This window comes from Streptomyces sp. DvalAA-43 (assembly GCF_900091725.1).
Taxonomy (GTDB): domain Bacteria; phylum Actinomycetota; class Actinomycetes; order Streptomycetales; family Streptomycetaceae; genus Streptomyces; species Streptomyces pulveraceus.
In genome coordinates this window covers 1-97849 of the sequence record NZ_FMBW01000049.1, presented here as the reverse complement: position 1 = coordinate 97849, position 97849 = coordinate 1, and the positions used below count along the sequence as shown (strand labels likewise).

Genomic DNA, 97849 nt, shown 5'->3' with positions numbered 1-97849 from the left:
GGTGGATCCTTGGGCGGCACTGCGTCACCTGCCGGGGCTCGTCGAGGGCTGGTCTGCCGGGGTGAGCGCCCCGGCGGACGGGGGCGCGAAGGTGCTGGGCGTCGCGGCGGCGCCCGGCTGGCCGAGCGAGGCCGCCGAGGCCGCTGCCGATGGAGAGGGCGCGACCGGGACGGTGGCCGGGGGCAGGGCGCCGGCAGCGGATGTGGACGCGGTCGCGCCGGGCGTGGTCGTGGCGGATGCGGTCGCGGCGGGCGCCACCGGCGGGCTGCTCTTCGGCGGAGGCGGGGTGGGAGTGGGCTCGGCGGTGGTCTCGGCCGGTACGCCGCGGACCGTGCCGTTCGGGTTCAGGAAGGCGGGGCTGCCGCCGGGCACCATGCCCAGTTCGCGGGCCCGCCGCTCCAGGGCGTCCGGCTTGGAGTAGTTGTCGACGTCGTGCTGGAGGGCCTGCTGCTCGTCGGTGAGCCCGGTGGTCCGCTTCTTCAGCTCGCTCAGCCTGAACGATCCTTCGTTGAGGGCCGAGTTGAGCACCAGGAGCGTGATCAGGCCGCCGCCGAGCAGCACCACGACCAGCAGGACGAAGGGCGTACGGGCCGCGTTGCTGGGCCCGGACGGCATCAGCCGGACGAGCCGCGCGGCGCGCCCTCTCAACTGTCCGACCGGTCCGCTCACCGCGCCGCCCCGTGCCTCACCGTTGTCCGGGGCCCCGGACGCCCGACGCTCATCGTTCCTCCTCGCGGATCCGCTGGGCGCCGCGCAGCCGGGCGGGGGCGGCGCGCCGGTTCTCGGCGACCTCCTCCTCCGTGGGCAGCTCCGCGCCGCGGGTCAGCAGCTTCAGCCGGGGCTGGTAGCGCTCGGGGACGACCGGCAGACCGGGCGGCGCCGTGGTGGCGGCGCCCGCCGCGAACACCTGCTTGACCAGCCGGTCCTCCAGCGAGTGGTACGAGAGGACGGCGATGCGGCCGCCGACCGCGAGGCTCCGCACGGCGGCCGGAATGGCCCGCTCCAGGACGGTGAGCTCGCCGTTGACCTCGATGCGCAGCGCCTGGAAGGTCCGCTTGGCGGGGTTGCCGCCGGTGCGCTTGGCGGCCTGGGGCAGCGAGTCGCGGATCAGCTCGACGAGCCGGGCGCTGTTGCTGAACGGCTCCTTCTCGCGCTCGCGCACGATCGCGGAGACGATCCGTTTGGCCTGCTTCTCCTCGCCGTACGCCCGCAGGATCCGGACCAGCTCGCCCGGCGGATAGGTGTTGAGCACCTCGGCCGCGCCGATGCCGGTCGTCTGGTCCATGCGCATGTCGAGCGGGGCGTCCTGGGCGTACGCGAATCCGCGGTCCGCCTCGTCCAGCTGCATGGAGGAGACGCCGAGGTCGAACAGGACGCCCTGGACCTTCGGGGTGCCGAGCCTGTCGAGCACCTCGGGCAGTTCGTCGTAGACGGCGTGCACCAGGGTGGCCCGGTCGCCGTACGGGGCGAGCCGCTCGCCGGAGAGCCGCAGCGCCTCCTTGTCCCGGTCCAGCGCGATCAGGCGCACGGACGGGAAGGCGGAGAGCAGTGCCTCGCTGTGTCCGCCGAGACCGAGGGTGCAGTCGACGACCACGGGCGCCTGTGGTCCCGGCGCCTCCAGAGCCGGGGCCAACAGGTCCAGGCACCGCTGGAGCATCACCGGGACGTGTCGGGTCTGGCTCATGCGCCCTCTCAGGCTCAGGTCACGTGTGGCCGCACGTACGGCCTGGTCCCCGCCCGCTCAGAAGGGGAGGTCGGCAGGCGCCGGGGAAGGGGCGCCGGCCGACCGGCGAGCGGGAGAGGGCCGGGCCCGTACGTACGCCGCACACACAGGGGAAATCTACGGAATGTGCAGGGTGTCGGTAACTTCCCGTCACTTTAGTCCACCCTGCCATTCGATCGATTCCCGATCAATCAACCCGGCTGCGCGTCGCCCCGCCCCCTGTTCACCCGCTCGAACCAACAACTGCGAGGCTTGTGGGTTACCTCACAACAAGCCCCGTTGACGTTCTTTGTCCCTTCCCACAGCACGACGTGAGCAGGTGCGGGAGCTAACGTCATATCCATGTCGACTTCTGCGCACTCCCCCGCCGGGCCCTCCACGACCGACCGGACCCTCACCGGGAGCACGGTCACCGATCGCCTCGTCGAGGCGAACGTCCGGTACGCCGCCGAATTCGAAGACCCGGGCATGGACGCCAAGCCCGTGCTGCGTGTCGCCGTGGTCGCCTGCATGGACGCCCGGCTCGACCTGCACGACGCCCTCGGCCTGGCCCTCGGCGACTGCCACACCATCCGCAACGCGGGCGGCGTGGTCACCGACGACGTGATCCGTTCGCTGACCATCAGCCAGCGGGCCCTCGGCACGCGCAGCGTCATACTCATTCACCACACCAACTGCGGCCTGGAATCGATCACCGAGGAATTCCGCCAGGAACTGGAGGCCGAGGTCGGCCAGCGTCCGGTCTGGGCGGTCGAGGCGTACAAGGACGCCGACCAGGACGTACGGCAGTCGATGCAGCGCGTGCGTACCTCGCCGTTCCTGCTGCACACCGATGACATCCGCGGCTTCGTCTTCGATGTGACCACCGGCCTGCTGCGGGAGATCCTCCCCGCCTCCTGACCGGCCGAACACCGCCCTCCCGGAACCGAAAACCCCACCGAAACCGGCATATCGCCCTCACTTGTCCACAGGCGAGTGACACGAAGCGGTAACGGCAACAAGAATGCGCATGTGACATCCCGCCGGACGTTTCCGGATGGGGTGTCCGTGTTTCGGGGTGGGCCGGCCCGCTGTGTGCGCGTCGGCCCGTGAATGGGGTATCCCCTGCTTCTTGTGAGCACGGGGCAGGGCCGAGGAGGGCCGGGTGACGACCTATGACGATCGAGCGAGCCTCACAGATCTGACCACGACTGCGGAGCGGGTGCGCAGGTCGATGGAGAGCGTGATCGAGGGCAAGCCTGAGGTCGTACGGCTTTCGCTGACCGTACTGCTGGCGGAGGGGCACCTCCTCATCGAGGACGTCCCCGGAGTCGGCAAGACGATGCTGGCCAAGGCGCTGGCGCGGTCCATCGACTGCTCGGTGCGGCGCATCCAGTTCACGCCGGACCTGCTGCCTTCGGACATCACCGGTGTGTCCGTCTTCGACCAGCAACGGCGCGACTTCGAGTTCAAGCCGGGTGCGATCTTCGCCCAGATCGTGATCGGCGACGAGATCAACCGCGCCTCGCCGAAGACCCAGTCGGCGCTGCTGGAGTCCATGGAGGAGCGCCAGGTCACCATCGACGGGCACAGCTATGAGCTGCCCGATCCGTTCATGGTGGTGGCCACCCAGAACCCGGTGGAGATGGAGGGCACCTACCCGCTGCCCGAGGCCCAGCGCGACCGGTTCATGGCGCGGGTGTCGATCGGCTATCCGAGTGCCGACGCCGAACTGCGGATGCTCGATGTGCACGGCAGCCTCTCGCCGCTCGACGACCTCCAGCCGGTGGCGCACGCCCACGATGTGGTGAAGCTGATAGACGCGGTGCGGACGGTCCATGTGGCCGACGCCGTGCGGCGGTACGCGGTGGAGCTGGTCGGGGCCACCCGCGGCCATCCCGATCTCCGGCTCGGCGCCTCCCCGCGGGCCACCCTGCATCTGCTGCGCGCGGCGAAGGCCTCCGCGGCGCTGAGCGGCCGTGACTACTGCCTGCCGGACGATGTGCAGGCGCTGGCGGTCGCGGTGCTCGCGCACCGGCTGCTGCCGACGGCACAGGCCCAGCTGAACCGCCGTACCGCCGAGCAGGTCGTCCTGGAGATCCTCCAGCAGACACCGGTCCCGACCGCCGACGGCGGCGTCACCCAGGTACGGCCCCCGCACCAGCCGGGCCGTCCGGCGTACGGGCAGCAGCCCGGCGCACGGCGGGCGTGATGACCGCCGGGGGGCCGGCCGCGATGGACGACGGTGACGGGAAGGGCGGTCTGCGGGCCGCTCTGAGCGGGCTGACCACGCGTGGGCGGTCCTTTCTGGCGGCCGGTGTCGCCGCGGCGATCTGCGCCTATGTGCTCGGGCAGGCGGACCTGCTGCGGGTCGGGCTGCTGCTGGCCGCGCTGCCGCTGGTCTGCGCGGTGGTGCTCGTCCGCACCCGCTACCGGGTCGCGGGCACCCGGCGGCTGACGCCGTCCCGGGTCCCGGCGGGCTCGGAGGCGCGGGTCCATCTGCGGATGGACAACGTGTCGCGGATGCCCACCGGGCTGCTGATGCTCCAGGACCGGGTGCCCTATGTGCTCGGGCCGCGGCCCCGGTTCGTGCTGGACCGGGTGGAGGCGGGCGGCCGTCGTGAGGTGTCCTACCGGGTGCGGTCGGATCTGCGCGGGCGCTATCCGCTCGGGCCGTTGCAGCTGCGGCTGAGCGATCCGTTCGGGATGTGCGAGCTGACCCGTTCGTTCAGCGCGTACGACACCCTCGTCGTGATTCCGCGGACCGAGCCGCTGCCGCCGGTGCGGCTGGCGGGCGAGGCCTCCGGGTACGGCGAGGGGCGGCAGCGCTCGCTGGCGCTGGCCGGTGACGACGACGTGATCCCGCGCGGCTACCGGCACGGTGACGATCTGCGCCGGGTCCACTGGCGGTCGACCGCGCGCTACGGCGAACTGATGGTGCGCCGCGAGGAGCAGCCGCAGCGGGCCAGGTGCACGGTGCTGCTGGACACCCGCCGGATCGCCTACCGGGGGACAGGGCCCGACTCCGCCTTCGAGTGGGCGGTGTCCGGGGCCGCGTCCGCGCTGACACACATGCTGGAGCGCGGTTTCGCCGTGCGGCTGCTGACCGACGACGGGAGCTCGGTTCCGGGCGAGGGCGCGGGTGGTTTCGCCGGATCGACGCAGGAGTCCGCCGACTCGGCGGGGCTGATGCTGGACACCCTGGCGGTGGTCGACCACTCCGACGGCGGCGGTCTGTCGCGCGCGTACGACGTGCTGCGCGGCGGCAACGAGGGGCTGCTGATCGCGTTCTTCGGCGATCTGGACGAGGAACAGGCGGCGGTGGCGGCACGGATGCGGCAGCGCAGCGGCGGCGCCGTCGCGTTCGTCCTGGACAGCGCGGACTGGGCGCAGGACGATGTCCCGCCCGCGGGGGCGGAAGCGGCGTCCGAGCGGCGGCTGAGGCTGCTGCGCGAATCGGGCTGGACGGTGGTGGCGGTGCCGCCCGGGACCGGTCTCGCCCATTGTTGGCAGCAGGCGGGGCACCAGGGCGTGGCGGCGCAGTCCGTCACCACGGGTGGCACGACGGGATTCTCCGGGGGATGGTCATGAGCGGTCGTGGTCGGCTGGCGCTGTGCGCCTTTGCGGCGACGCTGATGGCGGCGGCCTCGATGCTGCCGCTGGTCGAGCCGGCCGGATGGATCGTGCAGGCCGCGTTCCTGCTGGCGGTCCAGAGCGGGATGGGGGTGCTCGTCCGCCGGGCGCCCGTGCCCCGTGTGCTGGTGCTCGCGGCGCAGGCGGTGGTCACGCTGGTCCTGCTGACCGTGGTGTTCGCACGGCTGCAGGCGGTGGCCGGTCTGCTGCCAGGACCGGAGGCCGTCCAGCGCCTCGCGCATCTGCTGGCCTCGGGCGCCGAGGACGTGGGCAGGTATGCCGCTCCGGCCCCCGTGACGGACGGCATCCGGCTGATGCTGATCGGCGGTGTGCTGCTGGTCGGGCTGGCCGTGGACGCCCTCGCCGTGACGTTCCGCAGCGCGGCCCCGGCCGGTCTGCCGCTCCTCGCGCTCTACTCGGTGGCCGCGGGGCTGTCCGAGGGCGGGGCCGACTGGCTCTGGTTCCTGCTGGCGGCCGGTGGCTATCTGCTGCTTCTGCTGGCCGAGGGCCGAGACCGGCTCTCCCAGTGGGGGCGGGTCTTCAACGGCGCGGCCACCAGGTCCCCCGGGGGGCCCGCGGCCGGTGCGGCGATGTCGAGCGGGCGGCCGACGGCTCCCGTCCGTACCGGGCGCCGCATCGGTGCGCTGGCCCTGGGCGTCTCGCTGATCGTCCCGGCGGCGCTGCCGGGGCTCGACGGCGGGCTGCTGATCGGTACGGGCGGCGGCGGGGGCGGCAAGGGGGGCGGCGGCACCATCTCCGCGGTGAATCCGCTGGTCTCGCTCCAGGACAATCTGAACCAGCCGGAGAACCGGCAGGTGATGTCCTACCGCACCAATTCCGGCGCCCCGCAGGACTTCTATCTGCGGATCCTGGCCCTGGACCAGTTCAACGGGAGCGAGTGGCGGCCCTCCACACGCCGTCTGAAGGACGTGCCGAAGCGGCTCCCGAGCCCGGAGGGCCTCGGTCCGGACGTGGCGGTCACGGAGATCAGGACGAACATCTCCGCGTCCGGCTCCTACCGGCAGACCTATCTGCCGCTCCCCTATCCGGCGACCGAGGTCAGGATCGACGGGCGCTGGCGGTACGAACCGGCGGGGCGGACGCTCGTCGGTGACCGCGGGGAGACGACCCGCGGCGCGCAGTACCAGGTCACCAGCCTGGTGGTCGAGCCGACCGCCGAACAGCTCGCCGCGGCGCGCCCCGCGCCGGCCGCTCTGCGGCGCGAGTACACCCGTGTCCCGAGCTCCCTGCCGAAGGTGGTCGAGGAGACCGCGACCAAGGTGACCGAGGGCGCCGCCAACGACTACGAGCGGGCGGTGAAGCTCCAGGACTACTTCGCCTCGGACGGCGGCTTCACCTACGACACCTCGGTGAACTCGGGCACCGGGAGCGCGGCGATCAGCCGGTTCCTGAAGGACCGGAAGGGCTTCTGCGTCCACTTCTCCTTCGCGATGGCCGCGATGGCCCGGACGCTGGGCATTCCGGCCCGGGTCGCGGTGGGCTTCACTCCCGGCACCGGGCAGTCGGACGGTTCGGTCTCGGTGGGGCTGCGCGACGCGCATGCCTGGCCCGAGCTCTACTTCGAGGGCGCCGGATGGACCCGCTTCGAGCCGACTCCGACGCGGGGCAGCACGCCTCCGTACACCCAGCAGGACGTCCCCACGGGCGACACGGACACCCCGGCCCAGCCCGAGAAGGGTGCCTCGGCGGCCCCCTCGGTCGCGCCGTCCGTGCCGGACAGCTGCCCGGCACAGCTGCGCAAGCAGGGCGAGTGCGACAGCGCGGCGGCGCCGGGGGTGACACCTCCGACGGATTCCGGGACGCCGACCGGCACCGTCGTCGGCCTGGTCCTGCTCGCCGCGGTGATTCTCGCGCTGCCCCTGCTGCCGCTGCTCTGGCGGCTCCGGACACGCAGGCGCAGGCTGGGCCTCTCCACCGGGCGTACGCCGCCCACGGGGCGGGGCGTCACCGCCACCGGCCCCGACCACGCCATCGATCCCGGCCGCGCACCGGCGCACGCGACGACCGGCACGCTCGCGGCCTGGCGGGAGATCACCGACACGGCCTGGGACCACGGCATCGAGCCGGACGAATCCCGGACCCCGCGCAAGGCGGCGGCCCGGGTGGTGCGGCTGGGACAGCTGGAACCCGAGGCGGCCGCCGCGGTGCACCGGGTCGCCGGGGCGGTGGAGCAGGTCCTCTACGCCCCGCAGCCCCGGGCGAGCACCGGGCTGGCCGAGGACGTGGAGACGGTACGGGCCGGTCTGCGGGCCTCCGCCGGACGGCTCACCCGGATCCGGGCGGTCGTGGCACCGCGCTCGGCCGTTCGGGTGGTCTGGGCGGCCTCGGACCGCTGGGCGGCGGTCACCGGCAGGTGGACGGCGCTGTGGGGCCGGGACCGGTGGGTGGGGTGGCTGCGGCGGCCGTCGCGCGGACAGGGCTGACCGGGGGCCCACCCCGCCCGTCGCGCGGACAGGGCTGGCCCGGGGCCGATCCGAGGCCGCCGGCGACCGGCCTCGGCCGCGGGCCGGCTCCGGCCGCTCCGGCCTCTCTGGTCCCGTACGGCCGCAGGCCGCCCATGCCCCGTCCGGGCGGGCTCTCTTCGTCCTGGCCGTCCGGAGGGAGCCCCGGGCGGGGGCCGGGCGAAGGCCCGCCCGAGAGAGAGGCGGGGCCGATGGCCGCCCCACGACAGACGGTCCCGGGCACGCATGAGGGGCGGCCGCGAAACGCGGCCGCCCCTCATCCAAGTTGTCCGGGGGCCTACTGACCCTGCTCGTCGCGGCGGCGCTGCCACCGCTGTTCGATGCGGTTCATCACGGTGCGGCGTTGCCTGGGACGGCCGCGCTCGCCACCGCCGGCTGCCGGGTGCTCACCGGGTTTGGGTGCTTTGCGCCACCCAGTGACCGCAAGGACCGCGCAGCCCAGCATGACGAGAAAACCCACCACGCTGATCCAGATCTGCTGGGCGACCATTCCGGCCATGAGGAGCGCGATACCCACCAGGAAGCCTGCGACCGCCTGGTAGACCCGTCGCCGGGTGTACGTACGCAGCCCGCTTCCCTCGAGCGCTGTCGCGAACTTGGGATCTTCGGCGTACAGCGCTCGCTCCATTTGCTCGAGCATTCGCTGCTCGTGCTCCGAGAGCGGCACGGAGTCCTCCTCGTCGTCGGCCGCGGGGGGCGGCCGGTATGCGGCCCTTCCAGGATAGGCAGGGAATCGCCCCCGTGAAACCCGCCTTCTTGCCCATCAGCCAGTCCGGGCCGCCACGACGGCTCAGCTGCTGAGGCGTTGATTCCCCAACCTCCGATCCGTCATGCCGGATGGTGTCCCCCGATCATACGGGGCGGAGCCCCCGATCGGGGGGCCCGGTGCGTACTCCGTCTGCCGCTGCGTCGCTGATCAGCCGCGCTACGGCCGAGCCACCACCGGACCGGACCGCGCTCAGGCGCGCTTCGTGCCCAGAACGTGCAGCTGCGTCGCGACGGAGTGGAAGGCGGGGAGTTCGGCCGCGGCGGACTCCAGCTTGAGCAGGGCCTCCATGGCACCGGGCTCCGTGTCCACCAGGACGCCCGGCACGAGATCGGCGAAGACCCGCACCCCGTGGACCGCGCCGACCTCGACGTCGGCCCCGGAGACCAGCTCGGTGAGCTGCTCCGCGGTGTAGCGCCGGGGCACCGGGTCGCCCTCGCCCCAGCGGCCCGCCGGGTCGCCGAGCGCCTGCCGGGCCTCGGTGAAGTGACCGGCGAGCGCCCGTGCCAGGACGGCACCGCCGAGCCCGGCGGCGAGCAGGCTGAGCGCGCCGGACGGCCGGAGCGCCGCCACGGCGTTGCGTACGCCCTCGGCGGGGTCGTCCACGTACTCCAGGACGCCGTGGCAGAGCACCGCGTCGTACCCCTCGCGCTCGACCACCTCGAACAGGCCGTGGATGTCGCCCTGGACACCGCGGACCCGGTCGGCGACCCCGGCCTCGGCGGCGCGGCGCTCCAGCGCGAAGAGCGCGTTGGGGCTGGGGTCGACGACGGTGACGCGGTGGCCGAGGCGGGCGACCGGCACCGCGAAGTTGCCGGTGCCGCCGCCGGTGTCCAGGACGTCCAGGGCGTCCCTGCCGGTCACCTTCACCCGGTGGTCGAGGGCGTCCTTGAGGACCTCCCAGACCACGGCGGTACGGAGGGAGGCGCGGGGGCGCAGCTGGTCCGACACGGCAGATGACTCCTCGGCACGGTGCCGCCTCTGACGGCGGAGCGTGAACAGTGCAGGTGGTACGAGCGGTCTCCACCCTATTGCCTCGCGCCGCCGCTGCCCTCATCCCGCGTCGGGCCGCTCCTTCCTGGCCTGCGGGAGCACCGGCTGGAGCACCAGCAGCCGCTCGACCAGACGCAGGAACATCGCCGCGTCGCGCAGCAGGTCGTCGGCGTCCCGCCGGGTGGCCGCGCCGGGGATCCCGGCTTCCGCACGGGCCCTGCGGGGGGCGCCGGAGGCGAACAGCGCGCTCCATTCGGTCAGCTCGGGGGCTATTTCGGGCAGGACCTCCCAGGCGCTGCGGATGCGCTCCCGGCGCCGCTTGGACGTCTCCGGGCGGGCCCGCGCGGCGAGCACCGCGGCCGCGGTGCGCAGCGCTGCGAGATGGGCGGTGGCGTACCGCTCGTTCGGCACATCGAGAACGGCGGCCTCGTCGAGGCCGGTGCGGGCCTGGGCGAGCAGATCGAGGGCGGCGGGCGGCGCCGTGGTGCGGCGCGGAACGGGGTGGACATCGCTTGCCGGACCGGTCAGTGAGGGGGCAGGGCCGTCTGCGCGGCGCCGGGGTGCGGCTGCTGCGGACGAGTGGGCCATGACGAAACCTCCTGTCTCGTGTGACGGCTCCGTGGCCGTATGTATCCATCGTGAGGGGCACCACTGACAATCGGCCTCGACCCCGCGCTGACCTGCGCTTTTGCTTCGTTCGCAAGTTCGGGCTACCTTTTTGAACTGACCGGTCAGTTCAAAAGAAGGGGGAGGGGTCTGTGGACAGCCCGCACGAGGCATCCGTCACCGCCGAGAACTTCGGCCTCAAGGGGCCGCGCGGATGGGCCTTCCGGGGCCTGGGGATCGACGCCGGACCCGGCTCGCTGGTGGCGATCGAGGGTCCGTCCGGCTCGGGCCGCACCTGCCTGCTGCTCGCCCTCACCGGCCGGATGCGCCCCACCGAGGGCCAGGCGAAGGTCGGCGGGCTGCGGCTGCCCCGCAAGATGGCCGCCGTACGCCGCATCGCCGCGCTGGGCCCGGTCCCCGGGGTCAGCGAGCTCGACCCGGCCTTCACCGTCGCCGAGCACCTGCGTGAACGGGCCCTGCTCCAGCGCCGCTTCGACGGTTCGCTGCGTGCCCTGCTGCGCCCGCGTGCCGAGCGGATCGCCACCGCCCAGGGACGGATCGACGCGGCGCTGGACGCCGCCGGACTCGACCCGGAGACCCTGCCCAAGGCCGGGCGTACCTCCGTACGGGATCTGGAGCGGCTGGAGGCACTGCGGCTCTCCATCGCCCTCGCGCTGATCGGCGGCCCCCGACTGCTCGCGGTGGACGACACCGACCTCAAGCTCTCCGACGCCGAACGCGCCGAGGCCTGGGACCTGCTGCGGTCCGTCGCGGACAGCGGCACGACCGTGCTCGCCGTCTGCAGCCAGGCACCCGAGGGCGCGATCACCCTGCGCACGGACAGCACGGACCGCACGCGCGACGCGAACGGCACGGACGACGACGCCGCCGCCGACACGACCACGCGGCCCACGACCGGGGACACCACGACCGAGGAAGGAACGGCCGATGCGTTCGCCGAGACTGGCCGCGCTTGAGCTCAAGCGTTTCGGCAGGGGGAAGCTGCCGCGCGCAGCCCTGGTGGCGCTGCTGCTCCTGCCCCTGCTGTACGGCGCCCTGTACCTGTGGTCCTTCTGGGACCCGTACGGCCGCCTCGACAAGATCCCCGTCGCGCTGGTCAACAACGACAAGGGCGCCACCGCGGCAGGCAAGCGCGTCACGGCCGGTGACGAGATCACCGGCAAGCTCCTGGACTCCAAGGTCTTCGACTGGCACGAGGTGAGCTCCGCCGAGGCCCACAAGGGCGTCGAGGACGGCACGTACTACCTCTCGCTCACGATGCCGTCGGACTTCAGCAAGCGGATCGCGTCCAGTTCGGGCGACTCCCCCGAGGCCGGCGCCCTCCAGGTGCGGACCAACGACGCCAACAACTACATCGTCGGGCAGATCTCCCGCTCCGTCTTCTCCGAGGTGCGCACCGCCGCGTCGACCAACGCCTCGCGCGGCTTCTACGACCGCATCTTCATCAACTTCTCCGACCTCCACGACGCGACGGCGAAGGCCGCCAAGGGCGCCGACGACCTCAAGGGCGGCATCGGCAAGGCCAAGAAGGGATCGCAGGATCTCGCGGACGGCCTGAAGGACGCCAAGGCCGGCAGCGACCGGCTGGCCGGCGGGATCGTCAAGCTGAACAAGGGCGCGGGCGACCTCGAAACCGGCTCCCGGCAGGTGGCCGACGGCACCCAGCAGCTCGCCGACCAGGTGAACGGGGTGGCGGCCGACGTCCGCCCGTTCCTGAAGGACAACGGCAAGTCGATCGGCGACACCGCCCGGCTGGTCTCCGACTCCTCGAAGGCCGTGCGGCACAACCTCGACCTGCTGGTGAAGGCGGCACCCACCGCGGCCACCGACGCCCACACGGCCTCCGACGACCTGGCCGAGATCTACCGCACCAGCTGCGTGGACCAGCAGCCCGACGACCCGGCCGTCTGCCCGCCGCTGAAGCGCGCCAAGACCACGGCGGCCGATGTCGCCGCGGTCGCCGACGATGTGAACGTGCTGGTCACGAACCAGAACGGCGACCTGAAGAGGCTGAGTACCCAGCTGACCACGCTTCAGCGGCAGGCCGACGACCTGGCCGAGCACGCGCCGCGCCTGGACGAGGACCTGGAGTCCGCCGTCAAGAAGGTCAACGCGCTCAACACCGGTGCCCACAAGGTCGCGAAGGGGGCCGACGACCTGCACACCGGCCTGGTCACCGCCCGGACCGGCTCCGCCGACCTGGACACCGGCGTGGGCAATCTCAAGAAGGGCGCGACCAATCTGGACGGCGGGCTGATCCGGCTCGGCGACGGCTCGGCCACCCTCGCCCAGGGCCTCAACGACGGCGTCGGCAAGATCCCCGACTACGACAAGAAGGACCGCGACGCCCGTACGGGCGTCATGGCCGACCCGGTGCAGCTCGCCTCCCAGTCGCTGCACGCGGCCCCCAACTACGGCACCGGTTTCGCGCCCTACTTCATCCCGCTCTCCCTCTGGGTCGGCGCGATGGTGGCCTACATGCTGATCCAGCCGCTCAACCGGCGCGCGCTCGCCGCCGGGGCCTCCGCCTGGCGGATCGCCTTCGCGGGCTGGCTGCCGGTGGCCGCGATCGGTCTGCTCCAGGTGGCCGCCCTGATGTCCGTACTGCACTGGGGTCTCGGTCTGCAGATGGCCCGCGCCGCCGGGACGATCGGCTTCCTGGCGCTGGTGACCTGCTGCTTCGCGGCGATCGTGCAGTGGCTGAACGCCCGGTTCGGAGCCGCGGGCCGGATTCTCGTGCTGGCGGTGCTGATGCTCCAGCTGACCTCGGCCGGCGGAACGTATCCCGTCCAGACCAGCCCCGGGTTCTTCAACGCGATCCACCCCTACCTGCCGATGAGCTACATCGTCGAGGGGCTGCGCCGGCTGATCACGGGCGGCGGGCTGGGCCCGGTCTGGCAGGGCAGCGCGGTGCTGCTGGCCTTCACGGCGGGGGCACTCGCCCTGACCGCGGTCGCCGCACGCCGCAAGCAGGTGTGGACCCTGGACCGGATCCACCCGGAGCTGAGCCTGTGAGCACGCCGGAACCTGTGAGAATCGGGGGCATGGAAAGCAGCAGCACCACGCGTCGCCGGGCCACCCGGCAGAAGCTCTACGAAGCGGCCGTGACCCTCATCGCCGAGAAGGGCTTCTCGGCGACCACGGTGGACGAGATCGCCGAGCGCGCCGGGGTCGCCAAGGGCACGGTCTATTACAACTTCAAGAGCAAGACCGAGCTCTTCGAGGAGCTGCTGCGCCACGGCGTCGGACTGCTCACGGCCTCGCTGCGCACCGCGGCCGAGGAGACCGAGGAGCGGGGCGGCACCCGGGTCGAGGCCCTGGACGCGATGATCCGGGCCGGTCTGGTCTTCATCGACCGCTATCCGGCCTTCACCCAGCTGTACGTCGCGGAGCTGTGGCGCACCAACCGCGCCTGGCAGGGCACCCTGCTGGTGGTGCGTCAGGAGGCCGTCGCGGTGGTCGAGGGGGTGCTGCGCGAGGGCGTGGGCAACGGTGAGCTGAGCGAGGAGATCGACATCCCGCTGACGGCCGCCGCGCTGGTCGGCATGGTGCTGGTGGCGGCCCTGGACTGGCAGGCGTTCCAGCCGGAGCGTTCGATCGACGATGTGCACTCGGCGCTGTCGCTGCTCCTGCACGGCCGGGTCAGCGGGCGCTGATCCGCCCGGCCGGTGCACGGCGGCATACGGAAGACGCCGGTCCGGTGAGGCTCGATCCCCCCGAGCCTGCGCCGGACCGGCGTCTTCCGTACTGCCGGAGAGCCTTCCCCCGTGACCTCGTTCCCCCGTGGCCCCGGACTCTCCTTCGTGCTCCCCCGTTCCGGAGGGAGCGCCGCGACCGTTCCGCCGCCCCGTGCCGGCGGTGCCGGAGCCGCGCCCCTTTCCGTGGGCTCCACTCTCCCGTTCCCGCGGGCGGGAGCCCATCCGCGTACCTACTCATCTCCTCACCTAGGTACGGATACTCAGGGCTGTGTACCGGACCCCGCCCCGGGCGTCGCGCCGTCTGGTTACGATCGCGTCCGTGTCCATACTTCCCCTGGTGTTCACAAGCGGCTGGGCGAGCGGGATCAACGCCTACGCGGTGGTCCTGCTGCTCGGTGTCTTCGGCGCGACCGGTCTGACCGACGAGGTGCCCGCGTCGCTGCAACGCACCGATGTCCTCGTGGTGGCCGCCGTTCTCTTCCTGTGCGAGGTGGTGGCGGACAAGATCCCGTACGTCGACTCGGTCTGGGACGCGGTGCACACCGTCGTCCGGCCGGTCGCCGGTGCCGTCGTGGCCGCGCTGCTGGCCGGCGAGAGCGGTTCGCTGCCGCAGCTCGCGGCCGCGGCGGTGGGCGGTTCCACCGCGCTGATGAGCCATCTGGTGAAGGCGGGCACCAGGATGGCGGTCAACTCCTCCCCCGAGCCGTTCAGCAATGTCGTGGTGAGCATCGCGGAGGACCTGGGCGTCGCCGGGATCGTCACCTTCGCGATATTCCATCCGGTGGTGGCCGCGTTCGTCGCGGGAGCGCTGTTGCTGCTGGGCCTCGCGACCGTGGCCTTCCTGGCCTCCAGGATCCGTCGCTTCCTGCGCCGCAGGGCCCGGCGCCGGGAGGAGAGACGTCTGGCCGGGACGGGTTCGACCTGGCCACCGCAGTGACTGTCGGTGGTGGCCGTTAAGGTCACTGACATGGCACGTATTGCGGTGATCGGCGCCGGGATGGGCGCGATGGCGGCGGCCGCCCGGCTCGCCGTGGCAGGCCACCGGGTGACGGTGTACGAGCGGTCGGAGACCTTCGGCGGTTCGGTGGGCCGGTATGCCCATGAGGGCTTCGTCTTCGACACCGGCCCGGCGCTGCTGCATCTGCCCGCCGTCTACCGCGACCTGTTCGTGAAGACCGGCAAGGAGCCGCTGGAGCGATGCGTCACCATGACCCAGGTCGATCCGGCGAGCCGCCATCTGTTCGCCGACGGCACGGCGGTCTCGCTGCCGAACGCCTCACGGGCCGGGGTCGTCTCCGCGCTGGACGGCGCGCTCGGCGGCGGTGCCGGTGCGGCCTGGGGCGCGTTCCTGGACCGGGCGCGCGATGCCTGGGACCGGTCCCGGCGGCCGCTCCTGGAGGAGCCGCTGCGCGCCGACTGGCAGGTGCTCGGCCGTGATCCGTATCCCGCGCTCCGGCAGCGCCGACTGCTGCGCTCCGCCCGGCAGGCGGGCACGGTCGCGGAGGTCGGCGCCTGGGAGCTGGCGGATCCCCGGCTGGCCGCGATTCTCGACGGATACGCCCTGTCGTACGGGCTCGACCCGTCGCACGCCCCGGCGGCGGCCGCCCTGCTGCCGTACATGGAGGAGACCTTCGGCAGCTGGTACGTCTCCGGCGGGATGCGGGCCCTGGCCCAGGCGGTGTACGAGCGGTGCCTGGCCCGGAAGGTGGAGTTCGTCTTCGGCGCCGAGGTGGCCCGGGTCGTCGAGAAGGACGGCCGCGCGGCGGGCGTCGAGCTGGCGGACGGGACGGTCGCCGAGGCCGGCCAGGTGGTGCTGGGAGCCCGGCCGCAGCCGGGGCTGGTGCCCGGTCAGGAGCTGTGGCGGGACGGCGACGTGGCGGTGCGGCCCCGGCCGGAGCAGGGTGTGGTGCCGGGCCGGTTCGCGGTCCTGCTCGCGTTGCGCGGCGCCCGGCCCGTGGATGCCGTGCACCGGACACTGGTGCATCCGGCGGACGGCGCGACGGAGCGCGCTGCGGTGTTCGGCGGAGGGCTCGCCGAGCACCCCACGGTCACCGTGCTGCGCCCGGACGACCCCACGACCCGCCCCGACGACGCCCACGAGGCGGTGACGCTGATGGCGACGGTCGCCCCGCACGGGGCGGTGGACTGGACGGACCCCGTGGTGCGCGAGCGGTACGCCGACGTGCTGATCGAGGCGGCGTCCGCGGCCGTCCCCGGGCTCCGGGAGCGGCTGCTCCGCGCCGAGGTGCGGACACCGGCCGAGACGGCCGCCGAGACCGGCGCCGAGGGCGGTTCGGTGCCCCCGCCCGCGCTGGCCGGGGCGGGCGGCGCGTATCTGCATCCGGGCAACCGCACCCGGCTGCCGGGGCTCTACGCCGCGGGCGGCTGGTCGCACCCGGGCGGTGGGCTGGCCCACGCGGGCATGTCGGGAGCGCTGGTCGCCGGGCTGATCGTGGAGGGCGACGGCTTCCGGGGCTCGCAGTGACCGGACGAGTGACCGGGTGGGCGGCCTGCCGGGTCCGTCGGCGCTCCGGCGGCCCGCCCGTCCCCGGTGGCGGAGCGATGCCGCCGCCCGTCGTCAGTAGCGGTACTGCTGCTCGTCGTAGCCGTTGCCGTTGTTGTAGCCGTTGGGGAACGGGGCCGGCTGCGTGGGCTGTTCCGGCGGCGTGACGGGGTACTGCTCGCCCTCGCGCTGCTGGGGCACCCAGACACCGCCGGGCGGCGTCTCGGGGGCGTACTGCTGGGCGTACGGGTCGTCGGTGTACTGCTGTCGGCCGCCGAAGCTGTCGTAGCCGTTGCCGTAGCTGTCGTACGCGTCGTACTGCGGGGAGCCGCCGGTGGTCCCGGTCCCGATGTACGGGTCGGAGTACGCGGCGTACTGCTGCTGCTCGGTGCCGTAGTCGTACTGCCCGGCGAGCGGGTCCTGACCGGCGTAGGCGCCCTGGTCCTGCGCACCGTACGCGGAGGGGTCGGCATACGGGTCGTACGCGGCGTACTGCGGCTGCTGCTGGGGCTGCCCCTCGTCGGCGGGGCCCTGCCGCGACCGTTGGTGATCGGAGTAGACGCCGTACTGCCCGGTGTCGTCCGGCAGCGGCTCGGGTTCGTAGACGGCGGACGCCGGAGCCACGGCGTCCGCGTGCTGCGGGGCCCCCTCGTCGTCCGTCATCTCCAGGTCCGACACCTGGAGCGTGGGCCCCCGGCGCTCCCGCTCGCCGCCGCCCCGGCGACGGCGGCTCTCGCCCGGCCTGCCCCCTATGGCCCAGCCGGTGGAGAAGCCGCGCCGGAAGGAGAGCGTGACGTACGTCTGGCCGGTCGCGAAGGCGATCGTGCCGAGGACGATGACGAACACCGACGGAATCAGCACGCCGACGACCACGCAGCCGAAGCCGCCGAAGGCGAGCAGACGCCAGCGAAGGCGCGCCTTGTACTGCAGGAGCACCTCGCCGAGCAGCCACAGCGCGACGATTCCGAACGCGATGTAGAGGACCGTCCAGCCCATGCCCGCCCCCTTCTACGGCCACCGCCCCGGGTCGTGGCGGGTACGGCCGGTCACGACTGCTTGTGCAGTCCGAGATTCTCGTAGATTTCGAGCGTCGCCGTCGAGTTGTTGAGCGTGATGAAGTGCAGTCCGGGCACACCCTCGGATCGCAGCCTCGCGCAGAACTGCGTTGCGAAGTCGATGCCAATGGAGCGTACAGCGGCGGGATCGTCCTTGGCGGCGAGGATGCGTTCTTTCAGGGACGAGGGGAAAGAAGCGTTGCTGAGCTGCGCAAATCTTTCCAACTGCTTCACACTGGTCAGCGGCATGACCTCGGGAATGATCGGGGTTTCGCAACCCGCAGCGACCACTCGGTCACGCATACGCAAATAGTCCTCCGGATTGAAGAACATCTGCGTGATCGCATAGTCGGCACCGGCACGGCACTTGTCCACGAAATGCCGGATGTCGGTGTCCCAGTCGGTCGAGCGCGGGTGCATCTCGGGAAATGCCGCGACGCCGACACAGAAATCGCCGGATTCCTTGATGAGCCGGACGAGATCGGCCGCGTACCGCACACCCTGCGGGTGCTTCACCCACTCGCCCATCGGGTCGCCCGGCGGGTCTCCGCGCACGGCGAGGATGTTCCGGATCCCGGCGTCCGCGTACTGCCCGACCATGTTGCGCAGCTCGGCGACGGAGTGGTTGACCGCCGTGAGGTGAGCGACGGGGGTGAGGGTGGAATCGGCCGCGATCTGCTCGGTGGCCTTCACCGTCCCGGCCCGGGTGGAGCCACCGGCCCCGTAGGTCACGGAGACGAAGCTCGGCCGCACCGCCTCGACCCGGCGCAGCGCGTTCCAGAGGTTGCGCTCACCCTTCTCGGTCTTGGGCGCCCAGAACTCGAACGAGTACGAGGTCTTGCCGGTCGCAAGGAGCTCACGCACCGTACGTGCGTGATCTGTCCTGGTGGATGGTGTGCCAAGGGCCATACGGGCAGGTTAACCAGAGCACGGCGGCCGATGGACCAGACCAGCATGAATTGCCCGAATTGACTGGTTGTTTGTCCATCCATCGGACACTTGGCCTGATCACGCCGTGGCGCGCGCCCGGATCCTTCCGGCCAGCTCGGCGGTGGCGGCGGCCGGGTCGGCGGCCTCGGTGATCGCCCGTACGACGACCACCCGGCGGGCTCCGGCGTCCAGCACCTCGTCGAGATTGCCGGCGTCGATCCCGCCGATGGCGAACCAGGGGCGCGGCTGGTCGAGCGAGGCGGCGTAACGCACCAGGTCCAGGCCCGGGGCGTGCCGTCCGGGCTTGGTCGGGGTGGGCCAGCAGGGGCCGGTGCAGAAGTAGTCCACGCCGGGCTCGGCGACGGCCGCGTCGACCTCGGACCGGGCGTGGGTGGAGCGGCCGATCAGCACGTCCGCGCCGAGAACGGCGCGGGCGGCGGGCACCGGCAGGTCCCCCTGGCCGAGGTGGAGCACGTCCGATCCGATGGCATGGGCGACGTCGGCCCGGTCGTTCACCGCGAGGAGCTTGCCGTGGCGGCGGCACGCCTCGGCGAGGACGGCCAGATGGTCGAGCTCCTCGGCCGCCTCCATGCCCTTGTCGCGGAGCTGGACGATGTCGACCCCGGAGGCGAGGACGGCGTCGAGGAAGGCGGGGAGGTCGCCCTGGCGCCTGCGGGCGTCCGTGCACAGATAGAGCCGGGCTTCGGACAGCGGCGCACGAGGCGTGGACATGGTGCGGTTCCCCCCTGGGAGAGCGTGGTGGAGCGGCTGTCGCCCGGGACGGTGCGGGGCGCGGGCCGCGCGGTGTCGCGCGGCCCGCCCCTCACTTACGGCCGGCCGTCAGACGGCGAGCGCCTGGGCGCGGCGCTTCACCTCCGTGCCGCGATTCTCGCTCAGTGCCTGGGCGGGGGTGCCCGGCAGGGTCGGGTCGGGGGTGAAGAGCCATTCCAGCATCTCTTCGTCTTTGTAGCCGTCGTCCCTCAGGAGCGTCAGGGTGCCGGAGAGGCCCTTGACCACCTTGTCGCCGTCGATGAAGGCGGCGGGCACCTGAAGCGTCCGGTTCTCACCACGCCGTACGGCGATCAGCTGGCCCTCCTTGACCAGCTGCCGGACGCGCGTCACCTCGACATCGAGCATTTCGGCGATATCGGGCAGGTGGAGCCAGGCGGGGACGAGAGCATCGATCTTTGCGTCAATCTCGGTCACGGGGACAAGCCTGCCATCCCGCGCTGACAGCCGATACCCGGACTCAGCCCTTCAGGGCCTCCCGGACCACGTCGGGGACCCGGCAATGGCTCCGCCGGTCCCCGGTGACCCAGCCGTGCGCGGTCGTCAGGGAGCGCGCGTAGCAGGCGCCGGTGTCGGTGGTGCCCCGGTACGTCTCGGACGAGGCGCCGTCGGCGTCCCGGACCGCGCCGTTCTCGCGGGCGAGGCTGCCGGTCGAGTCCACGGTGTCGTCCGTGACCGCGTCCGTGCGCCACCGGTGCCCGGAGCCCGTCCTGGACGTGTCGAGGAGCACACGGCGCTGGGTGACGGCGGCGTGCAGCTCGTAGTTGTTGTAGTCGCCGTAGAACGGGGTGTCCATGTCGACGTCGATGGGGTAGGACCAGGCGTGCCGCCGGGCCTCGGTGTGCCCGCCGGTCCTGGTCGTCACCGTGGTGGTGCCCTGGTCGCGCTGGTGCATCGTCTGCTGCTGTCCGGTCCGGGAGACCGTGTCCTCGTTGGTGTACGAGAAGTCCTGCTCGACGGTGGTGGTGACCCGGCCCTTCGAGGTCCGTACGTAGCCCGAGATCTTCCAGGAGCGCCCGGTCGACACGGCGACATGGGTGGAGCCGTCGCCGCGCGGGGTCTGGACGGTCTTCACCACCGGCTCGTCGGTGAGGGTGTCGACGGTGACCCTGCCGCTCGTCCGGGCCGCGTGCGCGTCCGTACGGAGGAAGAGCGAACCGTCGACGATCCAGCTGTCGGCGGCGCCGTACGGGGTGATGCCGATGGTGTGCGGCCTGCCGTCGGCCAGTTCACCGGCGAAGGGGGTCAGGTCGATGTCGTACGCCTCGGTCCTGAACTGGTCGATGGCCGGAACGGGCCGCCACAGGGTCGGCACGATGCCGCCGGAGTAGACCACGGGGTACGGCTGGGCGAGGCCCGCGGGCCGCCCGTCCACGGCGATCTGCACCTCGCGGTAGGGACCGCCGCCGCAGAGGTAGTCCGGGGCGGTGGCGGCGAGGTCGCTGGGGACCGCGTCGAACCACTGCTCGTCGCAGCCGCCGCCACGGGCGTACACCTGGAGGCGCGCGGCGGTCAGATTGCGCGGGAAGGTGACGTCGGTGCTGGTGGAACCGCCCTTGCCGACGCTCATCCAGGGGGCGCTGTCGGACCCGGTGTCGCCGAGGGGGACGATCCGGTCGGCCGTCCGCGCGGCCGGGTGGCGCTTGTCGGCCCGGTAGTACGTGATCGTCAGCTTGACCTTGTACACACCGGTGTAGGTGTCGTTGACAACGTTGCCGAGATCCAGCTGGAGCTTCTGCGGGTCCTTGAGGAGCGGCGCGAAGTCGGTGATGTCCTTGGCGACGTGCCAGCTGATGCCGTCCTCGTCGGGCTCGGCGGTGCTGGTGCGGAAGATCTCCGCGCCGCCGACGAACACCGCGGCGAGACGGTCGTACTGACGCCCCTTCACGCTGGCCGACCAGTCGAGCACGACCTTGTTCCAGGGGCCCGCGCACGCCTTGGGCGGCGCGAGTGTGGTGGTGTACGGCGGTCCGCCGAGGGTGTTGCCGAAGTCGTGCTCGACGGCCGTCACCGCGCAGTGCGCGGTGTCGGGCCGGGAGACCGGCGGCAGCGCGTCGACCGGGTCCTGGTAGTCGACGGCCGGATTGGAGCCGGGCTTCGGGGCGGTGCCCGCGTGCGCCGGGGCGGCGAGCACTCCGCCGGCCAGGACTGCCGAGGCCGAGGCCACGGCGATCCGGCGCAGCGCGCGGACCCATCTGTGTCGGGACATGTACTTCCTTCGCGAGCGGACGGGTGATCCAAAAGATGTACGGTGCACCAGATTCGGCCGCCGCCCAAGGGGCTGCCCGCATTCCGGACACCCGCGCCCGGCGGCACGCTACTGACGGACCGTCGACTTCAGGGGTACGGAGGGGTCGGCGGCCCGCACCGGATCGAGCCGCGCCCCCGCCTCGATGAGCTTGCGTCCCTGTGCCAGATCGCGCGGCCTGCCGACGGCGAGCACCGCGACCAGGACGCCGTCGCGCAGCCAGACCACCGACCAGGCGGGCTCGGCCGGATCACCGCGCCACAGCAGGGTGTCGGCGCCCCCGTGGTGGCCCGCGTACTGCACGAACCGGTCGAACTGCTCGGACCAGAAGTACGGCACGGGGTCGTAGACCACCGGCGCCGGGCCGTCGTCGTCGGCCGCCCCGATGATGTTGGCGGCGGCGGTGCGCGGGCCCTGGAGCGCGTTGTCCCAGTGGTGGACGAGCAGGCGTTCGCCGTACCGGGCGGAGGGGAACGAGGCGCAGTCGCCGACCGCGTACACATCGGGCAGCGAGGTGCGCAGCGCCCGGTCGGCGGTCACCGATCCGTCCGGACCGAGCGCGATGCCGGAGCCGGCCAGCCAGCGGGTGGCGGGCCGTGCGCCGATCCCGACGACGACCGCTCCGGCCGGGACGGTGCGGCCGTCCGCGAGGACCACCCGGCCCGGCTCGACGCGGGCGACCCGGGCTCCGGTGAGGAGTTCGGCGCCGCTCTGCGCGTACCAGGCGGCCATCGGGGCGGCGACCTCCGCGGGCATCGCACCCGCGAGGGGCCGGTCGGCGGCCTCGATCACGGTGACCGCGCAGCCCGCGGAGCGGGCCGCGGTGGCGAACTCGGCGCCGATCCAGCCCGCGCCGACGACCACGACGCCGTGCCGCTCGTCCAGGACCGGCCGCAGCCGTGCCGCGTCGTCGAGGGTGCGCAGCAGATGGACGCCGGGGACGCCCTCGGCCCCGGGCAGGACGACCGGTTCGGCGCCGGTCGCGATCACCAGCACGTCGTAGGGGACGGGCCCCGACCCGGTGTCCAGCTCGTGCGCCGCGGGCCGCACGCCGGTGACCTCGCGGCCCAGCCGCAGATCGATCTCCAGCGCCTCGAAGTCGATGTCGAAGGCGGAGTCCTCGGCCTTGCCGAGCAGCACCGCCTTGGACAGCGGGGGCCGGTCGTAGGGCTGATGGGGTTCGGCGCCGATCAGGGTGACGGGCCCGGTGAAGCCCTGCTCCCGCAGGGCCACCGCGGTCTGCACCCCGGCCATGCCCGCACCGACGATGACGACGCGGCGTCCCGCCCGCCGTTCCGGCTGCTCCGACTGCTGCTGCTCGCTCACCCGTACACCTTAAGCACCTGAAAGATCGTCAGGAAAGGGTGCGTTCCCCGGCCGTGCCCGTACCGCCGCCCTCCTGCGGCTCCGGCCGGTGAACGGGCCGCGGCGGCCGCTCCCTTACCGGGCCGGAGGGACGGGGTTTAGGGTGGCCGACGTAAAGCACTCGCGGGAGCCCGGACGCACCGGGCTGAGAGGGAGGCTGGGCGGCCTCCGACCGTACGAACCTGATCCGGGTCATGCCGGCGAAGGGAGGGGCTGGAAGCCCATGCGTTCTTCTCGGAACGGAAACGGGTCCGATGTCCTCGTCATCGGGGGCGGGATCATCGGTCTGGTGACCGCCTGGCGGGCCGCGCAGCGCGGACTGCGCACGGCGGTCGCGGATCCCGAGCCGGGCGGCGGGGCCGCCCGGGTGGCGGCCGGAATGCTGGCCGCCGTCACCGAACTCCACTACGGCGAACAGCTGCTGCTGGGCCTCAATCTCGCCTCCGCCGCCCGCTATCCGGCCTTCGTGGCCGAGCTGGAGGCGGCGAGCGGACGGGAGACCGGCTTCCGGGCATGCGGCACCCTGGCCGTCGCGCTGGACGCCGACGACCGCGCCCATCTGCGGGACCTGCACGCCCTCCAGCTGCGTTCGGGGCTGGAGTCGGAGTGGCTCACCGGCCGCGAGTGCCGTCGGCTGGAGCCGATGCTCGCGCCGGGCGTGCGCGGCGGTCTGCGGGTCGACGGCGACCACCAGATCGATCCGCGCCGGCTGGCCGCCGCCCTGCTGACCGCCTGCGAACGGGCCGGGGTGGTCTTCCACCGCGACCGGGTGGAGCGCCTGAGCGTGCTGGGCGACCGGGCCGCCGGGGCGGTGCTCGCCGGGGGTACGGTGCTCGCCGCCGACCAGGTCGTGCTCGCCGCGGGCAGCCTCAGCGGCCGGCTGCCGGGGCTGCCGGACGAGGTCGTGCCGCCGGTCCGGCCGGTGAAGGGGCAGGTGCTGCGGCTGACCGTGCCCGCCCCGTGCGCGCCGTTCCTGAGCCGGACGGTCCGGGCCGTGGTCCGGGGCAGCCATGTCTATCTCGTACCGCGTGAGAACGGCGAGCTGGTCGTCGGCGCCACCAGCGAGGAAATGGGCTGGGACACCACCGTCACCGCGGGCGGGGTCTACGAGCTGCTGCGGGACGCCCACGAGCTGGTGCCCGGCATCACCGAGCTGCCGCTCACCGAGACCCTGGCCGGTCTGCGCCCCGCCTCCCCCGACAACGCCCCGCTGCTCGGCCCCACCGCTCTGCCCGGCCTCCTCCTCGCCACCGGCCACCACCGCAACGGGGTGCTGCTCACCCCCCTCACCGGTGACGTCATGGCGGAGTTCCTCACCGGCGGCGAGCCGCCCGAGCCGGCCCGCCCCTTCACCCCGCGACGTTTCCCGTCCCCCGCCGCCCCCGTACGTCAGGAGCAGCCCGCATGACCGCCGAGCCCGCACCCCACTCCGTGTCCGTGTCCGTGAACGGCGAGGTCCGGATCCTCGCCGAGGGCACCGCCCTGGACGCCCTGGTCGCCGGCCTGACCGTCGCGCACTCCGGCGTCGCGGCCGCCGTCAACGAGACCGTCGTACCGCGCGGCCGCTGGTCCGCCACCGTGCTGGCCGACGGTGACCGGGTCGAGGTCCTGACCGCGGTCCAGGGAGGCTGACCATGTCCGACGACCCCTTCGTCCTCGGCGGGACCGCGTTCGGCTCCCGGCTGATCATGGGCACGGGCGGGGCGGCCGGCCTCGACGTGCTGGAACGCTCGCTGAGCGCCTCCGGCACCGAGCTGACCACCGTCGCGATGCGCCGCCTCGACCCGACCGTGCAGGGCTCGGTGCTCTCCGTCCTGCGGCGGCTCGCCATCCGGGTGCTGCCCAACACGGCGGGCTGCTTCACCGCGGGCGAGGCCGTGCTGACCGCCCGGCTGGCCCGCGAGGCGCTCGGCACCGACTGGATCAAGCTGGAGGTGGTGGCCGACGAACGGACCCTGCTGCCCGACCCGGTCGAGTTGCTGGACGCCGCGGAGATCCTGGTGGACGACGGCTTCACCGTGCTGCCGTACACCAATGACGACCCGGTGCTGGCCCGGAAGCTGGAGGACGTGGGATGCGCGGCGGTCATGCCGCTCGGCTCCCCCATCGGCTCCGGGCTCGGCATCCGCAATCCGCACAACTTCCGGCTGATCGTCGAGCGGGCCCGGGTGCCGGTGATCCTCGACGCGGGCGCCGGGACGGCCTCCGACGTGGCGCTCGCGATGGAGCTGGGGTGCGCGGCGGTGATGCTGGCCTCCGCGGTGACCCGGGCCCAGGAGCCCGAGCTGATGGCCGCGGCGATGCGGCACGCGGTGGAGGGCGGGCGGCTGGCGTACCGGGCCGGCCGGATTCCGCGCCGCCACTTCGCCGAGGCCTCGTCACCGGTGGAGGGGCGTGCGGTGCTGGACCCGGAGCGCCCGGCGTTCTGAGCCGCCGGTACGGCGGACGGCGCATGTCCCTGTCACGGCTCGGCTGCAGTACGGCCCCGGGACGGCCCCGGCCCGTGGGTCGTGTCCGTGGCGGCTCGTAGACTCGCCTGCGTGGATACGACCCTCCAGGACCCTCTCGTCGGGCAGCTGCTCGACGGCCGCTACCGCGTCGATGCCCGCATCGCCGTGGGCGGCATGGCCACGGTCTACCGGGCCGTGGACACCCGGCTCGACCGGGTGCTCGCCCTCAAGGTGATGCACCCGGCGCTGGCGACCGATGTCTCGTTCGTCGAGCGCTTCATCCGCGAGGCCAAGTCCGTGGCCCGGCTCGCGCACCCCAATGTGGTCGCGGTCTTCGACCAGGGCGCCCAGGGGCAGTACGTCTACCTGGCGATGGAGTACGTCGCGGGCTGCACCCTGCGCGACGTGCTGCGCGATCGCGGCGCGCTCCAGCCGAGGGCCGCCCTGGACATCCTGGAGCCGGTCCTCGCCGCCCTCGGCGCGGCACACCGGGCGGGCTTCGTGCACCGCGACATGAAGCCGGAGAACGTCCTGATAGGGGACGACGGCCGGGTCAAGGTCGCCGACTTCGGACTCGTACGGGCGGTGGGCACCGTCACCGACACCACCGGGTCCGTCCTGGGCACGGTCTCCTATCTCGCCCCCGAGCAGATAGAGAACGGCACGGCGGACACCCGCACCGATGTGTACGCCTGCGGTGTCGTCCTGTACGAGATGCTGACCGGGTCCAAGCCGCACGGCGGCGACACCCCCGCCCAGGTCATCTACCAGCACCTCAACGAGGCCGTCCCGCCGCCGTCGGCCGCCGTCCCGGGGCTCCCGCCCGAGCTCGACGACCTGGTGGCGAGCGCCACCGCCCGTGATCCGGGGCTCCGCCCGTACGACGCGGTGGCGCTGCTCGCCGCGACCCGGGAGGCCCGCTCCGGCCTCACCGACGCCCAGCTGGACGCCGTACCGCCGCAGGCCACCGCCGAGGCGCACGACGCCGCCGAGGACCGCACCAGCGTGATCCCGCGCCTGCTCCCGGCCGGCCAGGGCGTCTCGCACCACACCAGCCGGCTGGAGATGCCCCCGCCCCAGGCGCCGCGGGCGGGGTCGCGGGACCGGCTCCACCGCGGGCCGCGGCGCTCCGTCATCGCCGTGGTCGTCGCCGTGCTGCTGGCGCTGGGGATCGGTACCGGTGTCTGGTACATCAACTCCGGACAGTTCATCCGGGTCCCCGCGCTGCTCGGCCAGACCCAGAAGAACGCCGAGAAGCGGCTCTCGGACGCCGGTCTGGAGCTCAAGGGCGTCAAGCGGTCCTACAGCGACACCGTGGAGCGCGGCAAGGTCATCAGCAGCGATCCGGCGTCCGGCGCCCGTATCAGGGGCAACGACGCGGTGACGCTCGTCGTCTCGCGCGGTCCCGAGATCGTGAAGGTGCCCGATGTCCAGGACCTCTCGCTCGCCGATGCCGGACGTGAGCTGAAGAAGGCCGGCCTGGTGCCCGGCATGGTCACCGAGGAGTTCAGCGAGGAGACGGACCGGGGCGACGTGATCCGTAGCGACCCCTCGGCGGACACCGAGCGTCATCCGGACTCGGCGGTCGCGCTCGTCGTCAGCAAGGGCGCTCCGGTGGACGTCCCCGATGTCACCGGGCTGTCCGTCGAGGACGCCACCGCCGCGCTGAAGGACGAGGGGCTGAAGGCGAAGGTGCTGCCCGACCGGGTCCATTCCTCCGAGGACGCGGGCGACATCACCCGTCAGTCGCCGGGCGAGGGCACCGAGGCCGCCGAGGGCGACACCATCGAGCTCACGGTCTCCGACGGACCCCGCATGGTCGACGTCCCCGACGTCACCGGCAAGGACGTCGACGAGGCCACGAGCGCGCTGGAGGACGCGGGCTTCGAGGTCAAGGTCGACCGCCCGTTCCTGTCCTTCAGCGACACCATCGCGAGCCAGTCCGTCGACGGCGGCGAGCAGGCCCCCGAAGGCAGCACCATCACCATCAAGACCAAGGGACTCTAGATCCATATGCGCAACCCAGTCGGCGGCCATGTTCCGGTGGCCGGCGGCCTCGCCAAGGTCGGCCTCCCCTACGCCCGCGAAATGGGGGCGGAGGCCGTCCAGGTCTTCGTCGCCAACCCGCGCGGCTGGGCGACCCCCGTCGGCGACCCGGCCCAGGACGAGCGGTTCCGCGCCGAGTGCACCGCCGAATCCATCCCGGCGTACGTCCACGCCCCGTACCTGATCAACTTCGGGTCGCACACCGAGGCGACCGTCGAGAAGTCCGTGGAGTCGCTGCGCCACTCGCTGCGCCGGGCCCGCGAGATCGGCGCCCTGGGCGTCGTGGTGCACACCGGTTCGGCGACCGGCGGCCGGCCGCGCGAGCAGGCCCTGGCGCAGGTGCGCACGCACATGCGGCCGCTGCTGGACGAGCTGACGCACGACGACGATCCGTATCTGCTGCTGGAGTCGACCGCCGGACAGGGTTTCTCGCTCTGCTCGCGGACCTGGGACTTCGGCCCGTACTTCGACGCCCTCGACGCCCACCCCAAGCTCGGCATCTGCCTCGACACCTGCCACATCTACGCGGCGGGCCACGACCTGACCGGCCCGGCGGGCATGCGGCAGACCCTGGACCTGCTGGTGGAGACGGTCGGCGAGGGCCGGCTGAAACTGATCCACGCCAATGACTCCAAGGACGTGGTGGGAGCCCACAAGGACCGGCACGAGAACATCGGCGCCGGGCACATCGGCGAGGAGCCGTTCCGTGAGCTGTTCACGCATCCGGCGACCGAGGGCGTACCGCTGATCATCGAGACGCCCGGCGGCAAGGAGGGCCACGCGGCGGACGTGGCCCGGCTGAAGGGGCTGCGCGACAACTGATTCCTCCCATTGAGGAATACCCCATGGGGGTATACGGTTCCTGCTGTCGACAGGAACCGCTACCCGGCATGGGGGGATCGTCATGCAGCACGACACGCACGACGCACACGAGCGGCAGCACAGCCACCACGCGGACCACTCGGGCCGTCCGGGCCACGCGGGTCATGTGGACCATTCCAGCCACGTCGGCCACGCCGGCCATCGGCCCGGCACGGTGGGCTGGGCCATGGCCGCGCGGGCCACGCTGCACTGCCTCACCGGATGCGCCATCGGCGAGATCCTCGGCATGGTGATCGGCACGGCGTTCGGCTGGGGCAACATGGCGACGATGGTGCTCGCCATCGTCCTGGCCTTCTTCTTCGGCTACTCGCTGACCCTGCGTTCCGTCGTGAAGGCGGGCGTCGACCTCCGTACGGCCCTGAGGGTCGCCTTCGCCGCCGACACCCTGTCCATCGCCGTGATGGAGCTGATCGACAACGGCGTGATCGCACTGTGGCCGGGCGCCATGGACGCCACGCTCGCCGACACGCTGTTCTGGGGCGCGCTCGTGCTCTCGCTCGCCGTCGCGTTCGTCGTCACCACACCGGTCAACAAGTGGATGATCGGCCGGGGCAAGGGACACGCGGTGGTGCACCGGTACCACCACTGAGGAACGGTCCGGAACGGCCCCGAGCCGTCAGGTCAGAGCTCGGGGCCGTCCCCGGGCCCCTCCTGGTACGAGTAGCGCTGCTCGCTCCACGGGTCGCCGATGTTGTGATAGCCGCGCTCCTCCCAGAAGCCGCGGCGGTCGGCCGTCATGTACTCGACGCCCCGGACCCACTTGGGCCCCTTCCAGGCATAGAGGTGCGGCACGACGAGGCGGAGCGGGAAACCATGCTCGGCGGTGAGCAGTTCCCCGCCCTTGTGGGTGGCGAAAAGTGTTCGGTCCGAGGCGAAGTCGGAGAGCCTCAGATTGGAGCTGAATCCGTACTCGGCCCAGACCATCACATGGGTGACGTTCGGCGCGGGCGGTGCGAGTTCCAGAACCGTGCGGGCCAGGACACCGCCCCATTCGGCGCCGAGCATGCTGAATTTCGTGACGCAGTGCAGGTCGGCGACGACCGAGGTGAACGGCAGCACCGAGAACTCCTGATGGTTCCAGCAGTGCTTCTCGCCGTCCGCGGTGGCTCCGAAGACCCGGAACTCCCAGCGGTCGGGCTTGAACTTGGGGACGGGCCCGTAGTGGGTAACCGGCCAACCACGCTGCAGTCGCTGTCCCGGCGGAAGCTCGGACTGCTCTGACGCGCGGTGTTCCCGGCTTTCCGGCTGACCCATGCCTCCATGGTGACAGACAGGCAGGGGTGGTCCCGACCAGGATGGGGGGCAATTCTGACAACTCGCAGTAAGCCTGTACTTACTGGACGGCCATCGGGCGCGATGACAGGATGCGGCCAACTTGCCCAGTTCACCGGTTGGAAGGAGCCTCTGCGATGCAGGGCGACCCCGAGGTCCTCGAGTTCCTGAACGAACAGCTGACCGCAGAATTGACTGCCATCAACCAGTACTTCCTGCACGCCAAGATGCAGGACAACTTCGGCTGGACGAAGCTCGCGAAGTACACCCGCTCCGAGTCGTTCGACGAGATGAAGCACGCCGAGATCCTCACGGACCGCATCCTCTTCCTCGACGGACTGCCCAACTACCAGCGGCTGTTCCATGTGCGGGTCGGCCAGACCGTCACCGAGATGTTCCAGGCCGACCGCCAGGTCGAGGTGGAGGCGATCGACCGCCTCAAGCGAGGGATCGAGCTGATGCGCGGCAAGGGCGACATCACGTCCGCGAACATCTTCGAGTCGATCCTGGAGGACGAGGAGCATCACATCGACTATCTCGACACCCAGCTGGAACTGGTCGAGAAGCTCGGTGAGCCGCTCTACATCGCCCAGCAGATCGAGCAGCCGGACAGCTAGGGCCTTCAGCCGGACGGGTCAGGCCGCATCGGGGAGCGCCACTCCCGGCGCCACGCCCGGGACGATGCCGGGTGCGATGCCCGGGGCGGTGCCGGGAACGGCATCCGTGGTGGTGCCGACGGTGGCGCCGGGCGTCCGCTTCCGGTCGAGCAGTTCGCGGCGCGGGCAGGCGCCGCGGCCGAGCACGGCCTGGATGGCCCGGACACAGCCGCCGCAGTCGGTACCCGCTTTGCAGGCCGAGGCTATCTGCCGGGGCGTGCAGGCTCCGGCGTCCGCATGCTCCTTGACCTGCTTCTCCGTGATGCCGAAGCACGAGCAGACGTACACGCGGTTCACCTCCCGGCGGGATCGGTCGTTCACAGCCACCCCGTCTATCGGTGAGGCTAACCTAACCTTACCCGGCGACGAAAGGTGCGGAAAGCCTCCGAACGCCCTGTGGGGCACGGATCACATCGATCCGTGCCCCACAGTCGTACGCGCGCTCCCCGCCCCGGTGCCTACTGGTCCCGGTACATCTCGGCGACCAGGAACGCCAGGTCGAGGGACTGGCTGCGGTTGAGCCGCGGGTCGCAGGCCGTCTCGTAGCGCTGGTGCAGATCGTCCACGAAGATCTCGTGTCCGCCGCCGACGCACTCGGTGACGTCGTCACCGGTGAGCTCGACGTGGATGCCGCCCGGGTGCGTACCGAGGCCCTTGTGCACCTCGAAGAAGCCCTTGACCTCGTCCAGGACATCGTCGAAGCGACGGGTCTTGTGGCCGGAGGCGGCCTCGAAGGTGTTGCCGTGCATCGGGTCGGTCACCCACGCCACGGTGGCGCCGGAGGCGGTGACCTTCTCGACCAGGGCCGGGAGCTTGTCGCGGACCTTGTCGGCGCCCATCCGGACGATGAAGGTCAGCCGGCCGGGCTCGCGCTCGGGGTCGAGGCGGTCGACGTAGCCGAGCGCCTCGTCGACCGTGGTCGTCGGGCCGAGCTTGATGCCGATGGGGTTGCGGATCTTCGAGGCGAACTCGATGTGCGCGCCGTCCATCTGGCGGGTGCGCTCACCGATCCAGACCATGTGGCCGGAGGTGTCGTACAGCTCTCCGGTGCGCGAGTCGGTGCGGGTCAGCGCCGACTCGTAGTCCAGCAGCAGGCCCTCGTGCGAGGAGTAGAACTCGACCGCCTTGAACTCGGCCGGGTCCGTGCCGCACGCCTTCATGAAGTTCAGCGCGTTGTCGATCTCGCGGGCGAGCGCCTCGTAGCGCTGGCCGGACGGGGACGACTTCACGAAGTCCTGGTTCCAGGCGTGCACCTGGCGCAGGTCGGCGTAACCGCCGGTGGTGAAGGCGCGGACCAGGTTCAGCGTGGAAGCGGACGCGTGGTACATCTGCTTCAGCCGGTCCGGGTCCGGGACGCGGTCCTTCTCGGTGAAGGCGAAGCCGTTGACGGAGTCGCCGCGGTAGGTCGGCAGGGTGACGCCGTCGCGGGTCTCGGTCGGCTTGGAGCGCGGCTTGGAGTACTGCCCGGCGATCCGGCCCACCTTGACGACGGGCACGGAGGCCGCGTACGTCAGGACGGCACTCATCTGGAGCAGCGTCTTCAGCTTGGCCCGGATGTGGTCGGCCGACACGGCATCGAAGGCCTCGGCGCAGTCACCGCCCTGCAACAGGAACGCCTCGCCCTTGGCGACGGCTCCCATACGGGCGCGCAGCTGGTCGCACTCGCCCGCGAACACGAGGGGCGGATACGACGCGAGGTCCGCGAGTACATCGCGCAGAGCCTCGGCATCGGGGTACTCGGGCTGCTGCGCCGCGGGAAGGTCTCGCCAGGTGTGGCCACCGGCGACGGAGGTATTGGCGTTCACGGTCACAACCCCAACATTACGGGGTCCGGCGACAGGTCCATCCGCAAGCTCAACAGATGAGACGCGCGCCCGGACCGTGTCACGTCGGTTAAGGTTCTGGACATGTTCGCGCAGACAGACCAGAACTGGTGGTGGACCGCTCATCCGGCGGCCCACTGACAATCGCGCGCGACAGACCACGCGAAGGCCGCCCGAGGGGCGGCCTTCTCCGCGTTTTCGGGAGCCGTTCCTCCATCCGGAAGGAACACCCCATGCCTCACCGCACCGAAGCCGTCGTCGACCGGCTCCTGGGCGACGACTGCCCGCCGTTCGCGCTGCTGCGCAGGCGCACCCCCGGCCGCGACCAGGACACCGTCGAGGTGCTGATCGGCCGGGTGCGCGAAGTGGACCGGCTCGCCGGTCTTCCCGTCGGTGAGCTGCCCTCGCTCGCCCTGGTGCCGTTCCGGCAGATCGCCGAGCGCGGCTTCGACGTGCGCGACGACGGGACACCGCTGTCCGTGCTGGTCGCGGACGAGACGTACGAGCTGCCGCTCGCCGAGGTGCTGGACCGCCTGCCGGTCCGGGACGTGCGGGTCGAGGGCGGCGCGTTCGACATCGGGGACGAGGAGTACGCGGGGATCGTCCGGCGGGTGATCGAGGACGAGATCGGGCAGGGCGAGGGCGCGAACTTCGTCATCCGGCGGACCTTCCAGGGCGGGATCCCCGGCTTCGCGCGGGCCGACGCGCTGGCCCTCTTCCGGCGGCTGCTGGCCGGTGAGCGCGGTGCGTACTGGACCTTCGTCGTGCACACGGGGGCCAGGACGCTGGTAGGCGCCAGCCCCGAGGTCCATGTGCGGATGTCCGGCGGGACGGTCGTGATGAACCCGATCAGCGGAACGTACCGCTACCCCGCCGGGGGTCCGACCGCGCAGAGCCTGCTGGCCTTCCTCGCCGACCGCAAGGAGACCGAGGAGCTCTCCATGGTGGTCGACGAGGAGCTCAAGATGATGTGCACCGTCGGCGACATGGGCGGAGTGGTGGTCGGACCGCGGCTCAAGGAGATGGCCCATCTCGCCCATACGGAGTACGAGCTGCGCGGGCGCTCCTCGCTGGATGTGCGGGAGGTGCTGAAGGAGACCATGTTCGCGGCCACGGTCACCGGCTCCCCGGTGCAGAACGCCTGCCGGGTCATCGAGCGGTACGAGTCCGGCGGGCGCGGCTACTACGCGGGGGCGCTGGCGCTGCTGCGGCAGGACCCGGGCGGGGCGCAGACCCTGGATTCGCCGATCCTGATCCGTACCGCCGACATCTCGGCCGCCGGTGAGCTGCGGGTTCCGGTGGGGGCGACGCTGGTGCGTCACTCCGATCCGCAGGGCGAGGTCGCCGAGACCCATGCGAAGGCGGCCGGTGTGCTCACCGCGCTCGGGGTGCGGCCCGGCCGGCCCCGGGAGGAGGCGGCCCGGCCCCGGCTGGCGGGCGATCCGCGGGTACGGGCGGCGCTGGACGCCCGGCGGGACGGTCTCGCCCCGTTCTGGCTGCGGATGCAGGAGCGTACCCACGAGCTGTCCGGCCGGGCGCTGGTGATCGACGGGGAGGACACCTTCACCGCGATGCTGGCCCATCTGCTGCGCTCCTCGGGCCTCGACGTGTCGGTGCACCGCTACGACGAGCCGGGGCTGCGGGAGCTGGCGCGGGCGCACGAGGGTCCGGTCGTGCTGGGCCCCGGGCCGGGGAATCCGGGCGACACGACCGATCCGAAGATGCGGCTGCTGCGCGGGTTCGCCGCGGAGCTGGTCCGTGATCACCGGCACGGCCTGCTGGGGGTCTGCCTCGGCCATGAGCTGATCGCGGCCGAGCTGGGTCTGGAGATCGTCCGCAAGACCGTGCCGTACCAGGGCGCGCAGACCCGGATCGAGCTGTTCGGGCGGCCGGAGACGGTCGGCTTCTACAACAGCTTCACCGCGCGCTGCGACGAGGCCGTGGTCGGCGAGCTCGCGGCACACGGGATCGGGGCGAGCGTCGACCCGGCCACGGGTGAGCTGCACGCGCTGCGCGGGCCGGGCTTCGCCTCGGTGCAGTTCCACCCGGAGTCGGTGCTGACGCTGCGCGGCGCCGCGATCGTGACGGAGCTGCTGGCGGGGCTGCCGGTGGCCGGCTGAAGAAGGCGGACGGGGCCCCGGGGCGATCCGGGGTCTCAGCGCGCCGGGAGCGCCGGGACCAGGACGTTCTCGCTGCGTCGGCCGGCCAGGTAGTCGGCGACGTTCCGCACGGTGGCGTCGATGATCTGCCCCACGGCGTCCTCGGTGTAGTACGCCTGGTGCGAGGTGACGATGACGTTGGGGAAGGTGACGAGCCGGGCCAGGGTGTCGTCGTCGACGCCCTCCAGCGACTTGTCGAGGAAGAAGAGCCCGGCCTCCGCCTCGTACACATCGAGTCCGACGCCCAGGAAGCGGCCCGCGCGCAATTCGGTGACCAGCGCCGTGGTGTCGATGAGACCGCCGCGGCTGGAGTTGACCAGGATCGCGTCGTCCTTCATCCGGGCCAGGGCGTCCGCGCCGATGATGTGGTGGGTCGCGGGCAGCAGCGGGACGTGCAGGCTGATCAGGTCGGACTCGGCGAGCAGCCGCTCCTTCTCCACGTACGTCATGCCGAGCGCGGTGCAGGCGGGGTTCTCGGCGACGTCCCAGCCGAGCAGCTCCATGCCGAAGCCGTGGGCGATACGGGTGAAGGCCTCGCCGATCTTGCCGGTGCCGATCACGCCCGCGGTGCGGCCGCGCATGTCACGGCCGAGGAGTCCGTCGAGCCGGAAGTCGAAGTCGCGGGTGCGGCTCGCCGCCCGGATGATCCGGCGGTTGACGGCCATCGCGAGGGTCCAGGCGAATTCGGCGACCGAGTAAGGAGAGTAGTACGAGACCCGGGCGACCCGCAGGGCGAGGCGTTCGGCGACGTCGAGGTCGATGTTGTTGAAGCCGGTGGAGCGCTGGGCGATCATCTGGGTGCCGCCCGCCGCCAGGGTCTGCAGGACGCCGGCGCCCAGGTCCGCGTTGACGCTGGTGGAGATGATCTCGTAGCCCGCCGCGATGGGGGCGGTGTCCTTGTTCAGGAAGACGTCCAGGCAGCGGACGTCGTGCTGTCCGGCGAAGGCCTTCTCGATCAGCGGCCTCTCGTCGGACTGCACACCGAAGGCCAGGATCTCCACGGCGTCTCCCGTTCTCCGTGCTTCGCGCGGCCGGCAGGTCAGGGGCTCGCACCGGTCATCGCGAACAGCCGGTCATCGCGAATATACGGCGCCCGTCCCTGCCCCGCCGCCCGGCCGTCCGGCACCGCGTCGGCCGCGTGCGGTACGGGACGGCCGGCGACCGGGTCCGTGGTGCTCAGGCGTCGTCGAGACCGCGCTCGATCGCGTACCGCACGAGCTCCACCCGGTTGTGCAGCTGGAGCTTGCCCAGGGTGTTCTGCACATGGTTCTGCACGGTGCGGTGCGAGATGACCAGCCGCTCGGCGATCTGCTTGTACGAGAGCCCCTTGGCGACCAGCCGCAGCACCTCGGTCTCGCGCTCGGTGAGCTGCGGGGCCTTGGGCTCGTCGGAGGCGACCGGTGTGGGGTCGGAGGCGAGCCTGCGGTATTCGCCGAGGACCAGTCCGGCCAGGCCCGGCGTGAAGACGGGGTCGCCGACGGCGGTGGACCGCACGGCCTCGGTCAGCTCCTGGGTACTGGCCGACTTGAGCAGATAGCCGGTGGCGCCGGACTTGACCGCCTCCAGCACATCGGCGTGCTCACCGCTCGCGGAGAGCACCAGCACCCGCAGCCCCGGATGGGAGCCGACGAGCTCCTTGCAGACCTGGACACCGGGCATACCGGGCAGGTTGAGGTCGAGGACCAGGACGTCCGGGGTGGCGGCCTTCGCCCGGCGGACCGCCTGCGGTCCGTCACCGGCGGTCGCCACCACGTCGAAGCCCGACTCGGAAAGGTCGCGGGCGACGGCGTCGCGCCACATCGGATGGTCGTCCACCACCATCACCCTGAGGGCCCGCTCCTCGGTGCCCTGGGTGTTCTCCGTGCTCATCTCGCTGATCCCGCCTTCCCCCGTGAAACCTTCGGAACCTTCAACTCGACCTCGGTCCCCTGGCCGGGCACCGAGATCAACTCCGCCGTGCCGCCCAGGTCGCGCAGCCGCCCCCGGATCGACAGGGCCACCCCCATCCGCCCCTCCCCCTCGGCCTGGGCGAGCCGCCCCTCCGGGATTCCGGGGCCGTCGTCCCGGACCGTCACGATCACCTCGTCCGGCCAGTCCTCGACGAGGATCCACGCCTGGGCATTCTCCCCCGCGTGCACCCTGACATTGTCCAGGGCGGCACTGACAGCGGCCGCCAGTTCCCGCGCGGCCTCGGGGGCCAGCAGCACCGGAGCGCCCGGTTCCGCGAAGCTGACCCGGGAGCCGGCGTGCGGGGCGAGCAGGGAGCGCAGATCGCAGTCGGCCCGGCCGGACGGTTCGTCGTCGACCTCCACGCTGCGGACCACGGCGCCCTCGGCGGCGTCCTCGGAGACCCGGGTGGCGGGCACCAGGCCGCTGGAGACCAGGGTGCGCAGGGCGACCTCCTGCTCCCCGGCCATCCGGCCCAGCTCGGCCGCCTCCCCGCCGAGCGCGGTACCGCGCCGCTGCACCATCGCGAGGACCTGGAGCACGCTGTCGTGGATGTCCCTGGCCAGGCGTTCCCGCTCGCGGGTGGCGGCCTCGATCTCCAGGGCACGGGCGAGGGTGCGCTCACTGGCCCTGGCGACCTCGACGACGTACCCGATCGCGATGGAGGCGACCCAGACCAGCAGCACGTTGTGGAAGGTGTCCCGGCTGGGATGCCCCCGCTCGATGATGTTGGCGACGGCGACGAAGGTGGAGGCGAAGGCCGCCCAGCGCCAGCCGCCCTTGATGGCGAAGGCCAGCACGGCACCGGCGGTCCAGATGGACGACAGTGTCGGGCCGTCGACCTGCTGGGCCTCGAAGTCGGCGAGCGGGGTGAGGAGTATCCCGGCCAGGGCGATGGTCAGGTCGGCGACGAGGAAGCGCTTGGTGCAGGCGGCGGCGCCCGCGACCTTCGGGAGGGTGACGAGCGTCCAGACCACCATCACCACCAGGAAGGCGACCGCCACCCAGGGCCGGTCGTACTTCTCCCGGCCGAAGACGGAGAGCAGCACCGCGTACAGCATCGTGATGACGCGGTATGCCGTCAGCGCCCTCCACAGCGGCTGCTCGACCGACATCCGTACGACGCGCTCGCGCCTGGCCACTTCCCCCACCCCCTGGACGGCACCGGCGCGCGTACGCGCCGTACCGTTCCCTCAGCCCCGTGTCCCGGACTCGTCGTCCTTGTGCTTCTCCGCCTCGGCGCGGCGCTTCGCCTCGTCCGCGATCTGCCGCTTGGCCGCCGTCGCGTAGATGTCGACGTACTCCTGGCCGGAGAGCTTCATGATCTCGTACATCACCTCGTCGGTGACCGAACGCAGGATGAAGCGGTCCCCGTCCATGCCGTGGTAGCGGCTGAAGTCGAGCGGCTTGCCGATCCTGATCCCCGGGCGCATCAGCTTGGGCATCACCTGGCCGGGCGGCTGGATCTTCTCCGTGTCGATCATCGCGACGGGGATGACGGGCGCCCCGGTGGCCAGCGCCACCCTGGCGAGCCCGCCGGGCTTGCCGCGGTAGAGCCGGCCGTCGGGGGAACGGGTGCCCTCCGGGTAGATGCCGAACAGGCCGCCGCTCTCGATGACCTCGATGCCCGCCTTGATGGCCGCCTCACCGGCGCCGCGGGCGCCGGAGCGGTCCACCGGGAGCTGGCCGACGCCCTTGAAGAAGGCCGCGGTCAGCTTGCCCTTCACACCGGGTGCCGTGAAGTACTCGGACTTGGCGATGAAGGTGACCTTGCGGTCCAGGACGGCCGGCAGGAAGAAGGAGTCGGAGAAGGACAGGTGGTTGCTCGCGAGGATCGCCGGTCCCTGCGCGGGAATGTTCTCCAGGCCCTCCACCCATGGCCTGAAGGCGAGCTTCAGCGAGCCGCCGATGGAGAACTTCATTGCGCCGTAGATCAACTCGGGTGCCTCCTGTGTGCTGTCCGACAGACCTTAACCCGTGGGCCGCCCGCCTCCCGCCCGGTACGGAGCCGATGCGGCGGCCGGAGCCGGTGACGACCCTGGTCGGTGTCAGTCCGGTCGCGTACGGTGAAGTCATCCTTCTGCACTCCCCCTTTCGCTCCCCTTTCGAGCCTCACGAACAGGAGACCCCGGTGCCGGTCCTTCCTGGAGCCGAGCCGTTCCGCCACGAGGGCGGAGAGGTCGGCGTCCTTCTCTGTCACGGATTCACCGGTTCCCCGCAGTCGTTGCGCCCCTGGGCGCGGTACCTGGCGGAGCGCGGGCTCACCGTCTCGCTGCCGCTGTTGCCGGGGCACGGCACCCGCTGGGAGGACATGCAGCTCACCGGCTGGCAGGACTGGTACGCGGAGGTGGACCGGGAGCTGCGCGCCCTGCTGGAGCGGTGCGAGCAGGTCTTCGTCTTCGGGCTGTCCATGGGCGGCGCGCTGACGCTGCGGCTGGCGGCGAAGCACGGGGACGCGATCAGCGGTCTGGTGCTCGTCAATCCGGCGAACAAGGTGCACGGCCTGTCGGCGTACGCGCTGCCGGTCGCCCGCCATCTGGTGCGGACGACGAAGGGGCTGGCGAGCGACATCGCCCTGCCGGGCTCCGACGAGGTGGGGTACGACCGGGTGCCGTTGCACGCGGCGCATTCGCTGCGGAAGTTCTTCCGTCTGGTCGATGCCGAGCTGCCCCAGGTCACCCAGCCGATCGTGCTGCTGCACAGCCCGCAGGACCATGTGGTGCCGCCCGCCGACTCGGCCCGCATCCTCGGCCGGGTGTCGTCGACGGACGTCGAGGAGATCCTGCTGGAACAGAGCTACCACGTCGCGACGTTGGACCACGATGCGGAGCGGATCTTCGACGAGAGCTACCGGTTCATCGGCCGCCTCGCTCCGAGCGTCGGAAAGAAGGGGAGCACGTCAGGTGGCTGAGCACGACGCGGAGCGCGCGGGCAGCGAGGAGGAGCGCGAGCCCCTTCCCGCCGAGGGAGCGGCCGTGCCCGACGACGGCACGGGCCCGCAGGACACCGCTGCCCGGGAGGCGGTGCCGGGCGCCGACGGCGGCCGGCCCGAGCCGTCGGTCGACGAGGACGCCGCGTGGCAGGCGATCGTCGCGGGGTACGGCGAGGAGCCGCCGGACCCGCCGGGCGCCAAGCCGTTCCGTTCGGTCGAGGACCTCGCACTGCTGGAGGACGATCAGCCCGGCGTCCTGGATCCGGACAAGGGGCTCGGGAAGAAGTCCGCGAAGCCGCCGGAGAAGCCGCTCGGCAGCTCGATCGTGTTCGCCCCCGGTGTCATGGGGCCGCGGGACTACGAGACGGCGGAGCCGAAGGACGACGACCTCGACGACAGCGACGAGGGCCATTTCGTCCCCCCGGAGCCGCCGCCGCTGCCGGAGGCCGATGTCACGGCGAAGTTCGCCTGGCTCGCGGTCGTCGGCGGTCCGGTGCTGATGCTGCTCGCGGTGCTGCTGCGCTGGGACATGACCTGGTGGCTCACGACGCTCTGCGTCGGCGGCTTCCTGGGCGGTTTCGTCACGCTGGTGGCGCGGATGAGCGACGACGACGAGGACGGTGACGACCCCGGGCGCGGGGCGGTGGTCTGAGACCGGGGCGCCGCAGTGCTCAGGGCCTGATCGCGGGCACCCGTAGCGCCGCCAGCACCGGCAGATGATCGGTGGCCGCCTTCAGGTCCGCCTCGGTGACCCCGGGCAGCCCGGCGGGGACGCCGCAGCCGAGCACCTCGATCCCGTCCGTCGCGAAGACCGCGTCGATGCGCCGTCGCGGGTGGTCCGGTGCGAAGGTGTGCTCCCCGCCCCAGGGCCGGACCGCCCAGCAGTCCTGGAGCCGCCCGGCCAGCCGGTCGAACGCGCTCCCGGTCGGTACGTCGTTGAGGTCGCCGGCCGCGATGGCGTGCTCGACGCCCATCTCGTCCAGCTGTCGCAGCAACATATCGGTCTGGGCCAGGCGTTCGTCCCGCTGAAGGCTCAGATGGAAGCTCAGCAGACCGATCCGGGTGCCCGCGATCCGCACCACCGACGTGGCGAAGCCCCTGCGGTGCAGTCCGGGGGTGAGCGGCAGCAGTACGTCCTCGGTCCGCTCCACGGTGGCCCGCAGCGAGCAGAGCAGCAGCGGCCCGGCGGCCGTGGCGCCGCCGCCGAGGACGACCAGGTCGGTGCGGGCCGCGAGCCAGGCCGCGCGCTTGCGCCAGCGGAAGAAGCGCGGGGCTTCCTGGATGAAGACCAGGTCGGGGGCGCAGGCGCCGATGACGCGGGCCAGTGCCTCGCGGTCGTCGCGCATCGACCGGATGTTGTAGCTGAGCACGCGGATGACGGCCGAACCATCCGGCTCGGTACGGGAGTCGGGCAGTGGCGTCAGGACCATGCGTCTCACGATACGACGGACGCCCGCCGCTCCCACAAGGGCGCGACGGGCGTCCGGCTGGTCCGGTCCGGTCGGTCCGGCCCGCCGGTGAGGACCCCTAGCCCTGGCGGGCCAGGTCCGCCGCGCCCACCAGCCCGGCCTCGCCGCCCAGTTGGGCCGCGAGCACCTGGGCGTGCGGGCGCCACTCGCCGCCGATCAGCCAGCGCCGGAACGACTTGCGGATCGGGTCGAGCACCAGCTCGCCCTCGTCCGACACCCCGCCGCCGACGATGAACGCGGACGGGTCGAAGAGCGAGGCGAGGTCGGCGAGTCCGGCGCCGGCCCAGCGGGCCAGCTCGCGGAAGGAGTCCACCGCCACCGGGTCGCCCTGCCGGGCGGCCTGGCTGATGTGCTTGCCCTCGATACCGTCCACCGTGCCGTCGCCGAGCGACAGCAGGATCGTGGCGTTCTCCGGTGTGGCGTTGGCCCGCTGCTTGGCGTACCGGACGAGTGCGCGCCCGGACGCGTACTGCTCCCAGCAGCCCTGGCTGCCGCAGCCGCAGAGCAGACCGTCCGGGACGACCCGGATGTGGCCGAACTCGGCGGCCACGCCGAAGCGTCCGCGGCGCAGCTTGTTGCCGATGATGATGCCGCCGCCGAGGCCGGTGCCGAGCGTGATGCAGATGACGTCGTCGTGGCCCTGTCCGGCGCCGAAGCGGTATTCGCCCCAGGCGGCGGCGTTGGCGTCGTTCTCCACGACGACCGGGAGGCCGACGCGCTGTTCGACCTTGTCCTTCAGCGGCTCGTGCCGCCAGTTGATGTTCGGCGCGAACAGCACGGTGGCGCGCTTGTCGTCGACGTATCCGGCGGCACCGATGCCGACGGCATCGATCCGGTGGCCCTCGCTCGCGCCGGACACGGCCGTCGCGATCGCGTCCACGATGCCTTCGGCCGTCGGCGGGGTCGGCACCTTGTGCGTCGAGAGGATGTGGCCCTCTTCGTCGACCACTCCAGCTGCGATCTTCGTGCCGCCGATATCGACGCCGATGGTGAGTCCCATGAATCCCTCAGTTCCGGTCGAGCCCCGCTGGGGCCAACCGTACCCGAGCCGGGGACCCGGCCCATCGGTGCCGGTCAGTCCAGGTCGATGTGTTCGCCCGCGGCGGGGCCCTCGTCACGGGGGTCGGAGGGGTCGTCGGCCTTCTTCCCCGGGCCCTCGGCGCCCTGGGTCCAGCGGCGCTCCTGGCCCTCGACGGCGGAGCGGTAGGCGGCGAGGAGTTCGCTGCCGGCCGCGGCGATGTGGTCGAAGACGTCCGGGTTGCGCTCGATGACGGGCTCGACCGCGGACTTCGCCTGCTTGATGATCTGCTGCACGGTGCCCTGGGCCGCCGCGCCGAGCAGCGGCGACTGGAGGGACGAGACCTTGTCGGCCACGGCGTCGACCAGCTTGCGCAGCTCCTCGGCGGCGGAGCCGGGCGGCGGACCGTGCTGGGCCCGGCGGCGGGCCTTCTCCGCTTCCAGGTCCTCGGCGCAGGCCTTCGCCCACGCGTCGTCGTCGACGGGACGATCGGTGGCATCGCTCATGGCGGACTCCTGCGACGGGGTGTACCGGCGGCCCGGCACACGGGCACGTACTAACGACGTTACCCGAAGCGCGACGCGCCGTTCAGTCCGTCCGCGGCCACAGTCCGGGGTCCGGCGTGAACCGGACCCGGAGCACCCCGTCGGTGAGGGCGGCGCCGGAGACGGTGCAGCGGCGCAGTCCGGACTCCAGCGGGACGATCCGGTGGAACGGGCCCACGGTGAGCAGCAGTTCGTCGCCGCGGCGGACCAGCTGGAGGTCCTTCTTGACGGCGCCGGGCAGCGGCAGGCACCAGACGAGGACCGGGTCGCCGTCGCCGGTAGGCGGGACGGTCACGATCCGGCCGCCGGGCAGCAGCCCGCCGAGGCCGTCCGGGGTGTCGGGGCTCTCGATCCACCAGGGGTCGTCGGCGCGGCCGGGGCCCCGCCCGTCCGGCTCCGGGGCCAGTGCGTCGTCCTCGGCGAGGCGGGCGAGGTCGTCGAGGTCCCGCGGGTCGCGGCCGAGGTGGGGGACCTCGTGCAGCGCGGCCCCGGGCGCCCACTCCTCGGACCAGCGGTCGACGGTCTTCTCCTGCTGTGCGGCGAGCTCCGCGAACCAGGGGTCGGTGGAGTGCCTGGGCAGGACCCGGTTCACCGCGAGGGTGTCGACCCGCAGTCCGTGCAGGGCGAGGCCGGTGCGGGCGGTGCGCAGGGCGTCCTCGGCGGCGGGTCCGGGCTCCGCGACCAGCCGGAGGGTGGTGCCGCGGTCCTCGATCAGGGCCTGGACGGCGGCGAGCTCGGCGTCCCTGCGGGCGGCCGCCTCGTACAGCCACTGGGCGGGCATGGGCACACCGGCGAGCTGGGCGAGCATCGGGCGCAGGGCGCGGGCGGCCTGGCGTTCCGGGGGGAGCAGCCGGCGCAGGTAGCGGCGCAGCTGCTCGGGGAGGGCGAGCAGGGCGAGTGCCTCGCGCAGCGGTGGCAGGTCGACGACGAGGAGGTCGTGGCCGAGGCGCGACCAGTCGCCCTCGGCGGCGCGGCGCAGGGTGTGCAGGAGGGCGAGCTGGGTGCTGCCGGGGAGTTCGGTCAGCTCCTCGCCGTCCAGCCGGTTCCCGCCGAGCAGGTCGAGCAGGGTGGAGGCCTGGTCCTGGAGGGCGAGGAGTTCGCCGCGGAAGTGCTCGCCGGAGTCGATGCGGGCGGACCACAGCCCGTCGGCGACCTCGGTGGGGACGGTGTTCCCGGGGAAGCCGGGTATGCCGTCGGCGGTCAGCAGCAGGGTGCGCCGGCCGCGGCGGGCGGCGGCCAGCGCGGTCGCCGCCGCGACGGTGGTACGGCCGGCGCCGCCGGGGCCGGTGACGAGGACCGTACGCACCGGGTCAGGCCTTCGGGACGGACTCGACGCGCTTCTTCAGACCGGCCAGGGCCCGGTCGATGATGACCTTCTCCGCCTTGCGCTTGATCATGCCGAGCATCGGGATCTTGACGTCGACGGTCAGCCGGTAGGTGACCTCGGTGCGGTCGCCGTCGCCGAGCGGGGCCAGTGCGTAGGAGCCGTCGATGGCGCGCAGCATCTGGGACTTGACGAGGGTCCAGCTGACCTCGTAGTCGCCGATCCAGGTGTAGGCGAGGGTGTGGTCGTCCTTGATCGCTCCGGCGTCGAGGACGAGCCGGACCTTCTCGGCGCGGCCCCGGTCGTCGGTGGCGAGGACCTCGGCCTCCTTGACCTCGCCGGTCCACTCCGGATAGCGGGCGAAGTCGGCGATCACTCCCATGACGTCGGCCGGTGCCGCCTCGATCGTGATGCTCGAGCTGGTGTGTTCAGCCATCGCCGTGGCTCCTCCAGTGCGGTGTACCGGTGCGTCGGCAGAGGCCTGCCGTCAGAAGGCTATCGCGTGCGCACGGCGCCTCGTCCCAGGGTCGGATGCCGGTGCGGTCACCACTCCAGGGCCCAGGGTCTGCCGCTGGACGCGAAGTGGCCGACGTTCACGCATTCGGTGGCGCCGATCCGCATCCGGCGGACCAGCGGCTGGTGGACGTGGCCGAACAGGGCGTACCGGGGGCGGGTCCGGCGGATGGCGTCCAGCAGGGCCCGGCTGCCGCGCTCGAAGCGGCGCGCCACCGTGTCGTACGTCAGCTCCGGCACCTCGGGCGGGATGTGGGTGCAGAGCACGTCGACCGGGCCGAGCGCCTCGATCTTGGCCGCGTACTCCTCGTCGCCGATCTCGTACGGGGTGTTCATCGGGGTCTTCAGGCCGCCGCCGACGAAGCCGAACACCCGGCCGCCGATCTCGGCCCGTTCGCCGTCCAGGACGGTGGTGCCGGGGTGTGCGTACTCGGACCACAGGCCGGGGATGTCCACGTTGCCGTAGGTGGCGTACGTCGGTGTGGGGAAGGCGGCGAAGAGCTCGGCGTACTGCTTGCGCACCGCCGAGACGATCGCGGCGTTGCGGTCCATGCCCGCCCACAGGCCCCGGCCGAACTCGCGGGCCTCCTCGTAGCGGCGCGCGGTGCGCAGCGCGACGATCCGGTCGGCGTTCTCCACGCCGAAGAGGTCGGGGAAGATGCCGCGCGAGTGGTCGGCGTAGTCGAGGAAGAGCACCAGGTCGCCGAGGCAGATCAGCGCGTCGGCGCCGTCCCCGGCGCGGGCCAGCGCCTCGCTGTTGCCGTGCACGTCACTGACCACATGGATGCGCGTACGCCGTCGGGTCGACGGTGCTGGGCTGTCCGGTCCGGCTCGCATGACGATCACCCTAGGACTCTGTCGGCCACCTGGGTAGGGGCCGCCGGACCTGCGAATATCGTCGCCCGGTCACGCGGGTGGACTACTGTGCGCCCAAGGATCACCGTTATGTGTGACGCATAAGACATCTGGCCGGAACCCCCTATCGGGAACCGAGTACTCGTGGGTAACGTCCGGGCAGTCCAGTTGTGCTCACCCCACTGAGCGCTTGCCATTCTTGGACCGCAGCCGGTGCGTCACACAGAGCCGTGGCACCGGAGCCCGATGAGGAGCAGCAGTCTTGCGCGAGTTCAGCCTTCCGGCCCTGTACGAGGTCCCTTCGGACGGCAACCTGACGGATCTCATCCGCCGCAATGCCGCTCAGCATCCCGATGTCGCGGTGATGAGCCGCAAGGTGGGGGGCGTGTGGACCGATGTCGACGCCGCGCAGTTCCTGGCCGAGGTCAGAGGCGTCGCCAAGGGTCTGATCGCTGCGGGTGTCGAGGCCGGCGACCGGGTGGCCCTGCTCTCGCGCACCCGCTACGAGTGGGTGCTGCTCGACTTCGCGATCTGGAGCGCGGGCGCGGTCACCGTCCCGGTGTACGAGACCAGCTCGCCGGAGCAGATCCAGTGGATCCTCGGTGACTCCGGTGCCGCCCTGTGCCTGGTGGAATCCGGGGCGCACCAGGCCTCCGTGGTCTCCGTCCGGGCGGATCTGCCGGCCCTGAAGGGCATCTGGCAGATCGAGGACGACGCGATCCGCCGGCTGACGGCGCTCGGCGAGGACGTCCCGGACGAGACGCTGGATCTGCGGATGACGAGCGCCAAGGCGGACGACCCGGCCACCATCGTCTACACCTCGGGCACCACCGGCCGCCCCAAGGGCTGTGTGCTCACGCACCGCAGCTTCTTCGCCGAGTGCGGCAATGTGGTGGAGCGGCTGAAGCCGCTCTTCCGTACCGGCGAGTGCTCCGTGCTGCTCTTCCTCCCCGCCGCGCACGTCTTCGGACGGCTGGTCGAGGTGGCCTCGGTGATGGCCCCGATCAAGCTCGGCTGCGTGCCGGACATCAAGCACCTCACCGATGAACTGGCCTCGTTCCGGCCGACGTTGATCCTCGGTGTGCCGCGGGTCTTCGAGAAGGTGTACAACGCGGCGCGCGCCAAGGCGCAGGCCGACGGCAAGGGGAAGATCTTCGACAAGGCCGCGAACACCGCGATCGCCTACAGCCGCGCGCTGGGCACCCCGCAGGGCCCGGCTCTGGGCCTGAGGCTGAAGCACAAGATCTTCGACCGGCTGGTCTACGGCAAGCTGCGGGCGGTGCTCGGCGGGCGCGGCGAGTACGCGATCTCCGGCGGCGCGCCGCTGGGCGAGCGGCTCGGCCACTTCTACCGGGGGATCGGCTTCACCGTCCTGGAGGGCTACGGCCTCACCGAGACCTGTGCGGCCACCGCCTTCAATCCGTGGGACCGGCAGAAGATCGGTACGGTCGGCCAGCCGCTGCCCGGTTCGGTGGTGCGGATCGCCGACGACGGCGAGGTGCTGCTCCACGGCGAGCACCTGTTCACCGGCTACTGGAACAACGAGGCGGCGACGGCCGACGCGCTGGCCGACGGCTGGTTCCACACGGGTGACATCGGCACGCTCGACGAGGACGGCTACCTCGCGATCACCGGCCGCAAGAAGGAGATCATCGTCACGGCGGGCGGCAAGAACGTCGCTCCCGCGGTGATCGAGGACCGGATCCGCGGTCACGCGCTGGTCGCCGAGTGCATGGTGGTCGGCGACGGGCGGCCGTTCGTGGGCGCGCTGATCACCCTGGACGAGGAGTTCCTGGGCCGCTGGGCCGAGGAGCACGGCAGGCCGGCCGGTTCGACGGCCCGGTCGCTGCGCGAGGACCCGGAGCTGCTGGCCGAGGTGCAGCGGGCGGTGGACGACGGGAACGCGGCGGTGTCCAAGGCGGAGTCGGTACGCAAGTTCCGCATCCTGGACTCGCAGTTCACCGAGGAGGCGGGCCACATCACGCCGTCGCTGAAGCTGAAGCGGAATGTGGTGGCGAAGGACTTCGCGGACGAGATCGAGTCGATCTACCGGGGCTGACCCGCCATCCGTACGTCGCAGGGCCCGCACGACACGTGCGGGCCCTGACGCGTACGCGGCTCAGAGCAGCGCCCGGAGCCGTTCGGCGAGCAGGTCCCAGCGCCACTTCTCCTCGACCCAGGCCCGGCCCCGCTCCCCCATCCGCCGGCGCAGCTCCGGGTCGCGGAGCAGGGTGACGATCCGGTCGGACGACTCCTCCACACTGTCCCCGCGCACCACCCACCCGGTCTCACCGTCGAGCACCGCGTCGGGCGCGCCGCCCGAGTCGCCCGCCACCACCGGCAGTCCGGTCGCGGACGCCTCCAGGAAGACGATGCCGAGACCCTCCACGTCGAGGCCGCCGCGACGGGTGCGGCACGGCATGGCGAAGACGTCGCCCGCGCCGTAGTGGGCGGGCAGCTCCTCCCACGGCACCGGTCCGGTGAACCGCACGGACTCGGCGACCCCGGTCTGCGCGGCCAGCCGCTTCAGCTCCTCGGCGTACGGTCCGCCGCCGACGATCAGGAGCACCGCGTCCGGCACCTGGGCCAGGATCGCCGGCATCGCGAGGATCAGCGTGTCCTGGCCCTTGCGTGGCACGAGCCGTGACACACAGACCACGACGGGCCGGTCCGAGAGCCCCAGCCCGGCCCGGACCCGGCTCCCGCCCGAATCCGGGTGGAAGGTCTTCTCGTCGACACCGGGCGGCAGTCGGACCATGCGCGCCGCGGCCGCGGCGGTGAGCGCGGGGGCGATCCGGGAGCGGGTGTACTCGCCCAGGTAGGTGATCGTGTCGGTGCCCTCGCCGATCCGCCGCAGCAGCTGCCGGGCCGCGGGCAGCTGGGCCCAGCCCGCCTCGTGCCCGTGGGTGGTGGCGACCAGACGGCGGGCGCCGGCCCTGCGCAGCGCCGGTGCCATCAGCCCGAGCGGGGCAGCGGCGCCGAACCAGACGGAGGTGCAGCCGTGTTCGCGCAGCAGTCGTACCGCGCGCCGGGTGACCCTCGGGGTCGGCAGCAGCATCGTCGTGGGGTCGCGCACGACGGGGAACGGCTGCTCGGCGTCGAAGGCGGCGGTGGCCGCGAGGCCTTCGGGACTCCGCTTCCAGGTGGAGGCGTACACGACGATCCGTCCGGGATCCAGGCGCAGCGCCATGTTGTGCAGGAACGCCTGGATACCGCCGGGGCGGGGCGGGAAGTCGTTGGTCACGATCAGGGTCTTGTCCATCCCGGCCGACAGTACCGGGCGGTCCGGACCGGATGGCTCCGGCACCGCCCGTACGGGCATCATGGCTCCTCGTACCCGGCGCGTACCCGCCGGGTGCCCACCGAGGAGAACGGATGAGACGGTCATGACGGGATCGACCGGCGCACGGCTCGCCGCCATGGCGGTGTGGACCCTGACCAGGGTCGTGCTGCTGCTCTGTGTCACCAAGGTCATCACGCTCTCCGGACCGGACGTGACCAGTGATGTCTCGGTGATCTACCACGGCTGGTCCGAGGTGCTGAAGACCGGTACGTATCCGGAGTCCGACGTCACCTGGCAGTACCCGCCGCTGGCCGCGCTCGCCGTCCTCTCCCCCGCGCTGCTGCCGTTCCTGGACTACGCCTCGGCCTTCTTCGTCCTCGCGTTCGTCTGCGATCTGCTGGTGCTGGGGCTGCTGATGTACGCGGGCCGGGGCGACGGCCGGTGGCAGGCGGGCACCTGGGTGTGGGTGGCGGGGGTGCCGCTGCTCGGCACGACGGCGTACGCCCGTTACGACGTGATGGTCACGGCGGTGGCGGTGGCGGCGCTCCTGGCGGGGCTGCGGCATCCGCGGGTGATGGGGGCGCTGGCCGCCGTCGGCGCGCTGCTGAAGGTGTGGCCGGCGCTGGTCCTGGCCGGTACGGCGCGCGGCCGGCGCACGCGCCTGGCGTGGACGGCCGCGGCGGTGACGGGGGCCGGGCTGCTGGTGGGGTGCGCCGTGGCGATGCCGGGGTCGCTGGCCTTCCTCGGCGCCCAGCGCGACCGGGGCACCGAGGTCGAGTCGCTGGGCGCGCTGGTCTTCCATGTGGCGCGGCAGTTCGGCTGGCCGGGCCGGGTGGAGTTCCACTACGGCTCGATGGAGTTCCTGGGTCCGTACGTGCCGCTGGTGAGCACGCTCGCCCTCTGTCTGTCCGTCCTCGCGCTCGCCTGGCTGCTGCTGTGGCGGCTGCGGGCCCGTGACTTCGGCGCGAGCACCCCGGCGGACGCGGCGTTCGCGGCGGTGCTGCTGTTCACCACGACGAGCCGGGTGCTCAGCCCCCAGTACATGCTGTGGCTGGTCGGGCTGGCGGCGGTCTGCCTGGTGTTCCGCGACAGCCGGATGGTGCTGCCCGCGGGTCTGGTGCTGCTGGCGACGGGCCTCACCCAGTGGGAGTTCCCCTTCGGGTTCACCCATGTGGTGACCAGTGACGCGACCGGCGTGACGCTGATGCTCCTGCGCAACGGACTGCTGGTCGCGGCGACGCTGATCGCCTGCCGCCGGCTGTGGCGGCACACGGTGCTGGGAGCGACGCACGGCGACGGCGGGTCCGCCGACCGGTCCGTCCCGGCCGGTACGGAAGGTCCTAACCGAGCCGGGAGCGCAGCCACTCCCGCCAGAGCACGGTGAACTCCTGCGGGGTCGTGTCGAGCACCTCGCGCATGGCCTGCCGCACCGCTCCGTCCCGTCCCGCGTGCCCCCCGACGGCCCGGTAGAAGGCGGACAGCTTCTCCTCGCCCCAGTGGTCGGCGATCAGCGCGCAGGCCGCCCAGCCGCCCTCGTACGCCCTCGCCAGGCGCTCCGGGTCGCCCGCGAAGCCGAAGTCCTCGTCCGTGGGGAGCTCGGCCGCCGGGTCGCCGCGCCGGACGGCCTCCGCGAGTCCGGGCGCGATCTGCGCGGGCGCGCGGTCCTCCGCGCGGTAGGCCACCCGGTCCGCGAAGCCCTCGGAGAGCCAGGTCGGGGTCGCGGCGGAGGTGCGGGTGCGGGTGGCGACATGGGTGGTCTCGTGGGTGAGGACGACCCGCTGCCCGAGGGGGCTGAGCGTGCCGTACGCCTGCGGGTTGACGATCACCCGGTCCGCGGGGTTCCGGCCCGCGGAGCCGGTCCGCCCGGTGGTGACGGCGGCGATGCCCCGGTAGTCCGCGGCCGCCGACCCCAGCAGCCCCGCCATGTCCTCCACCGTCCGCGGCACGAGCACCACCACCCGGCCCGCCCAGCGTTCCGGCCAGGCACGGGAGACGGCGGGCACCGCGCGGTCCGCGGTCCCCGCGATGGCGCGCAGCTCCCTTTCGGTGCGGCCGACGCCGAGCACCAGGCTGTGCTTCCCGTGCACCACCCGTACGTCGCCCTGCTGCCAGAGCTGGCGGACCTGGTCCGCGCCCGCCCGGTCGCCGACGACGTACCAACGGCCGTCCGCCCGGTCCCGTCGCAGGTCGAGCACCCGGTCCGAGGTGACCGGGGCGGCGTCGTAGCCCTTGATCCGGTAGCCCAGCTCGACCTCCGCGGTGGCCCGGTCGGTGCCCCGTGCGGTCACCTGGCGCAGCCGGTACGTCCAGGAACTCAGCGGGACGTCCGCGAGGTTGTCCAGTTCCCGGCGCTGGGCCGTGCGCAGTCCGGTGGCCCCGGGGTCCGTCGTGGCCAGGTAGGCCGCCGGGTCGTGGTCCAGCACGGCGGCCGCCCGGCGGTCCAGCACGGCGCGGACGGCACGGTCGGTGGCCCCGGGGGCGGCGCCGTCGTCGTCGGGGGCCGCGCAGCCGGAGACGAGCAGCAGACCGGCGAGCAGCACGCCGACCGCGCGCCGCGCCCCGTTCCGTCCCCGCCTCTGGTTCACCCGATCGAGGGTACGGTCAGACGCGGGTGACCGAGGAGACGGGCATCATGCCGACCGGGTCGTAGCGCACCGCGGCCCCGGGGTACGGGGCGTGGATCACCTGGCCGTTGCCGACGTACATCGCGACGTGACTGGCGTCCGCGCGGTAGACGACCAGGTCGCCGGGGCGGGCCTCGGAGAGCGGCACCATGTGTCCCGCGTACCGCTGGGCCTGCGAGGTCCGCGGCAGGCTGACCCCTGCGCGGGCGTACGCCCACTGCATCAGCCCGGAGCAGTCGAATCCGGCCGGTCCGTTGGCCCCCCAGATGTACGGGCGGCCCAGGGCCTGCTGGACCGCCATGACGGCGGCCGCGGCGCGCCCGGAGCCGGCCGGGAGATCGGCCCGGAGATCGGCCAGGGCCGGATACCCGACGTCGCGGCCGGAGCGCGAGGCCCGCTCGAACCGCGCCCGGTCGGCGCCGGGCAGCGTGTCCAGCAGCCGCCTGGCCTCGGCGAGCTTGCGCTGGACGGTCCGTTTGTGACGGGTGGCGTCCGCCCGGCTGCGTTCCAGCTCGGCCAGCGCGCGGGCCGCCTCCGTGCGGGTCTGCGCCAGTCCGCGCTGGACCTGCTGGAGTTCGTGCAGTTCGGCGGTCTGGAGGTCGGTCAGGCGCTCCAGCACGGCCGCCCGGTCGAGGTAGGTGTCCGGGTCGGAGGAGAGCAGCAGGGCGAGCGAGGGGTCGATGCCGCCGGACCGGTACTGCGCGCTCGCCACCGAACCGAGCACGGCGCGCATCCGGTTGACCTGTTCCTGGCCTCGGGCCGCCCGGTCCTGGGCCCGGCCGATCTCGCCGCGCAGCCGGTCGGCGTTCTCACCGGCCCTGTCGTACTTCTGAGTGGCCTGCTCGGCCTCGGTGTACAGCCGGTCGACCCGCTCCTTGGCGGTGCGGGGCGCGTCCTGCGGGTCGGCGTTCGCGGTGGCCGCCCCGAGGGTGGCGGCCGCGGTCGCCGCCGCGGCCGACAGAACGGTGGCCCGGACGCTCAGGTTGAGGCCGGACTGTGTGGAACGGCGATGGGACACCACAGGACGCCGCACTCCCTTCCGCGGTACGCAGACGCGCAGCCCCTGCCGCCCGGGGCGGGCGGACCGACGACCGGGAGCTGCACAGCAGGCAGACAGTAGTCGGACGGTTACGGAGCGGCCACAGGCCGCGCCGGGAGGCAGGGCGGCGGAAACGGCGACGCCCCGCCGGTGACCTGTGGTCTCCGGCGGGGCGGACGGTCTGCGCGGGCGCGGGAATTCGCCCGTTCGGGCGTCGTCAGCCGACGCGCACGCCGAACTGGAAGCTGCCGATGGTGTTCATCGACTCGTAGCGGACGAACGTGCCCGGGTACGGGGCGTGCAGGACGGTGTTGTTGCCCGCGTAGAGGCCCACGTGCTCGGTGTTGTTGAAGAAGACCAGGTCGCCCGGCTTCAGCGCACTGCGCCCGATGTGGACACCGTCGTTGACCTGGGTGTACGTGACCCGGGAGATCTGGACGTTGGCCTGGGCGTAGGCCCACTGGGTCAGCCCGGAGCAGTCGAAGGATCCGGGGCCGGTGCCGCCGCGGCCGTACGGCTTGCCCACCTGGGTGGCGGCGGCGTTCAGGGCGGCGGCGCCCCAGGCGGACGCGGGGACCTCCTTGCCCAGGTCGACCCGGTCGCCGGCGGCGCGGCTGGCGCGCTGCTCGTCCTCGCGCATCTTCGTGCGCTCGGCGGCGGTCATCGTGTTGAGCAGGCGCTGCGCCTCGGCCAGCTTGTCCTGGAGCTTCTTCTTCTTCGCGCCGAGCGTCTTGCGCACGTCCGCGAGGTCACCGAGCTTGTCCTGGGCCTCCTTGCGCTCCTGCGCGAGGACCCGCTGCTTCTCCTGGATCTTCCCCAGGGTCTCGGTCTGCTTGGCCGTCAGCTGGTCGAGGGCCGAGGCCTCGTCGAGGAAGGTGTCCGGGTTGGACGAGAGGAAGAGCTGCACCGACGGGTCGATGCCACCGGAGCGGTACTGGGCGGCGGCGAGCGAACCGAGGCCGCTGCGCAGGTTGTTGATCTCCTGCTGGCCGCGGGCCACCTTGTCCTGCAGCGCGCCGACTTCCTTCTCCAGCTTCTGCTGCTTCTCCTTGGCGCCGTAGTACTGCTCGTTGGCCGCACCGGCCTCGTGGTTGAGCTTCTCGACCTTCGCCTTGACCTCGCTCTTGGAGGGCTTCGGGTCGGCGTGCGCCGCCTGGGAGGTCAGGGCCACGGCCGCGGCGGCGGTCGCGGTGAGCACGGTCACACGGGCGCGGCTCGGCTGCTTGGGACGACGGTGGGACGCCACGAAGGCGAGCTCCTTCTTCCTCGAGCCGCCTACCGGGCTGTGGGGGATCGAATCCCCGGCTCCGTGGACGTCACGGACTCGGCGGTGCCTTCGCCGTCACCCCGGATGGGTGATCAACCGTGCGAAGGTTCGAGGCCTGACCCTAGTGACCAACTTGTGATCAGTTCAAATCCTCACCCGAAAAATCTCATCACGGGGTGCACTTCTTTACCCTGGACACACGGGGTGTAGCTGCGGTCTGACGGACCGTTCCCCGATTTCCGCCGAGACCCGGCAAGTGCCACTAGACGCGCGAAAGGCGCTTCAGGAGCAAGGCGGACGCAACGGGCCTGGCGCCCGCCTTCGCCACTCCGTCGGCGACTTCGCGGTCGGTGGAGACCACCACGACGGGCCTGCCCGGAGGTTCGGCGCGCGCCAGCTGCCGGATGAGCTCGTCGGCGGTCACCCCGGGCTTGCTGAACAGCACCCGGACCCCGCGCGGCGGCGCGAGCAGCACCGGGGCCGCCAGCTCGGCCCCGTCGAAGACACAGGTCATCTCGGCGCCGGTCTGTGCGGCGAGCATCGAGAGGCCACCCAGCAGCCTCAGCCGCTGCTTCTCCAGCGGCAGTTGCGGATAGCCGGTCTTGGTGACGTTGTAGCCGTCTACGATCAGGTGTGCCTGCGGCAGCGCGAGCAACTGGTCGAGCAGGGCCGGATCGGTCTCCGAAAGGGCCCTGGCGGCGATGTCCTTGGGCGACATCCGGCCCGGCTCGACCGCGTCCACGCCGTCGGCGGGACGGATCGAGGAGGGTGGCAGGGCCAGTTCGCGGCGGAGCCCGCTCGCCGCGTCGAGCACCGTGTCCAGCAGCAGCCGCAGCCGCATGTCCTCGACCGAGCGGCCCTCCCTGGCGGCCCGGCGGCCCGCCTCCACGGACGCCTCGGCCTCACCGAGCCGCGCCTTGAGCCGGCGGCTCTCGCTCTCGGCCGCCGAGACCTGGACGGCCGCCTCGGCCCGTACCGCGTCGGCCTCGGCCCGGCTGCGGCGCAGCGCGGCCTCACCGCGCCTGACCTCGTTGACGGCGCTGCGCAGCTTGCGCTGAAGGGACTCGGCCTCCTTGCGGGCGGCGTCCAGCTCGGCGCGCAGCCGCTCCGTCTCGTCCTTCGTCTGGGAGCGGGCCCGGACGAGCTCCTCGCGCAGCCGCTCCAGCTCGCGGCGGCTCTCCTCGTCGGCGCGCTCGGCGTGCACACGCTGCGCCTCCTCGCCGGCGGCGGCGACCAGCTTCACCCAGCCGGCCGGGCGCAGCACATAGGCCGCCGCGGCCACGTCGACGGGGTCGGCGGCGGCCGGCGGCGCACCGGACTCCAGGGCGGCGGCCAGCTCCGGCTGCCCCTCCTTGAGCCGCTCGCCGATGCGCTGCCGGAACAGCGCGTCGTTCTCCAGGGCGGCCGCCATCGCGTTCCCGGCGAACTTGGCGCGCCGGGTCGGGGTGAAGCGGGCGTACTGCCGTAGCTGGGCCGGGAGTTCGGTGACCGTCAGGCCGCCGAACGCGTCCGAGACCAGCGCGACGACCCGCCGCCGTACGCCTTCGGGCAGCGGGCGGTCGAGCGCCTCGACGGCGTCGTCGGCCGCCTCGGCCGACTCGGCGCCGTTATCGGGCTGCTCCACCATCCGTCACCCCAAAATGTCTGTGGGCGCGGCTCCGTCAGGAGTCGGCACCCGGCCTGTCCACCAGTTCGATCTGGTCCACCGCGTTGCACCAACGGCAGCGCACCGACTCGATGGTCTCACTGACCACCTCGCGTTCCTCGACGCTGGACTCACCGGCCAGGTCGAGATGGACATATTCGACGACCTTCGAGGACCGCGTCACGTCGAAGCGCGTGAGATTCCCGCAGAGCGTGCAGCGCCAGCGGGTCCCGTCGGTCGGCTGGGGAACCGTCGTCATCGTTGCGTCCTCTTTCGTCGAGCGTCGTGCTGCCTTGATTCAAGGATCTCGCGGTGCGCCGTCGAACTGCGGATGTCCTGCCGTAACCCTACGGCCTCACCGCGTCCCCCCGACACGGCGAGGCGGTCTGTCCCGTTCCCTCCGCTTGCGTCATGCTCTGTTCATGATCGATCGGCGAGCCGAGACCGGCGGACAGACCGGCCGACTGTTACGGACGGTCACCGGTGGACCGCTGGTGACCCATGCCCTGATCGCGGTCTGCGCCCTGGTCTTCGTGGTCAGCCCGCTGTCCGGCTTCCACCCGGTCCCCGGCGGCGCCGACGCGCTGCTCGCCGCCCAGGCCGGGTACTTCGAGCGCTGGGGCGTGATCCCGAGCGAGCTGTGGGACGGCTCCGCGCACGCCCTGCTCACCCCGTTCACCGCCCTCTTCGTGCACGGCAGCTGGCTGCATCTGCTCGGCAACGTGCTGTTCCTGTACGTGTTCGGGGCGATGACCGAGGAGCGGATGGGCCGGGTCGGGTTCACCTTCTTCTATGTCATCAGCGGCTATCTCGCCCTGGTCGCCTACGCGGCCGCCCACGCCACGTCGGACCAGACACTGGTGGGCGCGTCGGGGGCGATCTCGGCGGTGCTCGGGGCGTTCCTCTATCTGTTCCCCAGGGCCCGGGTCACCAGCCTGTTCCCGTTCCTCTTCTTCCTGCCGTTGCGCTTTCCCGCCTGGATCGTGCTGGTCTTCTGGTTCGTGCTGCAGTGGCTGGCGGTCCAGGGCGCGGGCAGCGGGGGGCCGGGGGTCGCCTATCTGGCCCATGTGGTGGGCTTCGCCCTGGGCTTTCTCTACGCCTGGGGGCGTTACCGGCGTACGGATAGAGTGAAGGCACCAGCCACGGCCACCGAGGGAGAAAGCCAGCCGTGATCACCGCGATCGTGCTCATCAAAACCAGCGTGGACCGGATTCCCGAGATCGCCGAGGCCATCGCCGCGCTGGACAGTGTCAGCGAGGTCTTCTCGGTCACCGGTACGTACGACCTGATCGCCATGGTCCGGGTGGCCAAGCACGACGATCTGGCCGATGTCATCCCCGGCCGGATCAGCAAGATCCCCGGCGTCGAGGCCACCGACACGCATGTGGCGTTCCGTACCTACTCGCAGCACGACCTGGAGGCCGCCTTCGCCATCGGCCTCGACGCGTAGGCACACCCCACGCGTGACACTTCGGCGGGGGACGGGCTACTGAGCCCGTCCCCCGCCGAAGTGCTGTGTGCCGTCAGAGCTGCGCGGCACCCCGGTCCGGGACGCAGCGGCCGTCCTCGGTGCGGTACTTCCACTGGGCGCCCTTGCTCACCAGCTCCGTGACCGCGCGGACGAAGCGCTCGATGTGCTCGTCGGGAGTACCGGCGCCGAAGCTGACCCGGATCGCGTTGAGGGAGCGCTCCCCCGGCTCGGCCTCCGGGGCGCCGCACTCGCCGACCTCCTGCGGGTCGCTGCCCAGCAGGGTGCGGACCAGCGGGTGGGCGCAGAACAGTCCGTCGCGGACTCCGATTCCGTACTCGGCGGAGAGCGCGGCGGCGAAGTGCGAGCTGTTCCAGCCCTCCACCACGAAGGAGATGACGCCGACGCGCGGGGCGTCGTCGCCGAACAGCGAGAGCACCTTGACCTCGGGGATGCCCGCGAGACCGGCCCGGACCTCGCCGACGAGGTGCTGCTCCCGGGCGACCAGGTTCTCGAAGCCCGCCTCGGTGAGCGCCTTGCAGGCGGAGGCGATGGAGTACACGCCGATGACGTTGGGGGAACCGGCCTCATGGCGGGCGGCGGTGGAGTGCCATTCGACGTCCACGCCGCCGTCGGTGCGGCGGGCGACCTTGCGCGAGGCGCCGCCGCCCGCGAGGTAGGGCTCGGCCGCCCGGAGCCAGTCGGACCGACCGGCGAGGACGCCCGAGCCGAAGGGCGCGTACAGCTTGTGTCCGGAGAAGGCGACCCAGTCGACGTCCAGCTCGGCGATGTCGACGGGGTGGTGCGGGGCGAGCTGCGCGGCGTCCAGCACGATCCGGGCACCGTGCGCGTGCGCGGCGGCGGCCAGCTCCTTCACCGGCCACAGCTCGCCGGTGACGTTGGAGGCGCCGGTGACACAGACCAGGGCGGGGCCGTAGGGGTCGCGGTCGGCCAGCGCCCGCTCCAGCGTCTCGACGGCCTGGGCGGGGGTGCGCGGGGCGTTCAGGTAGGTCACCCGGGCGTCGCGCCACGGCAGCAGCGAGGCGTGGTGCTCGGTCTCGTACACGAAGACCTGGCAGTCGGCCGGGACGACCGCGGCCAGCAGGTTCAGCGAGTCGGTGGTCGAGCGGGTGAAGATCACCTGGTCGTCGGCGCGGCAGCCGAGGAACTCCGCGACGGTCGCGCGGCTGTTCTCGAACAGGTCGGTGGAGAGCTGCGAGAGGTAACCCGCCCCGCGGTGGACGCTGCCGTAGTACGGGGCGTACGCGGCGACGTCGTCCCAGACCCGCTGAAGGGCGGGGGCGCTGGCGGCATAGTCGAGAGCGGCGTACGTGACCTCACCACCGGTGACCAGCGGAACCGTTACATCCTTGCCCAGAACCGGCAGAGGGGCACAAAGCGACTGGTCGGCGGCAGCGGTGAAGACAGACATGGCGAACTCCCGTAAGAGGCAGGCGAAACGCGTGCGCCGGCGGATACGCGGCAGCGCAGCGGAAGAGTGAAGAGGGGTGTGCGGAAGAGGGCCGACGGCCCTATCGCATTCGCGTGCTCACAAGAGACTCCCTAGGGACCAGGACCCCGGGGGTTGGCATTCACAGATGCCGAGGGGCCCGCGCTTGCCGCAGACCTCGCTGCCTACGGCCTGGTCTTCACCCGGGGCACCCCGCCACGGACGGAGGGTTGCCGGACAGCGGGCCGGGGCCGTAGTCGCTGTCACTCATGACCTGTCCAGCATCTTGCCATACGTACGAAGACGCGCAAGGCGCAGTCCAGGATCCGGACTGCGCCCTGCGCCACATTTCCGCCCGTTCAGGCGTTGCTGACCGCCACCCAGCGCTCCAGCGCCCGTGCCGCCGCGCCGGAGTCGATGGACTCGGCGGCCTTCGCCATCCCGGCCGCGAGCTGCTCGTTCAGCGTGCCGTCCGCCGCGTCCAGGGCCACCAGCGCCGCCGCCGAGTTGAGCAGCACGGCATCGCGCACCGGCCCCCGCTCGCCGGCCAGCACCCGGCGGGCCACATCGGCGTTGTACGAGGCGTCCGCGCCGCGCAGCGCCTCCACGGGCACCAGTTCCAGACCGACGTCGCGCGGGTCGAAGGCCTCCTCGCGCACCGCTCCGCCCCGGACCACCCAGACCCGCGAGGTCGAGGTCGTCGTCAGCTCGTCCAGTCCGTCGTCGCCGCGGAAGACCAGCGCCGAATTGCCGCGCTCGGCCAGCACCCCGGCGACGATGGGCGCCATCTTCAGGTCGGCCACGCCGACGGCCTGGGAGCGCACCCGGGCCGGGTTGGTGAGCGGCCCGAGGATGTTGAACGTGGTCGGCGTGCCGAGCTCCTTGCGGGCCCGTGCGACGTAGCGCAGGGCGGGGTGGAACTTCACCGCGAAGCAGAAGGTGATGCCCGCCTCCTCGGCGACCTCGACGACCCGCTGCGCGGAGAGGTCGAGGTTGACGCCGAGCTTCTCCAGCACGTCGGAGGAGCCGCTCGCCGAGGAGGAGGCGCGGTTGCCGTGCTTGACGACCTTGGCGCCGGTACCGGCGAGGACGACCGCCGACATGGTGGAGATGTTGACCGTCTTGGCGAGGTCGCCGCCGGTGCCGACGATGTCGAGCGTGCGGCCGGGTACGTGGATGGTGTTGGCGTGCTCGTACATCGCCCGTACCAGGCCGGACACCTCGTCGATCGTCTCGCCCTTGGCCCGCAGCGCCACCGCGAAACCGGCGATCTGCACATCGGTCGCCTCGCCGCTCATGATGCGGTCCATCGCCCACGCGGTGTCGTCGGCGGTGAGGTTCTCGCCGCGGAGCAGCGGGTTCAGCACGCCGGGCCAGGAACGGTCCGCCACGCTGTCGCCGCCGATCGGGGTCACAACGTTCATGGTCCGCTCCTGGGTCCACAGCCGGTAAAAGGGATGTCTCCACCCTATCGAGCGCCATGGACGGCGAAGAGCCCCGTCCATCGAATGGACGGGGCTCCTGCTGTGGCGATCAGTTCAGACGATCAGTGGTGACCGTGGCCGCTGGTGATCTCCTTGTACTCCTCGACGGTGGGCTTGGCGATCTGGTTGTCCTCGCCGTAGTAGCCCTTGCTGAGCCGGGCCCGCAGCTTCTGCAGGGCCGACACCTTGCGCTCGACACCGTTCTCGTCGACCGTCGGGCCGATCTCGACCGGCTTGTACTGCTCGTGCGCGGTGAGCGTGTGCAGCTGCTCGGGGCCGAGCGGCTCGTGGATCTCGACGAACTCACCGTGCGGCAGGCGCTTGATGATGCCGGACTCGCGCCCGTGCAGCACCTTCTCCTTGTCGCGGCGCTGGAGGCCGAGGCAGATCCGCCGGGTGGCGATGAACGCGAGGACCGGTCCGACGAAGATGAAGATCCGGACGAACCAGGAGATGGCGTTCAGCGACAGGTGGAAGTGCGTGGCCCACAGGTCGTTGCCACCGCCGATGAAGACGATGACGTACTCGGTGATCCAGGCGACACCGAAGGCCGTCCGGGTCGGGGCGTTGCGCGGGCGGTCCAGGATGTGGTGCTCGCGCTTGTCGCCGGTGATCCAGGACTCGACGAACGGGTAGACCGCGATGATCGCAAGCACCAGTCCGAAGGCCATCAGCGGAATGAACACGCCCAGGACCAGCGTGTGGCCCCAGAGGTTGATCTCCCAGCCGGGCATCACTCGGATCAGACCCTCGGCGAAGCCCATGTACCAGTCGGGCTGGGCGCCGGTGGACACCTGGTCCGGGCGGTACGGGCCGATGGCCCAGATCGGGTTGATCGAGGCGATGGCCGCGATGACGGCGATGATGCCGAAGACCAGGAAGAAGAACCCTCCGGCCTTCGCCATGTACACCGGCAGCAGCGGCATGCCGACGACGTTCTTGTTGGTGCGGCCGGGACCCGCGAACTGCGTGTGCTTGTGGTAGAAGACCAGGATCAGGTGCGCCACCAGCAGGCCGAGCATGATGCCCGGCAGCAGCAGGATGTGGATCGAGTAGAACCGGGCGACGAAGTCGTGACCGGGGAACTCTCCGCCGAACAGGAACATCGAGATGTACGTGCCGACGATCGGCATCGACAGGATCGCGCCCTGGGTGAAGCGGACACCCGTACCGGAGAGCAGGTCGTCCGGGAGCGAGTAGCCGGTGAAGCCGGTGAACATGCCCAGCACGAACAGCAGGAAGCCGAACAGCCAGTTGATCTCACGCGGCTTGCGGAACGCACCCGTGAAGAAGACGCGCATCATGTGCACGAACATGCCGGCCAGGAAGATCAGCGCGGCCCAGTGGTGGATCTGCCGGACCAGCAGACCACCGCGGACGTCGAAGCTGATGTCCAGTGTCGAGGCGTAGGCCTCGGACATCTTGATGCCCTGCATCGGCTCGTACGAGCCGTGGTACACGACCTCGTTCATGCTCGGGTGGAAGAACAGCGTCAGATACACACCCGTGAGGATGATGATGATGAAGCTGTAGAGAGCGATCTCACCGAGCATGAAGGACCAGTGGTCCGGGAAGATCTTGCGCATGTTGGCCTTGGCCAGGGAGTAGATCCCGAGCCGGCCGTCCGCCCAGTCGGCCACCCGCTCACCGGCGGGCGCCTTGCGCTGTGTGTCGGTCGCAGTACTCATCCGCGCTCCCAGAATGCAGGACCGACGGGCTCATCGAAGTCACCGAGCGCCTCGAGGTTGCCCTCGCTGTTCACACCGATCCGCAGCTGCGGAAGGGCGTGACCGGCCGGACCGAAGATGACGCGGGCGCCGTCGGAGAGGTCGAAGGTGGACTGGTGGCACGGGCAGAGCACGTGGTGGGTCTGCTGCTCGTACAGGCTGATCGGGCAGCCGACGTGGGTGCAGATCTTGGAGAAGGCCACGATTCCCTCGTGGGCCCACTCGCGCTCGCGCTTGTCCTTGATGTTCTCCGGCTGGATACGGATGATCATCAGCGCGGCCTTGGCGATCTGGTTCTGGAAGTCCTCCGCCTCCTCCGTCAGGCCCTCGGGCATGGCGAAGGTCAGCGAACCGACGGCGACGTCCTCGGGACGCAGCGGCTCCATCGTGTTCATGTTGATGAGCTGCTTGCCCTTGGCCCACAGGGTGTTGCGGAGCTTCTTCTCCGGCAGCGGACCGAGGTCGCGCAGCAGCACCACTCCGGAGAGCGGCACCAAGGCCAGCGCGCCGAACATGGTGTTGCGGATCAGCTTGCGCCGTCCGAACGCGGACTCCTCGGCACCTGCCGCGAAGTCGGCCAGGACCTTCGCCTTGACCTCGGGCGTCGCCTCGATGGCGTGCCGGTCGTCGGCGACCTCCACGTCGGACATCAGCGTGCGCGCCCAGTGGACGGCGCCGGCGCCGATCGCGAAGAGGGCCACGCCCAGGGTCAGACCCAGGGAGAAGTTGAGCGCGCTCACGTGGCCGAAGGGCCAGATGTACACGATCTTGTCGACCGGGAAGATGACGTAGGAGGCGATGAAGCCGACCGTCGCCAGCATGGACAGCGTGAACATGAACGCGACGGCGCGCTCGGAGCGCTTCGCGGCCCGTTCGTCGATGTCCTGGATGCGCGGCTGGTGGGCCGGCAGCCCCGGGTCGGCGAACGGGTCGTCCGCGCCCTCTACCGCGCCGTGCGCGGGGCCCTGCTCAGCGGGCAGGTTCTCTTCTGGAATCTCTTGGCTACTCATGACTTCTTGGCCTTAGCGGTGTGGGCCGCGACCCAAATGGCAACTGCGATCAGTGCGCCGAGCCCGAAGATCCAGGCGAACAGCCCCTCGCTGACCGGCCCCAGGCCACCCAGCTTCAGACCACCCGGGTTCTCCGACTGGGCGCTGTTCACGGTCTGGATGTACGCGATGATGTCCCGCTTCTGCTGCTCGGGCATCGTCGTGTCCGGGAAGGACGGCATGCTCTGCGGGCCGGTCTGCATGGCCTCGTAGATGTGCTTCGGGTCCACGCCTTCAAGGCTGGGCGCGTACTTGCCGTTCGTCAGCGCGCCGCCCTCACCGGTGAAGTTGTGGCACTGCGCGCAGTTGGTACGGAACAGGTCGCCACCCTTGGCGATGTCCGCACCGTCAGGGCTGACCTGGTTCTTGGTCGGAACGATCGGACCGGCGCCCAGCGACGCGACGTACGCCGCGAGCTGGTCGATCTGCGCCTGGTTGTAGATGACCTTCTTCTTCGGCACCTGGGCGCCGGGCTGCTGCGCCGGCATACGGCCCGTACCGACCTGGAAGTCAACGGCGGCGGAGCCCACGCCGACCAGGCTCGGCCCGTCGGTGGTGCCCTGACCGCCGGTTCCGTGGCAGCTGGCGCAACCGACGGAGTACAGCTTCTTGCCCTCTTCGATGGCGAGGGACTGGGCGGTTTCGTCGGCCTGCGCCTTACTCGCGGGCGCAAACGCGGCGTACAGCCCCCCAGTGGCCGCCAGCGCGAGGAGTAGTACGACGACCGCCGCCAACGGATGGCGTCGTCGTGCGGAGAGCTTTTTCACGGATTACCCCGGTGTCAGGATCTTCTGCGTCGATGCTGGATGTGGTTCGGGTTCGAGCCCGGTTACTTGATCATGTAGATCGTGGCGAAGAGGCCGATCCATACGACATCGACGAAGTGCCAGTAATAGGACACGACGATGGCGGCGGTCGCCTGTTCGTGGGTGAACCTCTTGGCTGCGTATGTCCTGCCCAGAACGAGCAGGAAGGCGATGAGACCGCCTGTCACATGCAGACCGTGGAAGCCGGTGGTCAGGTAGAACACCGAGCCGTACGGGTCGGAGGACAGCGAGAGGCCGTCCTTCTTCACCAGCTCGGTGTACTCGAAGACCTGGCCTCCGATGAAGATTGCACCCATCACGAAAGTGATCACGAACCAGGCACGGAGCTTCTTCACATCGCCCCGCTCCGCGGCGAAGACGCCGAGCTGGCAGGTGAGTGAGGAGAGCACCAGGATCGTGGTGTTCGTCGCCGAGAACGGGAAGTTCAGGGCCGAAGCCATTTCCTTCCAGTGGTCCGGTCCCGTCACCGATCGCAGGGTGAAGTACATCGCGAAGAGGGCCGCGAAGAACATCAGCTCGGAACTCAACCAGATGATGGTTCCGACGCTGGTGAGGTTCGGTCGATTGACCGACGGGTGCGCGTGCCCGGTTTCTACTGTCGTTGCTGTCGCCACGACCGACATTATGTCGGTCGCTTATCCCGCCCTCACCCCGGGGGGTGCCGTTCGGTGTGTCAGACGGGTGTGTCCTCCCCGAACGGCCCATGGATCCGCTGTCCCGGGCGGTGCTGACAGGGCGTCGGGCGGAGTACGATCCGCGCATCGGTTCATGCCCGGAAAGCCCCGAAGACACAGATGTCACGGAGGAACAATGCAGCCGACCGCCACGGTCCTGGTCTACAGCGACGACGCCAACACCCGTGAGCAGGTGAGGCTGGCAGCCGGGCACAGGCCCGCGGCCGATGTACCCGCGGTGGAATTCCTGGAGTGCGCCACCCTGCCCGCCGTCCTGGAGGCACTGGACCGCGGCGGCATCGACGTCTGCGTGCTGGACGGCGAGACGGCGCCCGCGGGCGGCATGGGCGTCTGCCGGCAGATCAAGGACGAGATCTTCCGCTGCCCGCCGGTGCTGCTGCTGATCGGGCGCCCGCAGGACGCCTGGCTGGCCACCTGGAGCCGTGCGGACGCCGCCGTGACCCTGCCGGTCGAACCGGTCGAGTTCGCGGACGCCCTGGCCGCCCTGCTGCGCAGCAGGGACTGCGTGAACGCCTGACACCCCCCGCTTCCGGGGCCGTGGCCCCGGAAGCGGTCCCGCCGAAGGGCAGCGCACTCCCCGGTCCGGTCAGACCTCGGGGCGCAGTCGCGCCGCCTGGATCGTGTCCGTACGGTCCGGCGCGGTGTTCTTCTGCAGGGCGCTGCCCTTCAGCCATTTGGCCCAGGACAGGTTCCAGTCGCCGTAGCCGTTGTCGAACGGTGTCATCGTCTCGCCCTCGCTGCCCACGACCGTGACGAGGTCGCCCGGCCGCACGGTGTTGTAGAACCACTCGGCCTGGCTCGTGCTCATCCCCGTACAGCCGTGGCTGACGTTCGCGTACCCCTGCGAGCCGGTGGACCAGGGGGCCGCGTGCACGTACTCGCCGCTCCAGGTGACGCGCGTCGCGTAGTAGACCGGCAGGTCGTAGGAGTCCGACGAGCCCTGCGCGATGCCGATCGTCTCCCCGCGCATACGTACGTAGTACTCCTTGCCCAGCACGACCTTGACGCCGTTTCGGGTGGAGAAGCCGGGCTTGCCGGTGGTGACCGGAATGGTATTGATCACTTTTCCGTCGCGCTTGACCGTCATCGTGTGCGTCCCGGCGTCCGTGAGGGCCTCGATGCGGTCGCCCGTGGTGAGCCTCAGCGGCTTCGTGGGGGCTCCGTAGAGGGCGTCGGTGACCTTGCGGCCGGCCAGGCCGCTGGTGACGTCGATGGTGGCCCTGGCGGGCCAGTAGTCCTTCGGGCGGTAGTGCAGGGTCTTGTCGTCGACCCAGTACCAGGAGCCGGTCACGGCGGGGGTCGAGCGGACCCTGAGGGCGCGCTCGACGTTGGCCCTGGAGGCCCTGTCCTTGACCGGAGCGCTGAGTTCCGCCGTGATGGGCTGTCCGACGCCGTAGGTGCCCGCCTCCGGGCCGAAGGCGACCTTCAGGAGCTTCTTGGCGGAGGTGGTCCCGAAGGAGAGCGTGCGGCTGCCCGGAGCGCCGTCGTCCTCCGTGCTGACCCGGACGGTGTACCGGGTGCCGGCGGCCAGCGGGAGGGTGGAGTGCCACCGCTTCCCGTCGGCGTCGAGTTCACCCGCCAGGTGGCGGCCGGTCGTGTCGACGGCCGACACGTCCGTGATCCGGCCGTCGTCGCCCTTGACCGTGACCTCCAGCGACTTGCCGGGATCGACCTTCTCGTCGCCGTCGGACGCGTTGGCGGAGATCTCGTCCACAGCGTCGTACGGCTTCTCCGCGAGGGGGTGGTCTCCGGACCCGCCGCAGGCGGTCACACCGGCGACCAGGGTCACGACCAGCAGAGTGCAGCCCACTACGGGGCGGATGCGCGGCGTGCGGTTCATGGACCCACGTTAAGGAGGTTCCCCCGTATCAGCGCGCGATGCGACTGCGAACGGGGGACCCGTACTCCTCTTGGTGGAGAAGTACGGGCCCCCCGTCAGGTGGAGCGGTGACGCGAGGTCACTGGGTGCGGTTCTCACCGCGGTAGTACTCGAAGACCCAGCCGAACAGACCGATCAGGATGACCGGGGCCGAGAAGTAGAGCAGCCACCAGCCGAAGACGATGCCCAGGAAGGCCAGGGCGCCGCCGATCGCCAGCGAGAGCGGCTGCCAGCTGTGCGGGGAGAAGAACCCCACCTCGCCGGCCTCGTCCGCGACGTCGGCTTCCTTGTTGTCCTGCGCCATGGCGTCGACCCGCCGGGCCGTGAAGGCCAGGTAGAAGCCGATCATGACGCTCAGCCCGAAGGCCAGGACGAGTGCGGTGGTACCGGCCGGCTCCTTCGACCACACGCCGTACGTGACGGCCATGGCGAGGATGAAGACGCTCAGCCAGATGAACATCTTGCCCTGGATCTTCACTTGCCGGCCTCCTTGCCACCAGCGAGGGCCTTGTCATCCTCGGAGTGGTGCTCCAGCTGCTCCAGCGCCGCGATCTCCGGGTGGTGCAGATCGAACGCCGGGGATTCGGAACGGATCCGCGGCAGGGTGAGGAAGTTGTGGCGCGGCGGCGGGCAGGAGGTCGCCCACTCCAGCGAACGGCCGTAGCCCCACGGGTCGTCGACCTCGATCTTCTTGCCGTACTTGGCGGTCTTCCACACGTTGTAGAAGAACGGCAGGATCGACAGGCCGAGCAGGAACGAGGAGATCGTCGAGATCGTGTTCAGCGCGGTGAAGCCGTCCGCGGCGAGGTAGTCCGCGTAACGACGCGGCATGCCCTCGGCGCCCAGCCAGTGCTGCACCAGGAACGTGCCGTGGAAGCCCACGAACAGCGTCCAGAACGTGATCTTGCCGAGCCGCTCGTCCAGCATCTTCCCGGTGAACTTCGGCCACCAGAAGTGGAATCCGGAGAACATCGCGAACACCACGGTGCCGAAGATGACGTAGTGGAAGTGCGCGACGACGAAGTACGAGTCCGAGACGTGGAAGTCCATCGGGGGCGACGCCAGGATCACACCGGTCAGACCACCGAAGGTGAAGGTGATCAGGAAGCCGACGGCCCAGAGCATCGGTGTCTCGAAGGACAACGACCCCTTCCACATCGTGCCGATCCAGTTGAAGAACTTCACACCGGTCGGTACCGCGATGAGGAAGGTCATGAACGAGAAGAACGGCAACAGCACACCGCCCGTGACGTACATGTGGTGCGCCCACACGGTCACGGAGAGGCCCGCGATGGCGATCGTCGCGCTGATCAGGCCGATGTAGCCGAACATCGGCTTCCGGCTGAACACCGGAATCACTTCGGAAATGATTCCGAAGAATGGCAAGGCGATGATGTACACCTCTGGATGGCCGAAGAACCAGAAGAGGTGTTGCCAGAGCAATGCGCCGCCATTGGCCGCGTCGAAGACGTGCGCACCGAATTTACGGTCCGCCTCCAGCGCGAAGAGCGCGGCCGCCAGGACCGGGAAGGCCAGCAGGACCAGCACACCGGTCAGCAGGACGTTCCAGACGAAGATCGGCATGCGGAACATCGTCATGCCGGGAGCGCGCATGCAGATGATCGTGGTGATGAAGTTGACCGAACCGAGGATCGTGCCGAAGCCGGAGAAGGCCAGACCCATGATCCACATGTCGGCGCCGACACCCGGCGACCGGACCGCGTCCGAGAGCGGGGAGTAGGCGAACCAGCCGAAGTCCGCCGCACCCTGCGGAGTGAGGAAGCCGGCCACCGCGATGATCGAGCCGAAGAGGTACAGCCAGTAGGCGAACATGTTCAGCCGCGGGAACGCCACGTCGGGCGCGCCGATCTGCAGCGGCATGATCCAGTTCGCGAATCCGGCGAACAGCGGCGTCGCGAACATCAGCAGCATGATCGTGCCGTGCATCGTGAACGCCTGGTTGAACTGCTCGTTCGACATGATCTGCGTGCCGGGACGGGCCAGTTCGGCGCGCATGAAGAGCGCCATCAGACCGCCGATGCAGAAGAACGCGAACGATGTGACCAGGTACATCGTGCCGATCGTCTTGTGGTCAGTGGTGGTCAGCCACTTGATGACGACGTTTCCCGGCTGCTTGCGCCGGACCGGCAGCTCGTCCTCGTACGAGTCGTCTGCTGCCGCGGCACCCTGAGGTTCGTTGAGGATGCTCACAGTTTGTTCGTCTCCGCATTCCTGGCCGGGTCAGTCTGCTCGATGCCGGCCGGCACGTAGCCCGTCTGGCCCTTCTTCGCCAGCTCCTCGAGGTGCGCCTGGTAGCGCTCCGGGGAGACGACCTTGACGTTGAAGAGCATCCGGGAGTGGTCGGCGCCGCAGAGCTCGGCGCACTTGCCCATGAAGGTGCCCTCCTGGTTGGGAGTCACCTCGAAGGCGTTGGTGTGGCCCGGGAAGACGTCCTGCTTCATGAGGAACGGCACCACCCAGAAGGAGTGGATGACGTCACGCGAAGTCAGAACGAAACGGACCTTCTCGCCCTTCGGCAGCCACAGGGTCGGACCCGGGTTGCCGTTCTGCGGGTTCCGCGTTCCCGGGACACCGAAGTCGTAGACGCCTTCGGCACCCTTGGGGAAGTCCTTCTGGAACCGGTTGGGGATGGCGTCGAGCTCCTTGGGGATCTCGTTGCCCGTGGCGGTCGAGCCGTCCACGTTCTCGATGTAGTTGAAGCCCCAGCTCCACTGGTAGCCGACCACGTTGATGGTGTGGGCGGGCTTCGGGGAGAGGGTGAGGAGCTTCGTCTCATCGCGAGCGGTGAAGTAGAACAACACCGAGACGATGATCAGAGGGACCACGGTGTACAGCGCCTCGATGGGCATGTTGTACCTGGTCTGCGGAGGAACCTCGACCTTGGTGCGGCTGCGCCGGTGGAAGATGACGCTCCACAGGATCAGGCCCCAGACCAGCACGCCCGTGGCGAGCGCTGCCGCCCACGAGCCCTGCCAGAGGGAAAGGATCCGTGGTGCCTCTTCTGTTACCGGCGTGGGCATACCAAGGCGGGGGAAGTCCTTGTATGTGCAACCGGTTGCGGTCGCCAGGATCAGGCCCGCAGTCAGCACCTGCGGCAGCTTCCGCCGCATCGGGCGCCGCGACGAGCGGTCGGAGCCGTTGGGACTCACGTAGCGCCTTCCCGAGAGTCTCGCCCGCGCGGTCGGCGCGGCCGTCTCTCTGGTCGGTCGCCGCCCTGACGCGGGCAGGGGTTTGGATGTTTATGCGGACCAAACCCTACTGGACGCTATTTGGGGTCGCGCGGGGAGGGTGCCCAACGCGCCGTCCGACACCCCGAAGGGGTGGAATACGGGCCTCCGGCCGCCATCTGACGCCCCCTCTCCTGGCCCCGCCACAGGCCCGTCCCCGGGCCGGGGCCCGGCTCGGGCTAGCGTGGCCGGGTGCCCTACTTCGACACCGCTTCCGCCGCCCCCCTGCACCCCGTCGCACGTCAGGCGCTGCTTGCCGCGCTGGACGAGGGCTGGGCCGACCCGGCCAGGCTCTACCGCGAGGGCCGACGGGCCCGGCTGCTGCTGGACGCCGCCCGCGAGGCCGCCGCCGAGGCCGTCGGCTGCCGCCCGGACGAACTCACATTCACTCCTTCGGGGACCCGGGCGGTGCACTCGGGAATTTCCGGAGCTCTGGCGGGACGTCGGCGTGTCGGCCGCCATCTGGTCGTCTCCTCGGTCGAGCACTCGTCGGTCCTCCATTCGGCCGCCGCCCATGAGGCGGCGGGCGGATCGGTCTCCGAGGCCCCGGTCGACCGCTCGGGGGCGGTGAGCGCGGCGGCCTACGCGGAGCTGCTGCGCGCGGACACCGCGCTGGCCTGTCTGCAGTCCGCCAATCACGAGGTCGGCACCGAGCAGCCGGTGGCCGCTGTCGCGGAGCTCTGCCGGGCGGCGGGGGTGCCGCTGCTGGTGGACGCCGCGCAGTCGCTGGGCCGGGAGCCGGTGCCGGACGGCTGGTCGCTGCTGGCGGGCAGCGCGCACAAGTGGGGCGGCCCCTCCGGTGTCGGGCTGCTGGCGGTGCGCAAGGGGGTCCGGTTCGCCGCCCAGGGACCGGCCGACGAGCGGGAGTCGGGGCGGGCGGCGGGGTTCGAGAACATTCCGGCGATCGTCGCCGCGGCGGCCTCGCTACGGGCGGTGCGGGCCGAGGCCGCGGCCGAGTCCGTACGGCTGCGGGCCCTGGTGGACCGCATCAGGACCGCGGTGCCGGAGCTGGTGCCCGATGTGGAGGTGGTCGGCGATCCGGTGCGGCGGCTGCCGCATCTGGTGACCTTCTCCTGTCTCTATGTCGACGGGGAGACACTGCTCCATGAGCTGGACCGGGCGGGGTTCTCCGTCTCGTCCGGCTCGTCCTGCACCAGCAGCACACTGACCCCGAGCCATGTGCTCAGGGCCATGGGGGTGCTGTCGGAGGGGAACGTACGGGTGTCGCTGCCGAACGGCACCGCCGAGACGGACGTCGACCGTTTCCTGGACGTGCTGCCCCGGGTGGTGGCGGAGGTGCGGCAGCGGCTGGGCGCGCCCGTCTCCCCGCCCAGGGAGACCGCCCCGGCCGCGTCCCTGGTGGTCGACGCGCTCGGGAAGCGCTGCCCGATCCCGGTGATCGAGCTGGCGAAGGTGATCGGGGAGGTGCCGGTGGGCGGGACGGTGACGGTGCTCTCCGACGACGAGGCGGCCCGTCTGGACATCCCGGCCTGGTGCGCGATGCGCGAGCAGGAGTACGTGGGCGAGGAGCCGGCGGACCGCGGCTCGGCCTATGTGGTCCGCCGGCTGTCCTGACTACGCGAGGTGGACGCGGACCTCGGCGGCGGCCTCGTGGCCGTACGCCTTGGTGAAGCGGTCCATGAAGTGGGCGCGGCGCAGGGTGTACTCCTGGGTGCCGACCGTCTCGATGACCAGGGTGGCCAGCATGCAGCCGACCTGGGCGGCGCGCTCCAGGCCGACGCCCCAGGCGAGACCGGAGAGGAAGCCGGCCCGGAAGGCGTCGCCGACGCCGGTCGGGTCGGCCTTGGTCTCCTCCTCCGGGCAGCCGACCTCGATCGGCTCCTGGCCGGCGCGCTCGATGCGGACGCCGCGGGCGCCGAGGGTGGTGACCCGGTGGCCGACCTTGCCCAGGATCTCCTCGTCGGTCCAGCCGGTCTTGGACTCGATGAGCCCCTTCTCGTACTCGTTGGAGAAGAGGTACGTGGCGCCGTCGAGGAGGATCCGGATCTCGTCGCCGTCCATCCGCGCGATCTGCTGCGAGAAGTCGGCGGCGAACGGGATGCCCCGGGTGCGGCACTCCTCGGTGTGGCGGAGCATCCCCTCGGGGTCGTCGGCGCCGATCGAGACCAGGTCGAGCCCGCCGACGCGGTCGGCGACGGCCTTCAGCTCGATGAGCCGGGCCTCGCTCATCGCGCCGGTGTAGAAGGAGCCGATCTGGTTGTGGTCGGCGTCCGTGGTGCAGACGAAGCGGGCGGTGTGCAGGACCTCGGAGATCCGGACCGACCCGGTGTCGACGCCGTGGCGGTCGAGCCAGGCGCGGTACTCGTCGAAGTCGGAGCCCGCGGCACCGACCAGGATCGGCTCCGTGCCCAGCAGGCCCATGCCGAAGCAGATGTTGGCGGCGACACCGCCCCGGCGCACGTCGAGGTTGTCGACCAGGAAGGAGAGCGAGACCGTGTGCAGCTGATCCGCGACCAGCTGGTCGGCGAAGCGGCCGGGGAAGGTCATGAGGTGATCGGTGGCGATGGAGCCGGTGACTGCGATTCGCACGGGGAGACTTCTCCTGCGGAGATCGGGGGGAACGGGTGACGGTGTTCCCGGGGCGGCATGACAGTTCACGCTACCGGTTCCCGGTACTCAGGCGAAGGGTAGAAAACTACCCGATAGTAGGGCTTTCTTCCCATGGCCGGTGGTGCCTACGGTGCGGATATGTCGAACCACATCGCCACGCGCGAGTCCGAGATCAGCCTGGCCGAGCTGCGCGGTGACTGCGCGCGGATGGCTCCGCACTGGGTGGTCCCCGCGAAGTCTGCCCCCGCACCGGTCGCACCGTCCCGGATTCACGGGATCACCGTGCCGGCCGCCTCCGCCCGGCTGATCGACGCCATGTCCGACTACGGCGACTGAGAGGCGCCGGAGGCCGGTACCGATCGCGCCCGCCGCCCCGCGCGGGAATCCCGCGGGAACCGAGCGCGCCGCCGCCCCGTCCCATCGTCGTCCCCGGCCCGGGGACGGACGACAGGCCGGACGGCGGCACGCGACGGCCCTGCAGGCGAAGGAGCGATCAGGTGAGCACCGAGCGACCCGACAACGACGTGACCGTCCCCCGGCGGCGTTCGCCGCTCGCCGTGACCTCGGTGGCGGCAGCCGTACTGCTGGCCGGTGGCGGCGGTGCGTACTGGGCCGCGACCGCGGCCGACGGCGACGGCAGGTCCGACAGCGCGGCCGACGGCGGGCGGCGCACCCCTCCCCCGCTGGCCCTGGACGGGCACGCGGGCACCCCGACGGCACCCGGGGCGCCCGCGCAGGGCATCGCGCCGGGCGAGCCCGACCCGAACGGCGGCCGGGTGGTCTACCGGGCCTCCGGCACGCTGCCCGAGGGACCGGGCACGGCCGCCGTGCACCGCGCACGCGGGACCGTCTCGGCCGCCGAGGTGGCCCGGCTGGCGAAGGCGCTGGGCCTCGTGGGCACACCGCAGGCGGAGGCCACGTACTGGAAGGTGGGCTCCGACGGGGACGGTTCGGGCCCGTTCCTGCGGGTGGAGAAGCAGGCCCCGGGCACCTGGAGCTTCGCCCGGTACGGCACCGGCGGTACGGACAACTGCGGCAAGAAGGCGACCTGTTCGGACGTGGAGCAGTCTCCGGGCGGCAGCGGTACCCCGGTGGGCGAGAGCGCCGCGCGGGCTGCCGCGGCCCCGGTCCTGAAGGCTACGGGGCAGAGCGACGCCGCGCTGGACACCCGCCAACTCATGGGCTCGGTAAGGGTGGTGAACGCCGACCCGAAGGTGGGCGGCCTTCCCACCTACGGCTGGTCGACCGGGATCCAGGTGGGCCCGGACGGTGAAGTGGTCGGCGGCAGCGGGCAGTTGAAGGGCCTGACGAAGGCCGACAGCTATCCGGTGATCGGCGCGGCCGAGGCGCTGAAGCAGCTGAACGGGACGGCGTCCCGCAAGGACGCCCGCACGGACATCGGCGGATGCGCCGACCCCGTACCGCTGGACGGGACGCCGAAATCGCCGAAGGCGCACTGCGGGGCGCGGACCGGGGCGGAGCGGGCGACGACGACGACCGTGACGGTCGACAAGGCGGTGTTCGGCCTGGCGTCGAGTTACGTGGCGGGCGAGCGGACGCTCGTACCGTCCTGGCTCTTCTCGGTGCGGCCGGCAGCGGGCGGGCGGGGCAGCACGGTGGCGCAGGTCGCCGTGGCGCCCGCGTACCTGGCGAAGGAGGCGCCCTCGACGACCGCCCCCACGCCGGCCCCGACGACTCCCCCGGGGAACGCGCGGGGGTCCCGGCAGCTGCTGTCGTACAGCGCCGACGGGCGGGCCCTGTCGGTGACGTTCTGGGGCGGGGCGTGCAGTACGTACACGGCGAGCGCGACCGAGGACGGGGACCGGGTGACCGTGAAGGTGACGGAGGCGAAGCAGTCCGGGAAGACGGCCTGCATCATGATCGCCAAGGAGCTGACCCGGACGGTGACGCTCGACGCGCCGCTCGGCGGCCGGAGGGTGGTCGACGCGGTCTCGGGCGGCGAGGTGCCCCGCGCCTGAGCGCCGGGCCCCGGACAGGACAGCGCCGGGCCCTCGGAATCATGACGACGGCGGCGGTCCCGGAATCCGGGCCGCCGCCGTTGTGCCGTTCCGGCGCGGTGTGCGCGCCGCCCTCAGGGGTCAGCTGAAGGAGTCGCCGCAGGCGCAGGAGCCCGTGGCGTTGGGGTTGTCGATCGTGAAGCCCTGCTTCTCGATGGTGTCGACGAAGTCGATGGAGGCGCCGCCCAGGTACGGAGCACTCATCCGGTCGGTGACGACCTTGACACCATCGAAGTCCTTGACGACGTCACCGTCGAGCGAACGCTCGTCGAAGAAGAGCTGGTAGCGCAGGCCCGAGCAGCCGCCGGGCTGGACGGCGACGCGCAGCGCCAGGTCGTCGCGGCCTTCCTGCTCCAGCAGGCCCTTGACCTTGGCTGCGGCGGCGTCGGACAGGAGGATGCCGTCGCTCACGGTGGTGGTCTCGTCCGATACGGACATCTGCTTCTCTCCCGGGTTGTACGGAGACTGCTTGCCGACGTTGCAACCGTCGGGACCGCGGATTCATTCCGGGCCGAGCGCTTGCCGTTCCATTCATGCTCGCACACCGGTCGGCCGGGGGGATGCGTCACATCGACACTATGGCCATCGTCAAAGTGACGTGAACCGGATATGATAGATAGCGTCAATTAGACGAAAAGGATTCGCGGAAGCTTTTCGCAGAGGCTTTCAGCAGAGAAGAAAGGGTGCGTGACGTGACCACGGCCCACCCCGTCCAGGATCTCGACGTCCAGCCGACGCCCCTCGCCCTGCTCCTGCTCGGCCGTGAGGCCGACCCGCGGAGCGAGCGCGGCGTCGAGTGCCCCGGCGACCTGCCATCCCCGTCCGACCCGGACCTGGTGGAGCGTGCCCGTGCGGCCAAGGCGAAGCTCGGGGACAAGGTGTTCGTCCTCGGCCACCACTACCAGCGCGACGAGGTCATCCAGTTCGCCGACGTCACCGGCGACTCGTTCAAGCTCGCCCGGGACGCGGCGGCGCGGCCGGAGGCCGAGTACATCGTCTTCTGCGGCGTGCACTTCATGGCCGAGTCCGCGGACATCCTGACCACCGACGACCAGAAGGTCGTGCTGCCGGACCTGGCGGCCGGCTGCTCCATGGCCGACATGGCCACCGCCGAGCAGGTCGCCGAGTGCTGGGACGTGCTGACCGAGGCCGGGGTCGCCGACCGGGTCGTACCCGTCTCGTACATGAACTCCTCCGCCGACATCAAGGCCTTCACCGGCAGGCACGGCGGCACGATCTGCACCTCGTCCAACGCGAAGCGTGCGCTGGAGTGGGCCTTCGAGCAGGGCGAGAAGATCCTCTTCCTGCCCGACCAGCACCTGGGCCGGAACACCGCGGTCCGGGACATGGGGATGTCCCTGGAGGACTGCGTCCTCTACAACCCGCACAAGCCGAACGGCGGCCTGACCGCCGAGGAGCTGCGCGACGCGAAGATGATCCTGTGGCGCGGGCACTGCTCGGTGCACGGCCGCTTCTCGGTGGAGTCCGTCGAGGACGTGCGCGCGCGCATACCCGGCGTCAATGTGCTGGTGCACCCGGAGTGCAAGCACGAGGTCGTGGCGGCGGCGGACCACGTCGGCTCGACGGAGTACATCATCAAGGCCCTGGAGGCGGCCCCGGCCGGCTCGAAGTGGGCGATCGGCACCGAGCTGAACCTGGTGCGCCGGCTGGCGAACCGGTTCGCGGCCGAGGACAAGGAGATCGTCTTCCTCGACAAGACGGTCTGCTTCTGCTCGACGATGAACCGCATCGACCTGCCGCACCTGGTGTGGGCGCTGGAGTCGCTGGCCGAGGGCAACCTGGTCAACCGGATCGAGGTCGACCCGGAGACCGAGAAGTACGCGAAGCTCGCGCTGGAGCGGATGCTGGCGCTGCCGTAGCCGCACTGCCGCGGGGCTGCCCGCGGCCCGGCCGTACGGCCCGGACCACCGTCGGACGTTCGGTGGACCGGGCCTCTTCCGTTCTCGTACGGGTACGCCCGGCGGACGCCGACGGACCGGGGCCTCCGCTTCCGGTACGGGTACGGAACATCCCGAGGCGCCTGGTTTCCTCCATATGGCACCCGAACGGCCTTCTCCGTAATTACGCTGTTTCCTCCACGGCGACAGCGCACATTCACGGGGGTACGGCGCCACATGACGTCTCGCAGCCGGGTCGACGACATGGTGGTCGTCGTCCCGGGCATTCTCGGCAGCCGGCTGGCGGACGCGGAGGGGCGCGAGGTCTGGGGCCTCTCGGGCCCGGCCCTCCTGCGCGGGATCCGTACGTTCGGCCGGTCCGTCAAGGGCCTGACGCTCCCCCCGGACCTGGGCGACGAGCACCCGGGCGACGGTGTGCGCCCGCTCGGCCCGATGCGCGACCTGCACGGACTGCTGGGCATCGGGACGCTCGTGGACGGCTACGACGGCTTATTGGAGTGGCTGGAGAGCCACTTCACGCTCCGGCGCCGGGGCGAACGGGACGCGGCGGACGCCCCGGCCAATCTGATCGGCTTCGCCTACGACTGGCGGCTCTCCTGCCGCCACAGCGCGGACCGGCTGGCCGAGCGGGTGGACGAGGAGCTGGGCCGCTGGCGGGGCTCGGCGCCGGAGCGGGCGGAGGCCCGGGTGGTCCTCCTCTGCCATTCGATGGGTGGCCTGGTCGCCCGCCAGTACGTGGAGCGGTGCGGCGGCGCGGAGGTCACCCGCCGCGTGATCACGCTCGGGACCCCGTACCGGGGCTCCCTGGACGCCCTGCTCTCCCTGGTCGACGGGGTGGGCCCGGCCGGTATGGGCCTCACCGCGCTGGCCCGCGGCCTTCCCTCCCTCCACCAGCTCGTCCCCGACTACGCCGCGCTGATCACCGCGCCGGGCGAGCCGCTGCGCCACGCCCGTGAGGTGACCGGCCTGCCCGGGACCGACGCGGCACTGCTCGGGGACGCCGCCCGCTTCCACGAGACGCTGCGGGAGTCCGGTACGGGGGCGGCGTACGGGGTGGAGTACGTACCGATCAGCGGGGTGCTCCAGCCGACCCCGACCACCGCCGAGGTGCGGGGCGGGAAGCTGACCGCGCTGCTCACGATCGACGGGACCGACGAGGGCGGCGACGGCCGCGTGCCCAGGCTCTCCAGCGCCCATGTGGGCGCGGCGCGGCGGCCCGCGTACACGCCCTGGGAGAGACACGGCTCGCTCCAGAACAACACGGCACTGCGCCAGGCCCTCTACAACTGGCTCACCCCGGACCCGCCGGTCCACCGCGGCCCGCAGGACGCGGAGGTCCCGCTGGTGGTGGACGCCCCGGACGCGATCGTCGAGGGCGAGGTGTACGAGCTGCGGGCCACGGTCCCGCCGGACATACCGGGCCATGACCGGGTAGCCGTCTTCGCGACGGCCGGGAACGGACCGGCGCGGACGCTGAACAACCTGGGCGGGGGCCGCTGTCTGGCCCGCCTGACCGGGCTGCCGGCGGGGCCGCACCGGGTGCGAGTGAGTACGGGGAACGCGGGCCATGTCGTGATGACCGCGCTGGTGCTGGTACAGGAGAGCGGGTCGGACGATGGTGAGTGAGACGGGCATGGCGGGCGAGGACGGACGCGAGCCGGTGGGGACGGCGCTGTGCGTGGCGTGCGAGGAGTACGCCGACGAGCGGAGCTTCCCCCGGCTGACCGGGGCGGTGGCCCAGATGGAGGGGATCGCCGGACTGCTGGAAGGTCTGGGGATCGCGACGCGGGTGGTGGGCGGCGGGAACCCGTCCTGGGCGACCTTCGACGGAGCCCTCACCGCCTGGAGCGAGGGCTGGCGGGAGACGGGGGCGGCGAAGCCCGCGATCATCGTCTGGTCGGGGCACGGCGTGCTGATCGACGACGAGCTGCGTCTCGCGCTCTGCGACCTGGATCTCGATGTCGAGCAGGTGACGCGTGACGCACGCGCCCTCAGGCGGGGCGTCTCGGCCGAGACGCTGGTCGATGACGCGGTGGCGTCGGGCGCCGACCAGATCCTGGTGGTCATCGACGCCTGCCACGCGGGGGACGCGGTGGGCCGGGGTCTGGAGAAGACCCTGCGGCGCTGGGCGGCCGCGTCCGCACCGCCCGGCCGGGCCAAGTGGTTCGGGATCATGGCGAGCTGCCGGCGCGACGAGACATCGGACGGCGGCGGCCCCCTGCTCACCGCGTTGACGGAGGTGCTGAGGTCCGGCCCCGCCACCACCGAGTACCGCTCGGCCTGGAGTGCCCACAACGCGCTGGTCAGCGGCCCGGACCTGCTGGCCGCGCTGGGCGAGCGATGGCGCGGCGAGGGCCGGACACCGGTGCCCGCCGCCCTCGGCACCGGTCGGCCGGTCTTCCCCAACCCGCGCCACGTGCCCGGGGCGCCCGCCCGGCTGGTGGAGCATCTGGTACTCGCGGCGCGCGGGGTCGGGTACCAGGAGGAGGGCTGGTTCTTCACGGGCCGGAAGGAGGTGCTGGGCCGGATCGTCGCATGGCTGGAGGCGGGCGGTGCCGGGCTCTTCCTGGTGACCGGTCCGGCGGGCTGCGGCAAGTCGGCCGTGCTGGGCCGGATCGCGACGCTCACCGATCCCGTGCAGCGGGAGGAGACCGAGGCGCACGGGGGCCTGCGCGAGGACGACCCGGACCCGGGCCTCCGCCCCGACCGCTCTCTGGCCTCCGTCCACCTGCGGGGCCTGAGCCCTCTCCATGCGGCCTCGGAGCTGGCCCGGCAGCTCGGACTGCCGGAACCCCGCAACGCGGACGACTTCCGGGGCGAGCTGCGTGAGCTGTCCCCGCAGCCGGTGCTGGTGCTCGACGGCCTGGACGAAGTACCGGCCGAGCACACCCGCGCCATGATCGAGGAGCTGGTCTTCCCGCTGAGCCGGACTGGCCGGGTCCTGCTCGGCTCCCGCGACCGGGCGTTCCGCAGCCGTATCGAGGAGGACGGGCAGGGGGACGAGACCCTGCCGGACGCGCTGGCCCGGCTGATCGGGGCGGGCGTCACCACGGCGGACCTGGAGCGGGAGCCGCACACGCAGGAGGATATCGGGGCGTATGTGTTCCGCCGGTGCGCGGCGGCCGGGGTTCCGCGGGAGCGGGCGCGGGCGGCGGGCGACGCGGTGGCCGCGCGGGCCACGGCGGTGGGCGGCGGGTTCCTGTTCGCGCGGCTGGTGGTGGGCTCGCTGCTGGCGGGGGCGTCGGGGGATGCCGACGAGGAGCCGTGGTTGTCCGGCCTGCCGGATTCCATCGAGGCCGCGTTCGAGGAGGACTTGCGGGCGGGGCCGGTGCGGGTCCGGGAGGACGGCGCCGAACTGCCGTCCGCCGCACGGGATCTGCTGACCGCGCTGGCGTGGTCGGTCGGGCGCGGCATGCCCGCCGGGGGTGTGTGGGAGGAGGTCGCGGGGGCGCTGGGCGGCCGTGACGTGCCGTACGACGAGAGCGACGTGGGCTGGGTGCTGTCCGAGTACGGCCGCTACATCGTCGAGGACGCGGAGAACGGGCAGGCGGTGTACCGGCTGTACCACCGCGAGTTCGTGTCCTGCCTCGCGGGGCGGTCGGGGCCGGGGGGCGCCGAGGCCGGTGAGGTGGTGGTGGCCGCGCTCGTCGCGCACATCGAGCGGCGAGCGGTGGGCGGCGACCGGGGGGCGGCCGACCCGTATGTGCTGCGAGGGCTGGCGCGGCACGCGGCGCGGGCGGGTGCGCCGGGGATCGGGATGCTGCGGGAGCTGGTGGAGCGGGGCGGGGCGGACACGGCGCCGTTTCTGGCCCAGGCGCTGCATCACTTCTCCGCGCGGCTCGGGGCGGAAGGCGATCTGGACGGTGCGCTGGGCGCGGCCCAGGAGGCGTTGTCACTCTGGGAGGAGCTGGAGCGGCTGTCTCCCGGAGCTCATCGCGCGGCAGTGGCCGGTGCCCTGCACATCGTCGCCGGCCGTTGCGCCGCCACCGGCGATCGGAGCGGGGCCGTGGCCCCCGCCCGGGAGGCGGTGCGGATCCAGCAGGCCTTGGTCCGTTCCGGCGCCGACGCGTCGCTCCCGGGTCTGGCATCGTCCCTCGTGGCCCTCAGCAATCGCGTGGCCGACCTCGGTGACCGTCGCGAGGCCCTCGCGTACGCCCAGGAGGCCGTGAACATCTTCCGCGAACTCATCGCGCGGAGTCCGAAGGCGTTCCGCCCCGGTCTTGCCGGGGCCCTCGGCAATCTGGCGGTGCACCTGGGCGAGGTCGGGCAGCTTCGGGAGGCGGTGCCACCCGCCGAGGAAGCGGTCGGTATCCACCGCGAGCTCGCCGCACAGCACCCCGACGAGTTCCTGAGCGAACTGGCCTCCGCCGTCCTCAACCTGGCCAATTGTTTCAGCCACCTCGGTGCGCACACGGACGCACTGGCCCACACCGAGGAAGCGGTCCGCATCCAGCGAGGCGTGGCCGAGCACCACCCCGCGGTTCCCCGGCCCGGTCTGGCCGTCTCCTTGCACAATCTGTCCGTGGAACGTGCCTACGCCGGAGATCGGGAAGGGGCCCTTGCTTCCGCTCAGGAGGCGGTGGGCATCTACCGGGCGCTCGCCGCGCGTCACCCGGCCGCCTTCCGGCCCGGCCTGGCCGACGCCCTCGGCAGCCTGTCGGACCGGCTCGCCGAAGCCGGAGACCGTCAGGGCGCGCTCGCCCCGGCGCAGGAGTGCGCCCGCCTGCACGCCAAACTCGCCGTGGAGCATCCCGAGGCCTTCCGCGCGGACCTCGCCCTGTCCTTGGACACCCTGGCCAACCGGACGGCCGACGCCGGGGACCGGGCCACCGCCCTGGCCTTCGCACGCGAAGCCGTACGGGTCCAGCGCGAGCTGGCCGCGCACCATCAGGCCGTGTCCCTCCCCCGTCTGGCCGGCTTTCTCCACAACCTCGCCTCGCACCTCGCCGCTGCCGGGGAGTCCGCTGCCGCCCTGCCCCACATCGAGGAGGCGGTCGGCGTCTACCGGCAGCTCGTCTCACAGGATCCGATCCCGTTCCGCTCGGAGTTCGCCACCGCGCTCAACACCCTCGGCACGCACCGCGCGTACGTGGGCGACGTCTCGGGGGCGCTCGACGCGGCGCAGGAGGCCCTTGTCATCCATCGCGACCTCGCCGCACGGCAGCCGGATGCCTTCCGCCCCGGCCTGGCCACCACCCTCAACAACCTGGGCAACCACTTCAACAGCATCGGGGACCCCGCGGCGGGGCTGAGGGCGGCCGAGGAGGCCGTCGCCCTCTATCGCGAACTGGCGGCGCAGAACCCCGCCGCGTACCGCCCCGCCCTCGCCGTCGCTCTCGGCTCACTCGCGCAGAATCTCGCCGATGTCGGCCGTCGGGAAGAGGCGCTGTCACCGGCGCAGGAGGGCGCCCGTCTCCTGCGGGAGATCGTCGTCGGACAGGGCGAGGCCTTCCTTCCGGATCTGGCCCGGTCCCTCCATGGCCTCGGCAGGCACCTGGGACTGAACCACGACGACGAAGGAGCCGTGAGCACGGCGAAGGAAGCGGTCGCCGCCTACCGGACCCTGGCGCTGGAGAATCCCGCCGCCTTCGAGAGCGCCCTGATCTCCGCGCTCACCGACCTGGCCCAGGCGCTCGTCCGCATCGACGACCGCGCGTCGGCGGTCCGGGAATTCGACGAGGCCGTGGAGGCGTTCGCCTCCGCCCACGCCCCGACCGCCCGGCGTCTCGGTGTCGAGCGGAGCGTCTTCCTGCTGGACTGTCCCGGTCCCCGGGCGTCGACCGGCGTACAGGCGCTCGTGTCCTTCCTCGACGAGGACCCCGCGCCGGACGGCGGCGGGGACGTCGCGACCGTGCGGGCCCGGCGGGCGCTTCGTGCCCACGGCGACGCCGAGGCCGTGCGCACCATGTGGGAGGAGGAGACCTTCACCTCCGCACCGGCCTGGCTCGCCCTGTCACCGGAGACCCTGGACCTCGTCGGTTCCTGGATGTTCGCGCCCAACTGGCCCCAGTCGCGCGATGTCTGGTCCCGGAATGCCGACGCGCTGAGCAGCGAGGAGGCGGCGACGGCCCTCGACGAGCTGGCGTTCCTGGATCCCCGCACCGCTCAGCTGCACGCCGCACTCCGCAGGGCCGTCCTCACCCACGGCGTGACCGCCGCGTACGACCCGCTGATCCTCACGGAACAGTTGGCGGAGTGGGTGGAGTGCGCCGACTGGGCGGAGTCGCGGGCCTTCCTCCAGGAACACCCCCGTCTCCTCACCACCGCGCCGCCCCAGTCCACCCCGCTCGCGCACGTCGCCGTCCTCGATATCGCCCGTACCGAAGGGCTGGACGCCGCCTACCGCCTCGTCGAGGACCGCGACGCCCTCCAGGCTTATGTGGAAAGGGCGTTGGCGGCCGAGGACAGCAATGCGCTGCTGCACGCGGCGGCCGTCGAGGGGGAGGTCTTCGACGACAAGCTGTCCTCCCTCACCCATGCCCAGGCGGGCATGGTCCTCGCCGGGGCTGTCGACGACGTCGAACCGGAGGATCTGGCCACGCTCGTCCCCCGCGCACCCGAGGTGATCCGTGCCCGGCTGCTGAGGGAGATCCTCGCCCTCAGCAGCCGGCACGTCCATCCGCACGGGGAGACCTGGCTCCGGATCGTCCAGGCGCTCAGTGGGGCCGCCTGAGAGCCCGCCGGTCTCCGACCGGCAAGGAGCCCTGGAGAAATGGAGCGGGCCCTGTCCCACGCGGATGCGTGGGACAGGGCCCGCTCGTCGTGCCGGGTCAGGCCTGGGCGGGCTCGGCCTCCCGGGCCTCGGAGGCGCTCTCCTCCGGCTCCGCCGGGACGGGCAGGCCCGCCTTCTGCGCCCGCTTGACCGCCTTCTTCTTCGCGCGGCGCTCCTTGCGGAGCTCCACCATCGCGTAGAGCGTCGGCACCAGGAGCAGCGTGAGCAGCGTCGAGGTGACCAGGCCGCCGATCACGACCACCGCGAGCGGCTGCGAGATGAAGCCGCCCTCGCCGGTGACGCCGAGCGCCATCGGGAGCAGGGCGAAGATCGTCGCGAGTGCGGTCATCAGGATCGGGCGGAGCCGGTGACGGCCGCCCTCGATGACCGCTTCGACGACGCCCATGCCCTGCTTGCGGTACTGGTTGATCAGGTCGATCAGCACGATCGCGTTGGTCACCACGATGCCGATCAGCATCAGCATGCCGATCATCGCCGCGATGCCCATCGGGGTGCCGGTGATGACGAGCAGGCCGATGGCGCCCGTCGCCGCGAACGGGATGGAGACCAGCAGGATCAGCGGCTGGACGAGCGACCGGAAGGTGGCGACCAGCAGCATGAAGACGATCGAGATCGCCGCCAGCATGGCCAGGGCCAGCTTCACGAACGCGTCGGACTGGTCCTCGGTGACGCCGCCGATGGTGGCGGTGGCACCGTCCGGGAGCTTCAGGCCGTCGACCGCCTTCTGGAGGTCGGTGCCGACCGCGCCGGTGTCGTCGCCGAGCGGCCTGGCGGTGATCGTCGCGGCGCGCTGCCCGTCGATCCGGGTCATCGAGACCGGTCCGGGGACCAGTTCGACATCGGCGATCTGTCCGAGCTTGACCGGGCCGAGGGAGAGGTTCTTCAGCTCGGCCATCGTGGTGGCCGGGTGGGCGGACTTGATGACGACGTCCCGCTCGGTGTCGTCCATGATCGCCTTGCCGGACGGGGTGCCGCGCACCGCTCCGGCGACGGCCGCGCCGAGCGCGGTCTGGTCGAAACCGGCCTCCGCGGCCTTGGGCGTGGCCTTGACCGAGATCCGCGGGACGCTCTGCGCGAGGTCGCTCTGGACGTCGGAGACGTTCTTGAGCTTGGCCACCTCGGCGCGCACCTCCTCGGACGCCTTCTTGAGCACGTCCCCGTCGGCGGCCTTGACCACGACGCTGAGGTTCTGGCTGCCGAAGCCGTCGCCCCCGGAGAGGGTGGTGTCACCGATGCCGTCGAGCTTGCCCAGGGCCTTCTCGATGCGCTTCTGGGCGGCGTCGTAGTCGGACGAGTCCTTCAGGGTGACCTGGTAGGAGGCCTGGTTGGCGCCGGTGCCGCCGCCGAAGGCCGCCATGAAGCCGGAGGAGCCGACGGTGACCTGGTAGTCCTTGACGCCCTTGTCGTCGGCGAGGACCTTCTCGACCTTCTTGGACGCCTGGTCGGCGGCCGCCAGGCTGGTGCCCGGGGTGAGCTCCTGCTTGATGGAGAGGACTTCCTGCTCGCCCTGGTCGAAGAAGGTGGTCTTCAGCAGCGGGACCATGCCGAAGGTGCCGAAGAGCACGGCGACGGCGATGACGACACTGGTGATGCGGCGCCGGGTGGCGAAGCGCAGCACCGGGATGTAGAGCAGCTGGAGCCGGCTGCGGGCTTCCTTCTCCTCGGCCTTGCGACGGGCCTCGTCCGGGTTCTCCACGGCACCCTTGGGTGCGCGCAGGAACCAGTACGACAGGACGGGGACCACGGTCAGCGAGACCAGCAGGGAGGCCAGCAGGGCGGCGGTGACGGTCAGGGAGAAGGAGCCGAAGAGCTCGCCGACCATGCCGCCGACGAGGCCGATCGGCAGGAAGACGGCGACCGTGGTGAGGGTCGAGGAGGTGACCGCGCCGGCCACTTCCTTCACCGCGGTGATGATCGCCGACTGGCGCTCCTCGCCGTAGCCGAGGTGCCGCTTGATGTTCTCCAGGACCACGATCGAGTCGTCGACGACGCGGCCGATCGCGATGGTGAGCGCGCCCAGCGTCAGCATGTTGAGCGAGAGGTCGCGGGTCCAGAGCACGATCAGCGCGAGGACCACGGAGAGCGGGATGGAGACCGCGGTGACCAGGGTCGAGCGCAGCGACGCGAGGAAGACCAGGATCACGATGACGGCGAAGAGCAGACCGAGGGCGCCCTCGGTGGTCAGACCGGAGATCGCCTTGGAGACGGCGGGCCCCTGGTCGGAGACGACGGTCAGCTCGGCACCGGCGCCGAGGTCCTTGCGGAGGTCGGGGAGCTTGTCCTTGACCGCGTCCGAGATGGCGACGGCGCTGCCGTCCTTGTCCATCGTGGCCATCACGGCGAGGCTCGGCCTGCCGTTGGTACGGGTGATGGAGACCGCGGTGGACGGCTCCTGCTTCACCTCGGCGACGTCACCGACGCGGACCGGCGTGCCGGGCTTGCCCGTCGCCGGGTCCTTGCGGGTGACCCGCAGGTCCTCGATCTGCTTCAGGGAGGTGAAGGCTCCGCCGACCTGGACGGTGCGGCTCTTGCCCGACTCGGAGAAGGAACCGGCGGGGACCGTCGCGCCACCCGCCTGGAGCGCCTGGGAGAGCGTCATGGCGTTCAGACCGGCGGCGGCGAGCTTCTTGTCGTCGGGGGTGATGGAGACCTGGAGGTCCCGCACACCGTCGACCGAGACCTGGCCGACGCCGCTGATGTCCTCCAGGGCGGGGACGACCGTGCGGTCCAGCTGGTCGGCGAGCGCCTGCTGGTCCTTGTCGGAGGTGACGGCTAGGACGACGGCCGGGAGGTCGTCCGTCGAACCGGCGATGACCTGCGGGTCGACGTCGTCGGGAAGCTGGGCGCGGGCGCGGTTCACCGCCTGCTGGATGTCGGCGACGAGCTGCTTGGTGCCCTCGCTGCCGAAGTCGAAGGACGCCATGATGACGGCGCTGCCCTCGCTGGCGGTCGAGGTGATGCCGGTGACTCCGTCGACGGCCTTGACGGAGTTCTCCAGCGGCTCGACGACCTGCTTCTCGACCACGTCGGGGGACGCACCCTGGTAGGGGGCGATGACCGACACCATCGGGAGTTCGATGGTGGGCAGCAGCTGCTGCTTGAGCTGCGGTATCGCGATCGCTCCGAACACGAGCGCGACGATCGAGATCAGTCCGATCAGGGCCCGTTGCGCGAGGCTGAATCTGGACAGCCAGGACATGGGTGGGTCTCTCTTCTGTGGCTTACGCGGCAGGTGGGCGGGCGGCTGGGGGACAGACCCGGCCCAGTAACACGATGTCCTACGGGCAGGGGCGAAAGCGTCGGTCCCAGGTCGCTTCCTGAGGGCGCGCATACCGCAGGTGGAGTACGCCGTATCTCCACCCGTCACTCCACCCTGGGGCGCACCAGGCCGGATTCGTAGGCAATTACCACCAATTGAGCCCGGTCCCTGGCGCCCAGCTTCGCCATCGCCCTGTTCACATGGGTCTTGACGGTGAGCGGGCTGACGACGAGCCGCTCGGCGATCTCGTCGTTGGAGAGGCCGCCGGCGACCAGGACGAGTACCTCGCGCTCCCGGCCGGTGAGCGCGGCGAGCCGCTCGGAGTACTCCGCGGCGCTCGGCCCGTCCCCGTCCGAACTGCCGCCCTGCGCGAGGAAGGTGGCGATCAGGCCCTTGGTCGCGGCCGGTGAGAGCAGCGCCTCGCCGCCCGCGGCGACCCGGATGGCGTTGAGCAGTTCCTCCGGCTCCGCCCCCTTGCCGAGGAAGCCGGACGCCCCCGCCCGCAGCGACTGCACCACGTACTCGTCCACCTCGAAGGTGGTGAGCATGACGACCCGTACGCCGGACAGGCCGGGATCGGCGCTGATCATGCGGGTCGCGGCGAGTCCGTCGGTACCGGGCATCCGGATGTCCATCAGCACCACGTCGGCGCGGGTCGAGCGGGCGAGCTCCACGGCCTGCGCGCCGTCCGCCGCCTCGCCGACCACCTCCATGTCGGCCTCCGAGTCGACCAGCACCCGGAACGCGCTGCGCAGCAGTGCCTGGTCGTCGACGAGCAGCACCTTGATGGGCGGTGTCATGCGTTCTCCCCCGTACGGCCCGCCGCGCCCGGCTCCCCGGGCTCCACGGTGCGGGCCTCGACGGGCAGGATCGCATGGACCCGGAATCCGCCGCCGTAGCGGGGCCCGGCGGTGAGGGTGCCGCCGAGCGCGGTGACGCGTTCGCGCATCCCGAGCAGCCCATGGCCGCCGCCGTCGCCGTCGGGGCCGCCGCCGGAGCCGTTGTCGATCACGGTGATCTCGGCCGTGTTCCCGACCCGTACGACGCTCACCTCGGCCTTCGCCCCGGGTCCCGCGTGTTTGCGGACGTTGGTCAGCGCCTCCTGGATGACCCGGTACGCGGCCAGGTCGACGGCCGCGGGCAGCGGGGGCCGCCGGTCGGCGTAGACCACCTCGACGGGGAGCCCGGCCCGGCGGACGGTGTCGACCAGGTCGTCGAGGACGGCGAGCCCCGGGGCGGGTTCGGTCGGCGCCTCCGGGTCGCCGGACTGGCGCAGCAGGCCGACGGTGGCCCGCAGTTCGTCGAGCGCGGAGCGGCTGGCCTCCCGGACGTGGGCCAGCGCCTCCTTGGCCTGGTCGGGGCGCCGGTCCATGACGTGGGCGGCCACCCCGGCCTGGACGTTGACCAGGGCGATGTGATGGGCGACGACGTCGTGGAGGTCACGGGCGATCCGGAGCCGCTCCTCGGCGACCCGCCGCCGGGCCTCCTCGTCGCGGCTGCGCTCGGCCCGTTCGGCCCGTTCCCTGATCGCGTCGATGAAGGCGCGCCGGGAGCGGACGGCGTCCCCCGCGGCGCCCGCCATGCCGGTCCAGGCGAAGACCCCGAAGTTCTCCTGGCTGTACCAGGGCGCGCGGCCGAAGAGCATCGCCGCCGCCGTCAGCGCGGCCATGGTCAGCAGGCCGACCCGCCAGGTGGTGGGCCGGTCGGTGCGGGCGGCGACGGTGTACAGCGCGATCACGGTGCTCACGACCACGGGGGTGGGCGGATCGGACCGCACCAGCTCGACGACGGTCAGCCCGGCGGTGACCGAGAGCACGGCCACGGGATTGCGCCGCCGCCAGATGAGCGCCACGGCCGCGCACACCATCAGCAGCACGCTGCTCACCGCGGGCGTGCGGTGGCCGATGGCGAGCCCCTCCCCCGCGACCGGGTGGGCGAACGATCCGGTGATCATGGCCACCAGTACGGCCAGGGCCAGCGCGGCGTCCAGCGCGAGGGGATGGTCGCGCAGCCAGTGCCGGCTGCGCAGAACCCCGGTTCCGAGGGTGGTCACGTCGAGCTACGTTACGGCGTGCCGTCAAGGTTGCGTCCCGGCGTGTCGCGGGAATCGGGCCGGGTGCCGCGGGGGGTGCGCGGAGCGGCGGCCGGGCCCGCCGCGGACGCACCCGTGCCCCGGGTCCGGCGGACCGGACCCGGGGCACGGGTGCGTGCGGGTGCTGGAGAAACGACCGGCGTCAGCCGGGGATCAGACCGTCGTCGCGGAGCATGGCGCGCACCTCTTCGAGGGTCGCGTCGGACGCCGGAAGGATCAGGTCGGACGGCTCCAGGGAGTCGTCGGGCAGGGCTGTGCCGAGTTCGCGCACCCTGGCCAGGAGCGCGTGGAGCGTGGCCCGGAAACCCGGTCCGTCACCGCTCTCCATCTCGGCGAGCAGCTCGTCGTCGAGCCCGTCGAGCTCGGCAAGATGACTGTCGGCCAGTGCGACCTGGCCCTCCCCCATGATCCGTACGATCATGACGCCGCCTCAACTCTTGTCGAACCTGTGCGGGGACTGCGACTGCTGCTGCTGGGCGGCGTCCTGCGGGCCGCCCTCGATCGCCTGCTGCGGGGTGGAGCCGCCGGCCAGCTCGGCCTTCATGCGCTGGAGCTCCAGCTCCACATCCGTACCACCGGAGATCCGGTCCAGCTCGGCGGCGATGTCGTCCTTCGCCGTGCCGGTCGGGTCGTCCAGGGCGCCGGAGGCGAGCAGCTCGTCGATCGCACCGGCCCGTGCCTGGAGCTGCTGGGTCTTGTCCTCGGCCCGCTGGATCGCCAGGCCGACGTCGCCCATCTCCTCGGAGATCCCGGAGAAGGCCTCTCCGATCCGGGTCTGCGCCTGGGCAGCGGTATAGGTGGCCTTGATCGTCTCCTTCTTCGTGCGGAAGGCATCGACCTTGGCCTGCAGCCGCTGGGCCGCGAGGGTGAGCTTCTCCTCCTCGCCCTGCAGCGTGGTGTGCTGCGTCTCCAGGTCGGTGACCTGCTGCTGGAGCGCGGCACGCCGGGACAGCGCCTCGCGGGCCAGGTCCTCGCGGCCGAGCGCGAGCGCCTTGCGGCCCTGGTCCTCCAGCTTGGACGACTGCCCCTGCAGCTGATTCAGCTGCAGCTCCAGCCGCTTGCGCGAGGTCGCCACATCGGCGACACCGCGGCGTACCTTCTGAAGCAGTTCGAGCTGCTTCTGGTACGAGTAATCGAGGGTCTCGCGCGGATCCTCGGCCCGGTCAAGGGCCTTGTTTGCCTTCGCGCGGAAGATCATCCCCATACGCTTCATGACACCGCTCATGGGCTTCGCGCGCCCCCTTCTGACGGACTGAGCTCCAGCACTCCAACAGAACCCACACTACGGGCCCTGCCTCTATTACCGCACTGTTCGAGCACGGATGTGCTCCTCCCCAAGGACGACTGCACCGGGCCACCGCTCCGGCCCAGGGAGTAGGCGGAGGTCAGGGGAACCCGGTTCCGTCGTCCGTACCGGCGTCCGTACCGGACACCTCGGTACACCTGCGAGGACGCAGGCCGTTGCCGGATCGTTCCCGACCGGCCTGGGGTCGGGGCGATCGAACCCGTACCCTTGGGCCTTGTGTTCCGTAGCCGTTCTAAGGAAGAGAAGGCGCCCACCGGCAAGGTGACGGCGGACCTCTCCAAGCAGCCCCGCGACCCGCAGGCTCCCAAGGGTCGCCCCACCCCCAAGCGCAGCGACGCCCAGTCGCAGCGCCGTCGTGCCTCCAGTGGCGCGCCGCTCGACCGCAAGGAGGCCATGAAGCGGCAGCGCGAAGCGCGCCGTGTTGACATGGCCAAGCAGCGTGAGGCGCTCGCCAGTGGCGACGAGCGCTATCTACCGGCTCGTGACAAGGGCCCGGTGCGGCGCTTCGTCCGCGACTACGTGGACTCGCGCTTCTGCATCGCGGAGTTCTTCCTGCCGCTCGCCGTGATCATTCTGATCCTGAGCGTGATCCAGGTGCAGAACATCCAGAACATCTCGCTGCTGCTCTGGCTCATCGTGATCGTGCTGATCGTCGTCGACTCGATCGGTCTCTCGTTCCGCCTGAAGAAGCAGCTCAACGCACGCTTCCCCGATACGCCCAAGCGCGGCGCGGTCGCCTACGGCCTGATGCGCACGCTTCAGATGCGTCGCCTCCGGCTGCCGAAGCCGCAGGTCAAGCGTGGAGAGCGGCCCTGAGTACGCACATCTCCGGCTCGGTCGGCGGTCCGTCCGCCGGCCGGCCGGCTGATGCCGTTCCCGTCGCCGGGTTCTCCGGTGCCTCCTCGGTGTGGCTGAAGGGGCTCGGCGGGCTGCGCAACACCGTCCGCCAGGAGCTCGTGGCCCGGCAGCTGGACGAGCAGATAGCGGCCCGCTTCCCGGTCGGCCAGCGGCTGCGCGTGCTCGACGTGGGCATGGGCCAGGGCACCCAGGCGCTGCGTCTGGCGAGGGCCGGTCACACGGTGACCGGTCTGGAGTCCGATCCCGAGATGCTGCGGGTGGCCAAGGAGGCGCTCGGCGGCGAGCCCGCGGGCATCCGCGAGCGGGTCCGGCTGATCGAGGGCAACGGCCTGGACACCGGGGTGCACTTCCTGCCCGGCAGTTTCGACGTGGTGCTCTGCCACGGCGTGCTGATGTACGTGCGGGAGCCGGACGCGATGCTGGCGGGCCTGGCCCGGATGCTGGCCCCGGGCGGGCTGCTCTCGCTGCTCGTGCGGAACGCGGACGCGCTGGCGATGCGCCCCGGGACCGCCGGGGACTGGAGCGCGGCGCTGGCCGCCTTCGACACGGACACGTACACCAACCGGCTGGGCCTCACGGTGCGGGCCGACCGGCTGGACGCCCTGACGTCCACGCTCGCCGGGATCGCGGCCCCCCTGCACGCCTGGTACGGGGTGCGTGTCTTCACGGACAACGTGAGCAACGACGTGGAGCTGCCGGCCGCCGCCGAACTGGAGCAGGTGCTGGCCGCGGAGGACCGGGCCGGGCGGACCGATCCGTACCGCCGGGTGGCCGCGCTGCTGCATCTGTGCGGCGTACGGGGCTGAGCGGGAGCGGGGCGCCGGGGCCGTCCGGCTCCACGCCCCGCCCGGCCGAGCCCGACAGGCCGAAAATCGGACCAAAAGCAATAATCCGGACATGGATGCTTCCCACTCCCGCGGCCTTGCCCGCCGGCTGCTGCTGCCCGTGACCGCAGGTGTCTGTGCGCTCGCCCTGGTGAGCGGCTGCTCGGACGGGGCCTCCGATTCGTCGAGGTCCGGTCCCAGCAGATCGGACTCCTCCTCCCCCGCTCCGTCCGCTCCGGCGGCCGGTGATCTGCAGGGCGAATACCAGGCCGTGATCAAGAACGTGCTGCCGTCGGTGGTGCAGATCGAGGCCTCCGAGGGCCTGGGCTCCGGCATCGTCTACGACACCAAGGGCCATATCGTCACCAACGCCCATGTGGTCGGCAGCGAGAAGAACTTCAAGGTCACCACCGCCACCGGCGAGAAGGTGCAGGCCGCCACGCTGGTGGCCTCCTATCCGGAGCAGGATCTGGCCGTCATCAAGCTCGACCATGTGCCGAGCGGGCTGAAGCCCGCGAAGTTCGGCGACTCGGAGAAGGTCGAGGTGGGGCAGATCGTGCTGGCGATGGGCTCGCCGCTCGGCCTGTCCTCCAGCGTCACCCAGGGCATCGTCTCGGCGCTCGGCCGGACCGTCAGCGAGAGCCGCGCGGGCGGCGGCACCGGCGCGACGATCGCGAACATGGTGCAGACCTCGGCCGCGATCAACCCGGGCAACAGCGGGGGCGCGCTGGTCAACCTGGACAGCGAGGTGATCGGCATCCCGACCCTGGCGGCGACCGACCCGGAGCTGGGCGGCAGCGCGGCGCCGGGCATCGGGTTCGCGATCCCGGTCTCGATGGTGAAGACGGTCGCCGACCAGATCATCAAGAGCGGCAAGGTCACCGACTCGGGCCGGGCGGCCCTGAACATCAGCGGGCGCACGGTCGTCGACGACACCTATCAGCCGGCCGGGGTGGCGCTGGTCAGCGTGACCCGGGACGGCGCCGCGGAGAAGGCGGGGCTGCGGGTCGGCGACATCGTCATCAGGATCGACGATCTGCCGGTCACCACGATCACCTCCCTGTCGGAGGCGCTGGCCTCGGACAAGCCCGGTCAGAAGGTCACGGTGACCTATGTGCGCAGCGGGGTGGAGAAGACGGCGAAGGTCACCCTGGGCGAGATCTAGGGTCCTTCGTCCGGACGGACGGAGGCCCTGACGGCCGTCGTCGTGCGGGGCGCCGGGCGGCGCCCCGCACGAGGGATCGGGATCAGCCCTGGTCGGCCTGGAGGCTCATGGGGCCGTAGATCTTCGTCGAGTCGTCGAAGAGCGTCACCTGGTCCGCCCCGCCGTCGAGGAGTTCCTTCCAGTACTCACCGATCCAGGACTCCGCGTCGCCCTGGGTGGTGAACTCCTCCGGCTGCAGGGCCGGTTCCGTCTCCGTACCGTCGGACTTCTCGAACCGCCACGTCCACGCCATGTCCGCCTCCTGGGTCGCTTTGCTGCCCCGAGCCTAGTGCCTGGGCCCGGCGCGGGGACCCGGTCCGGACGCCCCAGGTCGCGCACTGGCCGCACGGACGCGGGAGGATCGGAACCGTGGAACTGACTCTGCTCGGCACCGGAGCCCCCGACGGGCTGCCGCGGCCCGAATGTCCCTGCGCCGCCTGCGCCGTCGCCCGCGGGGCGCGCGCGCGGGCGTCGACCGCGCTGCTGGTCGACGACGCGCTGCTGCTCGATCTCACTCCGGGGGCCGTGTTCGCCGCGGCCCGTGCGGGGCACCCGCTCACCGGCGTGCGGCAGGTGCTCCTCACCCATCCGCACGACGGGCCCGCCGTGGAGCTGCCCGCCGGGCTGCCCCCGGCCGGACGGGTGCCGGACGGGCGGGTGCTGACGCTGATCAGCGGACACCGGGTGCGGGCGGTGCCGATGGACGCGCCGGGGACGGGGTACGAGGTCACCGGGCCGGAGGGGGCGCGGCTGCTGTACCTGCCGCCGGGGGCCGCGCCCGCCGGGCTCACGGACCGGGTCGCGGAGCCGTACGACCTGGTGGCCTGCGATGTGGTGGGGCGGCCGGACGCGGTGGCGCGGCTGCGGGCCGCGGGGGCGATCGGCCCGGCCACCGAGATCGTGGCCGTCCACCTGGGCCATGACGCACCGCCCGGCGCCGAGCTGGACCGGCGGCTCGCGGCGGCCGGTGCGCGGGCCGTGCCGGACGGGACGACACTGGTGCTGGGCGAGTACGGGGCGGTGGTGGGAGTGCCGCGGCGCACGCTGGTGACGGGCGGGGCCCGGTCGGGCAAGTCGGTGGAGGCCGAGCGGCGCCTGGAGACCTTCCCCGAGGTGGTGTACGTGGCGACCGGTGGCGGCAGGGAGGGGGACGCCGAGTGGGCGGCCAGGATCGGCCTGCACCGGGAGCGCCGGCCGGCCGCCTGGCGCACCGAGGAGACCTGTGAGCTGGCGGAGCTGCTGGCGTCGGACGGGCCCCCGCTCCTGATCGACTGCCTGTCGCTGTGGCTGACCGACGCGATGGACCGGGTGGACGCCTGGGACGACGCGGCGTGGGCGGAGCGCGGCGAGGGCGCCCTGCGGGAGCGGACCGCCGAGCTGGTCGCGGCGGTGCGCACAACGCGCCGTACGGTCGTCGCCGTGACCAACGAGACCGGCTCGGGCGTGGTTCCCGCGACGGCCGCCGGGCGGCGCTTCCGGGACGAGCTGGGCCGGCTGAACGCCGCGTTCGCCGACGAGTGCGAACAGGTGCTGCTGGTGGTGGCCGGGCAGGCGCTGGTCCTGCGCGGCTGACCGCGGGCCGGGGAAGGGGCTTCGTACCGGCCGGGTGCCGAAAGGGCGGCGGGTACTGTTCCGCAGTGAGCCCGCCGCCGGGCTCACCGGCCCACTCGACGCATCGACCCGCGAGGCAGATCCCCGTGAATCTGGACGACTTCTCCGACCTGATCGAACGCCCCGACGGCGGCGTACGGCGCGATGCCGAGGAACGCCGGGAGCGCATGATCGTTCCCGTCGGCTCCCTCGGCCGCCTGGACGAGCTGGGCGAATGGCTCTCGGCCGCACAGCAGTCCGTACCGGTCAAGGCGATCGAGCAGCCGCGCGTGGTGCTCTTCGCCGGTGATCACGGGGTGGCCGGGCTGGGTGTCTCCGGGCGCGCGGCCGGGACGGCGCACGAGCTGGTGCGGGCCACGCTGGACGGCGCGACGCCGCTCGCGGTGCTGGCCCGGCAGTTCTCCGTACCGGTACGGATCGTCGACGCCGGTCTGGACTGCGATCCGGAGCTGCTGCCCGAGTCGGTGGTCCGTCACCGGGTGCGGCGCGGCAGCGGCCGGATCGACGTCGAGGACGCGCTGGCGGCCGAGGAGGCCGAACGGGCGGTACGGCTCGGCATGGCGATCGCCGACGAGGAGGCCGACTCGGGCACCGATCTGGTGGTGCTCGGCGACCTGAGCGTGGGCGGGACGACGGCCGCGGCCACGCTGATCGCGGCGCTGTGCGGTACGGACGCCTCGGTGGTCACCGGGCGCGGCGGTGCGGGGATCGACGACCTGGCGTGGATGCGCAAGTGTGCGGCGATCCGGGACGCGCTGCGGCGGGCCCGGCCGGTCCTCGGCGACCAGATGGAGCTGCTGGCCACGGTGGGCGGCGCGGATCTGGCGGCGGCGACCGGGTTCCTGTTGCAGTGCGCGGTGCGCAGGCTGCCGGTGATCCTGGACGGTGTGGTCTCCGCGGCCTGTGCGCTGGTGGGCCAGCGGGCGGCCTTCCGGGCGCCGGACTGGTGGCTGGCGGGTCAGGCGAGCGGTGAGCCGGCGCAGGCCAAGGCGCTGGACCGGATGGCACTCAACCCCTTGCTGGACCACGGCGTCATCGTGGGGGAAGGAAGCGGGGCATTGCTCGCACTTCCGCTTGTCCGGGCCGCTGCCGCACTCGCGGCGGAGCTGCCCGAACGCGAACCCGTCGCCGAGGAGGAGGACGACGCCGACGAGGGAGCCCAGGCCGCCGCCGCGTACGGCGACGCGACCTGAGGCTCACGGACCGGCGGTGCTGCGGCCGCTGAACACCGGCCGCAGCACGGTCCCTCATGCAGTGCGATGCACCATATGATCGCTTTTCATGGGAGAGGTCCGATTGTCCACCGAGGAATCCGGGCGGGACACCGTCCGGTCACCGAGCACCGTCCGGTCACGGCGCAGCGCGGCATTCACCATCTGGTACCTGCGCGTCGTGTCGTTCATCAATTTCCTGAGTGCCGTCTGGGTCACCCTCGGCAATGATCTGCGCCGCCACAACACCGAGAACTTCTTCACTCCCTATCTGCTCACCGCGGGCTTCTCCTCGGGTGTGGTCGCGCTCTTCCTGGCGATCACCATGCGCCGCCGCAAGCGGGCCGCCTGGATCGTGAACATGGTGGTGAGCGGCTTGCTGCTGCTCCTGTTCGCCCTGGTGATCTGGTTCCCGGAGGTCCGGCAGTATCCGCAGAACTGGATCTCGCTGACGCTGACCGCCGCCTTCTTCCTGGCGCTGATCCTCGGGCGGCGCGAGTTCTACGCGAAGGGCGACCGGTCCAACCCGAAGCTCGCGGCCGCGGTCGCGGTCGGCGGGCTGCTGATCACCTCGCTGATCGCCGCGGGCCTGGTCACCCTCACCAACACCGCGCCCCACGGCAACCGCGCGCCCTTCCTGGACCGCTGGCGCTACGGGGCGCTGAGGCTGATCTCGATCGCCGACAACGACACCGCCTTCCCCGGCATCGAGACCCCGGGCTGGGTCAACGTCACCATCAACGTGCTCTCCACACTGCTGCTGGTCGCCGTCGTGTACGCGGCGTTCCGGGCCCGCCGGGCCGTCGACCCGATCACCCCCGAGGACGAGGCCCGGCTCCGGACGCTGCTCGACAAGCACGGCGAGCGGGACTCGCTCGGCTACTTCTCGCTGCGCCGGGAGAAGAGCGTCATATGGTCCCCGACCGGGAAGGCGGCCGTCACCTACCGGGTGGTGGGCGGGGTCTCACTCGCCTCCGGTGACCCCATCGGGGACCCGGAGGCCTGGCCCGGGGCGATCGATCCCTGGCTGGCCGAGGCCCGCGAGCACGGCTGGATCCCGGCCGTGATGGGGGTGAGCGAGGAAGGCGGCACGGTCTACGCGCGGCACGGCATGGACGCCCTGGAGCTGGGCGACGAAGCGATCGTGGAGACCGCCGAGTTCACCCTCGAAGGGCGGGCGATGCGGACCGTCCGTCAGGCGTACAACCGGGTCCGGCGCGCCGGGTACGAGGTGACGGTCCGCCGCCACGCGGACATCCCCGAGCAGGAGATGGCCGAACTGGTGCGGCGCGCGGACGACTGGCGCGACGGGGCGACCGAACGCGGCTTCTCGATGGCGCTCGGCCGGCTCGGCGATCCGGCCGACGGGCAGTGCGTGATGCTCGAATGCCGGGACGCCCCGGCCGGGGAGGGCGGTGCGCCCGGCGAGCTGCGCGCCGTGCTGAGCTTCGTCCCGTGGGGGCCGAACGGCCTCTCGCTGGACCTGATGCGCCGGGACCGGGAGTCCGAGAACGGGCTGATGGAGTTCATGGTCATCGAGCTCCTCCAGCGCGCCGAGGAGATCGGGATCACTCAGGTCTCGCTGAACTTCGCGATGTTCAGGTCCGTCTTCGAACGCGGTTCACGGCTCGGCGCCGGACCGGTGCTGAGGCTGTGGCGCTCGATGCTCAGCTTCTTCTCGCGCTGGTGGCAGATCGAGTCGCTGTACCGCGCCAACGCGAAGTACCGACCGATCTGGGAGCCGCGTTTCATGCTGTTCGAGAAGAGCTCGGACCTGCTGCGCATCGGCCTCGCGGCAGGGCGTGCCGAAGGGTTCCTGGAGGCACCCGGTCTGCCCAAGTGGCTGCACCGCTCGCACCTGGGAGCAGATGGATGAGACCCGTGCGCGTGCTGTGCGGGGCAGCTCGCCATGAGTGGGGTCCGCTGCTGCGGACCGTACGCGCGACACTCGCCGTCCAGCGGCTGCGGGCGATCCCGATGACGATCGCCGCGGTCTGCCTGACGGCGCTGCTCCAGGTGGTGCAGAACCAGCCGTGGGGCTTCGGGGCGGTGCACCACCTCGGGGCGGTACGGGCCGAGGACCCGCTGTGGGCGGCCCTGCTGCGTACCCCCCTGTCGCTGTTCGTACCGGCACTGGACCTGCCGGTCTGGGGGGCGCTGGTGCAGATCCTGGTGGTGTTCGGGACCGCCGAGATCTGTCTGGGCCGGTGGCGGACGCTGCTGATCGCGTACGTGGCGACGCTGGCCGGGACGCTGTACGCGCGGATCGGTGTGGCGCTCGGCCCGGACTCGCTGTGCGGACTGCCGGCCTCGGACGCCCGGGTCGTGGACACCGGCCCGTCCGCGGCGGTGGTCGGCCTCGCCGTCTACGTCTGCTACGTCTACCGGGCCCGCTTCACCGGGGCGCTGGTGATCGCGGCGATGGTGGCCGAGGTGTTCGTGAAGGACAATCTGGCGGGCAAGGAGCACCTGGTGGCGATCGGTGCGGTCCTCGTGCTGTGCGTCCGCGCGACCCGCCGGGACCGGCGCCGGGATCAGGACTTGCGTCCGGGCAGCGGCACCCGGTCCGGTGCGCCGCCGATCAGGTCCTGAAATCTGCGCCGCGGGCCCACCCAGCGCACATCGTGGTGGTAGGCGCGCAGCATCGACCGGGCGCGGGCCCGGTGCCGGTGGCGGTAGAAGCGCTTCGCCCACATCGACGTCGGCCGGGCCAGCCGGATCGCCCCGATCAGCGCGACGAACGGGACGAGCGTGCCGACGACCGCGAGCCTTGCCTTGCCCTTGAAGAGGGAGATCAGCACGAAGCAGAAGTTGACGACCAGGGTGAGGACGACACCGGCTCTGCCCTGCTGCTCGTCGCTGCTCAGCTCGTTCACGCCGAGCGGTGAGAATCCGGCCAGTACCAGCAGCACCAGCGCCGCGGTGAGGACCACCACCTCCACGCTCTGGCGGCCCTCCTCGGTCCAGTACACGTCGTCGAGATGGAGGATCAGGGCGAATTCGTCCAGCACCAGCCCCGCGCCCATGCCGAAGATCACGGCGCAGATCCCCGCGGTGACGCCGTGCCGTCCGCTGGCGACCGCGCCGAAGCCGCCGACGACGCTCAGCACCACACCGGGGACCACGTGGTGGATGTGCATGCCGCCGGGTGTGATGTTGCGGAACGGGCCCTTGCCCGCCCGGATCATCCGGGTGATGAACCGGGTGATCGCGAAGGTGAGCACGAAGGCGGCCAGCGCGAGGAGCAGCGGCAGCTTCCCCGGCTCGACGATGTTCTGATCGAACCAGTGACCCATGCCACCCACTCCCGATATGCCACTTCTGTCATGGCTTGTTGCGTTACGGGCAATCTATCGGCCCCGCGCACCGATTAGCCTGCGCGCCGTGACCTCCCTGAACAGCCACGGCATCCGTTTCGCCTTCGGCACCCTGACCGTGCTCCCCGTCCGTGTCACCCGCTGGGACCGCGAGGCCGCCCGCGCCGGGATGCTCTGCGCCCCGTTCGCCGGGCTGGTGGTGGGGCTGCTCGCGGCGGTGCCCGGCGCCCTTCTGCTGCTGCTCGGCTCGGGGCCGCTGCTCGCCGCGGTCGCCTCGGCCGCCGTGCCCGCCGTGCTGACCCGGGGTCTGCATCTGGACGGCCTCGCGGACACCGCCGACGGCCTGGGCAGCGGCAAGCCCGCCGACGACGCCCTGCGGATCATGAAGCAGTCGGACATTGGGCCGTTCGGTGTGATCACCCTGCTGTTCGTGCTGCTGGCCCAGGTCGCGGCGCTCGACGAGCTGTACGGGCGGGGCTGGGCGTACGGCGCGGTGGCGGCGGCCGTCGCCGCGGTCGCCGCCCGGCTCGCGCTCACCCTGGCCGCCCGCCGGGGCGT

The 97849-nt window shown here is 71.6% G+C and carries 88 protein-coding genes and 2 riboswitches; of the genes, 39 read left to right on the top strand and 49 right to left on the bottom strand.

Annotated elements, in window-relative coordinates; all coding sequences use genetic code 11:
- Positions 1–24: 24 nt before the first annotated feature.
- Entirely contained in the window at positions 25–669 is a 645-nt protein-coding gene (locus GA0115234_RS21030; RefSeq protein WP_370804537.1) for an FtsB family cell division protein, read from the bottom strand.
- A 49-nt stretch (positions 670–718) separates the two neighbouring features.
- The gene (gene rsmH / locus GA0115234_RS21025; protein ID WP_093543891.1) at positions 719–1684 is read right to left on the bottom strand and encodes a 16S rRNA (cytosine(1402)-N(4))-methyltransferase RsmH; all 966 of its coding nucleotides are present in this window, start codon (positions 1682–1684) and stop codon (positions 719–721) included.
- Between the two features lie 381 nt (positions 1685–2065).
- Here rsmH and GA0115234_RS21020 point away from each other — a divergent pair, with 381 nt between their 5' ends.
- From GA0115234_RS21020 to GA0115234_RS21005, 4 genes are all read left to right on the top strand, one after another.
- Positions 2066–2623 carry a beta-class carbonic anhydrase gene (locus GA0115234_RS21020; protein WP_093543889.1) on the top strand — a complete coding sequence of 186 codons (558 nt, stop codon included), beginning with the start codon at positions 2066–2068 and terminating at the stop codon, positions 2621–2623.
- 244 nt (positions 2624–2867) lie between these two features.
- A complete protein-coding gene (locus tag GA0115234_RS21015) occupies positions 2868–3914 on the top strand; it encodes an AAA family ATPase (RefSeq protein WP_093543887.1) in 1047 nt (348 codons plus the stop codon).
- A complete protein-coding gene (locus GA0115234_RS21010) occupies positions 3914–5293 on the top strand; it encodes a DUF58 domain-containing protein (RefSeq protein ID WP_093543886.1) in 1380 nt (459 codons plus the stop codon). Before GA0115234_RS21015 ends, GA0115234_RS21010 begins: the two co-directional genes overlap by 1 nt.
- The gene (locus GA0115234_RS21005) at positions 5290–7779 is read left to right on the top strand and encodes a DUF3488 and transglutaminase-like domain-containing protein (protein ID WP_093543915.1); all 2490 of its coding nucleotides are present in this window, start codon (positions 5290–5292) and stop codon (positions 7777–7779) included. The genes GA0115234_RS21010 and GA0115234_RS21005 overlap by 4 nt, the downstream gene beginning before the upstream one ends.
- 316 nt (positions 7780–8095) lie before the next feature.
- Here the strand turns inward: GA0115234_RS21005 and GA0115234_RS21000 are convergent, their stop codons facing one another.
- From GA0115234_RS21000 to GA0115234_RS20990, 3 genes are all read right to left on the bottom strand, one after another.
- Positions 8096–8485, bottom strand: a complete 390-nt coding sequence (locus tag GA0115234_RS21000; RefSeq protein ID WP_093543884.1) for a DUF3040 domain-containing protein — start codon at positions 8483–8485, stop codon at positions 8096–8098.
- A 291-nt stretch (positions 8486–8776) separates the two neighbouring features.
- Entirely contained in the window at positions 8777–9535 is a 759-nt protein-coding gene (locus GA0115234_RS20995; RefSeq protein WP_093543882.1) for a class I SAM-dependent methyltransferase, read from the bottom strand.
- 102 nt (positions 9536–9637) lie between these two features.
- Entirely contained in the window at positions 9638–10165 is a 528-nt protein-coding gene (locus tag GA0115234_RS20990) for an SAV_6107 family HEPN domain-containing protein (RefSeq protein ID WP_093543880.1), read from the bottom strand.
- Positions 10166–10335: 170 nt separating this feature from the next.
- On the opposite strand from GA0115234_RS20990, the gene GA0115234_RS20985 reads away from it, so the two are divergent.
- From GA0115234_RS20985 to GA0115234_RS20965, 5 genes are all read left to right on the top strand, one after another.
- On the top strand, positions 10336–11160 hold the full coding sequence (locus GA0115234_RS20985; protein WP_093543878.1) for an ATP-binding cassette domain-containing protein: 825 nt from the start codon (positions 10336–10338) through the stop codon (positions 11158–11160).
- On the top strand, positions 11132–13219 hold the full coding sequence (locus tag GA0115234_RS20980) for a YhgE/Pip family protein (RefSeq protein WP_093543876.1): 2088 nt from the start codon (positions 11132–11134) through the stop codon (positions 13217–13219). The genes GA0115234_RS20985 and GA0115234_RS20980 overlap by 29 nt, the downstream gene beginning before the upstream one ends.
- Positions 13220–13248: 29 nt before the next feature.
- Positions 13249–13860, top strand: coding sequence for a TetR/AcrR family transcriptional regulator (locus GA0115234_RS20975; protein WP_093543874.1), 612 nt, complete (start codon positions 13249–13251; stop codon positions 13858–13860).
- A 361-nt stretch (positions 13861–14221) separates the two neighbouring features.
- A complete protein-coding gene (locus GA0115234_RS20970) occupies positions 14222–14839 on the top strand; it encodes a DUF4126 domain-containing protein (RefSeq protein WP_093543913.1) in 618 nt (205 codons plus the stop codon).
- A 30-nt stretch (positions 14840–14869) separates the two neighbouring features.
- Positions 14870–16387, top strand: a complete 1518-nt coding sequence (locus GA0115234_RS20965) for a phytoene desaturase family protein (protein WP_176729229.1) — start codon at positions 14870–14872, stop codon at positions 16385–16387.
- Positions 16388–16480: 93 nt separating this feature from the next.
- Here the strand turns inward: GA0115234_RS20965 and GA0115234_RS20960 are convergent, their stop codons facing one another.
- The 6 genes from GA0115234_RS20960 to GA0115234_RS20935 form a co-directional block, all read right to left on the bottom strand.
- Entirely contained in the window at positions 16481–17401 is a 921-nt protein-coding gene (locus GA0115234_RS20960) for a hypothetical protein (protein WP_093543872.1), read from the bottom strand.
- 50 nt (positions 17402–17451) lie between these two features.
- Positions 17452–18369: a methylenetetrahydrofolate reductase [NAD(P)H] gene (gene metF, locus GA0115234_RS20955; protein WP_093543870.1), complete on the bottom strand. Its 918-nt coding sequence runs from the start codon at positions 18367–18369 to the stop codon at positions 17452–17454.
- Between the two features lie 99 nt (positions 18370–18468).
- Positions 18469–19122: a thiamine phosphate synthase gene (thiE, locus tag GA0115234_RS20950; RefSeq protein ID WP_093543868.1), complete on the bottom strand. Its 654-nt coding sequence runs from the start codon at positions 19120–19122 to the stop codon at positions 18469–18471.
- A 108-nt stretch (positions 19123–19230) separates the two neighbouring features.
- A complete protein-coding gene (locus GA0115234_RS20945) occupies positions 19231–19596 on the bottom strand; it encodes an Rv2175c family DNA-binding protein (RefSeq protein ID WP_093543866.1) in 366 nt (121 codons plus the stop codon).
- Between the two features lie 43 nt (positions 19597–19639).
- Positions 19640–21388: a peptide-N4-asparagine amidase gene (locus tag GA0115234_RS20940; RefSeq protein ID WP_093543864.1), complete on the bottom strand. Its 1749-nt coding sequence runs from the start codon at positions 21386–21388 to the stop codon at positions 19640–19642.
- A gap of 108 nt (positions 21389–21496) precedes the next feature.
- A complete protein-coding gene (locus GA0115234_RS20935) occupies positions 21497–22753 on the bottom strand; it encodes an NAD(P)/FAD-dependent oxidoreductase (RefSeq protein WP_093543862.1) in 1257 nt (418 codons plus the stop codon).
- A gap of 152 nt (positions 22754–22905) precedes the next feature.
- Positions 22906–23018: riboswitch (TPP riboswitch) on the top strand.
- On the opposite strand from GA0115234_RS20935, the gene thiO reads away from it, so the two are divergent.
- The 6 genes from thiO to GA0115234_RS20905 all read left to right on the top strand — a co-directional run bounded on the left by thiO (position 23016) and on the right by GA0115234_RS20905 (position 28759).
- A complete protein-coding gene (thiO, locus tag GA0115234_RS20930; protein WP_093543912.1) occupies positions 23016–24200 on the top strand; it encodes a glycine oxidase ThiO in 1185 nt (394 codons plus the stop codon). It overlaps the preceding riboswitch by 3 nt.
- Positions 24197–24424: a sulfur carrier protein ThiS gene (thiS, locus tag GA0115234_RS20925; protein ID WP_161275625.1), complete on the top strand. Its 228-nt coding sequence runs from the start codon at positions 24197–24199 to the stop codon at positions 24422–24424. The genes thiO and thiS overlap by 4 nt, the downstream gene beginning before the upstream one ends.
- A 2-nt stretch (positions 24425–24426) precedes the next feature.
- Complete coding sequence (locus GA0115234_RS20920; protein WP_093543860.1) at positions 24427–25221, top strand: thiazole synthase; 795 nt, start codon at positions 24427–24429, stop codon at positions 25219–25221.
- Between the two features lie 111 nt (positions 25222–25332).
- On the top strand, positions 25333–27249 hold the full coding sequence (pknB, locus tag GA0115234_RS20915; protein ID WP_093543858.1) for a Stk1 family PASTA domain-containing Ser/Thr kinase: 1917 nt from the start codon (positions 25333–25335) through the stop codon (positions 27247–27249).
- Between the two features lie 6 nt (positions 27250–27255).
- Positions 27256–28110, top strand: coding sequence for a deoxyribonuclease IV (locus GA0115234_RS20910; protein ID WP_093543856.1), 855 nt, complete (start codon positions 27256–27258; stop codon positions 28108–28110).
- Positions 28111–28192: 82 nt separating this feature from the next.
- The gene (locus tag GA0115234_RS20905) at positions 28193–28759 is read left to right on the top strand and encodes a DUF4396 domain-containing protein (RefSeq protein WP_093543854.1); all 567 of its coding nucleotides are present in this window, start codon (positions 28193–28195) and stop codon (positions 28757–28759) included.
- Positions 28760–28791: 32 nt separating this feature from the next.
- Here the strand turns inward: GA0115234_RS20905 and GA0115234_RS20900 are convergent, their stop codons facing one another.
- Positions 28792–29424, bottom strand: coding sequence for a sulfite oxidase-like oxidoreductase (locus GA0115234_RS20900; RefSeq protein ID WP_093543852.1), 633 nt, complete (start codon positions 29422–29424; stop codon positions 28792–28794).
- A gap of 155 nt (positions 29425–29579) precedes the next feature.
- On the opposite strand from GA0115234_RS20900, the gene bfr reads away from it, so the two are divergent.
- Positions 29580–30059, top strand: coding sequence for a bacterioferritin (gene bfr, locus GA0115234_RS20895; protein WP_093543851.1), 480 nt, complete (start codon positions 29580–29582; stop codon positions 30057–30059).
- 18 nt (positions 30060–30077) lie between these two features.
- Here the strand turns inward: bfr and GA0115234_RS20890 are convergent, their stop codons facing one another.
- Positions 30078–30386, bottom strand: coding sequence for a (2Fe-2S)-binding protein (locus GA0115234_RS20890; protein WP_093543909.1), 309 nt, complete (start codon positions 30384–30386; stop codon positions 30078–30080).
- A 170-nt stretch (positions 30387–30556) separates the two neighbouring features.
- Positions 30557–31903 (bottom strand): class II 3-deoxy-7-phosphoheptulonate synthase, encoded by a 1347-nt coding sequence (locus GA0115234_RS20885; protein ID WP_161275624.1) that lies wholly within the window; start codon positions 31901–31903, stop codon positions 30557–30559.
- Positions 31904–32005: 102 nt separating this feature from the next.
- On the opposite strand from GA0115234_RS20885, the gene GA0115234_RS44360 reads away from it, so the two are divergent.
- Positions 32006–32062 carry a trp operon leader peptide gene (locus GA0115234_RS44360; protein WP_107405794.1) on the top strand — a complete coding sequence of 19 codons (57 nt, stop codon included), beginning with the start codon at positions 32006–32008 and terminating at the stop codon, positions 32060–32062.
- 92 nt (positions 32063–32154) lie between these two features.
- On the top strand, positions 32155–34041 hold the full coding sequence (locus GA0115234_RS20880) for an anthranilate synthase family protein (RefSeq protein ID WP_093543847.1): 1887 nt from the start codon (positions 32155–32157) through the stop codon (positions 34039–34041).
- Between the two features lie 35 nt (positions 34042–34076).
- Here GA0115234_RS20880 and GA0115234_RS20875 read toward each other — a convergent pair whose 3' ends face one another.
- From GA0115234_RS20875 to GA0115234_RS20860, 4 genes are all read right to left on the bottom strand, one after another.
- The gene (locus tag GA0115234_RS20875; protein ID WP_093543845.1) at positions 34077–35081 is read right to left on the bottom strand and encodes a 2-hydroxyacid dehydrogenase; all 1005 of its coding nucleotides are present in this window, start codon (positions 35079–35081) and stop codon (positions 34077–34079) included.
- Positions 35082–35256: 175 nt separating this feature from the next.
- On the bottom strand, positions 35257–35949 hold the full coding sequence (locus tag GA0115234_RS20870) for a response regulator (RefSeq protein WP_093543843.1): 693 nt from the start codon (positions 35947–35949) through the stop codon (positions 35257–35259).
- Positions 35946–37169, bottom strand: coding sequence for a MacS family sensor histidine kinase (gene macS / locus GA0115234_RS20865; RefSeq protein ID WP_093543841.1), 1224 nt, complete (start codon positions 37167–37169; stop codon positions 35946–35948). Before macS ends, GA0115234_RS20870 begins: the two co-directional genes overlap by 4 nt.
- 51 nt (positions 37170–37220) lie before the next feature.
- Positions 37221–37964, bottom strand: coding sequence for a lysophospholipid acyltransferase family protein (locus tag GA0115234_RS20860; RefSeq protein WP_176729228.1), 744 nt, complete (start codon positions 37962–37964; stop codon positions 37221–37223).
- A 194-nt stretch (positions 37965–38158) separates the two neighbouring features.
- Between GA0115234_RS20860 and GA0115234_RS20855 the strand changes: the two genes are divergently transcribed.
- Both GA0115234_RS20855 and GA0115234_RS20850 read left to right on the top strand, forming a co-directional pair.
- On the top strand, positions 38159–38938 hold the full coding sequence (locus GA0115234_RS20855) for an alpha/beta hydrolase (RefSeq protein ID WP_093543907.1): 780 nt from the start codon (positions 38159–38161) through the stop codon (positions 38936–38938).
- Positions 38931–39611 (top strand): hypothetical protein, encoded by a 681-nt coding sequence (locus tag GA0115234_RS20850; protein WP_093543837.1) that lies wholly within the window; start codon positions 38931–38933, stop codon positions 39609–39611. Before GA0115234_RS20855 ends, GA0115234_RS20850 begins: the two co-directional genes overlap by 8 nt.
- 19 nt (positions 39612–39630) lie before the next feature.
- Here GA0115234_RS20850 and GA0115234_RS20845 read toward each other — a convergent pair whose 3' ends face one another.
- From GA0115234_RS20845 to GA0115234_RS20820, 6 genes are all read right to left on the bottom strand, one after another.
- Positions 39631–40389, bottom strand: coding sequence for an endonuclease/exonuclease/phosphatase family protein (locus GA0115234_RS20845; RefSeq protein WP_093543835.1), 759 nt, complete (start codon positions 40387–40389; stop codon positions 39631–39633).
- Between the two features lie 97 nt (positions 40390–40486).
- Complete coding sequence (locus tag GA0115234_RS20840) at positions 40487–41428, bottom strand: ROK family glucokinase (protein ID WP_093543833.1); 942 nt, start codon at positions 41426–41428, stop codon at positions 40487–40489.
- Between the two features lie 74 nt (positions 41429–41502).
- Positions 41503–41952, bottom strand: coding sequence for a DUF5304 domain-containing protein (locus GA0115234_RS20835; RefSeq protein ID WP_093543831.1), 450 nt, complete (start codon positions 41950–41952; stop codon positions 41503–41505).
- 82 nt (positions 41953–42034) lie between these two features.
- The gene (locus tag GA0115234_RS20830; RefSeq protein ID WP_093543829.1) at positions 42035–43297 is read right to left on the bottom strand and encodes an ArsA family ATPase; all 1263 of its coding nucleotides are present in this window, start codon (positions 43295–43297) and stop codon (positions 42035–42037) included.
- A gap of 4 nt (positions 43298–43301) precedes the next feature.
- Positions 43302–43751, bottom strand: coding sequence for an SRPBCC family protein (locus tag GA0115234_RS20825; protein ID WP_093543827.1), 450 nt, complete (start codon positions 43749–43751; stop codon positions 43302–43304).
- 107 nt (positions 43752–43858) lie between these two features.
- Complete coding sequence (locus GA0115234_RS20820) at positions 43859–44665, bottom strand: metallophosphoesterase family protein (RefSeq protein ID WP_093543906.1); 807 nt, start codon at positions 44663–44665, stop codon at positions 43859–43861.
- Positions 44666–44945: 280 nt separating this feature from the next.
- Between GA0115234_RS20820 and GA0115234_RS20815 the strand changes: the two genes are divergently transcribed.
- Positions 44946–46742: an AMP-dependent synthetase/ligase gene (locus GA0115234_RS20815; protein ID WP_093543825.1), complete on the top strand. Its 1797-nt coding sequence runs from the start codon at positions 44946–44948 to the stop codon at positions 46740–46742.
- A 60-nt stretch (positions 46743–46802) separates the two neighbouring features.
- Here the strand turns inward: GA0115234_RS20815 and GA0115234_RS20810 are convergent, their stop codons facing one another.
- Positions 46803–47945 (bottom strand): glycosyltransferase family 4 protein, encoded by a 1143-nt coding sequence (locus tag GA0115234_RS20810; protein WP_093543904.1) that lies wholly within the window; start codon positions 47943–47945, stop codon positions 46803–46805.
- 124 nt (positions 47946–48069) lie between these two features.
- Here GA0115234_RS20810 and GA0115234_RS20805 point away from each other — a divergent pair, with 124 nt between their 5' ends.
- Positions 48070–49350 (top strand): glycosyltransferase family 87 protein, encoded by a 1281-nt coding sequence (locus GA0115234_RS20805; RefSeq protein WP_093543823.1) that lies wholly within the window; start codon positions 48070–48072, stop codon positions 49348–49350.
- Here GA0115234_RS20805 and GA0115234_RS20800 read toward each other — a convergent pair.
- The 5 genes from GA0115234_RS20800 to GA0115234_RS20780 all read right to left on the bottom strand — a co-directional run bounded on the left by GA0115234_RS20800 (position 49307) and on the right by GA0115234_RS20780 (position 54800).
- On the bottom strand, positions 49307–50551 hold the full coding sequence (locus GA0115234_RS20800) for a hypothetical protein (RefSeq protein ID WP_176729227.1): 1245 nt from the start codon (positions 50549–50551) through the stop codon (positions 49307–49309). The two genes, GA0115234_RS20805 and GA0115234_RS20800, sit on opposite strands and share 44 nt — an antisense overlap.
- Before the next feature lie 16 nt (positions 50552–50567).
- Positions 50568–51611 (bottom strand): C40 family peptidase, encoded by a 1044-nt coding sequence (locus tag GA0115234_RS20795; RefSeq protein ID WP_093543822.1) that lies wholly within the window; start codon positions 51609–51611, stop codon positions 50568–50570.
- Between the two features lie 235 nt (positions 51612–51846).
- Positions 51847–52875, bottom strand: coding sequence for a C40 family peptidase (locus tag GA0115234_RS20790; protein WP_176729226.1), 1029 nt, complete (start codon positions 52873–52875; stop codon positions 51847–51849).
- Positions 52876–53158: 283 nt separating this feature from the next.
- The gene (locus GA0115234_RS20785) at positions 53159–54520 is read right to left on the bottom strand and encodes an NYN domain-containing protein (protein WP_093543898.1); all 1362 of its coding nucleotides are present in this window, start codon (positions 54518–54520) and stop codon (positions 53159–53161) included.
- A gap of 37 nt (positions 54521–54557) precedes the next feature.
- The gene (locus GA0115234_RS20780; protein ID WP_014156692.1) at positions 54558–54800 is read right to left on the bottom strand and encodes a hypothetical protein; all 243 of its coding nucleotides are present in this window, start codon (positions 54798–54800) and stop codon (positions 54558–54560) included.
- A gap of 163 nt (positions 54801–54963) precedes the next feature.
- Between GA0115234_RS20780 and GA0115234_RS20775 the strand changes: the two genes are divergently transcribed.
- Complete coding sequence (locus tag GA0115234_RS20775; RefSeq protein WP_093543820.1) at positions 54964–55713, top strand: rhomboid family intramembrane serine protease; 750 nt, start codon at positions 54964–54966, stop codon at positions 55711–55713.
- Positions 55710–55991: an Lrp/AsnC family transcriptional regulator gene (locus tag GA0115234_RS20770; protein WP_093543818.1), complete on the top strand. Its 282-nt coding sequence runs from the start codon at positions 55710–55712 to the stop codon at positions 55989–55991. The genes GA0115234_RS20775 and GA0115234_RS20770 overlap by 4 nt, the downstream gene beginning before the upstream one ends.
- Before the next feature lie 73 nt (positions 55992–56064).
- Here the strand turns inward: GA0115234_RS20770 and GA0115234_RS20765 are convergent, their stop codons facing one another.
- From GA0115234_RS20765 to GA0115234_RS20740, 6 genes are all read right to left on the bottom strand, one after another.
- On the bottom strand, positions 56065–57441 hold the full coding sequence (locus tag GA0115234_RS20765; protein ID WP_093543816.1) for an aminotransferase class V-fold PLP-dependent enzyme: 1377 nt from the start codon (positions 57439–57441) through the stop codon (positions 56065–56067).
- Between the two features lie 175 nt (positions 57442–57616).
- Positions 57617–57734: riboswitch (SAM riboswitch) on the bottom strand.
- Between the two features lie 84 nt (positions 57735–57818).
- Positions 57819–58883, bottom strand: coding sequence for an anthranilate phosphoribosyltransferase (gene trpD, locus GA0115234_RS20760; RefSeq protein WP_093543815.1), 1065 nt, complete (start codon positions 58881–58883; stop codon positions 57819–57821).
- A 122-nt stretch (positions 58884–59005) separates the two neighbouring features.
- Entirely contained in the window at positions 59006–60631 is a 1626-nt protein-coding gene (locus GA0115234_RS20755; protein WP_093543813.1) for a cytochrome bc1 complex cytochrome b subunit, read from the bottom strand.
- Entirely contained in the window at positions 60628–61680 is a 1053-nt protein-coding gene (locus GA0115234_RS20750; RefSeq protein WP_093543811.1) for a cytochrome bc1 complex Rieske iron-sulfur subunit, read from the bottom strand. Before GA0115234_RS20750 ends, GA0115234_RS20755 begins: the two co-directional genes overlap by 4 nt.
- Complete coding sequence (locus GA0115234_RS20745) at positions 61677–62486, bottom strand: cytochrome bc1 complex diheme cytochrome c subunit (RefSeq protein WP_093543809.1); 810 nt, start codon at positions 62484–62486, stop codon at positions 61677–61679. Before GA0115234_RS20745 ends, GA0115234_RS20750 begins: the two co-directional genes overlap by 4 nt.
- Before the next feature lie 62 nt (positions 62487–62548).
- Entirely contained in the window at positions 62549–63169 is a 621-nt protein-coding gene (locus tag GA0115234_RS20740; protein ID WP_093543808.1) for an aa3-type cytochrome oxidase subunit III, read from the bottom strand.
- 187 nt (positions 63170–63356) lie between these two features.
- Here GA0115234_RS20740 and GA0115234_RS20735 point away from each other — a divergent pair, with 187 nt between their 5' ends.
- Positions 63357–63758 (top strand): response regulator transcription factor, encoded by a 402-nt coding sequence (locus GA0115234_RS20735; protein ID WP_093543807.1) that lies wholly within the window; start codon positions 63357–63359, stop codon positions 63756–63758.
- Between the two features lie 69 nt (positions 63759–63827).
- On the opposite strand, the gene GA0115234_RS20730 is transcribed toward GA0115234_RS20735, so the two are convergent.
- From GA0115234_RS20730 to coxB, 4 genes are all read right to left on the bottom strand, one after another.
- Positions 63828–65081 (bottom strand): L,D-transpeptidase, encoded by a 1254-nt coding sequence (locus GA0115234_RS20730; protein WP_093543806.1) that lies wholly within the window; start codon positions 65079–65081, stop codon positions 63828–63830.
- A 118-nt stretch (positions 65082–65199) separates the two neighbouring features.
- Positions 65200–65598 carry a cytochrome c oxidase subunit 4 gene (locus GA0115234_RS20725; RefSeq protein ID WP_093543804.1) on the bottom strand — a complete coding sequence of 133 codons (399 nt, stop codon included), beginning with the start codon at positions 65596–65598 and terminating at the stop codon, positions 65200–65202.
- Positions 65595–67331 (bottom strand): aa3-type cytochrome oxidase subunit I, encoded by a 1737-nt coding sequence (gene ctaD, locus GA0115234_RS20720; RefSeq protein WP_093543802.1) that lies wholly within the window; start codon positions 67329–67331, stop codon positions 65595–65597. The genes GA0115234_RS20725 and ctaD overlap by 4 nt, the downstream gene beginning before the upstream one ends.
- Positions 67328–68290, bottom strand: a complete 963-nt coding sequence (gene coxB, locus GA0115234_RS20715; protein WP_093543800.1) for an aa3-type cytochrome oxidase subunit II — start codon at positions 68288–68290, stop codon at positions 67328–67330. Before coxB ends, ctaD begins: the two co-directional genes overlap by 4 nt.
- A gap of 270 nt (positions 68291–68560) precedes the next feature.
- Between coxB and GA0115234_RS20710 the strand changes: the two genes are divergently transcribed.
- Positions 68561–69943, top strand: a complete 1383-nt coding sequence (locus GA0115234_RS20710; protein ID WP_093543798.1) for a cysteine desulfurase/sulfurtransferase TusA family protein — start codon at positions 68561–68563, stop codon at positions 69941–69943.
- Here the strand turns inward: GA0115234_RS20710 and GA0115234_RS20705 are convergent, their stop codons facing one another.
- Positions 69944–70918: a carbohydrate kinase family protein gene (locus tag GA0115234_RS20705; RefSeq protein ID WP_093543796.1), complete on the bottom strand. Its 975-nt coding sequence runs from the start codon at positions 70916–70918 to the stop codon at positions 69944–69946. It abuts the gene before it with no gap.
- 159 nt (positions 70919–71077) lie between these two features.
- Here GA0115234_RS20705 and GA0115234_RS20700 point away from each other — a divergent pair, with 159 nt between their 5' ends.
- Entirely contained in the window at positions 71078–71275 is a 198-nt protein-coding gene (locus tag GA0115234_RS20700; protein WP_093543794.1) for a hypothetical protein, read from the top strand.
- Between the two features lie 161 nt (positions 71276–71436).
- Entirely contained in the window at positions 71437–72918 is a 1482-nt protein-coding gene (locus GA0115234_RS20695) for a hypothetical protein (protein ID WP_093543792.1), read from the top strand.
- A gap of 120 nt (positions 72919–73038) precedes the next feature.
- On the opposite strand, the gene GA0115234_RS20690 is transcribed toward GA0115234_RS20695, so the two are convergent.
- Entirely contained in the window at positions 73039–73395 is a 357-nt protein-coding gene (locus tag GA0115234_RS20690) for a HesB/IscA family protein (RefSeq protein ID WP_030933606.1), read from the bottom strand.
- A gap of 245 nt (positions 73396–73640) precedes the next feature.
- On the opposite strand from GA0115234_RS20690, the gene nadA reads away from it, so the two are divergent.
- The 3 genes from nadA to GA0115234_RS20675 all read left to right on the top strand — a co-directional run bounded on the left by nadA (position 73641) and on the right by GA0115234_RS20675 (position 81549).
- Positions 73641–74837 (top strand): quinolinate synthase NadA, encoded by a 1197-nt coding sequence (gene nadA / locus GA0115234_RS20685; RefSeq protein ID WP_176729225.1) that lies wholly within the window; start codon positions 73641–73643, stop codon positions 74835–74837.
- A 255-nt stretch (positions 74838–75092) separates the two neighbouring features.
- The gene (locus GA0115234_RS20680; RefSeq protein WP_093543790.1) at positions 75093–76502 is read left to right on the top strand and encodes a lipase/acyltransferase domain-containing protein; all 1410 of its coding nucleotides are present in this window, start codon (positions 75093–75095) and stop codon (positions 76500–76502) included.
- The gene (locus tag GA0115234_RS20675; protein WP_256088757.1) at positions 76492–81549 is read left to right on the top strand and encodes a caspase family protein; all 5058 of its coding nucleotides are present in this window, start codon (positions 76492–76494) and stop codon (positions 81547–81549) included. Before GA0115234_RS20680 ends, GA0115234_RS20675 begins: the two co-directional genes overlap by 11 nt.
- 97 nt (positions 81550–81646) lie before the next feature.
- Here the strand turns inward: GA0115234_RS20675 and GA0115234_RS20670 are convergent, their stop codons facing one another.
- The 5 genes from GA0115234_RS20670 to GA0115234_RS20650 form a co-directional block, all read right to left on the bottom strand.
- Entirely contained in the window at positions 81647–84808 is a 3162-nt protein-coding gene (locus GA0115234_RS20670) for an efflux RND transporter permease subunit (protein ID WP_093543786.1), read from the bottom strand.
- Positions 84809–84972: 164 nt separating this feature from the next.
- Positions 84973–85668 (bottom strand): response regulator, encoded by a 696-nt coding sequence (locus GA0115234_RS20665; RefSeq protein WP_093543784.1) that lies wholly within the window; start codon positions 85666–85668, stop codon positions 84973–84975.
- Positions 85665–86921 carry a sensor histidine kinase gene (locus GA0115234_RS20660; RefSeq protein ID WP_093543782.1) on the bottom strand — a complete coding sequence of 419 codons (1257 nt, stop codon included), beginning with the start codon at positions 86919–86921 and terminating at the stop codon, positions 85665–85667. Before GA0115234_RS20660 ends, GA0115234_RS20665 begins: the two co-directional genes overlap by 4 nt.
- Positions 86922–87102: 181 nt before the next feature.
- The gene (locus GA0115234_RS20655) at positions 87103–87381 is read right to left on the bottom strand and encodes a PspA-associated protein PspAA (protein WP_093543780.1); all 279 of its coding nucleotides are present in this window, start codon (positions 87379–87381) and stop codon (positions 87103–87105) included.
- A 9-nt stretch (positions 87382–87390) separates the two neighbouring features.
- On the bottom strand, positions 87391–88173 hold the full coding sequence (locus GA0115234_RS20650) for a PspA/IM30 family protein (protein WP_093543778.1): 783 nt from the start codon (positions 88171–88173) through the stop codon (positions 87391–87393).
- 309 nt (positions 88174–88482) lie between these two features.
- On the opposite strand from GA0115234_RS20650, the gene GA0115234_RS20645 reads away from it, so the two are divergent.
- The 3 genes from GA0115234_RS20645 (at position 88483) to GA0115234_RS20635 (ending at position 91113) form a co-directional block, all read left to right on the top strand.
- Positions 88483–89082: a DUF3043 domain-containing protein gene (locus GA0115234_RS20645; RefSeq protein ID WP_093543776.1), complete on the top strand. Its 600-nt coding sequence runs from the start codon at positions 88483–88485 to the stop codon at positions 89080–89082.
- Positions 89083–89171: 89 nt separating this feature from the next.
- Positions 89172–89930 (top strand): class I SAM-dependent methyltransferase, encoded by a 759-nt coding sequence (locus GA0115234_RS20640; protein ID WP_176729224.1) that lies wholly within the window; start codon positions 89172–89174, stop codon positions 89928–89930.
- A gap of 91 nt (positions 89931–90021) precedes the next feature.
- Positions 90022–91113, top strand: a complete 1092-nt coding sequence (locus tag GA0115234_RS20635) for a S1C family serine protease (RefSeq protein WP_093543774.1) — start codon at positions 90022–90024, stop codon at positions 91111–91113.
- A gap of 82 nt (positions 91114–91195) precedes the next feature.
- On the opposite strand, the gene GA0115234_RS20630 is transcribed toward GA0115234_RS20635, so the two are convergent.
- Positions 91196–91405, bottom strand: coding sequence for a hypothetical protein (locus GA0115234_RS20630; RefSeq protein ID WP_072483289.1), 210 nt, complete (start codon positions 91403–91405; stop codon positions 91196–91198).
- 116 nt (positions 91406–91521) lie between these two features.
- On the opposite strand from GA0115234_RS20630, the gene GA0115234_RS20625 reads away from it, so the two are divergent.
- The 4 genes from GA0115234_RS20625 to GA0115234_RS42375 all read left to right on the top strand — a co-directional run bounded on the left by GA0115234_RS20625 (position 91522) and on the right by GA0115234_RS42375 (position 96566).
- The gene (locus GA0115234_RS20625) at positions 91522–92724 is read left to right on the top strand and encodes a bifunctional adenosylcobinamide kinase/adenosylcobinamide-phosphate guanylyltransferase (RefSeq protein ID WP_093543772.1); all 1203 of its coding nucleotides are present in this window, start codon (positions 91522–91524) and stop codon (positions 92722–92724) included.
- 125 nt (positions 92725–92849) lie between these two features.
- Complete coding sequence (gene cobT, locus GA0115234_RS20620) at positions 92850–93956, top strand: nicotinate-nucleotide--dimethylbenzimidazole phosphoribosyltransferase (protein WP_093543770.1); 1107 nt, start codon at positions 92850–92852, stop codon at positions 93954–93956.
- An 88-nt stretch (positions 93957–94044) separates the two neighbouring features.
- Positions 94045–95850 carry a phosphatidylglycerol lysyltransferase domain-containing protein gene (locus GA0115234_RS20615; protein ID WP_176729223.1) on the top strand — a complete coding sequence of 602 codons (1806 nt, stop codon included), beginning with the start codon at positions 94045–94047 and terminating at the stop codon, positions 95848–95850.
- A complete protein-coding gene (locus GA0115234_RS42375; protein ID WP_161275623.1) occupies positions 95847–96566 on the top strand; it encodes a hypothetical protein in 720 nt (239 codons plus the stop codon). The genes GA0115234_RS20615 and GA0115234_RS42375 overlap by 4 nt, the downstream gene beginning before the upstream one ends.
- Here the strand turns inward: GA0115234_RS42375 and GA0115234_RS20605 are convergent.
- Positions 96509–97270 (bottom strand): hypothetical protein, encoded by a 762-nt coding sequence (locus GA0115234_RS20605; protein WP_093543766.1) that lies wholly within the window; start codon positions 97268–97270, stop codon positions 96509–96511. The genes GA0115234_RS42375 and GA0115234_RS20605 overlap by 58 nt on opposite strands.
- A gap of 88 nt (positions 97271–97358) precedes the next feature.
- Here GA0115234_RS20605 and GA0115234_RS20600 point away from each other — a divergent pair.
- The coding region (locus tag GA0115234_RS20600) for an adenosylcobinamide-GDP ribazoletransferase (RefSeq protein WP_141718447.1) at positions 97359–97849 on the top strand (491 nt) is incomplete at its 3' end.

What these genes read in the sequence shown, in the direction of transcription:
- GA0115234_RS20990 (WP_093543880.1), bottom strand. Translation starts at nt 10,165, where the DNA reads ATGGCCCACTCGTCCGCAGCAGCCGCACCCCGGCGCCGCGCAGACGGC.
- GA0115234_RS21020 (WP_093543889.1), top strand. Translation starts at nt 2,066, where the DNA reads ATGTCGACTTCTGCGCACTCCCCCGCCGGGCCCTCCACGACCGACCGG.
- bfr (WP_093543851.1), top strand. Translation starts at nt 29,580, where the DNA reads ATGCAGGGCGACCCCGAGGTCCTCGAGTTCCTGAACGAACAGCTGACC.
- GA0115234_RS20960 (WP_093543872.1), bottom strand. Translation starts at nt 17,401, where the DNA reads ATGGGCTGGACGGTCCTCTACATCGCGTTCGGAATCGTCGCGCTGTGG.
- GA0115234_RS20805 (WP_093543823.1), top strand. Translation starts at nt 48,070, where the DNA reads ATGACGGGATCGACCGGCGCACGGCTCGCCGCCATGGCGGTGTGGACC.
- GA0115234_RS20910 (WP_093543856.1), top strand. Translation starts at nt 27,256, where the DNA reads ATGCGCAACCCAGTCGGCGGCCATGTTCCGGTGGCCGGCGGCCTCGCC.
- GA0115234_RS20840 (WP_093543833.1), bottom strand. Translation starts at nt 41,428, where the DNA reads ATGGGACTCACCATCGGCGTCGATATCGGCGGCACGAAGATCGCAGCT.
- GA0115234_RS20635 (WP_093543774.1), top strand. Translation starts at nt 90,022, where the DNA reads ATGGATGCTTCCCACTCCCGCGGCCTTGCCCGCCGGCTGCTGCTGCCC.
- thiO (WP_093543912.1), top strand. Translation starts at nt 23,016, where the DNA reads ATGCGTTCTTCTCGGAACGGAAACGGGTCCGATGTCCTCGTCATCGGG.
- GA0115234_RS20980 (WP_093543876.1), top strand. Translation starts at nt 11,132, where the DNA reads ATGCGTTCGCCGAGACTGGCCGCGCTTGAGCTCAAGCGTTTCGGCAGG.
- GA0115234_RS20965 (WP_176729229.1), top strand. Translation starts at nt 14,870, where the DNA reads ATGGCACGTATTGCGGTGATCGGCGCCGGGATGGGCGCGATGGCGGCG.
- GA0115234_RS20730 (WP_093543806.1), bottom strand. Translation starts at nt 65,081, where the DNA reads ATGAACCGCACGCCGCGCATCCGCCCCGTAGTGGGCTGCACTCTGCTG.
- GA0115234_RS20825 (WP_093543827.1), bottom strand. Translation starts at nt 43,751, where the DNA reads ATGGCTGAACACACCAGCTCGAGCATCACGATCGAGGCGGCACCGGCC.
- GA0115234_RS20780 (WP_014156692.1), bottom strand. Translation starts at nt 54,800, where the DNA reads ATGACGACGGTTCCCCAGCCGACCGACGGGACCCGCTGGCGCTGCACG.
- GA0115234_RS20615 (WP_176729223.1), top strand. Translation starts at nt 94,045, where the DNA reads ATGGGAGAGGTCCGATTGTCCACCGAGGAATCCGGGCGGGACACCGTC.
- GA0115234_RS20735 (WP_093543807.1), top strand. Translation starts at nt 63,357, where the DNA reads ATGCAGCCGACCGCCACGGTCCTGGTCTACAGCGACGACGCCAACACC.
- GA0115234_RS20605 (WP_093543766.1), bottom strand. Translation starts at nt 97,270, where the DNA reads ATGGGTCACTGGTTCGATCAGAACATCGTCGAGCCGGGGAAGCTGCCG.
- GA0115234_RS20700 (WP_093543794.1), top strand. Translation starts at nt 71,078, where the DNA reads ATGTCGAACCACATCGCCACGCGCGAGTCCGAGATCAGCCTGGCCGAG.
- GA0115234_RS20690 (WP_030933606.1), bottom strand. Translation starts at nt 73,395, where the DNA reads ATGTCCGTATCGGACGAGACCACCACCGTGAGCGACGGCATCCTCCTG.
- GA0115234_RS20835 (WP_093543831.1), bottom strand. Translation starts at nt 41,952, where the DNA reads ATGAGCGATGCCACCGATCGTCCCGTCGACGACGACGCGTGGGCGAAG.
- GA0115234_RS20665 (WP_093543784.1), bottom strand. Translation starts at nt 85,668, where the DNA reads ATGACACCGCCCATCAAGGTGCTGCTCGTCGACGACCAGGCACTGCTG.
- GA0115234_RS20655 (WP_093543780.1), bottom strand. Translation starts at nt 87,381, where the DNA reads ATGATCGTACGGATCATGGGGGAGGGCCAGGTCGCACTGGCCGACAGT.
- GA0115234_RS20920 (WP_093543860.1), top strand. Translation starts at nt 24,427, where the DNA reads ATGTCCGACGACCCCTTCGTCCTCGGCGGGACCGCGTTCGGCTCCCGG.
- GA0115234_RS20820 (WP_093543906.1), bottom strand. Translation starts at nt 44,665, where the DNA reads ATGCGAGCCGGACCGGACAGCCCAGCACCGTCGACCCGACGGCGTACG.
- GA0115234_RS21010 (WP_093543886.1), top strand. Translation starts at nt 3,914, where the DNA reads ATGACCGCCGGGGGGCCGGCCGCGATGGACGACGGTGACGGGAAGGGC.
- GA0115234_RS20740 (WP_093543808.1), bottom strand. Translation starts at nt 63,169, where the DNA reads ATGTCGGTCGTGGCGACAGCAACGACAGTAGAAACCGGGCACGCGCAC.
- GA0115234_RS20630 (WP_072483289.1), bottom strand. Translation starts at nt 91,405, where the DNA reads ATGGCGTGGACGTGGCGGTTCGAGAAGTCCGACGGTACGGAGACGGAA.
- GA0115234_RS20905 (WP_093543854.1), top strand. Translation starts at nt 28,193, where the DNA reads ATGCAGCACGACACGCACGACGCACACGAGCGGCAGCACAGCCACCAC.
- GA0115234_RS20755 (WP_093543813.1), bottom strand. Translation starts at nt 60,631, where the DNA reads ATGAGTACTGCGACCGACACACAGCGCAAGGCGCCCGCCGGTGAGCGG.
- GA0115234_RS20670 (WP_093543786.1), bottom strand. Translation starts at nt 84,808, where the DNA reads ATGTCCTGGCTGTCCAGATTCAGCCTCGCGCAACGGGCCCTGATCGGA.
- GA0115234_RS20775 (WP_093543820.1), top strand. Translation starts at nt 54,964, where the DNA reads ATGATCGATCGGCGAGCCGAGACCGGCGGACAGACCGGCCGACTGTTA.
- GA0115234_RS20650 (WP_093543778.1), bottom strand. Translation starts at nt 88,173, where the DNA reads ATGAAGCGTATGGGGATGATCTTCCGCGCGAAGGCAAACAAGGCCCTT.
- GA0115234_RS20940 (WP_093543864.1), bottom strand. Translation starts at nt 21,388, where the DNA reads ATGTCCCGACACAGATGGGTCCGCGCGCTGCGCCGGATCGCCGTGGCC.
- GA0115234_RS21005 (WP_093543915.1), top strand. Translation starts at nt 5,290, where the DNA reads ATGAGCGGTCGTGGTCGGCTGGCGCTGTGCGCCTTTGCGGCGACGCTG.
- GA0115234_RS20870 (WP_093543843.1), bottom strand. Translation starts at nt 35,949, where the DNA reads ATGAGCACGGAGAACACCCAGGGCACCGAGGAGCGGGCCCTCAGGGTG.
- GA0115234_RS20750 (WP_093543811.1), bottom strand. Translation starts at nt 61,680, where the DNA reads ATGAGTAGCCAAGAGATTCCAGAAGAGAACCTGCCCGCTGAGCAGGGC.
- GA0115234_RS20975 (WP_093543874.1), top strand. Translation starts at nt 13,249, where the DNA reads ATGGAAAGCAGCAGCACCACGCGTCGCCGGGCCACCCGGCAGAAGCTC.
- rsmH (WP_093543891.1), bottom strand. Translation starts at nt 1,684, where the DNA reads ATGAGCCAGACCCGACACGTCCCGGTGATGCTCCAGCGGTGCCTGGAC.
- GA0115234_RS20765 (WP_093543816.1), bottom strand. Translation starts at nt 57,441, where the DNA reads ATGTCTGTCTTCACCGCTGCCGCCGACCAGTCGCTTTGTGCCCCTCTG.
- GA0115234_RS42375 (WP_161275623.1), top strand. Translation starts at nt 95,847, where the DNA reads ATGAGACCCGTGCGCGTGCTGTGCGGGGCAGCTCGCCATGAGTGGGGT.
- GA0115234_RS20845 (WP_093543835.1), bottom strand. Translation starts at nt 40,389, where the DNA reads ATGGTCCTGACGCCACTGCCCGACTCCCGTACCGAGCCGGATGGTTCG.
- thiS (WP_161275625.1), top strand. Translation starts at nt 24,197, where the DNA reads ATGACCGCCGAGCCCGCACCCCACTCCGTGTCCGTGTCCGTGAACGGC.
- GA0115234_RS20900 (WP_093543852.1), bottom strand. Translation starts at nt 29,424, where the DNA reads ATGGGTCAGCCGGAAAGCCGGGAACACCGCGCGTCAGAGCAGTCCGAG.
- trpD (WP_093543815.1), bottom strand. Translation starts at nt 58,883, where the DNA reads ATGAACGTTGTGACCCCGATCGGCGGCGACAGCGTGGCGGACCGTTCC.
- metF (WP_093543870.1), bottom strand. Translation starts at nt 18,369, where the DNA reads ATGGCCCTTGGCACACCATCCACCAGGACAGATCACGCACGTACGGTG.
- GA0115234_RS20680 (WP_093543790.1), top strand. Translation starts at nt 75,093, where the DNA reads ATGACGTCTCGCAGCCGGGTCGACGACATGGTGGTCGTCGTCCCGGGC.
- thiE (WP_093543868.1), bottom strand. Translation starts at nt 19,122, where the DNA reads ATGTCCACGCCTCGTGCGCCGCTGTCCGAAGCCCGGCTCTATCTGTGC.
- GA0115234_RS20880 (WP_093543847.1), top strand. Translation starts at nt 32,155, where the DNA reads ATGCCTCACCGCACCGAAGCCGTCGTCGACCGGCTCCTGGGCGACGAC.
- GA0115234_RS20675 (WP_256088757.1), top strand. Translation starts at nt 76,492, where the DNA reads ATGGTGAGTGAGACGGGCATGGCGGGCGAGGACGGACGCGAGCCGGTG.
- GA0115234_RS20810 (WP_093543904.1), bottom strand. Translation starts at nt 47,945, where the DNA reads ATGGACAAGACCCTGATCGTGACCAACGACTTCCCGCCCCGCCCCGGC.